Consider the following 115343-nt stretch of genomic DNA (forward strand, 5'->3'; position numbering starts at 1 on the left):
GCGGCGGGAACACCTGCCCTCCGCCAGAGATCGTCCACGGAAACGAAATCGCGATCCTGACGGCAGGCGACGATTTTTGCTGCATGATCGTTGGAAAGCCCCTTCACCATGCGCAGGCCAAGACGCACGGCGTAGCGCTCTTTACCATTCGCATTCTTCTTGCCCGTGGGCTCCAGCGTGCAATCAAAACGGCTGTTGTTGACGCAAACCGGGCGAACCTCCACCCCATGATCGCGCGCATCGCGCACGATCTGCGCCGGGGCGTAAAAGCCCATGGGCTGCGAATTCAGAAGCGAGGCACAGAAAATATCCGGATGATGGCACTTCAGCCATGCGGAAGCATAGGCAATCAGCGCGAAGGACGCCGCGTGGCTTTCCGGGAAACCATAACTGCCGAACCCTTCTAGCTGTTTGAAGATGCGTTTGGCGAAGTCCTCGTCATAGCCGCGTTCCACCATGCCATCGATCAAATCCTGCTGGAACTTGGAGATCGTGCCGACATTCTTGAAAGTCGCCATCGCGCGGCGCAACTGGTCCGCCTTGCCGGGAGAAAAACCGGCGCAGTCGATGGCAATCTTCATGGCCTGCTCTTGGAATAGCGGGACACCCAGCGTCTTTTCGAGAATATTTTTAAGCTCTGGTTTTTCATATCGAACGGGCTCTTTTCCCTGACGGCGCCGCAAATATGGATGGACCATATCTCCCTGAATGGGACCGGGACGAACGATAGCGACCTGAATTACAAGATCGTAAAATTCGACGGGCTTCAAACGGGGCAACATTGACATCTGCGCCCGACTTTCGATCTGGAAAGTGCCTAGCGTGTCTGCCTTTTGAATCATTGCAAATGTTGCAGGATCATTCGGCGGCATCGCAGCGAGATCGTATTTCTCTCCAGTACGCGCTTCCAACAGATCGAAGCCACGCTTCATGCAGGAGAGCATTCCAAGCGCTAAGCAATCCATTTTCATGAACCGCACGATATCGATATCATCCTTATCCCATTCGATGATCTGTCGATCGTTCATGGCAGCTGGTTCAATCGGGACGAGCTCATCTAACCGATCATGGGAAAGCACGAAGCCGCCGGGATGCTGACTGTGATGGCGTGGCGTGCCAACAAGCTGGTTGGCTAATTCAAAAGCGAGTTGCAGGCGACGATCCTCTGTATTGAGGTTCAATTCCTTGACCTGTTTTTCGCCAACGCCCTCGCTCCAGCGCCAGACCTGCGAGGATAGAAGTTTGGTCAGATCCTCTGGCAGACCTAGTACTTTACCAACATCTCGCAATGCCCCTCGACCACGATAGCGGGTAACGACTGAACAAAGCGCGGCTTTATCGTGGCCATAGGTTTTGTAGACCCATTGAATAATTTCCTCACGCCGCTGATGCTCGAAATCCACATCGATATCAGGCGGTTCACCCCGGTTTTCGGAAACGAAACGTTCAAAGACGAGATTGCTGAAACGAGCAGGATCAATGGCAGTGATACCAAGGACGAAACAGATAACCGAGTTTGCTGCCGAACCGCGTCCTTGGCACAAAATATCCATCTTACGGGCCTGTTGGACAATGGCACTCACGGTCAGGAAATAGGGCGCATATTGCAATCTGCCGACAACATCCAACTCATGATGCAGCGCCTTTTCGACCTTCTCCGGCAGACCATCCGGATAACGCCCCGGCACCGCTTCCCAGACGAGCTTTTCCAACGCCTGTTGCGCCGTCAGCCCCGGCAGGCTGCGCTCTTCAGGATATTGATAGACCAGCTCCTTCAGCGAAAAGGTGCAACGCTTCGCGATTTCGAGGCTGCGGACCAGTGCTTCCGGGTAGCGGGCAAACAGCCGGTGCATTTCCTGAGGCGGCTTCATATAGCGGTCGGCATGCCGCTCGCGCCGGAAACCCGCCTCGTCAATGGTGCAATTGTGCCGGATGCAGGTAACGACATCCTGCAGCATGCGACGCTCGGGCACATGAAACAGCACGTCATTGGTAACAACAGTCGGCACATCAGCGGCTGCAGCCATATTCGACAATTCGAAAAGCCGCATCTGGTCGTTGGGTCGTCTTCGCAGGCTCAGCGCCATATAGGCCCGGTCAGCAAAAGCGGCTTTCAACCGGCGCAGGCGAAGCGCGCAGAGATCGTCAGCCAGATCGGCGAGCAGCACCACGATAAGGCCTTCGCCATAAGCTACGAGATCGTCCCATGTGAGCCGACACTTACCCTTGCCACCCCTCTTCTTGCCGACGGAAAGCAGCCGGCAAAGCCGCCCGTAAGCCGGGCGATCCATGGGATAGACAAGCACGGAAAGATCGTCATCCAGATCGAGCCGGCAGCCGATGACGAGCCGGATGCCATGATTATCGGCCGCTTCATAGGCGCGGGGAATGGCCGCAAGGCTATTGCGATCGACGATGCCGAGTGCCTCGATACCGAGATTTTTTGCCTGTTCGAACAGTTCATCACAGGAACTTGCACCGCGCAGGAAGGAGAAATGCGTTGTCACCTGAAGCTCGGCATAGCGCGGCGTGCTCATGCGAAGACCCCATGGATGAACCAGCCCTGCGAGCCCGTCTCGGTATGTTCGCCATCACCGGAGCGGAAAATCCAGAAACGCTCGCCGCTTTCGTTTTCGACAGTGAAATAATCGCGCACGGCGGCCTTTTCGCGGTCGCGTTTCCACCATTCGCCAAACACCCGTTCCGGCCCATCAGCGCGCCGCACATTATGGCGCACGCCTTTCCAGATGAAATAACGCGGCGGATGATCCGGAAGCAGCGCCAGAGTTTCGATGGGTTCCGGCCTTGCAAAAAGCCTGACCGGGCGCGGCCAGTGGCAAGGCCAGCCGAGGGTATCCTCAGGTGCCAGCGCCGCAACGCTGGCAAGAGAACGTTCCGGCACGTCGCTTGCCACCGCCGCATAACGATAGACCCTGTGGCCGCGATTGAGGATGACATCGACCGTATCGGCGATTTCCGCACGCCCTTCCTCCAGAAGCGAGGACCGGGCCTGCGCGGCGACAAGCGGCTCGGCATGGGTGGCGGTCAGCACCATCATCTCGATGCCAAAGCCGGGATCGATGGTGTCGATACGGTCGGTCAGAAGCCGGACAAGCTGTTTGGCATCACGCACCGGTCTGGAGGTGCCGGCCCGCACGGCCTGCAAGCCGCTATCCACCCGGTGCAGCACCAGATCGACGCGACGTGCGCCAAGGCCGCGCTTTTCCAGCGAGACGCAAAGCTCAGCAACCAGCTTTTGCACATAGCGGGCAATTGTCTCCGCCGCCGCGATCGGCTCGGGAAAGGCGCGGCGCACCTCCACCAGTTCGGCAATGCGCACCGGCTCGATAGGTTCGCCAGTCTCGCCGAAAGCCTGGGTAAGCCGCCTGACCACTTCCGGGCCGAAACGCAGGGTCAACGGCGCCCGTGGAGCCTCGGCAAGTTCGCCTATGGTGCGAAAACCGAGCACCTTCAATCCGGAAACGATACGCTCCTCCAGCCTGAGCGCCGCCAGCGGCAGCCCGCTGATCGCCGCCCGCTGCCCGCCCGGCGATACGATGCCGATCTCCTCACGGCCAAACCGGGCAAGCGCATGGGCCGCCCCCCAGCTATCGGCAATGGCAGCGCGGGCGGCGAAGCCTGCGGCATGCAGGCGGTTCACCATGCCGCTCAACATCAGCGTCTCATTGCCGTGCAGATGGTCCGCACCTGCCGTATCCAGCACCAGCCCATCAGGCGGATCTGCGGCGACGATCGGGGCATAGATACGCAGGAAATGAAAAGCGAGTTGTTGCAAGGCGCGGGCATCCGCCGCCGCATCCAGATCCTCGACGACGAGACCCGGCACCAAAGCCTGCGCCTTGCTGACGGGTGTGCCGGGCCGGATGCCCGCCGCCTTTGCTGCCTTGTTCAGCGCCAGCACCAGGCGGCGGCTGCCCTGACGGCCGATCATGACCAGCGGCTTTTCAACCGGCGGCGCGTTCTGCCCCGAAAGACGCCGGTAGCGATCCGTCGACCATGTCGGCAGGTAAAGCGAGACGACCCTTTGCATCACAGGCTTCCACTTCAAATGCAGCGCTTTCGCCGCCGCGACATCGCAAAAGTTCCAGAAACCAGCGTGGCCTGCCCACCCCCGGCACCGGCAGGGGCGAAGATGGCCGGACAGAGACACGCCAGCGGGTTACAGCGGCCGTCGGCTCGCCAAACAACGCCGCATCGGCCGGGCGCCGGAAGCGGCGGATGGCGATGCCGGTGACACCAGAGGTTTCCGCCGCCAGTTGCAACCGTCGCGAGGCATTCATCGGCAACTTCGCAAGCTCGCCCATCACGGCGCCAAAACCGTTGCAGCGCAAGCCTTCCTCGAAACAGTCGAGCACGCCTTTCTCATCGCGGCATTCGACGATGATGACGCGGTTCTGCGACAGGCCCGCCTGCGTCAATCCCGGCATGAACAGATCCCTGCGGGTAACACACCATAAGACCTTGCCGGACAGCCTTGCTGCCACACCGGCCGCAAAAAGCGCCGCTGCCGCACCATCGGCGGCGCCATTGCCGCCGCCGCTCACCTCATGCAGGCAACCGAGCTTCAGCCCGCCTCCAGGCAAATGGTGATCGATGGCATCCACGCCGAAAGGCAAGGCCTCGTGCAGGCGGTGAGGACCGCCACCGATCCTTTCCAGCCTTTCACGCAGCTCTTCGACAACGAGCAACTGTTCCGCGCGCTTTTGCATGGCATGACAGGTTTCAATTCCGGTTTTTCAGTTTTATTGTTCCTGTTTTGTTCTTATTTCAGCAAAGAGTCAAGCAATGCTGTGCGGCTCTTCAACAGGTTTGCGCGGGAAGAGAGGGATTATGGCCTTGCGGCCATGTGTACCACCGTTAAAACGGATTATCCGGTCGGCCTCTCCCTTTTTGCGGATAATTGACGCGCCGGACATCAGGGTTTGGAGGAAACCGCCGATGATCGCCAGCATTCTGATTGCCGTGGTTGCGGCCATCCATGTTTACATCACCATTCTGGAAATGCTGCTGTGGGAAAAGCCGGCCGGCCGCAAGGCCTTCGGCCTCTCTGAGGATTTTGCGCGACAGACGAAGGTGCTTGCCGCCAATCAGGGGCTTTACAATGGTTTTCTGGCAGCCGGATTGATCTATGGGCTCACGCAGGGCGATGAAGGACTGAGTTTCAAGGTCTTCTTCCTCACCTGTGTCTTGATAGCCGGCATTTTCGGCGCCATTACCGCAAATATGAAAATCCTGTTCATTCAGGCTTTGCCGGCATTGTTTGCGCTCGGCTTCCTCTGGATCGGAGTATGAACCTATGACCGCATGGAACGATCTCCGCGCAAAAGACGCCCTCAACCGCATATTTATGGCGGCAGTGGCGAGTGCCGATCCCGCAAAGGTGCTGCAACATCATCTTCCTTCCCCGCCCAAGGGCAGGTGCGTGGTGGTCGGCGCGGGCAAGGCCTCGGCTGCCATGGCCGCAGCGCTTGATAAGGCCTGGGCGGATGTGAACCTCTCCGGTATCGTCGTAACCCGTTACGGTCATGCCGTTCCGGCCGGGCGCATCGAAATCATCGAGGCCTCCCATCCCGTGCCCGACGACATGAGTGCGGAAGCGGCAAGACGCATTCTTGCCGCCGTTGAAGGGCTGACCGCAGACGACATGGTGATCGCGCTAATTTCCGGCGGCGGTTCGGCACTGATGGTCGCACCTGCACAAGGCGTGACGCTTGCGGACAAGATGGCCGTCAACCGCGCGCTTCTCGCCAGCGGTGCGACGATTTCCGAGATGAATGCCGTGCGCAAGCACCTCTCCCGCATCAAGGGCGGACGACTGGCGCTGGCCGCCAAACCGGCCAGAGTGGTTTCGCTGTTGATTTCAGACGTACCGGGCGACGATCCCTCCGAAATCGCTTCCGGCCCCACGGTTGCCGATCCGAGCGATATCAACAATGTGCGGGAAATCGTCTCCCGTTATGCGCTCGATCTTCCCGAGAATGTGCGCAAAGTGCTGGAAAAGGGCGAGGAAACGCCGAAGGCAGGCGATATAGAAGAGGACATCAGGCTGATCGCGACACCCTCGCTCGCCCTACAGGCGGCGGCGGACGAGGCGGTGAAGCTTGGCCTTACGCCGCTCATCCTCGGGGATTCGCTGGAGGGCGAGTCAAAGGATGTCGGCGCGGTGATGGCGGGTATCGCCCTCTCCGCCAGCCGCAAGGGCCTGCCAGTCAAAGGCCCGGCCGTGCTGCTTTCCGGCGGAGAAACCACGGTGACGATCGGCAAAGGGCTGGCCGGCAAGGGTGGGCGCAACACGGAATTTCTGCTGAGCCTTGCGCTGACGCTGAAGGGTGCAGGCGGTATCTGGGCCATCGCCGGCGATAGCGACGGCATAGACGGCGTTGAGGATGCGGCAGGCGCACTGGTGACGCCGGATACGCTTGCGCGTATGCGCAACGCCGGTGCCGATCCGCGCCAGTCGCTGGTGGGACACGACAGCTACACCGCCTTCAAGGCGGTTGGCGACCTTGTCGTGACCGGTCCGACGCTGACGAATGTAAATGATATCAGGGCGATTTTGATCGGGTGAAAGCGGGAGAGTTCGAGCCTGTTATGGCCTTGCGGTGCGCATCGTTGAAGGTGGCTGTTTTGACTATACCGTCGGACAGGTATAATCTGGTGGCCTGTCTTTTGGAGCCTCAGCCATGCGTTTTGGAGTGCTCGTAATTGGTCTAGCCCTGGCCCTGATCCCCACCTTGGCGGATGCCCACAATTGCAAATGCCGAAATCGCGGTGTCATGTTCGAACTCGGCCAGACATCCTGCCTCAGGGTCGATGGCGGCTCCTATCTCGCGCGCTGCGAAATGAAACTCAACGTCTCATCCTGGACGAGAATACAGGACGGTTGCCCCGTGACTGAACGGATGCAGCAGCAGATGACACGCGCAAATTGATCGCGTCTTCAGGTGGGTCGTGAGGGGAAAGCAGGCAGAGATACGCCGAGAGCTTGCCCCCTCATCCGGCCCTTCTCCCCCCCGCAGGGGGAAGAAATACGCCGCGACGCCATGTCGATCTTACAGCTTCACCCAGCCGCCATTCTTCTTACCGGATTCGATGCAGGCGGTGACAAAAGCAACGCCTTTGACACCGTCATCGACGGTCGGATAGGTGACCGCCTTGTCGAGCTCCGAACCGGTGCGGCGGGCTTCGATGGCGTGAGCCGCTTCGGTATAGATGGTCGCGAAGGCTTCGAGATATCCTTCCGGATGGCCCGAGGGAATGCGCGTGACACGCGCGGCCGCAGCACCGGCGCCAGCACCGCCGCGGGTGATGAGCTGTTTCGGCTCGCCAAGCTTCGTGAACCAGAGATAGTTCGGATCAGCCTGCGTCCACTCGATGCCTGCCTTGTCGCCGTAAACGCGGACCTTCAGTCCGTTTTCATGCCCGACAGCCACCTGGCTGCACCAAAGCAGGCCCTTGGCTGGTTGCTTGCCGTCCTTTGGCTTGAAGCGCAGCATCACATGCGCATTGTCGTCCAGACGGCGACCCTCCACGAAGGTATGTACATCCGCTGCCAGTTCATCGGCTTCCAGACCGGAAATGAAGCAGCCGAGATTATAGGCATGGGTGCCGATATCCCCTGTGGAGCCGCCGACACCGGATTGCGCCGGATCGGTGCGCCAGACGGCCTGTTTCGCACCGGTCTGCTCCAGCGGCTCAGCCAGCCAATCCTGCGGATATTCCATCTGCACCAGACGGATGTTCCCGAGCGCACCGGTTTCCACCAGTTCACGCGCATGCCGCACCATAGGATAACCGGTGTAGTTATGGGTGAGGATGAACAGCGCGTCCGCCTTGTCCGCCACGTCCTTCAGCTTTTTGGCATCGTCCAGATTGGAGGTCAGCGGCTTGTCGCAGATGACATGGATGCCGCGTTCCAGAAACGCCTTCGCCGCAGGATAATGTACGTGGTTGGGCGTGACGATCGCTACCGCCTCGATACCATCTTCGCGAAGCGCTTCCTTCTCGGCCATTTCTTCGAATGACCCATAGCAACGCTCTGGAGCAAGCCCGAGTTCGCGGCCGGAGGCGAGGGATTTTTCCGGTGTCGAGGACAAGGCCCCGGCCACGAGATCGAAGCGGTTGTCGAGCCGCGCGGCCATGCGGTGAACGCCGCCGATAAATGCACCCGAACCGCCACCCACCATGCCCAGGCGAATCCGCGTGTTCGCCTTGTCGGTTGTCTTTCCTTCAATAGCCATAATGTCTCCTCGGCATTTTCTAAGCGCATTCCCACACGGAAAACGGCTTCACACTTTTCCTGGAAATGCTTTTAAAGCCCAAGCATGCGCCGGTTGGCCGCATCATCGGTGCCGGCAGATGCGAAATCATCAAAGGCTTTTTCCGTGACGCGGATGATATGGTGCTTGACGAACTCGGCCCCTTCCCGGGCACCGTCTTCAGGATGTTTCAGCGCGCATTCCCATTCAACCACTGCCCATCCGTCGAAATCATTGGCAGCCATTTTCGAGAAGACCGCACCGAAATCCACCTGCCCGTCACCCAGCGAGCGGAAGCGGCCCGCACGGTTGACCCAACCCTGATAACCGCCATACACGCCCTGGCGGCCGGTCGGATTGAACTCAGCGTCCTTGACATGGAACATCTTGATGCGGTCTTTGTAGATGTCAATATTGTCAAGATAATCAAGGCATTGCAGCACGTAATGCGAAGGGTCGTAGAGCATGTTGGCGCGCTTGTGGTTCTTCACACGCTCCAAGAACATCTCGAAAGTCACGCCATCATGCAGATCTTCGCCGGGATGGATTTCGTAGCAGACATCCACGCCCTGCTCATCGGCGTAATCGAGGATCGGCGTCCAGCGTCTTGCCAGCTCGTCAAAGGCGGTTTCCACCAGACCGGCCGGGCGCTGCGGCCACGGATAGATGAAGGGCCAGGCAAGAGCGCCCGAAAAGGTCGCATGTGCGTTGATGCCGAGATTTCTCGAAGCCTTCAGGGCAAGCTTCACCTGTTCCACCGCCCATTGCTGGCGAGCCTTCGGGTTGCCGCGCACTTCAGGTGCTGCAAAACCATCGAAGGCTTCGTCATAGGCGGGGTGAACGGCAACCAGCTGGCCCTGCAAATGGGTGGAAAGCTCGGTTACCTCGACGCCGTTCTGGCGGGCGACACCCGCAAATTCATCGCAATAATCCTTGGATTCCGCAGCCTTTTTCAGATCGATCAACTGCCCGGCCCAGGTGGGAACCTGCACGCCGGCATAACCCTTTTCTGCTGCCCATTTGGTAATGCCGTCCCATGTATTGAAAGGCGCAGCATCACCGGCAAACTGACCGAGAAAAAGACCCGGCCCCTTGATCGTTTTCATAAAAATCTCCTCCTGTATCGATACAGTTCAGCGGTAAAACCGCTTTGGCTCCCAATTTGCCAAGCTAACCGCTCATAATTTTCAGACAAGCCCCAAATGCCGGGGAGCGAGAGAATTTCGTTATTCCACTAAAAAACGAAACACGTCTAAAGCGCCAGACCGCTTGCCCTGTCGAACACATGTACACGCTCGTGATGCACGGTGGCGGCAAAGGGGGTGTTGACCTTGACCAATTGCTCGCCATCCACCACCGCCGTAACCTGATCGCCCGCCAGTTCGAAGACCACATGCGTCTGCGCGCCTGTCGGCTCGACCAACACCGTCCTGCCGGACAGCGAAATATCGCCGCCGACGGTCGAACCGATATGTTCCGGTCTCAACCCAATCGTCACCGGCTGGCCGCGCTTGACATTTCTTGAGGCGGCAATGCGGATCGCCGTCCCGTCCTTCAGCCGGGCGGCAGGTTGATCGCCCTCGCCGTCGACCACGCCTTCGATGAGGTTCATGGCCGGCGAGCCGATGAAGGCGGCAACGAAAAGATTGGCAGGTGTCTTGTAAAGTTCGAGCGGCGTGCCCTGCTGCTCGATACGGCCGTGATTGAGCACCACCACCCGGTCGGCCAGCGTCATTGCCTCGATCTGATCATGGGTGACGTAGATGGAGGTCGTACCTACTTTCTGATGCAGAGCCTTGATTTCGCTACGCATCTGCACGCGCAGCTTGGCATCCAGATTGGACAGCGGCTCATCGAACAGGAAGACGGCCGGGTTGCGCACCACGGCGCGGCCCATGGCGACGCGCTGGCGCTGGCCACCAGAAAGCTGCGAGGGCTTGCGGTCCAGAAGCTTGCCGAGATCGAGCATGCGTGCGGCTTCCGCCACGCGCTCATCGATGACGTTTTTCGGCTGCCCGGCAAGCTTCAGGTTGAAGCCCATGTTTTCGGCGACCGTCATATGCGGATAAAGCGCATAGGACTGGAATACCATGGCGATATTGCGCTCGCGCGGCGTCATGGAATTGACGACGGTGCCGCCAATGAGGATATCCCCATCGGTGATTTCCTCCAGCCCGGCGATCATGCGCAGCAGGGTAGATTTGCCGCAGCCCGAAGGCCCGACCAGCGCAATGAATTCGCCGTCGGTTATATCGAGCGAGATGCCGTGAATGACATCGAGCGAGGCATAGGACTTGCGGATATCCCTAAGTTCGACGGAAGCCATGTTTTGCTCCTTTCAAGTCACGATTTGACGGCACCGGCCGTCAGGCCCGCGATGATGTGTTTCTGTGCGAGGAAGAAGACGATGACGGTCGGCAGGATCGTCAGCGTGATGAAGGCGAGCACGAGCTGCCATTCCGTGCCGAATTCGCCGCGATAGACCATGATGCCGAGTGGCCAGGGATATTTCGATTCCGAGTTCAGCATGATCAGCGGCAGAATGTAGCTGTTCCAGCTGCCGACGAAGGAAACGATCCCAACCGTCGCCACGATGGGTCGTGAGAGCGGCATCGAAATGTGCCAGAAGAAGCGCAGATAGCCGCAACCATCCACGAAAGCGGCCTGAAACAATTCTTCCGGCAGATTGCGGAAGTAATTGCGAAACAGAAGGATGCTCATGCCGAGCCCGAAAGCCACCTGCGGCAGAACCACGCCCCAATAGGTATCGAGCAGACCGAGGTCGCGGATGCGGATGAACAGCGGCAGGATGGCGGTCGCCGCCGGGAACATCAGTCCCAGCAGGAAGTAATTCAGCAGGAAAGACGAGCCAAAGAACTTCACATGCGCAAAGGTGAAGGCGGCCATGGCCGAGACGGTCAGCGTCAGAAAGACCGTCAACAGCGCAATCACCAGCGAATTGAATATCTGCAGCCAGTAGCGTTTGCCAAAGAGGATATCGCCGTAATTGGCCCATTGCCACTCGGCTGGCAAGCCGAACGGGTTGACGCGCAGATCCCCCAGCGTCTTGAAGCCGCCAAGCGCCGTCGTCAGAAGCGGGATGAGCACGATGGCCGCGATCAGGCTCAGCGATATATAAAGATAGAGCTTTGTTTGCAGTGGCATGCGGACGGAAGTGGATGGTTCAGTCATGGCGCATGAAAATCCTTTTGTAACCGAAGGCGAGCGTCACGCAGATAACGAAGAGAACGACACCCACCGCGCTGCCAAGCCCCACCTGCATGCGCATGACGCCGTAGGTGTAGAGAAAGGTGACCATGGTTTGCGTGGAGTTGGACGGACCGCCGCCGGTGAGCGGCATGATCATGTCGAACAGCTGTAGCGAGCCGATCACCGCAAAAAAGACGGACAGGCGCACCGTTGAGCCGAGCATCGGCAAGGTGACGTATCGAAACTTCTGCCAGCCGGAGGCGCCGTCGATTTCGGCAGCTTCCAGCACGTTCTTGTCGACGGATTGAAGGCCGGCGATGAACAACATCATGTGGAAACCGAAATACTTCCAGACGATGACGCCAAGCACGGCGTAGATCGCCACATCCTTGTCGGCCAGCACGTAAGGATTGGCGAAGCCGAAGAAATTGGAGATGGCAGCGAAAAGGCCGTAATCACCATCATAAACGAAGCGCCAGATCAGGCCGGCCGCGACATCCGCAAGGACATAGGGCAGGAAGAAAACCAGCCGAAAGGCAACGACGCCCGGAAGGCGGTGCGCCAGCATCATGGCAAGCCAGATCGCCAGCGGGATCTGGATCAGCACGGAAATCAGGATGATGAGGCCGTTATTGAGCAGAGCCTGCGAAAAGGCGGCATTGCCGAACAGGACCTGGAAATTCTTCAAGCCCACGAAATCGGTCGGCGTGCCGTAACCGTTCCAGCGGTAAAGGCTGTACCATGCCGCCTCGCCCATGGGCAGGATGACGAACAGGGTAAAGAGCAGCAATGCGGGCGGAAGGAAGACCAGCAGGGTCAGCGCACGGTCATGCGCGACCGAGCTTTGCTTGCGCTTCGTCTTCGACGCGCCGCGCGCCGGTATGGACGCAGAAGTCATGGAAATATCCGTCATCTCTATCCGCTTTCATTCAGGCAGATACTGCGGCGCCGCATCCCGCGCGGCGCCGTCATGGAACCGAAATCAGCGAAGCTCGAAAGCATCCTGAATTTGCTTGGCACCCTCTTCGGCGCTCATCTGGCCGGAAACGATTTCGACGGAGACATCGTTGACCACGCGGCCAACGGCCGCGCCCAGTGTCTGGTCGAAGAAGTTCTGGTGCCAGGTAGAGCTTGCAAGCTGCTTGGCCGAATCCGCCAGCAGCGGGTTCTTGACCGCTCCATCCGCACCCGTCGCAACCGGCAGGATCATGCCCGCAGCCGCCATCTTCTCTTCACTTTCCTTGCTGGTCAGGAAGGTCGCGAAATCGATCGCTTCCTTGGAAGCGTTTTTCGTGACTGCCCAACCATTCAGACCGCCCAGCGTGTCGGTGACTTTGCCAGCACCACCTTCGACGGCGGGAAAGGCGAAGCGACCGATATTGTCTGCCGCAAGGCCTTTGCCGTCACCGGCATTCTTGCGCTGGTTGGCTTCAGTATTGTCAAAGCCGAGGATCATCGCGGCCTTGCCATCACCGAAGACGCCGAGCGCCTGGGGCCAGGTGGAGCCGAGATAGCCGGGCTGGAAGGGTTCGAGCTTGCCGAACTCGGCCAGTTGCTCGCCCGCCTTGATGATGGAGGGATCCATGAAGCCTTCCCCCTCGCCTTTGCGGGCGGCGTCGAACACGGTCTGCCCGCCATTGCGCATGACGAGATAGCTCCAGTAGAAATGGATCGGCCATTTTTCACCGCCACCACCGGCAATCGGAACGATTCCCGCTGCCTTGATTTTCTTGACGGTGGCGCCGAGATCGTCCCAGGTCTTGATGTCTTCCGCCTTTACGCCCGCCTTGGCAAACAGCTCCTTGTTATAAAAGAAACTGACGAGGCTGACCTTGTAGGGCACTGCCCAGACCTTGCCGTCAAAGGAGAGGCCGTCGATTGCCGCCGCGTTATAGGCCTGCCGCAGCTTGCCGCCATCGGCATCGAATACCTCGCTCAAATCCTTGAGTGCGCCGGTTTTTGACTGTTCCTCAAGGACGCCGCCACCCCAGCTATAAAAGAAATCGGGAACGTCGTTGGATTGCAGCAACGTCGGTAATTTGGCCTTGAAGGCCTCGTTTTCCAGAAACTGCAGTTGCACGTCCACGTCAGGATGTTTGGCCTCATAGTCCTTGGCAATCTCCTCCCAGACGGCCACGGCTTTGGGGTCCAATTCCACATGCATCCATTTAACGACCGTTGCGGCCGAGGCGCTTGCGGCGCCGAGCATGAGAGCAATGCTTGTCGTTGTGGCAAAGCCTATCAGCCTGCCGCTCAGGCTTGCGCCTGCGTGCCTAATCGTCATGATCGTGATCCTCCCTCGGGGATTTCCTCATTTATTCCCCAATGCGGATTAATTCACCTTAGCGCTCGCTCATTGTCAAGGCGCCATGCCGATTTTTTGAGCGAACGGCTTGACACACCCCTCCCTGACACCGTTATTTAATCCGCAATCCGACATAAATTGGTTTTCGAACCGGCATTGATCGCAGCAGGACCCCATGAAGACCGCAGACCCAGAACTGATGCGCGCGATCAACCGGCTAAGCGTGCTGGACAGCATCCGCCGCCATGGACCGATCTCCCGGGTGGAAATCAGCGAAAGAACGCAGCTTTCCACCACAACCGTATCGGCGATCACCGCATCGCTGCTCGATGACGGGCTTATCCTTACCCGCCATATCGGCGATATCCGCACGGAGGGCTCACGCGGCAGGCCGCGGGTGATGCTGGAGCTGAACCCGGATGCGGCCCGCGTGGTGGGCGCCAAGATTGCGGCAAGCCGCATGGTCTTCGTCGTCACCGACTTTTGCGGCAACGTGCTGTCCACCCTCGCCCTGCCGATCCGTGTAGACCGCCAACCGATCGGCGTCATTGCCGATCTGGTGGAAGACGGGGTGCGGCGTTGCGTGGTTGATGCCGGACTGTCGCTGGAAGATGTGGACATGGTCTGCCTTGGCCTGCCAGGCGTCATCGAACATCGCACCGGCAGGATCCGCAGCAGCCCTATCCTGCGGGAAGTAAACGTCGATTTTGCCGAGGAAATGACTTCACGGCTGAATTCCCCCACCATCATCGAAAGCGACGCCCACGCCATCACGCTTGCCCATCACTGGTTCGGCCATGCGCGCGATCTTGAGGACATGGTGCTGATCTCGCTCGAGCAGACACTCGGGCTTGGCGTGATGCATCAGAACCAGCTGTTTCGTGGTGCAGGCGGCCTCAGCCACAATCTCGGCGACCTCGTGATTGGCCTTGCCAGTGAAGGAACCGTGCGGCTGGCGAGCCAGGCGGGCGAGAACGCCATTCTCGGTTCCCGCCCGGTGGACGGGCGTTTTGCAGAAGCTATCCGGCTTGGTCGCGGCATGCAGCATGCCCATGCGCTGATTGCGGCGGAAGACAACGATCTTATTGCGGCAGCCTTGCGCGCCGGTGCAGCCCTTGGCCTGACGCTTGCCAATATCGTCACGCTGTTTGCGCCGCCACGGGTCATCATCACCGGCTCCAGTCTCGAGCTCGGCGAGCCCTTCATTGCCAGCATCCGCGACAGTTACAACGCCGCCGTGCCGCCATCGCTGGCAGGCGTCGCAGAGCTGGTTTTCGACGTCGCAAGCGACGAACTGTGGGCGCAGGGTGCGGCAGCTGTCGCACTTTACGAGCTTTACGAATCGCCATGGAACACGACAGGGCCGGCGCTCTAGCCGGCAAGGTTGAGAGTGGGCTTAGGCATTTATGATTTACGGGAGGAAATCACATGAACAAGGTCGGTATCGGCATCATCGGCTGCGGCAACATCTCCAGCGCCTATCTCAAGGCGATGGCGTCGTTTCCCATTCTCGACATTCGCGGACTGGCGGATATGAACGAGGAGGCAGCAAAAGCGCGGGCAGACGAGTTCGGCCTTCAGGCAAGAAGTATCGACGAACTTCTGTCTGACCCCTCCGTGGAAATCATCGTCAACCTGACGATTCCCAAGGCGCATGTGGAGGTGGGCCTGCGCGCACTTGAGGCGGGAAAACATGCCTATTCGGAAAAGCCGCTCGGCATCAATTTCGCGGAGGGTAAACGGCTTGCGGACGCGGCAAAGGCAAAGGGCCTGCGCATCGGTTCGGCACCGGACACTTTCCTCGGCGGCGGGCACCAGACAGCGCGCCGCCTGATCGACGAGGGTGTGCTCGGCCAGCCGGTTGGCGGAACGGCTACCTTCATGTGCCCCGGCCATGAGCGCTGGCATCCCAACCCCGCCTTTTATTACGAAGTCGGCGGCGGGCCGATGCTGGATATGGGACCATATTACATCACCGATCTCGTCAACCTGTTCGGCCCAGTCGCCAAGGTGGCAGGTTTCGCCATCGCGACGCGCAACGAACGCCTCATCACCAGCGAACCTAAGAATGGCGAGAAAATCCCAGTCCATGTCGCCACCCATGTTTCCGGCGTGCTGGCATTCAAGAACGGCGCGGTGGTGCAGGTGGGCATGAGCTTCGATGTGGCGGGCCACAAACATGTACCGCTGGAAATCTACGGAACGGAAGGCACATTGATCGTGCCCGACCCCAATCATTTCGGCGGTGAGGTGCAATTGCTGAAAAAGGGCGGCCAGTTCGAGCCGCAGGCACTGTCTTCGCCCTATGCTGACGGCAACTACCGCTCGATCGGCGTGGCCGACATGGCCCATGCGATCCGCGAAAACCGCCCGCACCGCGCCAATGGCGATCTTGCCTTGCACGTGCTGGAGGTCATGGGAGCCTTCCAGACGGCATCGGACAGCGGCACCACCGTTTCCATCATCACCGAGGTGGAGCGCCCTGCTCCCCTTGAAACTTCGCTGGTCGACGGCCAGCTCGGCAAATAATCCCGAGGAGGAAATAAATGCGCGAAGCACTCATCGTCTGGGGCGGCTGGAGCGGCCACGAGCCGCAGGAATGCGCCACAATCGTCAAGGATATTCTGGAAGAGGATGGTTTCAAGGTCTATGTCGAACACAGCACGGAGGCTTTTGCAGATCCGTCCGTGCATGATCTGAGCCTTGTCGTGCCGATCGTGACAATGTCGAAGATCGAGAAGGAAGAGATCAAGAACCTCACCGCCGCCGTCGAAAACGGCGTCGGCATTGCCGGCTTTCATGGCGGTGCAGGCGACAGTTTCCGCGACTGCGTCGAATACCAGTTCATGATCGGCGGCCAGTGGGTCGCCCATCCCGGGAATATCATCGACTACCACGTCAACATCACCCGCCCCGACGACCCGTTGATGGAGGGGATTTCAGATTTCCCCTACACATCGGAGCAATACTACATGCATGTCGATCCCTCCAACGAGGTGCTGGCGACGACAAAATTCACCGGCGACCACGCCTGGTGGATCGACGGTGTAGTGATGCCGGTGGTCTGGAAACGCAAATACGGCAAGGGCCGCGTCTTCTATTCGGCGCTCGGCCATCAGGCCAAGGAGTTTTCCGTGCCGCAGATGAAGACCATGTTCCGCCGCGGCGCCAACTGGGCGGCACGTTGAAGCGTGCATTGAGAGGCGGCCAAACAAGGCCGCCTTTTTCTTTATCATCAGCCCCGGATAATTTCTTCCGCAGCCATCGCCACACCCAGAACGTGGTCGTCCGTGCCGTGCAGGCCTGATAGCAGCAGGCCAACGGGCATGCCCGCCTCGCCAGTGCCGCAGGGAATGGAAACGCCGCAGAGATCGAAGAAGTTGCCGATCTGGGTGTTGCGCAGGGTCTTGGCATTCATGGCAAAGAAGGTCTCATCATTCTCCACAAGCGGTGCGACCTTGGCCGCGACATGAGGCAATGTCGGCGATATCAGCAGCTCATTCTTGCCAATCATGCCCGAAAAAGCCGCCGTCATGCGTTCGCGCGCCTCGATGATGGCGATGTAATCCGGCAGGGAGATATTCGCGCCCAGTCTTGCTCGCGCAACCACGCGCGGGTCCATGCGAGCCGCATCAGCACCTTCCAGCCGCGCCTTGTGCAGGGCGAAGGCTTCCGCCGTTACCAGCGCACCCTTTTCCTTGATAAGATCGAGTAATTGCGAAAAGACCGGGAATGCCTGCCGCCGTACAGAAGCGCCGGCCCGGGAAAGCCGTTCCACTGCCTGCTCAAAAGCGACCGCGACGCCCTCCTCGATGCCATCGAAAAACACTGTTTCCGGCACGACGAGCGACAAGCCGGACAGAGGCGTGCGCGCCGCATCAACAGCCGCCTTGCCGCGCATGGCGGCATCTACCCACACGGCGTCCTGCACAGTGCGAGTGAGCGGGCCGAGCGAATCGAGACTTTTAGCCAGCGGATAGACGCCGCGCATCGAGTAACGGCCGCGGCTCGCCTTGTACCCCACCACACCGTTGAAGGCGGCGGGAATGCGCACCGATCCGCCGGTATCCGTACCGATTGCCACCGGCACCAGACCGGCCGCAACCGCTGCACCCGCGCCGGAAGAAGAGCCGCCTGGCAGCCGGTGGCCATCCGTGGAAGCGGGATTGCGCGGCGTTCCGTAATGCGGGTTGATGCCAAGGCCGGAAAACGCGAACTCGCTCATATTGGTACGGCCGACGCAGACCATCCCGGCCTCCATCAGCGCGCTCACCACATCCGCGTCACGGGACGCAGGCGCATCATTCGAAAGCACCGTCGATCCAGCCGTGGTCACAGTGCCTTCGAGATCGAAAAGGTCCTTCCAGGCGACCGGAATGCCGTCGAGCACGCCGCAGGATCGACCCTCGCGAATGCGTTTCAAGGCGCCTTCCGCCTCAGCCATGGCCCGCTCCGCCGTCAAGCCGACAAAGATCGCCCGGTCTTCCGATTTCCCGATTGCATCAAGCGTCTCTTCCGCCAAGGCGCGCGGATCAAGATGGCCGCTCTGGATGAGAATGGAAAGCTGCGCGATGTTTTTGCCCTTGTGAGCCATGATATGTTCCCTGAAACCGGCATGTTACGCACAACATGCCGTTTATCGGCAGCTTGGCAAGGTCAATCGCGGTACCCTTGCAACCATAAAGCCCGGTTGATGAGCGCGAAAAGAGGCCCCAATGCATCGTCGTATTCGGCGTCGATGTCCCATCGCAAGCCATCGAATATTTCAACCTGAGGTGCATATTTTCGGCGCCTTATATAAGCGGCGACTATAAAAAGACGGATTAATTCTTAATCGCATCTAAACTTTGTTGAATTATTTAGCAGACACCATTGAAATACATGCCCTATAAAAATTCCATAAAACAATCATAACGCGACATCGCGGGGGAATATCGCGAATGGAAGAGACTGCCTATCGGGGGATAGATAGACAGACTGAAACCGGTGACACGCTTCGCTCAACGACGCAGCCGGTACCGGGCCGCTTTTCGCGACGGCGTTCGCTCGCCAGCAAGATAACCCTGATATTTCTCGGCGGCGTGATCTTTTCCTACAGCATTGGGGCGCTCGTCGGCTGGTACATGTTCGTTGCCGCCGCCAGCGAGCAATGGCTCAACCAGGCCCGCGTCAATTCACAGATTGCCAGCGCCACCCTGCGCAGCATCTATACCTATGTCAGCGTCACCGCCGACACGGACGGACAGGTGAACGGCATCTTGACCGACAAGCCGATTGGCGACGACGCTTCCATCCTCGTTACCGGCTTCAACCCCAGCGACGTTCTCGCCCTCATCGGTGCGCAGACCAAGAATGCCGTCTGGCTTTTCCGCTACGATGAGGCCGATTCCGGATTCCGTCAAATCGCGGCGGCCTTCGACAACGCCACCGACGACGCCGAAAAACCGATTGCCACCGATCCCATCTTCTCCAGAGATGCGGTCGCCGCGCGTTTTGCCACCGGCTTTGCGACGATTGGCGATTCCAGCCATTATATCGGCCTGTTGCCGATCATCAGCACGGAAACGAAAAAGCCGATTGGCGCGGTCGCCGTCAGCATCGGCGGTTCGGATGCGCTTTATGGCGCGCAGCGCAAGCTCATCTACAATTCGCTCGTCGCCCTGATCGTTGTTCTGACCGTCACCGGCGTTCTCGTGACGCTGATTGCCAGGCATTTTCTAAAACCCGTTCCGGCGCTTGTGCAGGCGACACTCAGGATCGCCCGTGAGGAAACCGATGTCGTCACGCCGTTTCAGGATCGACGGGACGAGATCGGCGACATGGCCACCGCCATCGAAACCCTGCGGGAGGCCGTTCTGGAACGTGGACGGCTCAGGCAGATACGCGACATGGCGCAGCAACTGGAACATATGGCCCATCATGATGCGCTGACGGGGCTTCCCAACCGCGTGCTCTTGATGAAGACGCTGGAGAACCGTCTCGAACACCTTTCCTCATCCGGCCAGCCGTTCAACGTCATGCTGCTCGATCTCGACCGCTTCAAGGCCGTCAACGATACGTTGGGACACGCGGCAGGCGACGCCCTGCTGGTGGCCGTGGCCTCGCGGATTTCCTCCGTGCTCGGTGAAAACGACATGGTGAGCAGGCTCGGCGGCGACGAATTTGCGATCATACAAGCGGTGACCGATAATTGTCGCGAGGATGCGGGCGCGCTGGCAAAGCGCGTGGTCCATGCGGTCTCGCGCAGCTTCAGCCTCGAAGGTAGCCATATAAGCGTCGATACCAGCATCGGCATCGCCTGCGCGCCCGATCACGGCAACTCCGCCACCCAGCTTCTGCAACATGCGGACCTTGGTCTCTACCGGGCGAAATCCATGGGATGCGGCTTTTTTGTCTTTTACGAGCCTGGCATGGACATGGCGGCGCAGCACAAGCACGCGCTCGAAATAGACATGAAATCCGCGCTCGAAAACCACGAATTCGAGCTGTACTACCAGCCCGTGGTCAATCTGGAGAGCGGCCGCATTGTCGCCTACGAGGCCCTTGCCAGATGGCGGCACAGCAAGCTTGGCATCATCACGCCGGATCGCTTCATAACGCTTGCCGAAGAAAACAATTTCATCAAACCTCTGGGCGAATGGGTTTTGGCGCAGGCCTGCATGGACGCCATGACCTGGCCGAGGGATATCCGACTTGCCGTCAATCTTTCCGCCGTGCAGCTTTGCAATGACGATATTGTCCCGATCGTTGACAGCGCGCTGAAAGCCTCCGGCTTCCCGGCCGAGCGGCTCGAGCTTGAAGTGACGGAAACGGCAATGCTCGAGCGCGACAACAGCGCCAGGGCTTTAAAGCTGCTGAAGGAAATGGGCGTCCGCCTCGTGCTTGATGATTTCGGCACCGGTTATGCCGGGTTGAGCACGCTGACGCATGTTGCCTTCGACAAGATCAAGATCGACCGCGAATTCGTTTCCGGCCTGCCGGAAAATCCAATGTGCTCGGCCATCGTTAACACCATCATCGACATGGCAGAACAGATCGGCCTGAAAGTCACCGCCGAGGGCGTGGAAGACAAGAAACAGGTCGAGGCCCTCAAGCTTTCCGGATGTGACGAGGCACAGGGCTATTATTTTGCCGAGCCGGCGCCGCTTGCCCGGATACTCAAGAACCGTGCCGTCATCGCCCAAACCGGAAACGACGAATATAGCGACGTCGGGCGACCGATGCAGGAAACCTATTACCCGCCACAAAAAGCGATTTGAGAACGCGGCTGACAGCCAAAAGGACATAAAATGCGCATTTCAGTATTTTGCCTTTTCCTCACATGCTTTATCCCCACAGCTCCGGTGCAGGCCGCCGGCGAAGGCGATACGCTTCGGCAGATTGCCAAGACCGCGAAAATCCGCATCGGTTATCGTGAGGCCGAACCGCCGTTTTCCTATCAGCTGCCGGATGGAGAAGTGACCGGCTTCTCGACTGATCTTTGCCGCGCGATCAGCGAGGACATCCGCACGCAACTGAAGCTGGACAAACTCGACATTGAATATGTAAAGGCCACGCCCGCAACCCGGTTCATTCTCGTCCGTAGCGGCAAGATCGATATTGAATGCGCGGCGACGACCAACAACAGCGAACGCCGGAAAATGGTGGATTTCTCCTATCCGAATTTCATGACCGCGACGCAATTTCTCTCCCGTAAACAGGATAATCTGAAGAGCCTTGCCGATCTGGCCGGACGCTCCGTCACATCCGCCTCCGGCACGGTCAACATCGAGCAGCTGAATGCGGTGAACCGCGAAAAGAACCTCAATATCTCGGTGATGCCCACAAAAACCAATGAGGAAGCCTTCGAACTCGTCGTTGCCGGCAAGGCCTCGGCTTTCGTCATGGATGGCATATTGCTGGCGGCGCTGGCGGCAACATCGGAGAATCCCGACCTCTACGCGCTCTCGGACGAAACGCTGAGCGCACCCGAACCGTATGGCCTGGTGTTTCGGCGCAACGACCCGGCCTTCAAGGCGGCGGTCAACGAAAGCCTGCGGCAGATCTTCACCGGTCCCACCATTCACGGCCTTTACGAAAAATGGTTCACCAAACCCATTCCGCCCAATGGCATGAACCTGAACCTGCCGATGACCGCCTCCTTAAAACAAGCCTATGACCATCCGAGCGAGTACCGGGACTGAGGGCGTAAAAACCCCAACTCTATTTTATGAAAATGTTTTGACAGATAATTTTGGCTGGAGATGCGCGATGCAGAGATCGACATTGTGGCTCATGCTTGGGGTTTTTAGTCTTTTACCCACCATTGCAGCGGCCGACGAGACCCAACCGCCTACACTCGAAACCATTGCCAGAACCGGCACCATCCGGCTCGGCTTTGCCGACAGAAATCTTCCCTTTTCCTATATGGGAATTGGTCCGGAGCCGATCGGTTACAGCATCGAACTGTGCCTGAAGGTGGCGGATTCCATCAAGAAGAAGTTGGGCCTGCCGGAATTGAAAATCGATTTCGTCAAGCGCACCCCCAGCAACCGCATCACGCTTCTCAATGATGGCACAATCGACATGGAATGCGTGGCGAGCACGAATACGGAGGAAAGACGCAAGGCCGTGTGGTTTTCCTACAGCCACTTCATCACCGGCACGCGTTATGTCGCGCTGAAATCAAGCAACATGACAAGCGTCAGCGATCTTGCCGGTCGAACCGTGGTGGTGACGACGGGAACGATCAATATCAGTCAGCTGAATGTGCTTAACCGCAAACTGGGACTGAACATCGCCGTCCTGCAAAATGACAGTACGGAAGGCAGTTTCGACATGGTGACGGAAGATCGAGCCTCGGCCTTCGTCATGGACGATATTCTTCTGAGGTCCTTCGTCGCTGAAACGGGCAAGCCCGAAGACTATTCCATCTCGAACGAATATCTCGCCCCACCACAGCCCTATGGCCTGATGCTCCGACGGGGCGACACCGCCTTCAAGAACGCCGTCAACGAAGCCCTTGGGAAAATTTATGCAAGCGGCGAAATCAACGCGATCTACGACAAGTGGTTCAACGCTCCGATCCCGCCGAACGGCATAAACCTCAAGCGCCCGCTTCCCGACGATCTGGCCGAGGCATTTAGAATGCCGGTCGATACGACGGCCGAGTAAAGAAAAACGCCGCCCTGCAAGGGGCGGCGGTATTCGGAGAAAACATCACGCGGCGCGCAGGTCGGCGCTCAACGGTATCTCGACATCAATCTCCAGTATGGAGACGTGCTCGTCACGATCCATCTTCACATGCACCCGATCGTTATCGATCTGCACATGCTTGGCGATGACGGCGAGAATTTCTTCCCGGAGGACGGCGACGAGATCGGTTCCCGACGACGCCCTTTCGTGGGCAAGCAGCACTTGCAGTCGCTCGCGCGCAAGCGGTGCCGACTTTTGTTTACGGAACAGGCCGAAAATGCTCATGCAGCCCTCCTAGCAAAGATCTTGGAGAAGATACCCCGCTTTTCGCCCGGAATGACCACCGGAATGTCCTCGCCTGACAGGCGCCGGGCAGCGTCGAAGTAAGCCATGGCAGGTGCACAACGGGCATCCGCGAGCGTAACCGGTGCACCGACGTTGGAAGCACGCAGCACATCCGTGCTTTCGGGAATGATACCGAGCAGCGGAATGGAGAGGATTTCCAGAACGTCGTCGACCTTCAGCATGTCGCCGCGCTCGGCACGGGCCGAATCATAGCGCGTCAGAAGCAGGTGCTTTTCCATGCGCTCGCCGCGTTCGGCCTTCAGCGTCTTGGAATCGAGCAGGCCGATGATGCGGTCACTGTCACGCACCGAGGAGACTTCCGGATTGGTGACCACGACGGCCACATCCGCATGGCGCATGGCCAACGTCGCGCCGCGTTCGATACCGGCCGGGCTGTCGCAGATGACCCAGTCGAAATGTTTCTTCAACTCGGCGATGACCCATTCCACGCCTTCGGGCGTCAGATTGTCCTTGTCGCGTGTCTGCGAGGCGGGCAGCAGGAACAGCGTCTCAAGGCGCTTGTCGCGGATCAGCGCCTGCGTCAGCTTGGCATCGCCCTGGATGACGTTGACGAGATCGTAAACCACCCGGCGTTCAGCACCCATGACGAGATCGAGGTTACGCAGTCCGACGTCAAAATCGACAACCACGACCTTCTGCTTGTTCTGCGCCAATGCGGCGCCAAGCGCTGCGGTCGAGGTGGTCTTGCCAACCCCGCCCTTGCCGGAAGTAACAACGACTACCTTCCCCATACGGCTCTCCTGTTCCTGTGTTGTTTTCTCTATGTCGTCAGCCAAGTTTTTCGGCCTTTATCGTATCGTTTTCCAGCCACAGCTGAACGGGCTGGCCGCGCAGCTTGTCGTCAATGTCCTCGGCAACCTTGTAGACGCCGTCGATTGCCAGTAGCTCCGCTTCCAGCTTGCGGCAGAAGATGCGCGCCGAAACATTGCCAAGCGAACCGGCCATGGCGCGACCGCGCAACGCCCCGTAAATATGCACCGACCCGCCCGCGATGATTTCCGCACCCGAGGCGACCGAACCGATGACGGTCACATCGCCTTCGGGGAACATGATCGACTGGCCGGAGCGCACCGGCTCGTTGATGACCAGCGACTGGACCACGGCCCGAACCTCGCCCGAAGCGCGCGGCTTTTCTTCCGGCAATTCGGCAGCGATGGCGACAGGCTCGACCTCGACATCTGAAGCGGGCTTTCCGCCCTTCAGCGACGGCGGCATGCCCGGCTCGATCATCGAGGGGCGAACACCTTCGATCCCCATGATGCCGACATTACGTTCCGTCAGCGCTGCCAGCAGAGCCTTCAGCCCTGCCTTGTCCAGCGACAGCTCAGACGCATCCAGAACCACCGGACGCGACAGGAAGAACCCGGCTGAACGTGCAGCAAGATCATCCAGCCGTTCCAGCCATTGATCGAGCGGAGCTTCAGGGGACAGAACGACCGCGAGGAAGGAGCGGCCTTTGATACGGATCGAACGCTGGTCTGTTAGCACTTTGGTCATCTTGGTAAACAAATCGTTGACAATTAGGTACCTCGAATATGGTTAACAAATGGTTAACAACACCCCTTAAACGACGGTTTCGTTAAGAGAATTCCGCTGCGAAAAATCTCATGCACAACATTCATAAGCTCCGTTTAGCTTTTGATTTTGCGAACTTTGACTGCTTTCGAAAACTCACAATAGCAGTTGATCCTTGCTGCAACCTGACGCCCGCATAACCGTATGCGGACGCCGCCTCCCCTGCCTGACCATGCCCCGAGTCGCAGTCCGTGCAAACTGTCCGATTCCGGCACGATGTTCGCCACTGGCGGATGGGTCGCCATTTGCTTGAGGAGCGGAAAAACGATTCCGTTATGCCTGCCGATGCTATAGACACGAGGCCAACCCGACACATCCAACGGAAGAATGCGATGCACAGCAAAGTCCCGGCGACCGCCCAGATCTCCTCGCGCGAATATGGCGCCTTCCTGTTCGACATGGATGGAACGCTGCTGAATTCCATTGCGGTGGTGGAGCGGGTCTGGCGCGAATGGGCCGTAGACAACGGCATAGAGCCGGAGGCTTTCCTGCAGCGCATCCATGGCATGCGCGCATCGGAGGTTGTGCGTCGCGAGGCAGTTCCCGGCCTCGATATCCAGGAACAGGCGGATATGCTTTTGCAAAAGGAAATGGACGATGTTGACGGCATCCTCCAGATTCCGCAGGCAGCTGCATTTCTTGAGAAATTGCCGGCCGGAAAATGGGCTATCGTCACCTCCGCCGCCCGCGCCCTTGCCGAACTCCGGTTGGCTGCGGCAGGCCTCACACCGCCTCCAGTGATGATCTGCGCCGAGGACGTTGTGAACGGCAAGCCTGACCCGGAGGGTTACAGAAAGGCTGCTGCGAAGCTCGGCGTCGCACCTGAAGACTGCGTCGTCTTCGAAGATGCGCCCGCCGGCATTCTGGCGGGGGAAAGCATGGGCGCCACGGTCGTGGTCATTAACGCCACTCATTCGCATCCCATCGAAACGCCGCACCTTTCGATCGGTGGGTACGGTGAGCTGGACGTCACCATCGGCGACGACGGCGGCTTGAAGCTTACAAGTAACAAGGGCTGAAAAGCCAACCCAAACATGCGGTGTCATCCTCGGGTCTGTCCCGAGGATCAATCACGTTTCGTAAAATCCAATTCATTGCGCCGAGCCTGCCGCACCGGTCCCCAGTCTTTCGCCGTGTACTTTTCCTCTAGCGGCCAATTGACAGCACCGCATAAATCCTACCTAATAAAATTGGTAAGACCATCTTACCGCTTGCGCGAAGGGGGGAGACTTTCGCGCTGGGAGGACATCATGTTTGTGGCTCTGGAGCCGCGCCGCCTCTACAGGCTGGTCGCGGAACAAATTCGCTTGCTTATCGAGAGCGGGGAACTCACGGACGGTCAACGCCTGCCGGCGGAGCGCGATCTGGCGGAACGTTTTGGCGTGTCCCGCCCGACGGTGCGGGAAGCACTGATCGTTCTGGAAGTGGAAGGCCATATCCATATCCGCATGGGATCGGGCGTGTATGTGAACACGTCCCGCACGGCTAACAAGGCAAAGTCGCCCGTACAGGACGCGCACGGCCCATTCGAAATCCTGCAGGCGCGCTGCATCATTGAAAGCGCTATTGCCGAGGAGGCCGCGCGGCTTGCCACGTCTGAATGCATCGCCAGGCTGGACGACATCATCGAACGCATGGCCGGGGCGCTCGACAATTCGCCGCAGGCCCTCAACCTGGACCGCGCCTTCCACACCGCCATTGCCGACATCATCGGCAACTCGGCGCTGAACCGCTTTACCGGCCTGATCTATGACGAGCGCAGCCTTTCGCCCTATTTCGAAAAGCTCGCCAGCTATTTCGAGGGTCCTCACACATGGATTCTTGCCGTTCAGGAACACCGGGTGATCCGCGACGCGATCGCGGCGAACGATCCGGAAGGCGCACGCGAGGCGATGCGCCAGCATCTGACGCTGTCGCAAAAGAGATTTTCCGAGAGTTTCGGGGAGGAAACGATCGGAGAAGAGTGACCGCGCCGCAACGGGCGACGGGAAAAACAGAAATCTGGCTTTAATTCGGGAGGAGTTAAGAATGAAAATCAGATTGTCGACTTTGATGGGTGCAACCGCTGCCATTTTGCTTTCGGCTTTGGCGGCACAGGCGCAAACAACGCTGAAATGGGCGCATGTCTACGAGACCTCCGAACCGTTCCACACGGATTCGGTCTGGGCTGCGGAAGAAATCGCCAAGCGCACCGACGGCCGCTACAAGGTGGATGTATTCCCCGCCTCGCAGCTCGGCAAGGAAGCGGATATCAACCAGGGCCTGAAGATCGGCACGGTGGATATCATCATCTCCGGCTCCAGTTTTGCCGCACGTGACTTCAAGCCGATCGGCGTCACCTATTTTCCATATATCTTCCGCGACCCGAGCCATCTGATCGCCTATACCAAGAGTGATATCTTCAAGCGTCTTGCCAAGGGTTACGAGGACAAGACCGGCAACCACATCGCCGCCGTCAGCTATTACGGCACGCGCCACACCACGTCGAACAAGCTGATTGCCAACTGCGCCGACATGGCGGGGCTGAAGATGCGTGTTCCCGACGTTCCGGCCTATCTCGCCATGCCACGCGCCTGCGGCGCCAACACGACGCCGATCGCATTCGCAGAAGTCTATCTGGCGCTTCAGAACGGCACGGTCGATGCACAGGAAAACCCGCTGACCACCATCGAGGCAAAGAAGTTCTTCGAAGTGCAGAAGAACATCGTGCTGACCGGCCACATCGTCGACCACCTCAACACGGTGATCTCGAAGAACCTGTGGTCCAAGCTTTCCGATGAAGACAAGAAAATCTTCACGGACGTCATGCAGGAAGCCGCCGTGCGGACCACGAAGACCATCGAAGGACGCGAAAAAAGCCTCGTGGAAGAGTTCAAGAAGCGTGGCCTGAACGTCGCAGAGGTGGACAAGGCGGACTTTGAGAAGAACGTCATGGAGAAGGTGAAGTTCGAGGACTTCGGTTACGACAAGGCCGACTGGGAAGCCATTCGCGCCGTCAAGTGAGCCAAGATCCGGTGCGGCCTCCGTTGCCGCACCGCCCTTTCTCTCCAGACGGGATATCTCAATGTCGCAGGAAATTCATACTCAGGTCACGCCTGAAGAACTCGCCCACACGTTTGACGAGGCGCCGCCCGAAGTCGACCTGAAGGTCTACGCCTTCGAGGACTGGGTTACGCTTGGCCTTTTCTGGCTGATGACAGGTTGCGTGTTCCTTCAATTCTTCACCCGCTACGTGCTTAACGACAGCTATGCCTGGACGGAAGAAATCGCCGTCAACTGCCTGATTGGCGTGGTGTTTCTAGGTTCGGTCATGTGCGTGCGCATGTCACGCCACATTCAGGTGGATGTGCTTTATCACTACGTTCCGCCGCAGGTTGCCCGCGTCATGTCGATCCTTGTCGACGTGCTGCGCATCGTGTTCTTCGCCTACACCTCGTGGCTGATGTGGCGGTATCTGGAAATCGTCGCCGACGAGGAAATGGTCACCGTCGCCCTGCCGCGCAACATCGTTTTCTATACGGTTCTGGCCGCTTTCGTCCTGATGTTCTTCCGTTCGGTGCAGGTCTTCATCGCCAATATGCAGCGTGGCTATTCCGTTCTGGAACGGCCGGAAGAATTCCAGAGCGCGGGGGATTGAACATATGCTTATTCTTATCGGCTCGTTTCTTCTGTTGATGCTGATCGGCCTGCCGGTCGCCATTTCAATGGCCACGGCATCGCTTCTCTACATCGTCTCGTATAATGTCGCGCCAGATATCATCGCGGCGCAGCGTCTGATTGCGGGCGTGGAAAGCTTCCCGCTCCTCGCCGTTCCCTTCTTCATCCTTGCCGGGAATCTTATGAACACGGCGGGGGTGACGGGACGCATCTATTCCTTTGCCGTGGCGTTGGTCGGCTGGATGAAAGGTGGTCTGGCACAGGTCAACATCATCGGCTCGGTAATCTTTTCCGGCATGTCCGGCACGGCCCTCGCCGACGCCGCCGGCATCGGCACCATCGAAATCAAAGCCATGAAGGATCATGGTTATCCGGTCGAAGCGGCCGTCGGCGTCACCGCCGCCTCCGCAACGCTCGGGCCGATCTTTCCGCCATCGTTGCCGTTCGTCATCTACGGCATGATGGCAAACGTCTCGATCGGCGCACTGTTCATGGCCGGCATCGTTCCAGGCGTCGTCATGACGCTTTTGATGATGATCACCGTTGCCGTTTTCGCCTACGTCAAGGGTTGGGGTTCCGATACGCCGTTCAACCTCAGAACCATCTTCGGCGCTTCGCTTGAAGTGCTCGTCGTCATGATGGTGCCGCTCGGCATCTATCTCCTGACGCTGTTTGGCCTGTCGCTCAACCTGTCGATTCTGATCGTGCTGGTGGTCTTGCTCGCCTGCGACTGGTATTTCGACTTCTCTGCCGTGATGGCCCTGATGACGCCGGTGATCCTGATCGGCGGCATGACGATGGGCTGGTTCACGCCGACGGAGGCGGCTGTCGCAGCCGTGTTGTGGTCTCTGTTCCTCGGGCTTGTCCGTTACCGGACGATGACGTTCAAGTCGCTGGCAAAATCGACCTTCGACACGATAGAGACCACGGCATCGGTTCTCTTCATCGTTGCGGCGGCATCAATCTTCGCATGGCTTCTGACGGTGAGCCAGGCAGCACAGTTGCTATCGGCGGCGATCCTGACGATCACCGACAGCAAGTGGATTTTCCTCCTGCTGGTCAACCTGCTGATGCTGTTCGTCGGCTGCTTCCTAGACACGATCGCGGCAATCACCATCCTCGTGCCGATCCTGCTGCCGCTGGTGCTGCAGTTCAATATCGATCCGGTGCATTTCGGCCTCATCATCACCCTCAACCTGATGATAGGGCTGCTTCATCCGCCGCTCGGCATGGTGTTGTTCGTGCTCTCACGCGTGGCGAAACTCTCCGTCGAGCGCACCACCGTCGCCATTCTGCCATGGCTGGTGCCGCTGTTCGTGGCGCTGCTGCTGATCACCTTCATCCCGGCAATCACCTTGTGGCTGCCGACCGAGATGGGCCTAATCCGCTAATCGACGCAATGCCCGCGCGGCTAGCCGCGCGGGTTTCATTCATCCAATACACATACGATGAGAGGCACGGTGATGCAGACACGCGTGGCACGTCTATACGGCCGTGAAGATATCCGCGTTGAAACGCAGGACATGCAGGCGCCCGGCCCCGGTGAAGTGCTGCTGACCATGGCGGCGGGCGGCATTTGCGGTTCCGATCTACATTATTATCAGGACGGCGGCTTCGGGCCTGTGCGGGTGCGCGAGCCGATCATCTGCGGCCATGAGGCATCGGGGCGGGTGCATACGCTGGGCGAAGGCGTCAGCGGGCTCGCACTCGGCCAACTCGTCGCCGTCAATCCCTCGCAGCCTTGCGGCCATTGCCATTTCTGCCTGAAGGGCCAACCGATCCATTGCCTCGATATGCGCTTCATGGGCAGCGCCATGCGCCTGCCGCACGAACAGGGCATGTTCCGTGATCGGCTCGTTGTTCCCGCAAAACAATGCGCGACATTTTCAGACACCACTTCGCCCGCCGAAGCCGCCTGCACCGAACCGCTTGCGGTCTGCCTGCATGCCGTCGCACAAGCGGGTGATCTGACCGGCGCCAAGGTGCTGGTAACGGGCGCCGGGCCGATCGGCCTCTTGACGATTGCCGCCGCCCGCCATGCCGGTGCCGGCATCATTCTCGCCACCGACCTGACCGATGCGGCGCTGGAGCGCGCGCCCGCCATGGGGGCGGACCGCACCATCAATGTCGCGAAAAACGCAGAAGCACTTTTACCCTATCAGGACAATAAGGGGTATTTCGACGTCGTTTTCGATTGCTCCGCCGCGGCACCTGCGCTTCGCGCCGCCTTCGCCTGTGTACGTCCGCGCGGCACTGTCGTGCAGGTGGGCGTCACCGGTGACATAACCATTCCGCTCAATGCGCTGGTGGGCAAGGAAATCCTCTGGCGCGGCTCGCAGCGTTTCCACGACGAATTCGCCATTGCCGCCCGCCTGATCTCCACGCGCGGGATCGATGTGCGGCCGATCATTTCCCACAGCTTCCCGCTTGAAGAAGCGAAATCCGCATTCGAGCAGGCCGGAGACCGCTCCGCCGCCTGCAAGGTGCAGCTGACATTTTCCGCAGAATGATATTTGAGGATAAAAAATGAGACATACATGGCGCTGGTTCGGCCCGGTGGACAAGGTCACGGTTCAGGATGCGGCTCAGGCAGGGGCGGAAGGCATCGTAAGCGCGCTGCACCACATCGCCACCGGCGATGTCTGGCCTGTGGATGAAATCGCCAAACGGCATGAGGCGATCAAGGCCGGTGGGCTGTATTGGGACGTGGTGGAAAGCGTGCCGGTCTCCGAGGAGATCAAAACCCAGACGGGCGACTGGAAAAACCATATCGCCAACTGGCAGGAGACGCTGCGCCGCCTCTCCGCCACGGGCATTCGCACCGTCTGCTACAATTTCATGCCGGTGCTGGACTGGACCCGCACCGATCTGCGCTGGGAAACGAAGCACGGCGCAAAAGCCATGCGTTTTGACCTTTCCGATTTCGCCGCCTTCGACATTCACATTCTCAAACGCCCCGACGCAAAGACCGATTATCCGGAGTGGCTGATCGAGGAAGCGGCAAAACGTTTCGCCGACATGCCGGATACGAAGATCGCCGCACTCGGACGTAATATCGGCGCGGGCCTGCCGGGTTCGGCGGATGGTTACACGCTCAGCCAGCTTCTCGAAAAGCTGCGCTCATATCACGGCATAAACCGCGAAAAACTGCAGCAGAACCTGATCGATTTTCTGTCGGAAGTGACGCCGGTCGCGGAAGAGGTCGGCATCAACATCTGCGCCCACGGCGACGATCCCCCATGGCCGCTGCTCGGCCTGCCGCGTATTCTTTCAACGGAGTCCGACTACGCCCATATGCTCTCGCAAGTCGACAGCCGGGCCAATGGCGTTACGCTCTGCACCGGCTCGCTCGGCGCGCGGGCGGATAACGACCTGCCCTTCATCGCCAGCCGTTTTGCAGACCGCATCCATTTCGTGCATCTGCGCAACGTCACGCGCGACACGGACACCGTGCCCTGCTCCTTCTTCGAGGACGAGCATCTGGAAGGTGGAACGGATATGGTCGCCGTTATCGCAGCACTTCTGTCGGAAGAATCCCGCCGTCGTGCGGAGGGCCGTGCAGACCACACCATTCCGATGCGGCCCGACCATGGCCAAGAAATCCTTGATGACCTGACGCGAGGGGCGCAGCCGGGTTATCCCGCCATCGGCCGATTGAAGGGGCTGGCAGAGCTTCGCGGCATCGAGCGCACGCTGTCGCATGGCCGTTTCGGATTGGCGAAGCAGGCGAATTAAGCCGACACGATTGGCCGCCGGCAGCCTCTTAGCTTGCGGTCAATCGCGTCCTGAATTGAAGATACGAAAAGGCGGCAAGCCCACCGGCAATGGCGCCAACGGCTTTCACAACTGCATCTGTCATATGCGGATGCCGTGTGGGCGACAGAAATTGCAGCGCCTCGATGCCGAAAGCCGCCACGATACCCGCGACAATGATGGCAAGCCAGTAACGCGGATAAGCCAGCACGAAGGCAGCCGAACAGAAGGCAAAGGCGGCGGCGCGGTCGATGCCGACGGTCGTCAGCGTATGGGGCCGAAGCCCGATCGGGCAAACTGTAACGATCACGATCAGCAGCAGAACCGACCAGGCGATGTATTTCGGAAGTCTATTTGTCATCATGGCGTCACAATAGAGCGCTGCGCGCATAAACGGAAGATCGTCTTTTTCTTCCACCGCCCAATAAATCACACTTTTTGGACAGATACTGCACAAACCGGCTTTCGCTGAAGCCTTACTCGGGCTAAGGCAGAGGGCAACCGGACAAGGATCGCGGCTGATGGCCTTTCAGGCTGTCGCCCTTCGGTCCGGTTTTACGGTATCGGGTGGATTTTCCACACAGGATCAGATTTTCAGGGAAGAGCACAATGAGTTTCAAGCCGCACGGCAAACATCTGGTTGCAGGAGAATGGGTCGCCACGGAAGCGAAATTCCGCAGCGAGCCTGCACATGGCGAAGCTTTCGATTTTTCGGTCGGCACCGTCGATCTGGTGAATGCGGCCGCAGAAGCAGCCGAAGAGGCTTTCTGGAGCTACGGCTATACGACCCGCGAAGAGCGCGCCGCATTCCTCGACACCATCGCCGATGAGATCGAGGCCCGCGCCGACGCCATCACTGAAATCGGCACGTCCGAGACCGGCTTGCCCGCAGGACGCCTGCAGGGTGAACGCGGCCGCACCACCGGACAGCTTCGCCTTTTCGCATCGCATATCCGCAAGGGCGACTATCTCGACCGCCGCCACGACGAAGCGCTTCCGGATCGCCAGCCGCTGCCGCGCCCGGATATCCGTCTGATGCAGCGTCCGATCGGCCCCGTTGCGGTCTTCGGTGCGTCCAACTTCCCGCTCGCCTTCTCGACCGCCGGTGGTGATACCGCCGCCGCTATCGCAGCCGGCTGCCCGGTTGTGGTCAAGGGCCATTCCGCCCATCCCGGCACCGGTGAAATCATTGCCGAGGCCGTTCTCGCCGCCGTCAAGAAGCACAATCTGCATCCCGGCGTCTTCTCGCTGATCCAGGGCGGCCGCCGCGATGTCGGTTCCGCGCTCGTCCAGCATCCGCGCATCAAGGCAGTCGGCTTCACCGGCTCGCTCGCCGGTGGCCGCGCACTGTTCGATCTCTGCGCCCAGCGTCCGGAACCGATCCCGTTCTTCGGCGAACTCGGTTCCGTCAACCCGATGTTCCTGCTGCCGGAAGCCGTTTCCGCGCGCGGTGAAGCCATCGCCAAGGGCTGGGCAGGTTCGCTCACCATGGGTGCTGGCCAGTTCTGCACCAATCCCGGCATTGCCGTGGTGCTTGCCTCGCAGGCGGATGCTGTGTCGGAAACCGCACGGGCGGCCCTTTCCGAAGTCGGCCCGCAGGTCATGCTGACCGACGGTATCGCCGCTGCCTATCGTGACGGTCGCGACCGCATCGCAGCCGGTAACGGCGTGCGCGACGTTTTGACCACCACCTGCGACCTGCGTAACGCAACGCCTTACCTGTTCCGCGTTTCGGGCAAGGACTGGGTTGCCAACCACGCGCTCGCCGAAGAAGTCTTCGGACCGCTCGGCCTGATCGTGACGGTCGACAGCGCTGAAGAAATGATCGAAGTGGCAAAGAGCTTCGAAGGTCAGCTGACAGCGACCATGCATCTTGACGCAGGTGACGCCGAACTCGGCCGCAAGCTGCTGCCGATCCTCGAGCGCAAGGCGGGCCGCGTTCTCGCAAACGGCTTCCCGACCGGCGTTGAAGTCTCCGAAGCCATGGTTCACGGCGGCCCCTACCCGGCTTCCACGAACTTCGGCGCGACCTCGGTCGGCACCATGTCGATCCGCCGCTTCACGCGCCCGGTTTCCTACCAGAATATTCCTTCGGACGTTCTGCCGCAGGATATCCGCTGATCAAAAAAATGGGGAGAGCGCTCCTGCGCCCTCCCCATTCACAATAGTGCTTCGGTATCAGGCCGACTGGATCGCCTGTATTTTCTCGATGCCGCCGACAGTGCCGGCGAAATCCTGCCAGACGCCCTGCGCCCCCTTGCGCCACTCATCCAAGGCTTCCGGCTGCAACACCTTGCCGCCCTTCGAAATCGCAAGCTCCACAGACTTCGCCTCGTCCTCGACGATCAGCTGGTTGAAATAGAGCGCGCCTTCGCTTGATGCTTCGGTCAGGGCCTTCTTCTCTTCGTCATCGAGCTGGTTCCAGAAAGCCGCACCATAATAAACCACGCCCGATGCCCAGATATGGCCGGTCTCGGTCATGTAGGGTACAACCTCGTAAAGTTTGAACCCGGCATAGGCGGACTTCGTCAGATCCATGGCGTCGGCTACGCCGGTTGACAGTGCATTATAGGTCTCGGTGATGGGAATGCCGACCGGCGTGGTGCCGAAGGCGCTCCACAGCTTGGTGTGCAGTGGGCTCTGGATGACGCGGATCTTCTTGCCGTTGAGCTGCTCTGGCCGGGTTACCGGCTCCTTGGTCAGGAGATGGCGGGCGCCGTAGTTGATGAAGTCTACGGCCACGAATTGCTGCGCGCCAAGCTTGGTCTTCAGCTCGCTGCCGGTCTCGCCCGTCACCACCTTGCGCACATGGTCTGCATCGCGGAACAGGAAGGGCAGATCGAGGATTTGCAGTTCCGGCACCCAGCCGGAGAGCGAAGAGACCGTGGAAAGGCTCGCCTGAACCGATCCGAGACGGATATTTTCCGCCACTTCCTTTTCGCCGCCCAGCGCACCGCTCTTGACGATGTTGAAGCGGAAACGGCCGGGCAGCTTTGCCTCCACCAGCTCGCTGATCTTCACCCAGATTTTCGTCTCCGGCTTGTCGTCCGCGAACAGGGAGGCGACCGTAATGTTGCGGGTCCTGGCATTTGCGTTGCGCACGAAGGCGGGCGTGGCAAGTGCTGCCGCACCCGCAGCGGAGAGTTTCAGGAGATTGCGACGATCGATAATAGGCATGAATAAAACCCCGGATTTAGAAGACAATGGCCCAGGCGCACAGAATGGCGAGGGAAACGAGAAGGGATAGGAGATAGGGAACGACGGCCTGGAATAGCGCTGTCGCCGGAATGCGGGTGACACCGCTGACGACGAAGATCAGCATGCCGAGAGGTGGTGTTAGGCCATGGATCATCAGGTTGACCACGAGAATGACGCCGAAATGGATGGGATCGATACCGGCCGCAACGGCCGCGGGCAACAGGATCGGTCCAAACAGAAGGATGGCCGCACCGATATCCAGCACCAGCCCCACCACGAGCAGGATGAGGTTGGAAAGCAGAAGCACCGCGATCTTGCTGCCGCCAAGCAATGTCACGAAATCCGTGACGAGGCCGGAGACATTATCGACCGCCAGAAGAAAGGCGAAGGGGCCTGCCGTGCCGATAAGGAGACCGATGGCCGCCGCCTCACCGGCTGATTGCCGGAAAGTTGAGAAGATACGCCCCGCGCCCAGCCGGTACCCGAAGCCGAGAAGCAGCGTGTAGAGTGCGGCAAGTGCGGCCGCCTCCGTGGTAGTGACGACGCCGATGCGGATGCCGACCACCACGATGACGCCGAGACCGAAGGCGGGTATGGCGGCGATAGCCGAGCGCCAGCGTTCCGTGCCCGTGGCGCGCGGCAGGGTATCGACGCTGCGCACGCTCCAATGGATAGCCACCGCAAGGCAGATCGCCATCAGCCCGCCGGCGAAAAAGCCGCCAACCAGCAACGAACCCACCGACAGGTTGGTAGCCGTTGCGAGGATGAGAAAGGCAATGGAGGGCGGGATGACATTGTCGAGCACCGACGTTGCAGCGATGATCGCGCCCGCCTGCGCCGGCGGATAGCCGTGTTTGACCAGTTCCGGCTGGAACGTTGAAGCGCCGAAGGCGGCGTTGGCGACAGAGGAGCCGGATGCGCCGGAAAACAGCACGCTGGTCAACAGCGTCGTCTGCGCCAGCCCTGCCCGGCGGTGTCCAACCATGGAGGCGGCGAACCGAACCAGCTGGTTGGCAACGCCCGATTCCGTCAGCAGGCTTCCGGCCAGCAGGAAGAAGGGAATGGCGAGCAGCAGGAATTTCGACATGCCTGTTACCGTTGAGGAAACGATGGCCGGCTCCGGCAAGGTACTGCCGAAGGCGATCGCCACATAGGCTGCGGCGAGAAAGGCATGGGCGAGCGGTGCTGCCAGCACCAGCCCCACCGCCGCCGTCAGCGCCAGAAACAGGCTGGGCGGCAGGCTCGTATCTACGAAGACTTCCGGCAGGCCGACATAGGCCGCAATTGCAATGGTGAGAGACACTAGAACGGCAAATGTCTTGCCCTCACTGACACGCTGAAGCGCCAGGTAAAGAAGGATCAACGCGCCGCCTGCACCCAGAAAGCCAAAACGCACCCATTCCGGCAGACCGAGCGTCGGAGACGTACCACCCAGCATCGCCGCGATTTCAACGCCACCGAAGGCGAGTATCAGTGCTGCGATGAAGGAGAAGGCATCCGCCAGAACTTCGGTGGCGGCATGGAACCGCTCAGGCAAAAACCGCACGAAAACATCGAGCCGCATGGCAAGCGCGCTTTTGAGACTGAGCGGCGCGCCGACCGCGATCATCGCCACATGCAGCCAGATGCCGAGATCTTCCGCACCGATGAAGCCGGTGTGAAACAGATAACGCAGGGTGACATTGACCAGCACCACCACGAGAAGAGTCGCAAGGATTGCGGCGGCGACCGCGCCAAGCGCCTTGTCCAGAACGGCAAGCGTCCGCTCCGCCGCACGCTGAGGGCCGATGCGCCGTTGTGCAATCGTTGGTGCCGGACCAGCCGTCATGTCTTTTTTCTCCACTCCCGGAAGGCCATGTTTACGATGCCTTTGCCGAGAGGTCGCGGTCGAACAAAGTCGACCAGGTGAATTGTTTGGCTGACGAGACTTCCCGCGATACATCAAGACGCGGAAGAACCTTTTCCCCGAAACGGAAGGCCTCTTCCAGCAATGGCATGCCGGACAGAATAAAGGTATTCACGCCCGCCTTTTTATAGGCCTCCAGCGTGCGGATGACCGTATCGGGCGAGCCGACAATTGCGGTGCCCGGTCCCGGCCGGACAAGACCGATGCCGGCCCAGAGATTGGGGGCAATTTCGAGATCACGCAGGTTCTCAGGCTTCTGTCCACCATGCATCGCCGTCATGCGCTGCTGGCCGACGGAATCGGTCTTGCCGACGAAACGCTGGTTGGCTGCAATGGCACGCTCGTCCATGCGCCCGTAAAGATCGGCGGCGGCGGCCCATGCCTCTTCATCCGTATCGCGGACAATAACGTACAGGCGAATGCCGTATTCTAGCTCACGGCCGAGTTTCTCCGCCCGCGCCTTGACGAGATCGACCTTCGCGCCGATCTGGTCGGGCGTTTCGCCCCAGGAAAGATAGGTCTCGACATGTTTGGCGGCAACCTCGATCGCCTTGTCCGAAGAGCCGCCGAACCATAGCGGTGGTGGCTCTATGCCTTGCCCCACCGGCAGTGCCAACTTTGCGCCTTCGGTCTGGAAATGGCGGCCCTTGAAATCGACCGTCTCACCGGCAAAAAGACGATGCCAGATCTGCAGATATTCATCCGCCATATCGTAGCGTTCGTCATGCGGCATGGTCATGCCATATGCACCGAGCATCTTGGCATCGCCCGAGACGACGTTGATCAGCAGGCGTCCGCGCGAAAATTCCTGAAGCGTCGCCGCCATCTTGGCGAGCAGCGTTGGCGCGACAAGACCCGGATGAATCGCGACCAGAAACTTCAGCCGCTCGGTATAGGAAAGCAGCGCGCCAGCCAGAACCCACACATCATGCGCGCCGGTGGCAAAGAGGGCGCCTGTGTAACCAAGCTGATCATAAGCAAGAGCAAGCTGCTTGTAATAACCGAGATCAACCTTGCGGGATCCTTCCGGTTGCCAGGGATAGGCGCCATCGGGCGCGCACATGTACCAGAAAACGTTCATCTGTCGCCTCCCGCGCTGGCTGATTGTGGGGCCGGTCTCTGCCCGGTCAGAACCGGTAGAGAGAAATGGCCGTGCCTGTAAAGCGTATCGGCCTCCTCCTGCTGTTCGGCAAGGATATTTTCGGCGGCGGGCACCACCGAAAGATCGCGTGAGCGCAGCACCTTTGCCCAGGACTGCGCATCGCCTTCGCTGCCCGGCTCGGCGGCAAGAAGGGCCGCGGCTCTGTCTATATCCGCCATGACGGCGCGGCCAACGCGGTCCAGTTCGGCGGCAATCGCATCGCGTTGTTCCAGCGCCACAGTGTGACGCGCAAGCGTCCAGAACAGCGAACGGTTGGGAATGGTGGAGCCGCAATGGACCAGAAGACTGATCCCGTCATGGGTCAGGGCTTTTTCGAGCCGTGGCGACATCGTCACCCAGGCATCGACGCGGCCTTCCACGAGATCGCGCAGGCTATCGCTGTCACCGCTCTCGATGCGTATTACATCCGCAAGGCCAAGCCCCGCCCCTTCCAGGCTACGCGCAAGAAGATAGGTATGAAAAGACCCGTCAATCAGCGATATGCGTTTTCCCGAAAGGTCGGCCGCAGAGCGGATAGGGCTGTCGCGCCGCACGAGGATCGCGCCGTTTGCGGGGCGTGGTGCCGAGGCAGCGATATAAGCTGCGGAAAGCCCCCGCGCATCCGCCTCGATTGGCGGCGTCGAGCCCGTGCCGCCGAAATGAATTTCGCCTTTTTCCAAAAGCGCTGCGGTATCGCGCCCCTCGCGGTAGGGCACGAATTCCGGATCGAATTCATCAAACGCGCCGGGCCAGAGCCGGGCGAGCCGCAAATGCAGATTGTTGGGATGGACCCCGATTTTCATGTCGACACCTCATTTCTTAATCAATCTACTTTTTTATAGAATGTTTTCGAGGAACGTTTTGGCGATCCTCTGCGGGAAAGCGAAAGAGAAATCTATCAATCCTGTAGATTTTAAAAAATTTCCTGACGCGGTCAAACTCGGCCTAATCAAACTATTGAAATTTATCGCAATACAATTTACTTTTTTATAGTTTGAAAAATGGACCTGTAGTCGTGACGAAACCGGTTTCCAATCTCATCTGCCGCAGCGTGGTGGAGGCGAGCGAGCTTTTAAAGCTTGTCGCCAACGCCAATCGCCTGGCCATCGTCTGCTATCTCATGGAAACGGAGGCTTCCGTTTCCGCACTGGAATATGAACTCGGCATTCAGCAACCGACACTTTCCCAGCAGCTTGCCGAATTGCGCGATGCCGGTGTGATCGAGGGCTCGCGGGAAGGCAAACAGGTGATTTATCGCGTCACCGATCCGCGCATCATCCAACTCGTTGCGACATTGCGCGGTCTTTATACTGATCTTTCTGATGTGACCGGCAAGAAAGGCAGGCGAGCTTTGCCACTAGATGAGGCGATGTTCGATTAGCATGATCGACCTCTACACCTGGATCACCCCGAACGGCCTGAAAATCTCGATTGCGCTGGAGGAACTCGGCCTGCCCTATATCAGCCACGCCATCGACATTGAAAAAGGCGAACAATTCTCAGCCGACTATACCCGCGTCAATCCCGGCTCGAAAATACCGGCAATCATCGACCGCGATAACGGCACAGTTCTAGCGGAATCGAACGCGATTCTGATCTATCTCGCCGAAAAGGCCGGGCGTCTTCTGCCTGCCTCCCCTGCTGCGCGGCTGGCAGTCACCGAATGGCTGATGTGGCAGGCCGCCAATTTTGGCCCGACACTCGGTTATGCCCATTATTTCCTGACCTACAATACCGGACATGCACCCTTTGCCGAGGCGCGTTTCGCCTCGGATACGGAGCGCCTCTACCGCACTTTGAACCAGCGCCTGACGGGCCGGGAATTCATCGCCGGTGATTTTTCCATAGCCGATATCGCCATCTGGCCATGGGTCTCGCGTTTCGCGCGCCATAAAATTGACCTCGACGATTTTCCGGAGGTACAGCAATGGTATCGCCAGTTCGGACAGCGCGAAACCTTCCGGCGCGGTTACCGCGTGCCTTTCGCGACATCAGACGTACCTGGTCTTTAACCCGCTTTAGCAGGCGACAAGGTGGCCGGGCGAGACCTCACGGTACTCACGCGGTTTCACCACGTAATCGATCGCGCGGATCGGGCTTTTCAGCTCGTCATTCGCGGCATTTCGCCGGGTGTTTCTGCGTTCCGGGTCCGGCACCGGCACGGCGGCCATCAGCTTGCGGGTGTAATCATGCTGCGGATTGTCAAACACCGCCGCACGTGGGCCGATTTCAACGATCTCGCCGAGATACATTACCGCTACCCGGTGGCTGACGCGCTCCACCACCGCCATGTCATGGCTGATGAACAGGAAGGCGAGATCGAGGCTTTGCTGCAGATCCAGCATCAGGTTGATGACCTGCGCCTTGATCGAAACGTCCAGCGCCGAAACGCTCTCATCGGCGACAATCACCTTCGGCTGGAGCGCAAGCGCGCGGGCGATACAGATACGCTGACGCTGGCCGCCGGAAAATTCATGAGGGTAGCGCGCCGCCATATCGGGCGAAAGGCCGACCTTCGCCAGCATATCGGCCACAACATCCTTCGCCTCGCGGGCGCTTCCCATGCGGTGCTCCAGAAACGGTTCGGCAATCGCCGCACCCACCGTCATGCGCGGGTTGAGCGAGGCATAGGGGTCCTGAAAGATCATCTGCACCGTTTTGCGCATCTCGCGCATGCCTGATTTGTCGAGGGCGAGAATATTCTCGCCATTAACCATCACTGAGCCGGCATCCGGCTCGATCAGCCGCATGATGGCGCGCCCGGTGGTCGATTTGCCGCAACCGCTTTCGCCGACCAACGACAATGTCTCGCCGGCCCTGAGATCAAAGGACACATTCTCCACCGCATGCACGCGGCCGCTGAGCCGTCCCAAAAGGCCGGAGTGAATATCGAAGCGCTTGGTCAGCCCTTCTACCTTGAGCACCGGCTGGGCACTCGAATCGACGGTATCGCCCGGCCGCGCCGGCTGCTGCGTTTCGCCTGTGGTGGTGTTGACGATGGGAAACCTGAGCGGTCTTTCCTCACCCGTCATGGAACCCAGAACCGGAACGGCGGACAAAAGCGCGCGGGTATAGGGATGCTTGCCGCGATGAAAGATATCAGCGGTCGCGCCAACTTCCACCTGCTCGCCGCGATACATGACAACGGTACGATCGGCGATCTCAGCCACCACGCCCATGTCATGGGTGATGAACAGAACCGACGTGCCTTCCTCCTCCTGAAGCGTCTTGATGAGGTCAAGGATCTGGCCCTGAATGGTCACGTCGAGTGCGGTCGTCGGCTCATCGGCGATCAGCAGCTTCGGCCGGGATGCAAGCGCCATGGCGATCATCACGCGCTGGCGCATGCCGCCGGAAAAGCGATGCGGATATTCATCGAAACGCGATGCGGCTGAAGGAATACGGACCTTTTCGAGCAGCCGAACCGTCTCCGCCCTCGCGTCGATTTTCGACATCGGCTGGTGGCATAACAAGGCCTCGGAAATCTGGTCGCCGATGGTGAACAGCGGATTGAGGCTGGTCATCGGCTCCTGAAAGATCATGGCGACCTCGTTTCCCCTCACCTGCCGCATGGCATCTTCGGAGAGGGACAGCAGGTTGCGCCCTCCAAGCAGGATTTCACCCTCCACCCTGCTGCTTTCACGATCCAGCAGCCGCATGATGGAAAGGGAGGTGACGCTTTTACCCGAACCGCTTTCACCGACGATCGCGACCGTTTCACCCGGCCCGACATCAAAGGAAATATCACGAACCACGGGTTTCCAGCCGCCATCCACGTGAAAGGACGTGGTGAGATTGCGGACGGAAAGCACGGCATCTTCGGCACCAACGGGTGCGGCCTGCGGCATGGTCATGATCGTTCCCTTCTTGTCGTTAGGTTTTGGCGGCGCAAGCGGTCAAGCCTAGTCCGGCCAGCGCAGCATGCCGTCGAAGCGGTGTCGGCTCCGGTCTTCGAAAGGTGTTGCAATCACCTCGTTGGAGGCACGCGCCTTGTCCAGTTCCTCGGCCAGACGAGACGCCACGATGGTTTCCTGTCCGGGATGCAGATTGCATGGGTCGAGATAGAAATAGCGATGCTCTACCTCGTGGTCGCGGGTGATGATGGGAGGATTGCCCCTGGCCAACGCCGTCGTCAGGTCCCAGGCAGTGATATGCGCTTCTTCGGCATCGATGATCACGCGCAGCCTGTCGAGCGGGTTATTGGTCGGATCCGGCTCGATGAGCGCGGTCACGCCCGGGCGGCCATCCAGCGTTTCCTTCCAGAGATTGAGATATCCGGTCTCGCGCTCACGGATGCCGGCATGGTCGCGCTTTTCCCAGGCTTCCAGTGCCGCCATAACGCCATAGATGCTTTCCTTGCCGACCTTCATGCCGCGGCCAATGCCCATATTTTGCAGGAAGGCGTTGCGCACCAGTTCCTTACTTCCGGCCACGATGCCGGAGGTGGGGCCGCCGAGAAACTTGTGGCCGGAATAGAGGACAATATCTGCGCCGGTGGCCAGAAACAGCTGCAGATCATATTCGGACGCCGCATCCACGATTACCGGAACACCCTTGGCATGGGCGATCTCTACGAATTCGGAAAGATGCAGCAGGCCATAATTCACGACATGGTGCGAGATGACATAGACCGCCGCCGCCGTCTTTTCGGTGATGGCGTTTTCCATGTGGAAGCGATGGGTCGATGTGGCCTGCCCGACCAGCACCACCTTGCCGCCGCCAAGCCGGATCGCCTGATCCACCGGCGCGCCGTAGCTCACCACATGCCCCATCTGCACCAGCACTTCATTCTTTTCCGGTGCGATATCAGGCAGCTTTTCGATGGCCAGGAGATTGTTGCCGGTGATGGCGCCGGCAACAGCAAGGCTGATGCCGGAAGAGCAGGAAGCAGTGACGAAACCAGCCTCGCCGCCCGTCAGTCTCGCGATGATCGCGCTTGCCTTACGCTGCAGATCGTTGATCTCTACGAATTGCGGCAGGATCGCCGCCATGGCCTCAACCGCCTCTGGAACGACGATGGAAGCACCGAGCGACGTCATGGTGCCCGAGACGTTGATGACCGGGCGAAGGCCGATCCTGCTTCTGATATCCTCGGTCATGTCTTTCTCCTGTCTTTGCGATGCGATAGGCATCGACATATATGCCATAATAATGTAATAGCTTCTCAAAATTCATGAGGAGCCCGAAATTGGACGCCCATAAACTGGACGAATTGTCTTCACACGCCTTGTCCGCGACCGAGGAAAACCCGGGCGCGAAGGTGGCCAAGCGCTCGCGTGTCAGCGGCATTGATCGCGCTCTTCAGGTGATTGATTACCTTTACGAAACCGGATCGCCAGCTGGCGCTTACGCCATTGCCAAGGCGATCAAGGCGCCACTTTCCACCGTCTATGTGATCGTTGACGATCTGGTCGAAAAGAACATGCTCGCGCGCAACGCCGACGGTAACATATGGCTCGGCGCACGGCTTTATCACTACGGCCTTGCCTATGCCCGTTCGCTGGATTTCATGGGTGTCGCCACCCACGAAATGCATGATCTGTGCCGCCATGCGGGTGAGACGGTGCAGCTTTGCGGTCGCGACGGTGACCATATGCTGGTGCTCGCCATGGCGGATGGCCCCAGCCATTTCCAGGTTGCCTCGCGCGTCGGCACCCGTGTTCCATTGAACTGGACGGCATCCGGCCGCCTGCTCGTTGGCCATCTGCCGGAAGAGGAGCGCGTCGAGCTTTTCAAACGCTGCGCCCGCACGTCGCCCACCGGCCGTGCGGAAATCAACCCGGAAGCGCTTTCTCAATCGGCAGGCACGGCGTTCCGTGACCGGCTGTCGATACAGGTTGCGGAATCCGACTACGCTGTTGCCTGCATCGCCTCGCCGATCTGCGACACCAATGGAGAATGCGTGGCAACGATCTCCATCGTGCTGCCGGAACAGAAGGTGCTGGCGGACGAAAACCACTATACCGAACAGGTCAGGGTTTCGGCCGAAAGGATCGAGAAGCTGATGGGCTGGCGCAACCATTGAACGGCCTCAATCCCTAAGGGCGATGATGGCTTCTATCTCGACGGTGATGTTGCCCGGCAGCGAACCGAACCCCACGGCGGAGCGGGCGTGCTGCCCCGCATCGCCGAACACATCGATGAAGAGATCCGAACAACCGTTGATGACGCTTGGATGATCGCGGAAATCGCTGACGGCATTGACCATGCCGAGCAGCTTGACCACCTTCTTCACCCGCGACAGATCCCCAAGCGCCTCATGCATGACGGCAAGAAGATTGATGCCGGTTAAACGCGCATGCTGGTACGCCTCGTCCAGCCCGATCTCGGCTCCGACCTTGCCGGCGTACAGGTGTCCGTTCTCCTCCCTCGGGCCTTGCCCCGAAAGATAGAGCATGTTGCCTTCCACCACATGCGTGACGAAATTGGCGATCGGCGGCGGTGGCGGCGGCAGCGAGATGCCGAGCGCGGCAAGCCGGTCGTAGGGCGAATGACGCCCATCTGCCTCAAGCGAAGACTGTTTCACGCGAATTCCTCATAATACCGGGACGGGTATCCCTATTCTTTGCGGAAGACGGAGAGCATCCCTCCCCGCCGCTCCAGTCGGTTCAGCGCCAGGAATAGCCATGGCTGTGGCGCACGAGCTTGCGCGCTCTCGGGACATAGCGGCTGGCGGCAATGGCCTCCGCACCGATCACCGCATAGCGCGGCTCGAACAGCCGCTTGAGACGCGAAACGTCGCCGTTGGAATCGGTCGCCTCCAGATCGGCATCGACAAGATCGAAAACCGTGAAATCCGCGCGCTGGCCAACATCGAGGCGGTTTTCCATGTCGAGGCGGATGATGGAGGCCGGATTACGGGTGACGGCCTCGACGACATTTTCGAAGGGCATATCGACCGAAAGCAGCTTCGACATGGTCGTCGCCAGATCCCAGACGGGGAAATTCATCGAATGGCCATGCAAATCCGTGGAGATCGAGAAGGGCAAAAGGCCGCGCGCGATCGCCGCTTCCGCCACCTTGAAGGAGAAGGATGCACCGCCGTGGCCGATATCCAGCCGGATGCCTTCCCCCGCGCAGCGCTCCGCGAGGTTGAACAGGTCCTCGTCTTCCATGATGCTGGAGCCGGACTTGCCGTTGAAGCAATGGGTCACGACATCGCCGGGACCGAGAATTTCCAGCACCTCATCGTAGAGCGCAGGCGGTTCACCCACATGCACCATCATCGGCACTTTCAGGATCTTGGCGATCTTCTTGCCGAGTTTGACCGGCGTAACACCCCAGGAACCCGTAATGACATGGCTCGCCCGCACCTTGAGGCCAACGATATGTTCGCTGTTCTCGGCATAACATTCAAGGATGCGGTCGAGGTCGATATCCTTGATATCGCGAAGTTCCGGCACCCGGTTGCAGGCGACAAGCCCGATGGAGCCGAGATTGAGGAAGGCCTTGATGCGTTCCTTCGATGGTTCGATGATATATTCGCGAAAACCGTGGAAATTTGCTTCCCCTGCCGAACCGGCATCCACCAGCGTCGTCACGCCGCGCTCGGCCCCGCATTCTGAGGGGCGGATGGAGATATCGGTGCCGCCATGCCAGATATGCACGTGCAGATCCACCCAGCCGGGCGAGACGAATGCGCCCTTTGCGTCGATGCGCTGCGCATCCGCCGGCGCCTGAAGGGCAGGCCCAACCGCCACGACCTTGCCATCGCCGCCGATCAGGATATCGGTCTGGGCCTGTGGCGCCCCCTTTTCGAAGCCGACGGGTTTCACATTGGAGAGAAGAATGGGAGCTTGAAAAGGCGTTTTTGCCTGTTCACCGGACGTCATATTACAAATCCCTTCGCAGTCTTGGGTCGAGCATGTCCCGCAGCCCGTCGCCGACCATTTGCAGCGAGAGCACGGAAAGAATGATGGCAAAGCCGGGGAAATAGGTCATCCAGTCCGCCTGGCCGATATATTGGCGGCCGGCGGAGATCATGGTTCCCCAGGTCGGAATTTCGGGGCTGACACCCAGCCCCAGAAATGAAAGGCCGGCCTCGGCCAACATGGCGCTGGCGAAAAGGAAGGTGCACTGCACGAGGATCGGCGAGATCAGATTGCGCAGCACATGCCGCGTCATGATGTGGAAGGTGGAGATGCCGAGCGCCTTGGCCGCCTCCACATACGGCAATTCCCGGATAACCAGCGTCGAGGCGCGCACGATGCGGGCAAGGCGAGGCGAATAGACGACGGCAAGCGCAATGATTACCGTCGTCAGCGACGGCCCGAGTGCGGCCACTAGCGCGATGGCCAGCAAAATATCCGGAAACGCCATCATGGCATCGATCAGTCGCGCGATCGGCGTATCCAGTTTCTGGAAGAAACCGGCAAGCAGGCCGAGCGTGATGCCGATCAACGCCGAGAGCGCCACCACGGCGGCCCCCACCAGAAGCGACAGCCTTCCCGCAAAGATGGTACGGGAAAAAACGTCACGGCCGAACTCGTCGGTGCCGAACCAGTAGAGTTCGCTCGGCGGTTTCAGACGGTTGACGATCGACAGTTTCGACGGCGAATAAGGCGCGATCATCGGCGCGAAAACGGCGAGCAGCACGAAGACGAGCAGCACGATCAGACCGGCTGCGACCGTCTTGCGCTTCAACAGACGCCGAATGAACAGGATGGTCGGGTTGCGCGCCGGCTGGGCGGTGGAGGTGATATCGGCCATCAGTAACGAACCCTCGGATCGACCAGCAGATACAGCATGTCGATGGCAAAATTGATGAGCACGTAAAGCCCGGCGATGACGAGAAGCGCGCCCTGAATGACCGGATAATCGCGCCTCAACACGGCTGACACGACGAGATTGCCGACGCCCGGCAGGCCAAACACGGTTTCCGTAACGACCGCGCCGGAAATCAGCACGGCGGCGGTGAGACCAAGCACGGTGAGGATGGGGATGAGTGCGTTCTTCAGTGCGTGTTTCATCACCACCCGGCGTTCCTTGACGCCCTTGGCTCTGGCGGTACGGACATAGTCGTCGCCGAGAACATCCAGCATCGAGGCGCGGGTAAAGCGCAGAATGAGGGCGGAAGAAACGAGGCCGAGTGCGATGGCTGGCAAGGTCAGGTGATACATGCGCTCGAGGAAGCTTGCGCCCGGACCGCCATATCCCGACACCGGGAACATATCGAGCCGGACGGCGAAGAACTGCATGAGGATCAGGCCAAGCCAGAAGCTCGGAATGCTCGCCGCCAGCATCGCAATGGTTGTCGCTGCCTGATCCACGAAGGAACCGCGCCGGTAAGCGGCATAGATGCCGATCGGAAGCGCGATGGCACTGGCGATCAACAGCGAAAAGATCGTCAGGAAGAAGGTCGGTTCCGCCCGATCCAGAAGCGCCGATCCAACCGGCATGTTGAGGAAGATCGACTGGCCGAGATCACCGCGCAGCAATTGCCCGATATAGTAGACATATTGCACGCCAAGCGACTGATCTAGGCCAAGTCTGGTGCGCAATTCCGCGATGTCCTGTGCCGAGGCGTCCGGCCCGAGCATCACCGCCGCCGGATCGCCGGGCGTGACGCGCAGGATGATGAAAACGATGGTGACGACGAGAAACATCACCACGATCATTCCGGCAAGTCTCTGGAAAATATACCGTATCACGTATGAATGCTCCGAAGCGCGTGATGGGCCGCTCTCAGGCGACGGTTGAACAGAGTTGTCGACGAGTGCCGGTAAACCCGGCGCTCATGGCTGGAAGACTCCCGCCTCCGTCATGCCGGATCTGATCCGGCATCCAGCCACCGCGCGTCTGCGTGGTGAAGGCGTCCTCTTGCGGTCAAAGACTTGATCGCGCTGGACCCCGGATTCAGTCCGGGGTCACGGAGTGCGGAGCGGTCTTACTTCGTAACCGAAGCATTCCAGAAATAGGGCCAGGGAGCCGGATCGACGCCATCAAGCTTGTTGGACTTCGCCGCCACGGCGTTGAAGTCGCCGATCTTGATGAGCGGCAGCTCGTCATAGATCGTCTTCTGCACCTTGGCCCAGAGAGCAATGCGCTTCTCCGGATCAGCCTCCGAGGTGAAAGCGTCCACCGCCGCCTTGCGCGTCGGCGTGTCCCACCAGCCCGGCGAACCTGTGGAAAGCGCGCCAATCAGCGCCGGCTCCGGCAGGAAGGGGCTGTGGCTGATGTAGATATCCCAGAGCTTCGGGTCGGCACGGCGCTGCGTCAGCGTCGCCCAGTCAACCACCTGCATATCCACCTTGAAACCGGCAAGCTTCAGATACTCCGCTGCCACCTGCGCCATTTTGTAGTGGAACTCATACTGACGGCTGGTGAGGATGCGCAGCGGCTCGCCATTATATCCGGCGGCCTTCAGCTTTTCGGCTGCGGCCTCCGGGTTGCCGACATTATAATTGCCTTCGACGCCCTCTTCCGAATGCCAGGAGAAATTGGACGGATAGTAGGCGCCATCAAGCGCATAGAAATCCGTGCTGCCGAACGCCGCCGCCAGCATGTCCTCCATGTTCAACGCTTCGGTCACCGCCTTGCGGACCTCCAGCTTGGAAGACAAACCTTCCTTGGTGTTGAATACAAAGACCGGATAACCGAAGGGCTTCAGCATCAACGGCTGCGAGGCCGAGGAGGACTTCACCTTGGCGAAGGATTCCACCGGAATGGAATCGACGTAGTCATACTGGCCGGAAACAGCGGCCTCGACACGGGTATTCGGATCGGGAACCGGAACGAAACGGATTTCATCGAGATACTGATGGCGCGCACCGCCATATCCGTCACTTTCACCGTCACGAGACTTGTAGCCGTCGAAACGGACGAGCTGGATATATTGGTCCGCCTTGCGTTCCTTCAGCATATACGGGCCGGTGCCGACAAATTCTGTCATCGGCTCAGCCTGCTTTTCAGCGGGCAGAATGATGGCTGCGGAGTTGTTGAAAGCAAGCAGCGAGGTTAGCGGCGCATAGGGCTGCTTGAGCGTTATTGTCACCGTCTCGGCATCAGGCGCGGAGATATTGTCGATGAAACCGGCGACCTGTTTTCCGCGTGATCCGATCTTCATCCAGCGGCCAAGCGAGGCGACGACATCTTCCGAGGTCATATCGCTGCCGTCATGGAACTTGATGCCCTTCCGCAGCTTGATCGTGTAGGTTTTGCCGTCCGCACTGATGTCAGGCAGGCTTTCCGCCAGAAGCGGCGTCACCTTCCACCCCTTGTCGAAGGTATAGAGCGTTTCGAAAATGTGTTGCGTGACAATGCCGACGAGATCGGCCGTCGAGGCCATGGGATCGAGTGTCGGCGGCTCGCCGATCGTGGCGACATTGATGACACCGCCCTTTTCCGCAGCCATCATCACGCCCGGCGCTAGCATCAATGCAGCAGTGGCGAGAAATGCAAGTTTACGTCTCATTGTTAAGCTCCCAGCTCTTGGTTCCGACCTTATGAGTTCCATTATTATGTTATATCAATCTTTATAACAGAATAACTCGATAGGGCGCCTTGTCAATGACAATGCGACGCGAGGAATGGTTTCAAAGACAGGCGAAATGGAAGACGGGCCTTCGCAGGAGGCGGAAACGGAACGTAAGTCGATGGAAAACAGGCTATTTCGCCCGAAACACGGCGCGCGGCAAACACCGCTGCTGCCAGCCGGAACTGCGGAAACTACGGCTGGCTTTCAACTGGAAAACGAAGAGGAGGAATTAAGAGGCTTTGATATTTCGCATTTGCGAACAAAGTGCTATTGAGGATCAGACCAAGACCAGATTACGACAGACATAATCTCGCATTCTTATTAATCGTTACGTTATTCGCCTTCCCAGCCGTGTTTTTAAGGGCTGCAGACAGACCAGATATTCTAAACCGACGAGCTTTATTCCGGGGCGGGTTATAAATTTTTATTACGTTGAAATTATTGAGGAAATCATGAAGACGGCAATCGTGCATGACTGGCTCACCGACAGAGGTGGGGCCGAAAAAGTGCTTCACAACCTTCTTGAGATCTATCCTGACGCGGATCTCTATTGCCTTGTCGATTTCATGAGCGATCGAGACCGGGGCTTTCTCGGTGGCAGGCCGGTCAACACCTCCTTCATCCAGAAACTGCCTTTCGCTCGTAAAAAATATCGCTCCTATCTGCCGCTGATGCCGCTGGCCGTCGAACAATTTGATCTCAGCGGCTACGATCTGGTGATTTCCTCAAGCTACGCCGTCGCCAAGGGCGTTATCACCGGACCCGGCCAGTTTCACGTCTCCTATATTCACAGCCCCATCCGTTACGCCTGGGATCTCCAGCACCAGTACCTGAAAGAATCGAAGCTTAGTCGCGGTTTCGCCTCGTGGATCGCCCGTGCCGTTCTTCACTATATTCGCATGTGGGACATCCGCACCGCCAATGGCGTCGATCTCATGACGGTCAATTCCAAATTCATTCGCAGCCGGGTTCGCAAATGCTACGGACGCGACTCTACGGTTATTTATCCGCCCGTGGATACTTCCCATCTCTCCCCTTCCGACCTGAAAGGCGATTATTTCGTCACGGCTTCGCGGCTGGTGCCTTACAAGAAGGTCCACCTCATCGTAGAAGCCTTTGCAAAAATGCCCGATAGACGACTGGTCGTCATCGGCGACGGCCCGGACATGAAACGCATCAAGGAAATCGCCACTCCCAATGTCGAGATCCTCGGTTTCGTCGGCAATGACGAGCTTCACAAATACATGGCGGAAGCCAAGGCATTCGTATTTGCCGCCGAAGACGATTTCGGCATCGTCCCGGTTGAATCGCAAGCGCTGGGAACACCCGTCATCGCCTATGGAAAAGGCGGTGTACTAGAGACCGTTGTTCCTCTCGGCGCCTCCAATCAGCCGACCGGCCTTTATTTCCGCGAGCAAACGCCTGAAGCCATCTGCGCTGCGGTGCAGGAGTTTGTCGATAACTCCGACAGTTTCGACAAGAACGCCTGTGTCGACAACGCCGCCCGCTTTTCAAGTGAACGCTTCCTGCGAGAATTTGCCGATACCGTGAATTTTGCGCTGGCCGAACGGGCCTGACATGCAATTTTCAAGGTCAATATATCCATATTGGATATATTCTATTGACGTCGACAGAGACACTCATAGGTAAAGCGAGTGGCGTCACCGGCCTTCTCTTATCCAGCGCAGGCTCGCCGTCGCCTTGTCCGCAATGCAGTCGCCGTGCATAATGATTCCTCGTTGTGAGCGAGGCGGCCCTGACCGGCCTTACCTCATGAGTGATTTGGTCGTTGTACAAACAGAGGAATATCACAAATTGGTATCTAGTAAATACCAAATCGTGATATTTATGCGGAATTATGAGCAGGAAACGCGTCGAGCCAAAGACGCCGTTGGGAAAACGGCTGACCGAGGTCCGCGAAGCACTGAAATTTGACGAGCGTGAGCCATTTGCTGAGGCACTAGGCCTGACAGTTGCAATGCTTGGTTACTATGAACGGGGCGACCGTATTCCCGACGCTGGCGTTTTGGCGCTCTATCGTGAGCGGTTCGGCATCAATATAAGTTGGCTCGTGGCCGGTATGGGCGACATGTTTGACACGGCGCCAGCGGCACCTACTCTTGCCTACGACGTTGCCCTGCTGCAAAAAATCAGCGACCGGGTCGAGACGATCTTCGCGGAGTGTCGCCAAAAGTCGCCTACACGGTCTACAATAACGGAGGCCGCGCTTATTTATAACGAACTGGCCAAAACCATATCGGACATTCGCGACGTCCAGATGGTAGAGGCAATTTTACCCGTACTTCTGCTACGCTTCAGGGAGCGTATAACAACACCAGGATCGGGACTCGGCAAATACGAATCTTCAAGTTTTTAATATTAAGCATATTTATACAACTGCCACAATAGACAGATTTTTAACCTCATTCAATACTTCCGATACACGATTAGTATTTCATAATAAATTTTGTATCCACATCAACTAAATATTTCACTGAATTATAAATAATTTTAAAATTTACATTAGGTGTTTTCATGGAAGATAAGGCGTTGCGTGATCACAGCTATGATATAGCCAAGGGTCTCGGCATAATTATGGTTGTCTTTGGTCACGCGGAAAGAGGTTTGAGTATTTCTGGTATGCCGACGCACTTCAGCCTTATGGGCTTTATTGACTATACGATTTACACCTTCCATATGCCGTTTTTTTTCTTCGTGTCTGGACTTTTTTTCTCCGAAAAAAATGTCGACCCGACAGATTTTCTTACCAAACTCGGAAAGAATATCGCTTACCCTTATCTGTTCTGGTCAATTCTGCATGGCAGTCTGATGGTGGCTATGGGGCGTTTTGGTCTCACTAACACGACCATAGATTTCACCCGTGTCCTCGAAATCCTGTGGAACCCGATCAGCCCCTTCTGGTTTCTCTACGCATTGTTTTTCTGCCAACTTGCATCATATATTTTCGTTCAGGTGCCTCCGATTGTCCGCATTGCATTTGCGCTTGCCCTCTTCACACTTTTTTATCTGCACAGCCAGTCTGTTCCCTTGGATATCGCATATGGGCTCGTCTATTTCACACTTGGCACTGTTGCCAAGCAATATGGTTTTCGGCAGAGGCGATACACGGTACACTCATTTCTCGCGCTTCTCGTCGCCTTTGCGATTTCCACCTATTTATCGTGGCAAACCGAAATTCCCGAACGGCTTCCTTTCCCATCCGCAATTCTCGGCATATTCCTGATTATCGCAATTTCGCAGGCGCTTGTTATTCGCGAAAGCGCGATTTCGTCGATGCTCAAGACACTCGGCCAGTTATCTGTCGGCGTGTATGTCATGCACATCATCGCTATAGGCTTTGGCCGAGCTGTCGCGGTGAAGCTTTTCCACGTCACGGATATGGCGAGCTTGCTAGCGATCACGACCGTTATCGGCGTTGCCATACCGGCCATCGTACAGATGGCCGCTGTCCGCTTAGGGATCCAAGAGTGGCTGGCGCTGCCGGCCTCCGCCCACCGCAAGCGTGAAACCAGCGCCGCAGGCCAGCCGGGGAGACTGAGGATCGGCCGCTGATGCGGGGAAAAGATACTTTAAAACAACCAATTATCGTGTTTTTAAGTCAAACATGAAAGAAACTGGACAGGCGTGACAAAACTGCACTAGCGCTATGCGGTAATCGCAGTGATTATGCCGTCCGATTGAATATAGAAGAACGATGATACTGACGCCATTCGGGTTCGTGAATATTGTGCATGTTACGGATTTTCCGGCGCAATCGAGCGACGACTTAACTTGAAGCATCGCCTTAAGTTAGGCAATAAGCCTGATGCCAGCGTAGACATTTCGTGACACGATTCTGCTGAACGGATGTAATGCCCGGTTGAGATTTGATTTACCGGTGTCAAATATGAAGTGCCGATTTTTATAAAACTATACGATGTCCGGTTTGTTTCTTTTTTCGGACGAAATTTATTTTGAGGACCAAATGCGTTTATTGAATGTTTCGATTCTGCTTGCCTCCGCAGCACTTGCGGGGTGCACCGTGACCGCGGCATCAGGCCCCGATGCGGCAACAATCGAATCCAACGCTTCAGTGAAATTCAGTTCCAAGGACAAAAAGAAAACTGCGGGCGTTGACTACGCTCTCATCGATATCAACAGTTCCGTCCTGAACTATGTCGGCGATACCACCACCGCTACCCTGCTCGGCAGTTTCGGCGGCGGCAAGGGTGGTGTTCCGGCGTTGCCGATGGGCGTTGGTGACGTGGTGCAGGTCGCAATCTTCGAAAGCCAGGCGGGCGGACTTTTCATTCCAAACGATGCGGGCAGCCGTCCCGGCAACTTCATCAGCCTGCCGAACCAGACGGTAGACCGGGAAGGCAATATCAGCGTTCCCTATGCCGGCAAGATCCGCGCAACAGGCCGCAATGTCGAGGATGTGCAGAGCGAGATCGAGGAGCGTCTGGCCAACCGGGCCATCGAACCGCAGGTCCTCATCACCAAGATTTCCAGCCGCTCCGCACAGGCATCCGTGCTTGGCGACGTCAAGGAGCCGACGAAGGTCCAGCTTTCAGAAGCAGGTGACCGCGTTCTCGACGTCATCTCCTATGCAAAAGGCCTCAGCGCCCCGAATATCGAATCCTATGTCACGTTGATCCGTCGCGGCAAGACCGCGCGCGTCAACTACAATCACCTTGTCAGCACGCCTTCCGAGAACATCTATGTGGTTCCGGGCGACACGGTCATGGTGGAGCGTGAACGCCGCACCTATCTCGCTTTCGGCGCTTCCGGCCTCAATGGTCGTTTCGAATTTGAGGACGCCGCGCTGAAGCTCTCGGATGCGCTGGGCAAGGCGGGCGGATTGCTCGATTCCCGTGCCGACCCTGCGCAGGTCTATGTCTATCGTACCGTCAAACGCGATCTTCTCGTGAAGCTTGGCATCGACATGTCCAAGTTCCCGGGACAGGAAGTTCCGGTCATCTTCCGCGCCAACCTGCGCGATCCTTCAACCTTCTTTGCCACCACGAAATTCCCGATGCAGGATCGCGATATCATCTACGTGACCAACTCTCAGGCAACCGAACTTTACAAGTTCCTGGACCTCGTCGGCTCCGTTCCCGCAACGGCCGGCAACGTCTCCGAGGATGTGCTTGCGACGCGCAACGCCATCCGGGCGTTCTGACCCTCGGCAACTCGCCGCTCCTGTTCAAAGCCGCCCCGGAAACGAGGCGGCTTTTTATTTTGGTCACGATTGGGGTCAAGTTCCGTGCATCGAGCCCGGCGACGGGCACATGCCCAAAACCGCCACAACCCTTGTTTCGCAAGGCAACATGACGGCATACATCGTCGCCGCCATTACAAAAGTTTAAGGTGATTTTGCAGCGCATTGGGTGTCTTGTGGGAGCTAAAGCTGCTCCCAGGGCTTGCCGAACATGTTCGGGAAACATGTATTGCTCTCATTTTGCGGAACCGTCAGATGAAACGTTTCTGGACCGCCCTCAGCGTTCTCGCCATCGCAGCCGCCGGCGCGTGGTATTTTAAAGATCGCCTGCCCCTTGATCAAATTCCCTATCTCAAACAATTCGCCAGCGTTTCGCCACATGCAGAAACGGCAACGGCCGATGGATCTGCCGGCAAGAAGGGCCAGACGTCGCAGAACGGTCAAGCCGGCCAGCAGACAGGCCAGAGGCAAGGTGGCGGGCGGCGCAATGGCGGGCCGCCTACCGTCAGCACCATCGCCGTCAACAAGGCGACGTTGCCAATGGATGCTACGGCGACGGGATGGGCGGTTGCCGCCGACATCACCAATATAGCGCCGCTTCAGGCCGGTCTCGTCACGGAAATCTCCGCGAAGGACGGCCAGCATATCAAGGCGGGCGATCTGATCCTCAAGATGGACGACCGTATCGCCCGCGCAGCCGTCGACAAGGACAAGGCCAATATCGCTGCCGATCAGGCAACGCTGGAACAGACGGAAGCCGCCTTCCAGCGCGCCGCCAATCTGGTCAAGCAGAGCGCAGAATCCCAGCAGGTGCTGGATCAGGCAAGGGCAGCCAGGGACAGCGCCGCCGCAAAGATCGATGCCGACAAGGCGACGCTTGCTTCCGACCAGGTAACGCTCGAACATATGGAGATCCGTGCGCCCTTCGATGGGCGACTTGGCGATGTTACCGTCAGCCCCGGTGCCTATCTCAGCGCTGGCATCAATATTGTGACGATCACGAAATACGATCCCATCTCTGTCAGTTTTCGCCTGTCGCAGCGCTACCTGCCGCAATTGCGCGAAGGCGTTCAGAAGGACACGGCGGTCGATGTAGACCCGGCGGCAACCGGCGGCGAGCCCATGAGCGGCATGCTGCGTTTTTACGACAACGTCGTAGACCAAACGTCCGGTACCGTACTTGCCAAAGCGGAATTCAAGAACGATCGCGGGCTGTTGTGGCCCGGCCAGTCCGTCAACGTCACGGCTCATTTCGTATCCGACGCGGAGATGATCGTCGTGCCGACGGTTACCGTGCGGCCGGGGCCGAAGGGCAATTTCGTCTACACCGTCGATGACAACCACCGTGTTCATATGACGACCGTGGAGGTTGCCCGCTCCAACGGCGATATGACAGCCATTGCCAGCGGCCTCACCGGCGGCGAGCATGTGATCATCGAAGGCCAGTCGGGACTTGCCGACGGTCAACAGGTGGTCGAGCAATTCTCGGACAAGGGCGGCGCGGCCGCCAATCTGGCCGCCAATATTCCGCAGCAGGAACAGGTGGGTAACCCATGATCCCGAATTTCTGCATCAACCGACCCGTTGCAACCACCCTTCTCGCCATCGGCCTCGTGCTCGCCGGGCTTGCCGGTTTCCGCCTGTTGCCCGTCGCTGCGCTGCCGAAAGTCGATTTTCCGACGATCAGCGTTTCGTCGTCGCTGTCGGGCGCCTCGCCGCAAACCATGGCCACCTCGGTCACCACGCCGCTGGTGAAGCAGTTCGAGACCATTCCGGGTGTCAGCGAAATCAGCGCCACCAACACGCTGGGCAACAGCTCCATCGTGCTGCAATTCGATCTCAACCGTGACATCGACGCAGCGGCAGCAGATGTTCAGGCGGCGATTTCGCGCGCACAGCGGCAATTGCCAAGCAACATGACGACAACGCCGAGTTACCGCAAGACCAACCCGGCCGATGCGCCGGTACTGCTGCTTGCCATCAACAGCAAGGAGATGCCGACCAGCAAGGTGGACGAAATCGCCGAGAACATCATCTCGCCGCTGCTTTCAACCATCTCCGGCGTCGCGCAGGTGAGTATCTACGGCGCGCAGACCTATGCCGTGCGCATTGGCCTCGATCCCTCGCAGCTTCAGGCAAGAGGGCTTGGCGTCGATACCGTCACAACCGCCATCGCGCAGGCGAACAATCAGGTGCCCGTGGGCGCGTTGCAGAACGACAACCAGCGCCTGACGATAGAGGCAGACACCCAGCGCACCGATGCAGCGGCCTTCCGCTCGCTGGTGGTGGCGACAAGCAACGGTGCTTCCATCCATCTCGGCGATATCGCCAATGTCACCGACAGTATCGACAACCCCAATGCCGGCAGTTGGTTCGATGGCGAACAGGCGATCGTTCTTGCCGTGCAGCGCCAGCCGGACGCCAACACCGTTGATGTGGTGGATGCCATCCGGGCCAAGTTACCGGCGCTGCGCCAGCAATTGCCGCCATCGGTCAATATCAACGTCATGAATGACGCCTCGACCGCGATCAAGGACGCGATTGCCGACGTACAGTTCACGCTGCTCCTCACCATCGGGCTGGTGGTCGCGGTTATCTATCTCTTCACCGGGCATCTGACGGCGACCATTATTCCGGGCCTTGCCGTGCCGCTATCACTGATTACCGCCTTCGGGGCCATGTATGTTCTGGGGTACAGTATCGACAATATCTCGCTACTCGGGCTGACATTGTCGGTCGGACTTGTGGTGGACGATGCGATCGTCATGCTGGAAAACATCCTGCGACTGCACGAGGAAAAAGGCCTGACGATGCGCGAGGCGGCCCTTCAGGGCGCCGCGGAAGTCAGCGGCACCATTCTGTCCATGTCCATCTCACTGGTCGCAGTGTTCATTCCCATTCTGCTGATGGGCGGAGTGATCGGCAGGCTGTTTAACGAATTCGGCATGGTGGTCACGCTGGCGATCATGGCGTCGGCGCTGGTTTCGCTGACTGTCACGCCGATGCTCGCCTCACGGCTTTCGGGTCATTCCTCCAGACCGCCGGCCATCATCCGTTGGTTCGACGCCGGCTTCGAGCGCACGCTTCGCCTCTATGGCAAGGCCGTCGGCTGGTGCCTTTCCCATCGCCGCGTGGTTCTGGGCGCATTCCTGGCATCGGTTGCAGCATCGCTTTATCTGTTCGAGACTTTGCCTTCCAGCTTCTTCCCGCAGGAAGATATCGGTCGCCTTTCCGTGTCGACGCAGGCGCGTGAGGACATTTCCTATACCGCGATGCGCGATCTTCAGGCGCAGGTGGCCGATCAGATCCGCAAGAACCCGGCCGTGGTGCATGTGACCTCTACAGTCGGCGGCAACTCCCGCAACCCGCTGAATAACGGCTCGATGTTCGTGGAGCTGAAGCCGAAGGAAGAGCGTGCACCGCTAAGCCAGGTATTGGCGGAACTTGGCCAGGCGACATCGAAGGTGGCGGGCATCCGCACATATATCAATCCCCAGCAAAGCTTGCGTTTGGGCGGGCGCAGCTCCGCCAGCCAATACCAGCTCGTCATTCAGGGCCTGAACGCCGACGCGACCAATGAATGGTCGAACAAGCTGATGGAGGCGATGCGCCGCGACCGCACATTCGCCGCCGTCAATTCCGACGCTCAGAACGGCGCAATTGCGGCGACGATTTCGGTCGACCCGGAAAAGGCAGCCGCCTTCGGCATCACCAACGACCAATTGCGCAAGACGCTGGAAATGTCGTTCGGCGGTTATACGGCGGCGCAAATCCAGTCGACCGGTGATAGCTATGATGTGATCGTCGAATTCGACAGTTCGAAACAGTGGAATGACGATTTCCTGAGCGACATCAACATTCTCTCGGCAAAATCGGGTGTTCTGGTTCCGCTTTCCAACTTCGCCACCCTCACCCGCACGCAGGCGCCGGTGACCATCAACCAGACGGGCCAGCTCGTTTCTACGACCGTCTCCTTCAACCTGCCGGATGGCGTGGCGCTTTCGGATGCGACGAGCCGTATTGACCAGATCAAAACCACCATCGGCCTGCCGCAGGACGTGTTCACCAGCTATGGCGGCACGGCGGCGATATTCCAGCAGAGCCAGGGCAATACCGGCATCCTCATTCTTGCGGCGGTGTTGACCATCTATGTGGTGCTGGGTGTGCTTTACGAAAGCTTCATCCACCCGCTGACCATCCTTTCCGGTCTGCCGGCGGCGGCTTTTGGCGCGCTGGTGGCGCTGAAGGTGATGGGCATGGATTTCTCGATCATTGCGCTGATCGGGCTGTTGATGCTGATCGGCATCGTCAAGAAAAACGCGATCATGATGATCGACGTTGCGGTGGAACTGATCCGCGAAAAGGCCGAACCGCCCACCAGCGCCATCCACGAAGCCTGCGTGCGCCGTTTCCGGCCGATCATGATGACGACCTTCTGCGCGCTGCTGGGCGCCCTGCCCATCGCCCTCGGCTCAGGCGCCAGCTCGGAACTGCGCCAGCCACTTGGTGTTGCCGTGGTCGGTGGTCTCATCGTCTCGCAATTGCTGACGCTGTTCATCACCCCGGTCATCTTCGTGGAAATGGACAGGTTGGGTACCTACCTCACCGGGCTGTTTTCGCGCAAGACATCGGCTAAAAAACACGCGGAACCGCAAAAGCCGGAAAGTGCCAGCGAACCCGATTCCGTCGCGGCATAGATCGTAGATACGCATTTCCGGACACAAACCGCGATGCGGTTTCTACCGGAAATGCTCTAATGCAAGCTTCCGAGGCGCTCCAGTGCCTCGGAAAATCCCTGTCCCTGCAACTGGAACGAAACCGTTCGGCCCTGCAGATCGGGGGCCTCTATTGTCAGGGTTTGTCCGGCCTTCAGCGCGGTTACAAGTTCGACGAACGGCGTGAAGGAAACGATGCAGCCCACGGGCAGACACGTGCTGACCTGAACTTCCTGCAACCGCACATTTCCGGATTTTACCGAAAACAGCTTTGTGACGGCAAGGCCGAAAGGCATGACCACGGTGCCGGAAAGCTTACCCGGCGTCCCGACATCATCAAGCCGGAACTCGACGGAGACGACCAGTTTGCGTGTCTTCTCCTCAAGCTGGACCTGAGCGATGGCGCAGAGCGGTTTTGCCGTCTCCGCCACCGGCTTACTGGCGTCATTATCATCTTTTTTCGCAGGCGCGACGCAAGCAAGCTGCCAACTCCCGTGAACCTCACGCAACGGCGCGTCCGCCTTTTTTTCTGCATCTTGCGCGGGAGCACCGCCTGCCACCAAACCGGCGGACAGGAACACCGTGAGAGCCGTTTTCCAAAGCGTGTTTTGACTGCGCTTCATCAGAAACGAACTCCAAGTTGGGCTGAAGCAGATTGATCCAGAAGACCCGCGCCAAAAACCGCGCCGTAACGGAATGTCAAGGTGGCGGATGGGTTGAGATTGTAGCTAAGCCCCAGATTGATCAATGCCACGTCGCGCGCCATGGCAGCACTTGTCACAGAAAACGCACTGCCACCATCGTAGAACAGTGCACTCTCCATCATCGGATCGCCATAGGCATGACGCCACCCGATATCGAGCATCGCGCGTCCAAGCATCCCCTCCAACGCAATGTCACGGCTGATGCGCGCCCCGAGCGTCGAATAAAACTCGTCGTGGCTGACGGCACCCGAAGAGACGGCGGCGATACCGCCCATCTCCCGGAAAGCATCCGTCCGCGTATTCACGTAAGCGATATTGGCGTAAGGCTCGATATGGGTGAGATCGAAATCGAACCGCCAGGCGGCTTCGGCAAAGACCTGCGTGGTGGAAGCGTCGTAACCAGCGGTTAGGTCCTCCTTCAATGTTGAAAAGGAAACCGCCCGGCGCGTTTCGACATCCTGAAAGGCGTGGGTTGCACCAAGACGCAGGGATGCAGGGCCAATTGTTTTGCCCGCATAACCCGCCACATAGTAGCTGTCCACGTCAGCAGATGCCGCAGGAGAACCCTGGCTGATCACATCGCGGCCGTATCCGGCGGCCACCCCGGCACGCCAGCCATCAGCCAAATCTCCGTCAATACCAAAGAGGACGCCGCCGCCCTTCATGTCGGCCGATGCGCCGTTTCCATCGCCATCGATGCGGCCGCGAGAGCCGAAACCACTGGACCAGAACGTGAGTGAACCCTCGTCAATGTCAAACGGGTTTGATCCGCCTTCAGCATAGGCGACCGGCAGGATCGGGCGCGCATCGACACCTTCGAAAGCACTGCGCAGCCGGTTGAGAATGACATCGCGGGTGAGTTGGCTGCGGTTGATCAAAGCCATGGCAAGCGAGGGATGAATTTCCCCGGCAAGCTGCGCGAAGGCGGATTGGGTTTCGCCCTGCTGCAGAAACACGGCCGCCTCGTAGAGCGGCGAGCTTTCCCCAAGCGCCTCTATGGCGTTGGCGGCCCCGCGCGCATTGGCCGTCGATGTTTCAGCGGCCAAAAAGCCGGCATCCGGTGATGCCCGGGCGAAGGAAAGATAGGTGCTGCCGTCGTCGGCACTCCGGGCTACCCTTGCGGTCAGATAGGCGAAATTTTCGCCGACATTTGAAAACGTACCGGTAATTCCGCCCGTTGCCGTCAGGATCGTGTAGCGGGTGCTGAGGCTATAGGCAGTTTGGTTCGCCAGCGACGTAACGACAAGACTGACATCATTGTCGATGGTGATAGTTCCGGTCACGGCAAGCCTGTCGGAATTGCCGGCGGCGTCGATTTCAACCTCATAGCGAGAGCCACTAGCAAATGTTGCGCTGCCCGTGGAAGCCAGCGTGCCGATCGAATTGCCGGGCGCGAGCGTGCCACCCGAGCCGACGGTCAGGCCGCCGATGGTGCCGGAGCCGCCGAGTGTGGCACCGGTACCGACCGAAACAGCGCTTGCAACCGAACCATTGACGCTGAGCTTTCCAGAGGAAACCGCAGTGGTGCCCGTATAGGTACTATTTCCGGTCAAGACCAGATTACCATCGCCGGTCTTTTCAAAGGTGCCAGTACCGCTGATGGCATTGGAAAGCGTGCCGGCACCATCGACAACGAGTTGCGCATCATTGGCGATGCCGCCCGAGCCGAAACTTTTTGAGGTGCCTTTCAGCGTGCCGGAGGAAATCGTGGTGCCGCCGTAATAGCTGTTATTGCCGCCAAGCGTTGTGACGCCAGCTTCGGCAACGACTTTGCCCGCACCTGAAATATCGGCTGAGAGTATATAGCCGGTCTCGGAATGGTTGAAGACGATGCTGCCGTTGCCTGCACCGAAAGCAATCGTGCGCGCTTCCAACGCACCGGCTGAGCGGGCGGTTTGGCCCGCGGCAGCTCCGATGTTGAGCACGCCTGTGGAACCCGCCGATGCGGCAATGAGAATAGTGGGCGCAGCCAGCGAGGCTCCGCCGGTTATCTCCACGGAACCGTTTCCGGCATCGCCAACGACCATGAGATTGCCAACCGCAACGCGCGATCCCACACCGCTGACCAGAACGTTTCCATTCGATCCCGCCGCACTGCCCGCATAGAGATCATAGGCATCAAGCGATCCGCCATTCGTAACGGTCAAGCTTCCGGAACCTTCAAAACCCACATCGACGGAGCCGGAGTTCACAACGCCGTTGTCGATATAAGCGGTGACGTTCGAACCCGCTCCTGTGATCGTCATCGTGCCGGAGGAACCGCCAAGATCACCTAGCATCACCTTGGCAGCTTTGATACCGCCGCCGGCGCTGACCGACATATTTCCTGTAGTCCCGCCTCCGTATCCGACAAAAAACGTTCCGGTCATCGCCCAGCTCGATCCGTCGCCCGCCACCGTTACGGTGGAAGTGGAACCGCCATGGGACGCAACATAGCCGTCGCGGCTTTGCACCGTGCCACCGGCCTCGACGGTCATGGAACCGTTGCCGTCAAGGCCGACATTGAGATCGGCGCGGCTTTGCAATTTGCTGCCTGCGCCGGATACCCGGGCGGAACCAGTACCACCGGCATTTGTTCCGATGATGATATTCGCTGCATCGACAAGGCCGCCGCCCGTGACCGCCAGCGAACCCGTGCCATTTACCCCCACCTCGAGATCGCCACGGTTGACTGTCCAGACCGAGCCCTGCCCATCCACGGCGGCAGCGCCCGTTGCACCCGCCACAACGCCAAGCCGCGCCGTCGTACTATCAACGGAGCCACCTGCCAGGACGTTGAGCTTGCCGTTGCCAGCGGCACCGCCCAGATCGGCGGTGTCGCCGCCGATCTGCAGATTGCCGGTCCTCCAGTTGGAGCCGTCGCCGGTCACGGTCGCCTCACTCACCGAGTGGCGACCGATAATGGCCTCGCCACTGGTTACGGTCCCTGCGGCCTCTACGAGAAGCGTTGCAGCTCCAGAATTGCCAACGACGAGCGATCCGCCGCTTTGCAGCGCGGAGCCCAGACGGCTTACCGTCACGGAACTTCCGTCCGCAGAAGCCAGATTTGCAATCACCGTCGTTGTCTGACTGATGACCGTGCCGCCACCGGTTACGGTGAGCTTACCAACGCCTGCTTCGCCAACGACCATATCCCCGGACATGGTCCAGTGGCTGTCTTCACCGGAAACCAGCGCGGTTCCCGTCGTGCCGAGGTCTTCGGCCAGAACGCCTCTCGCGCTGTAAAGCTCGCTGGCGCCGAGCACCTCCAGATTTCCACCGCCGCCAGCTCCGGAAGACGACCCGCTCACAAAAACGGTGTCGGAAGTCGTGAGAGTGGAAGAGTTATCGAGCTTGAGGGAGCCATTTCCAGTCCCGCTTCCGCCAATAAGGACGTTCTTCGACGATGCCGTCGTGCCGTGCAAAAGGGAAAGGTTACCCACGCCGCTGCCACCGATGGAGACATCACCGTCATTCTGCCATTTCGCACCGATGAAACTTGCCGTGCCGGACGCGCCACTGACAGCGCCGAGAAAAACTGAATCTGTCTGCAAGCCGCCCTGCACTACCAGCGTGCCGGCCCCTGGCGCGGTGCCTATCAACAATTCACGGGCTTTGGCGCTCGTCCCTATCGTAATGACCGGCCCGTAGGTATCGATCATCACATCATCGCTGGCACCAGGCACGCGGCGCGACGGACCCCAGTCCGCGTCGGTAAACCAGTCACCCCCATCGGACCCCGTCCAGAGCAACGTTTCGGCGATAGCCTCCGATGTAGCGGCAAGCGAAAATATAAAGAAAAAAAGACCCGCCGTCCCGCAGACGAAAAGCCTGCTTGGCGTCAAGGCACGCATTTCCGCTGTCGGACAGGTTTCCCCTTCCGAAACATGGCAGAAACAAGCGGACATTCAGTCTCCCTAACCCGCGCGACTTGCGGTCTTCCTTTGATCGAGCGAATCATTTTTTGAATCAGATCAACTACGCCAGTTTGAAAGATGATTTCCAGTATGAACAGCGCAAAGCGTGGTTTTTACTGACAGACGAAACAAAAACGGAGCACGACAGGCGTGCTCCGTTAAATAAGCAACAGATGGCTGGAGTAAATCTCTGCCGAGATCGAACGGGAAAATCCCGTTCTGCCTACTGCTTTGAAAACCGCCCGAAGGCTCCGCCTGAAAAGCACAGGGGATCGCCATCGCGGTGGGCGGCACGCAGCACTTCGCCGACGATGATGGTGTGATCGCCCGCATCATGGGCTGCCGCCTGCCGGCATTCGAAACGGGCGAGCGTGCCCGGAATGACCGGAACGCCCTCGTCGTTGATTTCCCAGTCAAGATCGTCAAATGCGCGGCCGCTGCGGGTGAAGCGGGCGCTCAGCACGTCCTGATCTGCGCTCAGCACATGGATGGCGAAATGCGTTGCGCCGCTGAAGGCCGGATAGCGCGATGAATTTTTGGCAGGCGACCACAGCACCAGCGGCGGATCGAGCGATACCGACGCGAAGCTGTTGACCGTCATACCGATCGGCCCTTCGGGCGTCGTTGCCGTCACCACCGTCACGCCGGTGGTGAAAGCGCCGAGCGCATTGCGAAAGCTGCGGCTGTTTTCGCCGCCGGGAACAAATACGTGCTCATTGGGCATTTTGATCGCTTCTGCGACTGTCATCACGGCACCTCGCTTCCAATTGCAAGTGTGTAAAGCTCAAACCATGTCTGGCGGTCGATGGTGACGCGCAGGGCATCGGCCGCCGTTTTTATGCGCTGAATATTGTTGGTGCCGAGCACGGGCACGATCTTTGCCGGATGCCGCAGCAGCCAGGCGATGGCAACGGCAGTGGCATCGACACCCTGCTCGTTGCCGATGCGCTGCAGGGCAGCCATGGTTCCACCATGCGCACCGGAAAACAGCGAACCGCCGCCAAGCGGCGACCATGCCATTGGTGAAACGCGCTTTTCCTGCAGGAAGGCCAGATCGCCATTGGTGAAGCTATCGGTAGCAAGCAAGCTCATTTCGATCTGGTTCGTAACCAGCCTATTGCTCATAGCCGATTGCAGCAGGGAGAAATCCCAAGGGCGAAAATTGGAAACGCCCACGGCCTTGACCTTGCCGGACGCTACCAGTGCATCGAGCGCCTTGCCGGTTTCTTCGGGATCGATCAGCGGATCGGGCCGGTGGATCAGCAACAGATCGACATGATCTGTGCCCATGTCACGCAAGGAGGCCTCGACTGAAGCGTTGATATGGCCAGCCGTGGTATCGTAATGCTTGACACGGGCGGCTGAGTGACGCCCGGCTGGCGCCACGATGCCGCATTTCGTCACGATCTCGATCTTGTCGCGAAGGGATGGAGCTGCCTTGAGGCCGGCACCCAGAATGGCTTCCGCCGTGTATCCACCGTATATATCAGCCTGATCCATGGTGGTGATGCCCTGCGCCAGGCAGGCTTCGATCTTTGCCTGTACATGGGAAGGCGAAGTATCAGCATCGTCGCCGATGCGCCACATGCCGTAAACGATGCGGCTAAGTTCCAGGTTTTCAGAAAGAGCGATACGTTCCATCAGTGGCGTTCCCCGTTGCCCAGCGGCGTGGCAGGTGTTTCAGAAGGCACCCGGCCGTATGCATGCGGCAGGGAGCAGGTTTTCATTTGCGGCAGGACCTTGGTTCCGAAGTGTTCAGCCTCGTCGAGATGCGGATAACCCGAGAGGATGAAGGCGCGAATACCCATTTTCTGGTATTCCTCCAGCGCCGAAAGGACCTTGTCGGTGGAGCCGACGAGCGCTGCACCACAGCCGGAGCGCGCCCGGCCGATGCCGGTCCACAGGTTGGGTTCGACATAACCGAACTTGTCGGCCAGTTCCCGGGCCCGCGCCTGATGCGACACACCGAGTGAGCCGCTGTCGTGGGCGCGGTTGCGGATTAGCTGGCCATATTCGTCGTCGAGCTTCGAAACCAGATGCTCGGCATATTCACGCGCTTCCTGTTCGGTATCGCGCACGACCATGTGGACTCGCAGGCCGTAATCCAGCGTGCGGCCATGGGCTGCGGCACGCTCATGGGCAGCGCGCATGCGGTCTGCGAGCTGGTCTTTCGTTTCGGGCCACATCAGATACACGTCGCATTGCGCGCCGCACAGCTCCAGCGCATCCGGCGAATAACCGCCGAAATAGAGCAGCGGACCGCCGTTCTGCTGGTACGGACGTGCAGGCTCGGTGGAGACACCCTTGAATTGGTATATCTCGCCGTCATGGTCAATCGTGTCACGGGTCCAGGCCTGGCGCAAAATCTGCACGACTTCATGGCTGCGTTTGTAGCGAAACGCGCTGTCAGCCACCTCGCCGGGAAAATCGGAGCTGATGACGTTGAGCGTCAGGCGGCCCTTCAGCATGTGATCGAGCGTCGCCACCGTACGCGCCAGCATGATCGGCTGCATTTCGCCGCAACGGATTGCAGCAAGGAAATTGATGCGGTCACTGATCGGAGCGCAACCTGCCACGAAGCTCAACGTGTCCTGGCCGACCTGATAGGAAGAGGGGCAGAGAATGTTACGAAAACCGAGTTCCTCGGCCTTTTTGACGATATCCGAGCAATGTTCGAAGCTGGAGCGCAGGCTACCATCCGGCACGCCCAGATAGGCGTAATCATCGGAACAAAGGGCAGAAAACCAGGAGACCTCGGCAGCATCGAGATCAGCGGATGTAACGGGTACGACGGTCATGCAATTCCTCCTCAAGGCCGCTCTCGTTTTTCTTGCATAACATCAAGAAATATGTAAATCAATGATGTATCAATTTTTGTTTTGCGGAGGGGATGGCATCATGAAACACACGGGCGGCAGCCTGCCTATGTATTTGCAGATCGCCGAAATGCTGGTGCGCGAAGTCGCTGCGGGCCGTCTGACAGATGGTGAAAAGCTTGCTCCCGAAAGGGATATGGCAGCCGATCTCGGCATTGCGGTCGGCACGCTTCGCAAGGCGCTTGCGGAGTTGCAGGAGCGTGGACTGCTGGAGCGTGTGCAGGGTTCCGGCAATTATATCCGCGCGGTCAGCGATCCCCAGAGCGTTTATGCCTTCTTCCGGCTAGAGATGATCGAGGGCGGTGGCCTGCCAACGGCGGAGGTGCTGGATGTTGCGCGCCTTGCCAAGCCATCCACCCTGCCCGCCTTTGGCACATCGCCGGAAGGCCACCGCATCCGCCGCCTGAGGCGTATCGCGGGGAAACCAGCGGCAATCGAGGAGATCTGGCTAGACGGTTCCTATGTCGACACGATTACCATCGAGAACCTGTCGGAATCGCTCTATCTCTATTATCGCACCCGCCTCAATCTCTGGATATCGAAGGCAGAAGACCGCATCGACCTCGGGGAAGTGCCAGAATGGGCGCCTGCACAATTCGGCCAGAAACCCGGCGCGTCGGTGCCGCGGGTCCTTCGCCTGAGCCAGGGTCAGGACGGAGCCGTAGCTGAAGTCTCATGGACATGGTTCGACCACACCGTCGCACGGTACGTTTCACGCATACGTTGAAAACGCACGAAATTCGCGTGATCCACATGGACAGAGAAAATTGACCACAGGCAAGGAAGCCGCGACCTGCCACGCCGGGGTTTTCGTTGAAATATTTCTACAAATCAAAGCTTTGCCGGTTTTTGATTTCTGTCAGAAATAAAATTGATACACTATTGATTTCCTTTTGACGAAAGGTAATATCACGGGCCTAGGGAGACAGGCGTTTGGCCGTCCCACGATATCGCCGGACGATCGGGATGATTTTTTCGAAAAGCGATGCGTGGATTTGAAGGTTGATGCCGGGTTTGCGTTCATCCGATTTTGGACGCCCCGGACGTGAGGAGGAAAAGATGGCTTCAGTCAGCCTGCGCAAGCTGGACAAGAGTTACGGTTCCCTGCGCATCGTCAAGGGTATCGACCTTGAAATCAACGATGGTGAATTCGTGGTTTTCGTCGGCCCCTCCGGCTGCGGAAAATCCACGACGTTGCGCATGGTCGCCGGGCTGGAAAGCATCAGCGGCGGTGAGGTGATGATCGGCGACCGCGTTGTCAACAAACTGCCGCCGCGCGAGCGTGACATCGCCATGGTGTTTCAGGACTACGCGCTTTACCCGCACAAGACTGTGCGTGAAAACATGGGTTTCAGCCTGAAGGTACGTGGTGTAAGCGCCTCGCAGGCCAATGCCAGCATTGATGAGGCAGCGAATATGCTGGGCATCAGCCATCTGCTGGACCGTCGTCCGGGCCAGCTTTCCGGCGGCCAGCGCCAGCGCGTGGCCATGGGTCGCGCCATCGTGCGCCGCCCGCAGGTGTTTCTGTTCGACGAGCCGCTTTCCAACCTCGACGCAAAACTGCGCGGACAGGTTCGCACGGAAATCAAGCGCCTGCACCAGCAGCTCGGCACCACCATCATCTACGTTACGCATGATCAGGTGGAGGCGATGACGCTGGCTGACCGCATCGTCATTCTGCGCGGCGGCGATATCGAGCAGGTGGGCACGCCGGACGAGGTCTATAACCGTCCGGAAAGCGTGTTCGTCGGCGGTTTCGTCGGTGCGCCTGCCATGAATTTCGCTCGCGCCAGAGTGACCGGCGACAGGCTGACATTTACGGACGGCAACTCTCTTCCACTGGCAGCAATCAGACCGTCCCGTGAAACGGCGCTCGATGGACGGGAGGTCATCGTCGGCATTCGCCCTGAACATTTCGGTCCCGCCGGGGGATTTGACACACAGCTCTCCGTCAAGGTGCAGGTGGTGGAGCCTTTGGGGTCGGATACGCTGGTGCATTTCACCCTCGGTGATGCGGCGCTGACGGCGAGAATGCCGCCAGAGATGAAACCGGCTCCGAATGAGGAACTGAAGATCGGCCTCGACCCATCGAAGGTGCACCTGTTCGACGTGACGACGGAACGCTCCATTCAGTGACAGGATCGGGCCGCCACCGGCCCGGCTTCAAGATTTCAATAACGGGAGGAAAACATGAAATTCAAAGCCCTTACGGGAGCGGCGCTCTGCGCAACGATGCTCAGCTTTTCGGGACAGGCCTTTGCCGACGCCGAACTCAAAATCTTCGTTTCCAGCCAGCATCAACCCGATGTGTGGCGCAAGGCGCTCGATCAATATGAGGCGAAGACGCCGGGCGTGAAAGTCGTGATCGAGACCGGCGGTAACACCTCCGAAATGCAGGCGCAATATCTCAACACCGTCATGTCTGCCAAGGATTCAAGCCTCGACGTGCTGATGCTCGATGTCATCCGTCCCGCACAGTTCGCAACCGCTGGCTGGACCAGCGATTTCTCCGGCAAAGACTTGTCCGCCTACCTGCCGACCTATGCAGAAGCAAACACCGTGAACGGCAAGATCGTGGCGCTGCCGGCGTTCGCCGATTCCATGTTCCTTTACTATCGCAAGGACTTGCTGGACAAATACGGCATCCAGCCGCCGACCACCTGGGATGAGCTGAAGGAAGCCTCAAAAAAGGTGATGGAGGGCGAAAAGAACCCCGAACTTCAGGGCCTCTCCTTCCAGGGTAAGGCCATCGAAGGTGCGGTATGCACGTTCCTGCTGCCCTACTGGAGCGAAGGCAAGTCGCTGGTTCAAAACGGCAAGCTGAATTTCGACAATCAGGCGGCCGTGGATTCGCTGAAGCTCTGGAAGAGCTTCGTCGACGAAGGCATTTCCAAGAAGAACATTTCCGAAGTGGCGACCGACGACACGCGCAAGGAATTCCAGGCGGGCAAGGTTCTCTTCGCCGTCAACTGGTCCTACGCCTGGACCCATTTTCAGGGCAAGGAATCCCAAGTGAACGACAAGGTTGGCGTCGCCCGGTTGCCGGCCGTCAAGGGCGGAGAGCAGACGACGTGCCTCGGCGGCTGGGAATTCGGCGTTTCCGCCTATTCCAAGCAGCAGGACGAAGCCAAGAAACTGGTGGAATATCTGTCCAGCCAGGATGTTTCGAAGTTCATGGCCATCAATGCCGCGCTGCTGCCCACCTATGCCTCGCTCTACAAGGATGCTGATGTGACCAAGTCCATCCCTTGGTTTGCGGATGCTCTTCCGGTTGTTGAAACGGCAAAGGCCCGTCCGGTCACACCGCGTTACAACGAGGTCAGCGAAACGATCCGCACCACCGTCAATGGCGTGCTTGCGGGCGTGATGTCGCCGGAAGACGGCGCAAAGCAGATGGAAAGCCGTCTGCGCCGCGTATTGCGCTAAGCCCTGTGGCCGGGGACGGCATGCAGGACATGCCGTTGCCGGCCCGTTTGGCCGAACCAGTGAAAATCGCCTGAACGGCGCGATAAACGGGCCGGGACTTAACCGGTCTGATCGGGAGACGATGACGTGAATTCAGTTGCGGGAGTGGCAGACGTGACGATGCCGGAGAGAACAATGGTCAGGGTGGACGAGAAACCGCAGCCGCGCTGGACGCGGTGGCTCGATCTCGGTGACCGGTCGCTTGCCGTGCTTTTGCTGGCGCCTGCAGCCATTCTTCTTTCGCTTATCATCGTCTATCCGGTGGCGCGTCTCGTATACACCTCGTTTTTCAGCCTTTCGCTGACATCGGGCCTGCCGGCGGAATTCATCGGCTTTGAAAACTACACGGCGATGCTCGATGACCCGATTTTCTGGGAAACGACCTGGAATACGGTGCTGATAACGCTGATAACGGTGCCTGGAGCGCTGTTCATGGGCCTGGGCCTTGCGCTCCTCGCCAACCTGCCGTTTTCGATGCAATGGCCGATGCGCCTGTCACTGCTCATCCCCTGGGCGCTGCCTCTGTCGTTCGCCGGCCTCATCTTCGCGTGGTTTTTCCACTACGAATACGGCGTGGTCAACGATGTGCTGAACCGGCTGGGCTTTGAAGGCATCATCTGGTTCAACTCGCCGAACTGGGCCTTCGCAGCCATCTGCCTGACGATCATCTGGAAGACCTCCTCCTTCATGGCACTGATGATCCTTGCAGGGCTGCAAACCATTCCGCGCTCGCTCTATGAAGCCGCCGATGTGGATGGCGCCGGCAAGCTCAGGCAGTTCTTCGAGATCACGCTGCCGCTCCTAAAGCCGTCGATCGTCGTTGCTCTCATCTTCCGTACGATTACGGCGCTGCAGACTTTTGATATTCCATACATGATGACCGGCGGCGGCCCCGGCACATCAACCACGACGCTCGCCATGTACATTCACCAGAACACTGTTTCCTTCCTCGATCTCGGTTACGGTTCGGCACTGGCGGTCATGATGTTTGCGCTCTCCATGTGCGTCACTGCCGTTTATCTCCGCATTATCAGGACGAAGGACTGATCCCATGAGCACCGTTGCGACCTCCTCCGGTCTGTCCTCCTTCTTCTCCGGCAAGCCGCTGCGCTTCATTGCGGCCTCCATATTGCTGGTCAACGGCCTGTTTCCGGCAATATGGATCCTGTTCACCTCGCTGAAAACTGAAGCGGAACTGACTGTGAAACCGATCACATGGTTTCCGCATGCGCCGACGCTTGCCAATTACATGCAGGCCTTTTCCGACCAGCCGTTGCACCTCTTCCTGTTCAACAGCTTCATGGTCGCGCTGCTTTCCACCGCACTCACAATTCTGATTTCGGTGCTGGCAGCCTATGCGCTGGCGCGGCTCGATCTCAAGTACCGGGCGCTGATCCTCTCGCTCATCATCGCCGTTTCCACATTCCCGCTGGTAACGCTGCTGGTGCCTCTGTTCGAGATCATGCGTGCGCTCAACCTGCTCAATAGCTGGACCGCTCTTATACTGCCTTACACCGTGCTCTCCCTGCCGGTCTGCACGCTGATGCTGGTGTCCTTCTTCGAAAGCATCCCGCGCGATCTGGAAAACGCCGCCATGATTGATGGCTGCACCCGTATCGGCGCGCTGTTCAAGGTTGTCGTGCCGCTATGCGCGCCAGGCGTCTTCACCGCCGGCATTCTCGCTTTCGTGAACGCCTGGGACGAATTCCTGCTGGCGCTTTCCTTCAATTCCAATCCGGCACTGCGCACGCTGCCGGTCGGCATCCAGCTTTACCAGGGTGAGTTCGCTTTCCCGTGGCCCGTCATCTCGGCGGCGCTGGTGGTCGGCATCGTCCCGGTTGCGATCCTGATCGTCATCTTTCAGGAACGCGTCGTCTCCGGTCTCACCGCCGGCGGTCTCAAGGGTTAAACAGGTACAGTCATGCAATTCGAAAAGACCAGAGACGGCTTCACGCTTGCGATTGGCAGCCACACCATTCTTTCTCATTCGCCTGAGAACCCGGCTTTCTTCGCCGGTTTCGGCAAGGAGCGGATGGATATGTATCGCGGCAATTTCGATATCGAGGACTATGTCATCGAACGAACTGCGCTCCGCCACGCCGAAGTCAGTGGCGACAGCGTTACGCTGTCTTCCGCACCCGGGCAGGCCGCACGCCTTCATCTGGCCCTGGATGGAAATGCCATCAGGGTCACGGCGCTGGATGAAACCATCAATCGGCTGTGGCTGCGGATCATCGCAGATGAGGACGAACATGTCTGGGGCGGTGGCGAACAGATGTCCTATTTCGACATGCGCGGCCGCCGCTTTCCGCTCTGGACCTCCGAACCCGGTGTCGGCCGCGACAAGACCGCTGAAATCACCTTCAAGGCTGACGTCAGCGGCAAGGCGGGTGGCGATTATTACAACACCAATTACCCGCAGCCGACCTATCTGTCGTCGCGCAAATATGCGCTGCATGTGGAAACCAGCGCCTATTCGGTCTTCGATTTCCGCAACGAAGATTTCCATGAAGTCGAGATATGGGCGATCCCCGAGAGGATCGAGTTTTTCACCGGCGATCGTTTCACCGATATCGTTTCCGCCCTCTCGCTGCGGTTCGGACGCCAGCCGGAACTGCCGGAGTGGGTCTATGGCGGCGCGATCATCGGGTTAAAGGATGGCGCCAACTCCTTTGCCCGGCTGGAAAAAATCCGCGCTGCCGGAACCAAGGTCTCCGGCCTGTGGTGCGAGGACTGGGTGGGGCTTCGCCAGACATCATTCGGCGCCCGGCTCTTCTGGGACTGGCAGGCCAATGAGGCGCGTTATCCGCATTTGCGTCAGAAGATCGCGGAGCTTGCCGATCAGGGCATTCGTTTTCTGGGATACGTGAACCCCTATCTCTGCGTCGACGGCCCGCTTTTTCCGGAGGCGGAGGCGGCCGGTTATTTCGCCACCGGCGCGGACGGCAAGACGGCGCTCGTGGATTTCGGCGAGTTCGATTGTGGCGTGGTCGATTTCACCAATCCGGCCGCAGCCGAGTGGTTTGCCGAAGAGATCATCGGCAAGAATATGCTGGATTTCGGCCTTTCCGGCTGGATGGCCGATTTCGGCGAATATCTGCCGATCGACATCACGCTATCGAACGGCATCGACGCCAAGCTGATGCACAATGCCTGGCCGACGCTCTGGGCAGAGGTCAACGCCAAGGCTGTTGAAAGCCGTGGCAAAACCGGCGAAGCGCTGTTCTTCATGCGGGCGGGCTTTACCGGTGTGCAAGCCCACTGCCCGCTGCTGTGGGGCGGCGACCAGTCCGTCGATTTTTCCCGCCATGACGGTCTCGTCACCGTCATATGCGGTGCGCTGTCCTCCGGTCTTCTCGGCAATGCCTATCACCATTCCGATATTGGCGGTTATACCAGCCTGTTCGGCAATGTCAGAACCCCGGAACTCATCATGCGCTGGACGGAGATGGCAGCCTTTACTCCTGTCATGCGAACCCATGAGGGCAATCGCCCGCGCGACAATCTCCAGATCGATCAGGACGAGACCGTTCTTGGCCATTTTGCCCGCATGACGGCAATCTATGTCGCACTCGCCCCCTATCTGAAATCGCTTTCCACTGAAGCGGCCGAAAACGGCCTGCCGGTACAGCGCCCGCTTTTCCTGCATCATGAGAACGACCGGCAGACCTATGCCATTCAGGACAGCTATCTCTATGGGGCCGACATGCTGGTCGCACCAGTGTGGAAGGCGGGGGAGACGCAGCGCACGCTTTACCTTCCGGGCGATGGGGAATGGATGCATCTTTGGAATGGCGCGCGGTATTTTGGCGGGCACGAGATCACCGTGGAGGCTCCGATAGGCCAGCCGGCTGTGTTCTACCGCGCTGAAACGCCCTTTACTGCGTTATTTGAACAGCTTCGCAATATCGCTTGAAGCATCACCTTCCGGCCATTTCCAAAAAACGCCGCAAATATTGCGGCGTTCAACCGATGCTCTAACAGGCCTCGCTAAACGGCCATCAGCCCGTCAGGCGTGGTGATGTAATGGCTTTCTTGAACAGCACCGTCATCGCGTCACTGATGCCCTGGGAGGGGCTGACTTCGAAATACAGGCCCGGGGAAGCGCAGCTCTGCATGCGTGAGCCGATTTCCGCCTGAAAGGGCTTGATCCAGCTATTATACCAGTCATTCGTCGGCAGCGGCAGATAGGTGGTATAAAGCACCGCGATACGAAAACCCTTTTCCTTCAGTTTCGTACAGTCTTTGATGTCGATCGGCTCCTGACAGCGGCCTCCCGTCAGTTTTTTCGTACAGGAGGACGGCTTGTAACTGTCGCCCACCCCGTCTGAAACAAAGAAAATAACCTTATCCGGGTTCGCCGAGCTTGCGCCCGTGCCCGAACTGCCGACCTTATCTCCAATCTGGATCAGTGCCCGGTCGAAATCTGTTTGCTGGTCGTTGTTGTATCCCTGATAGGGGATTGACATAAGGTTGATTTCACCAGCTTTTTTCTTTGCTGCGTCCAGATCCGATGTCAGCGAAACGACCTCAAGCAGCTTGGTATCTTCCGCCCGTTCCCCGAAGGTATAGACGGCCATGCGATATTGATTGCTGCTTTTGCGCGTGGACTTTGCCGTGTCCATCAGGCTGGCGGTTGCCTTGGCAACCACGTCGATACGCGTCGTAACCCCGAGTTTCTTGGCCTTGAAGTAATAGCTGTTCGGGTCTGCCACGCCGTCCTTCACGATGTGGCAGGCAAAAGCGCATTTATCGCCAGTGTTCGCAACCAGGGTGGCAACATCCGTGGGTGTCGCGCCCACTCCCATGGAGGGCGTATTATCAAGCAGAAGATAGAAATCGCTGAAGGTTTCCGTTTCGTATTTGGCCGTGGCCGTGCCGGCAACCGAAACGAAATCCTTCCCCAGAAGCCCTGAGAGGGTCGTGCTGACCGACGCCTTGAAGCTGACGGACGACTCGACCACATTGCCGTGCTTGATCACCGAGACATCGACAGAGGTAATGGTGTAGTCCGCGTCGCCGCGCTGATTGCCATCGAAGAATGCCCGGGCTTCTTCATTGCCGACGGGAATGACACCGTCCCCCGACATCTTCTTTGCCGCCTGAACACTTGCGGACATATCGGCGACTGCCGCCAGAGCCGCGGAATCCGCCGCCTGCTGCAGATCGGCTTTGACCGACATGCCGCGCGTAATATCGAGCGCCACACCGGCAGCCCCGCACAGAGGCACCATGAGCAGCGCGGTCAGAATGCCAAAATTTCCAGATTTCTCTCGCCAGAAGTTTTTCAAGTTCGCCCCCAACCAATCTGGGAGCTGAAGCTAATACAGCGGAATTGAAAAGCGGTTTCAATAAATAACTAATTTTTGATAAACTTAATATAATCGACAACTAATATGTTCGCGGCAAATTCGCCAATATTCTCGTTAACTTTCAACGTTGACATTACTTCAAAACCCTCCTAGCAAAACAGTCTCTTCCGAGGGGAGCACCTGACGGTGCTGAGATGGCGATGAGCCGGACCCTTGAACCTGATCCGGGTCATGCCGGCGTAGGAACGGAAACTGTAGCGCGTTTGCGGTACTGCCCTTTCTCTTCTCCGCTTTGCCCGGATCTCCGTGATCGCCACAGCTGGAGACCGAACGATGATGATGAAACATCCTTCCCTTCGTATACGGTACGGCTGCGTCTGAGCCCCGGCCGATGCGTGCCTCCCATGCGCTGAAGGGCGTCGTTCTTATTCTGATTGTCTGGCAGCTGGGCATCTGGCTGCTTGCACCGCCCCGCTACATCCTGCCCTCGCCGGCCGATGTTGCCGCAGCACTCCTGCGCCAGCCAGCCTTCCTGTTCGGACAGGCCATGGTGACATCAGGTGAAATGGCTGTCGGGCTTGCGGCTGGCATTGCCGCCGGCATTCTCGTTGCCTTTACGATTGCCGCCGTCCCGCGTTTTGGCCGCCTCGTCTGGCCCATGGTTCTCGTGTTGCAGGCATTTCCGGTCTTCGTGCTGGCCCCCATTCTCGTACTCTGGTTCGGTTTCGGCATGGCCTCGAAAGTTGTCATGACGGCGATCATCATCTTTTTCCCCGTCGCTTCAGCCTTCACCGACGGCCTCAATCGCACGGATCGGACAATCCTCGATGCCGCCTCGCTGACAGAGGCGAGCCACTGGCAAATCCTCACCCGGCTGCGTGTGCCGCTGGCGCTTCCCTCACTCATTTCCGGGCTGAGGGTCGCAGCTCCGCTCGCCCCGCTCGGCGCGGTCATTGGCGAATGGGTGGGCGCCTCCGCCGGGCTCGGTTTTGTCATGATCCAGTCCAATGCCCGCATGCAGACCGACACAATGTTCGCCGCCATGACCATTCTCGCCCTCATGGCGGTGCTGCTGCGGCTTGTCGTCGACCGGGCAACGGCCAACCTCGCCCCCTGGGCCAAAGAAACAGACCATCTCATTCCTTTCAAACATTTGCGGAGACTTTCGGCACCATGAAACGAACTCTTCTTTCCCTCGTCGTCGCGGCAGCAAGCGTGCTTTCGCCTGTGCAATCGCAGGCGGCCGACAAGCTTACCGTGTTGCTGGAATGGTTCGTGAACCCGGACCATGCCCCGATGGTGATTGCCAAGGAACGCGGCCTTTTCGCCGATGCAGGGCTGGAGGTCGAGTTGATCCCGCCCGCAGACCCATCCGCCGTACCGCGTCTGGTCTCGGCAAAGCAGGCCGATATCGGTGTACACTACCAGCCGAACCTCTATCTCGACCACGATGCAGGGCTGCCGCTCGTCCGTTTCGGCACGCTGGTCGAAACGCCGCTGAACACCGTCACCGTTCTGGCCGACGGGCCGATCAAGAGCCTGAAGGACCTGAAAGGCAAGAAGGTCGGCTTCTCGGTTTCCGGTTTCGAGGATGCGATGCTGAAGCGCATGCTGGAGAAGGAGGGACTGACAAAGGACGATGTTGAACTGGTCAACGTCAATTTCTCACTCTCGCCATCCCTGATCGCCGGCAAGGTCGATGCCACGCTTGGCGGCTTCCGTAATTTCGAACTGACGCAGATGAAGCTTGAAGGCCACGAAGGCCGCTCGTTCTTCCCCGAGGAACATGGCGTGCCCGCCTATGACGAGCTCATCTTCGTCACCCATCGTGATCTCGTGAAAGATAGCCGCCTGCCGCGTTTTCTCTCGGCCGTTGAGCAGGCTGCTATTTTCATCACCAACCACCCGCAAGAATCCTGGCAGCTTTTCATCAAGGCCTATCCGAACCTTGACGACGGGCTGAACAAGCAGGCGTTTTTCGATACGCTGCCGCGTTTCGCCAAACGTCCAGCCGCACTCGATCGCACCCGCTACACACGCTTCGGCACCTTCATGCAGGACATGCAACTGATCAAGCGGGCGCCGGCGGCGGAAGACATTGCCGTGGAGTTGCAATAACCATGGCAAACAGTTTTCCGACTGCGGCGAAGGCCGCAGAGATCCTCGAAAGGGTAAGGCAGACGCGCCCGCGCGTGCATTGCCTGATGAACACCGTGGTACAGAAATTCACCGCGGACGGCATTACCGTTGTCGGCGGCATACCCTCGATGACAACCTCACTCGAAGAAATCGGTGCTTTCGTCACGAAAGCCGATGCGGTAACGATCAATCTCGGCACGCTCGACGCCGACCGGCGAAAAGTCATTCGATTTGCCGTCGAGATCGCCCGCGCGGCTGGCAAGCCGTGGATTCTGGACCCCGTGCATTGCGACTATTCGCCATCGCGACTGGCGTTCGCGCGTGACCTGATCTCGCTTGGACCCACCATCGTGCGCGGCAACAGCGCTGAGATGAGCCTGATCGGTGCTGTTCCGAACGCCATCAGGATAGAGACCGGACCTGTCGATAACCTGCGCGACGCCACAAGGAGTGTCAGAATCGTCAACGGTCACCCGTGGATGGCGAAGGTGACAGGCACGGGTTGCCTATCGGGTGGGGTCATCGCCGCCTTCATGGCGGTGGAAAAAGACGCACTGACGGCCGCCGCCGCCGCCCTCGCCATCACGGGTGTCGCAGCCGAACTGGCAGCGAAAAACGCCAAAGGCCCCGGCACATTCGAGCCGGCATTTCTCGATGTGCTTTCAGAAATTTCCGGCGAAGACATAATAAACGATGCGAGGATTGAGCATGAACAAGGTTGATTACCGTCTCAACGCGTTGGTCGATGCGAGCCTCGGCGATGTTGCGCCCTTGGGCGAGCTTGCTCTGGCGGCCGCACTCAACGGCGCGACCATTCTCCAATATCGCGACAAACACGCCTCCACGCGGGAGATGATCGAAAACGCCAGCGCAATTCGCGAAGCCATTGCCGGCACGGGCGTGCCGCTGGTCATCAACGACCGGGTGGATGTGGCGCTCGCCTCTGGCGCGGACGGGGTGCATCTCGGCGCCGATGATATGGATGCCAAAACCGCCAGACGCATCCTTGGAGATAAGGCGATCATCGGCCTCACCGTCAAGAACCGCGCCGATGCCGAGCGGGCGGCCTCCATGCCCGCCGATTACGCCTGCATTGGTGGCGTGTTCGAAACCGTTTCCAAGGTCAATCCAGACAAGCCTGTCGGCCTCGACGGCTTTACGACGCTCCGCACTCTGCTCCGCGAATTGCGGCCGGGCATGCCGGTGGGCGCCATCGCCGGTATCGATCTTGCCCGCGTGCCGAACGTCATCGCCGCCGGTGCGGATGGTGTCGCCGTCATTTCTGCAATCTTCCGCGCAAACGATATTGCCAGCACAACCAGGGACTTCCGCGCGGCAGTCGATGCAGCGCTGAAAGCGAGACAGCCATGACAGCAATCGCATTGACCATCGCCGGCTCAGACAGCGGCGGCGGCGCGGGCATTCAGGCCGACATCAAGACTTTTTCGGCACTCGGCGCCTATGCCGCCAGCGTCATCACCGCCATCACCGCCCAGAACACCAAAGGTGTGACGGCAGTGGAGGATATTTCCGTCGCCACCATCGTCGCGCAGATGGACGCTGTTTTTTCCGATCTTGCCGTCAATGCGGTGAAGATCGGCATGGTATCGCGGATCGAAACCATCGCGGCCATAGCTGCAAGGCTTCGGCAGCAGCCCCAGCCGGTGGTGCTCGACCCCGTGATGGTTGCGACCTCCGGCGACCGTCTGTTGCATGCGGATGCGATCGAGACATTACGGCGCGACCTGCTGCCGCTCGCCACCATCGTCACGCCGAACCTGCCTGAAGCAGCGCTTCTCACCGGCTTGCCTATTGCAGACACCGAGGCGGAGATCACCCGTCAGGCCGAGATGATCCTAAAGGTGGGCGCGAAAGCCGTGCTCATCAAGGGCGGCCATGGCGACGGGCCGCAGAGTACGGATTATCTGTTTGCAGACGGCACCGTGCAGGCGCTTTCCGCTACGCGAGTTGACACGAAAAACGACCATGGGACCGGCTGCACGCTGGCGGCGGCGATTACGGCTCATTTGGCCAAGAGTTGTGAATTGCGTGAGGCGGTTGGTCTTGCGAAGGACTATCTGAATGGGGCGCTTAACGCTGGTCGGGGGCTTGCCGTCGGGAACGGTCGGGGACCGGTGCATCATTTTTATCGGTGGTGGGAGTGAAGGTTAGAGTGGAGCGTAGGGCTTACCCCCCTCTGTCCTGCCGGACATTTCCCCCTCAAGGGGGGAGATCGACAAGTGGCCTGCCCCGGGCGTTTTAGTTGGCGGACGAGATCGCGATACCGACGTTAATGGGGACCGAGGCGAAAACCTCACCCGATCTCCCCCCTTGAGGGGAAGATGTCCGGCAGGACAGAGGGGGGTGAGCCCCACGCTCTGCGCATCCGCCTTCACCGCGCCTTCGGCGTCGCCAGCACATTCCTGATCGCAAAACTCGAATGAATCCGCGAAACACCCGGCAGCTTCGACAGAATCTCCTTATGGATGCGCTCGAAATCGCCCGCACTTTCCGCCTCACATCGCAGGAAATAATCCGACCCGCCCGTCATCAGGTAACATTCGCGGATTTCTGGATAACGCCGCACCGCGTTCTCAAACCTGTTGAGAAAATCCTCCGTCTGGCGGTCGAGCGTGATCTGCACGATGACCGAGATCACCTCGCCGCCGGCAAGGCCGCTGGTCAGCGCCGTATAGCCCCGGATGATACCCTCCCGTTCCAGAATATCGACCCGGCGAAGGCAGGCAGAGGCCGAAAGGCCGACTTCCGCAGCAAGTTTCGCATTGCTGATGCGGGCATTGAGCCGGAGCAGGCGAATGATGTGGCGGTCGGTCGCGTCGAGTGACGACATAGAAAATTCCAATATGACAATGAAAGTTGCGTATATTGCATTTTTATCGCATCTTATTCGAACAATAGCCAAGAAATTCGACAATCGTTGCAATACTCTCATGTGATAAAAATGAGGGTGAACGACCATGGACATGCAGATCAGCCGCCAGCAGGCAGCGGGTGGTGCAAGCGGCCATCTGACCATCGATCTTGGCGCATTGCGCGATAATTATCTCGCGCTTGCGGCAATGGCACCCACATCGCAGACGGCAGCGGTCGTCAAGGCTGACGCATACGGCCTCGGCGCGGATATCGTCTCGCAGGTGCTGTTTGAAGCGGGCTGCCGGAATTTCTTCGTCGCCCATATCGATGAAGCGCTGGCGCTCCGGCTGCGTCTTTCAGCGGAAGCGCGGATTTTCGTCCTCAACGGGCTTCAGCCCGGTAACGAAACCTCCTGCGCAGCCATGGCCGTCACACCGGTTCTGAATTCGCTCGAGCAGATCGCCCAATGGGCGACCCACGCCAAAAATCTTGGCAAGACATTACCCGCCGCAGTGCAGATCGATACCGGCATGTGCCGTCTCGGCCTCTCTCCCGAGGAGCTTGAAGTCCTCGCCTCCCGGCCGCAACTGCTTGATGGTATCGACATCGCCTTCGTGATGAGCCACCTCGCCTGCGCCGACGAGCCGGATCACCTCTCCAATGCCGCCCAACTCTCTGTGATGCGAAAAGCCGCTGCAGCTTTTCCTGATGTATCCGTCTGTTTTTCCAATTCCGGCGGCATCTTTCTGGGCAACGACTATCACAACTCCCTGCTACGCCCCGGCATTGCGCTTTATGGCGGCGCGCCCTCCGTTACCCGTCCCAACCCGATGAAACCGGTCGTCCGGCTTAATGTCGCCGTTATTCAGACCCGCGAAGTTCCCGCCGGATCGCTGGTCGGTTATGGTGGCTCTTTCGAAGCGGCCGGGCCGACGCGGCTTGCGACGATCGCGGCTGGTTATGCCGATGGCCTGCCGCGATCGCTCAGCAATCGCGGTGCGGCATGGTACAATGGCGTTCGCCTGCCCATTGCTGGTCGAGTTTCAATGGACAGCATCATTCTCGACATATCCGCCCTGCCCTTGGGAACATTGACGCAAGGCAGCTTCGTGCAGATGATCGGGCCTGACCAGACGCTGGAAGACATTGCCGAGGATGCGGGCACGATCGCCTATGAAATCCTGACCGGCCTCGGACGCCGTTACCGCCGCAATTATATTCAGCCGGGCGAAACCCCGGCCGTCGCTTCAACATCTGTCAGCCATAAGTGAGACGATCATGAACGTCACTATCCTCGGAGCCGGCGTCGTCGGCGTGACCTCCGCCTGGTATCTGGCCAAAGCCGGACACAAGGTGACGGTGATCGACCGCCAGCCGGCGGCAGCACTTGAAACCAGCTTTGCCAATGCCGGCGAGGTTTCCCCCGGCTATTCCTCGCCATGGGCCGCGCCCGGCATTCCGATGAAGGCCATGAAATGGCTGTTCATGAAACATGCCCCGCTCATCATCCGCCCGACCGCCGATCCGGCGGCGTGGCGCTGGATGAGCCAGATGCTGCGCAATTGCACATCGGCGCGTTATGCCATCAACAAGAGCCGCATGGTGCGCATTGCCGAATATAGCCGCGATTGCCTAATGGCGCTGCGCGACGAAACCGGGATAGAATACGACCAGCGCATGCAGGGCACACTGGAGGTTTTCCGCACCCAGAAGCAGTTCGACGCCATCGGCAAGGATGTGGACGTGCTGACGGCAGGTGGCGTGCCTTTCGAAATTCTCGACCGCGACGGCTGCGCCGCCATCGAGCCCGGCCTTTCTCCTTCCAGGGAAAAGATCGTCGGCGGACTGCGCCTGCCCGGTGATGAAACCGGCGACTGCTTCATGTTCACCACCGAACTTGCGCGCATGGCTGAAGAGGCGGGAGTCACCTTCATCTACGATACCGGCATCATGCGCCCCATCGTCGAGGCAGGCCGTATCAAGGCCGTGGAGACCACCAAGGGGCTGGTGGAAGCCGATATTTTCGTCGCCGCACTGGGCAGCTATTCCCCGCAATTCGTCCGCCAGCTCGGCCTTACCCTGCCGGTTTACCCGGTCAAGGGCTACTCCATCACGGTTCCGATCGTGAAGGAAGAACGCGCGCCCGTTTCGACCGTGATGGACGAAACGTTCAAGGTGGCGATCACCCGGCTCGGCTCGCGCATCCGCGCCGGTGGCATGGCGGAAATCGCCGGTTTCAGCAAGGATCTGCCCGCAGCAAGACAGGAAACTCTGGCCCATTCGGTGGAAGACCTGTTCGGCGGCGCAGGTGACCAGAGCCAGGCGAAATTCTGGTGCGGCCTGCGCCCGATGACGCCGGATGGTACGCCTGTCATCGGCGCCACCCGCTACAGCAATCTTTATCTCAACACCGGCCACGGTACGCTTGGCTGGACCATGTCCTGCGGCTCGGCCCGTGTGCTTGCCGATCTCATCAGCGGGAACAAGCCCGAGATAGACACGCACGATCTGGCACTCAGCCGTTACGCAGCCTGAAGTGCGACAGGGCGGCGCTTATCCCCGTCTTAAGGGCGCGGATGGTGGCCGCTCAAAGTGCCAGTGCATCCTTCAGCGCCAATCCTTCCTTCATGCGAAGGTCGAGATCGGCCTCGATGTGATCGAGGTGCTGCAGCATCAAGGCACGGGCCTTTGCCGCATCCTTCGCCTCCAGTGCATCGAGCAGGTCGGCATGATCGTTGTGGCCGCAGCTTGAAACGCCCGAGCGCCCGTAGAGCGCGATAACCAGCGACGAGCGGGCGACCAGTTCGTCCATGAATTTTTCGAGGATGGCATTGCCGGCAAGCGAGGCCAGCATCAGGTGGAAATCGCCTGATGCCTTGATTTCCGCGCGCCTGGCGTGCGGGCCGCGCTCATGCTGGTGGCGGCTTTCCTGAACCAGATGCTCTCTCAGCTGCTTCACCGCCGCAGGCGTGATCTTTTCGATTGCGGCGTCCAGAACGCCGGGCTCGATCAGCCGTCGCGACGCAAAAACCTGCCGCGCTTCGTCCGGTGTGGGATTGGAGACAAAAGCGCCGCGGTTGCGCTCGGCCTTGACCAGTCCTTCGTAAGCCAGCATCTGAAGAGCCGCCCGCACCACCGTGCGGCTGACATCGAACAGCGTTCCCACTTCCGATTCCGACAGCTTCGTTCCCGGGGCAAGCCGTCGGTCGACAATGGCGTCGCGCAGCGTATCTCGAATAGCCTGGGCACGGTCTTCGTGGGATGAATCGGAATTGACGGTTATATGGGCAAGGCTCATGGAATTGTCCTGTTTGAACTTGAGTTCTAGCGCGAAGCGCGGCTTGCGCAAACAGGAATTGCGAGCTGTCGCCAGCCGCCACAATTCATTCAGCGCCCGTTCAGCAGGCGCGCTATATTTCTTTAACCATCGAATTTGCAACTGGCAGCGCCCTGCCATCCGGATGGAAGAAGATCATGTCGTCCTTTGCAGCTAAAACCGTTCTGGCTATCGCCGTCGCCGCCGCCACCATCGTGCCCTTCAACAGCGCATCCGCCGATGACTGGGGCCGCCGCGACCGTCGCGATGCCGCTATTCTGGGTGGCGTGCTTGGCCTTGCCGCCGGTGTCGCCGTTGGCTCAGCCCTTTCCCGCCCGGCACCGGTAGACGACGAGCGCGTCTATATCGACCCACCGCGTCGCTATGAACCGAGCTACGTGTACGAAGAGCCGGACTACCGCTATTATCAGCCACAGCCGCAGCCCGTTTATCGACCCGCTCCGGTCTATCGTCCGGCACCGGTTTACCGTGCCCAACCGGTCTATGACAATAATTCCGGCTACTACCAGCAACGCCGTACCTACCGCACCATCGAGCCGTGGACGAACGCCTGGTACGATTATTGCTCGCAACGTTATCGCAGCTTCAACGGCCGCTCCGGCACCTATGTCGGCAATGACGGCCAGCGTCATTTCTGCGTAGCGGGTTGATCGGGGACAACGTCTGCGCAGTTATTGCTGTTAATAATCAGGCCGCGGACGGAAACGTCCGCGGCTTTTCATTAAGTGTCACCCCAGATCCTGCGGCACCTCAAGCAGCGCCGTTTTTCACATAATCCGCCCGGTTGATGCCGTGACGTTGCAGCTTGTCGTAAAAGGTCTTGCGGGCAATGCCGAGTGTCGCAATGGTTTCGGCCACGTCGCCATTCGATTGCACAAGCGTTTCGCGGATGATCTGCGCTTCTATTTCATCCATTCGCTCCGGCAGGGTGCCGGAAGCCGGAATGCTCGATTGCGAAACAGTCGTGGTGACCGCATCCATCTCCAGCCCCAATACTACCCTTTCAGCGAAATGCCCGAGTTCGCGCACATTGCCCGGCCAGTCGTAGTCGTTAAGGCGGCGGGAAACGCCGGCGCTGATCTGCGGCACAGGCATGTTGAACCGGTTGGCGGCCTTGGTGACGAAGTGCGAAAACAGCAGCGGAATATCCGCCTTGCGTTCGCGCAGCGGCGGTATCGACAGCGTCACCACATTCAGCCGGTAATATAGGTCCTCGCGAAACGTGCCACGCTCGGCCGGGTCGCCGAGATCCACCTTCGCCGCCGCCACCACGCGAATATCGACCGGTCGCTCCTCATTTGAACCGAGTGGCGAGACCTCGCGCATTTCCAGAACGCGCAACATCTTCACCTGTACGGCAAGCGGCATGCTTTCGATCTCGTCGAGAAACAGCGTGCCGCCGCTTGAATGTTCGATGCGACCAACGCGTTTTTTCTGCGCACCGGTGAAAGCACCCGGCTCATGGCCGAAAAGCTCGCTTTCGATCACCGTTTCCGGCAGCGCCCCGCAATTCAGTGCCACAAAATTGCCCCTCGATCGCTTCTTGCTCCAGCGATGCAGCGCCGTTGCCACCACTTCCTTGCCGCTGCCCGTCTCACCTGCCACCAGCACGTCCACGTCCGTATCAGCAATGTGCCGGAGCGTGGTGCGCAGGCGTTCCATGGCGGGCGTCTGGCCAATCAGCGGCAAATCGTCCTCGGCTTGAGCACTCGCCCGGCGAAGCGCGCGGTTTTCCAGCACGAGGCGGCGCTTTTCCAGCGCGCGGCGGGCGCTTTCAACCATGCGTTCGGCGGGGAATGGTTTGGCGATAAAATCATAGGCGCCGTTGTGCAGGGCATCGACCGCCATCGGCACATCACCGTGGCCGGTGATGAGGATAACCGGCAGATCGGCATCAATCCTGCGGACATGGTCGAAGAACTCAAGCCCGGTCATGCCGGGCATGCGCACATCGGTGATGACGACGCCGTCGAAATCCTCGTTGAGCGCCGCAAGTGCCTGTTCGGCGCGGGAAAAGGAGGTGACGGGCAATCCGTCGAGTTCCAACGTCTGCACCATCGCCTTACGCAGCTGGGAGTCGTCATCCACCAGAAATATGGTTCCACCTGCCATCATGTCATGCTCGCTTCAGATATACGGAAAAAGACGTGCCTGCCTCGCTGCTCGTTACCTCAATACGCCCGCCATAATCGGAGGCGATATCGTTGGAGATGACGAGACCAAGGCCTAGGCCGCTTTCCTTGGATGTATTAAAGGGAGAAAAAAGCTGGGCGCGGATCGCTTCGGGAATGCCGGTCCCATTGTCGCTGACCGAAAGCAAGACCATGTCCCCTTCCTCGCGCACCCGCACCTCGACACGCGCCGCATCAATCGCATCAGTGGCTTCCAGTGCGTTTTGCAGAAGGTTGATGAGAATTTGCTCGAGCCGGATGCGGCTGCCAAGCACCTTCAGGTCTTGATCCGGCAACACGATATCAAGTGCATCCATCTGTCCGGAAAAACGACTGCGCAACAGCATCACCGCGCCTTCGATGACCAGTTTGAGACTGACCGGTTCGGCAGCGGTGCGGCCCTTGCGCGCCAATATCTTCAGGTCGCCGGTAATCGTGCCGATGCGATCGGTCAATGCCGCGATGTTTTCGAGATTTTCGTTGGCCTCCGCCATGCGGTCGCGTTTCAGCAGGGTGCGGGCGTTGTCGGCAAAGGCGCGGATCGTCGCTACCGGCTGGTTGATTTCGTGGGCAACGCCCGCCGCCACCTGCCCTAGAATGGAGAGACGGTTGGCCTGCACCAACTCGTGCTGCACGTTGCGCAATTCACCTGTCGTCTTTTCGTGCAGGGCAATTTCCGCCTGAAGATGGTCGCGGGTCCTCGTCAGATCACGGGTGCGCTCCTGCACCTTCATTTCCAGCTCGGTGCGGGCGCGCTGCTCCTCTTCCTTTTCCCTCAGCGCCTTGTGCCTGCGCCACAGCCACAGAGCCGAAAGCGCCATCAGCGGCATCAGCGTTGCCAGCGCCACCACCCTGCCCTCGCGAATGGCGGCGTTCAGCGCCGGTGCCACCGGCTGCAGATAATGCAGTGTCCATGAGGTCGTCGGCACCGGCGTTTCCAACCGCAGATAATCGCCGCGCTCACTTGCCGGGTCATCGACACGGATGAGCGGAACGCCGTCGCTCGAGAGTCGCACCATCCGGAACGGCAGCGTCGTAAGCGCCTCGTTACCGAATTGCAGGCTTTCGGAAATGGCTTTGCGTCGCGCCTCGTCAATCGGCGCTACGGTCTTGAAGCGCCAATCCGGCACGCTCGTCATCAGCACGACGCCGTTCCTGTCAACCACATAGACCGGTTTGCCGCCGATGTTCCAATCCGCCTCCAGACGGTTGAACTCCACCTTGGCGATGACGACGCCGAGCGGCCGCCCGTCTGCGGCATCGATGCGGCGCGAGATATAAAGGCCCGGCCGGCGGCTGACATTGCCAAGCGCATAGTGTTCGGACATGCCGGTATTCATCGCCGCCTGAAAATATTCGCGGAAGGCATAATTGGAGCCGACGAAGCTGTCGGCCTGTCGCCAGTTACTGGAGGCAATTGTCAAGCCGGTCGGTCCGGTCACGTAGATGACAGAGGACTGCGTGCCTTCGATCAGCCCCTCCAGCTTGCGGTTCAGCCGGTCAATGGCAGACGCGCCACCGCCATCCAGCGCAGTCGCAAGGTCGGGATCGCCGGACAGAACCAGCGGAATGGCTCGCGGCCGCTCCAGCGCGACATTCAGAAGCGCGATCTTGAGTTCGGCATCGGTGGAGGCCTCGGACGCGGCGGTGCGTATTGCCTGGTTTCGCGCAAAGTCATCGGCAACCAACAGAAGTCCCAGGCTGACGAGCAGCCACAAGCCCGCCAACGCCAGCCATTGAGCGCGCCGTCGTGCCTGGGAATGAGAGGCCTGATCTTCTTGGGTCATGCGACAATTGTGCGGATTTACACACAGACCGCAAGAGGTTTTGTCCGGATATCCGCACATACGGCGGCGAGCTGATACGGCGTCAATAAAAAGTACTTTTTAAATCAGCGAGTTACACCAAATAAGCAAGTCTGGCATGCGTATTGCACATGACTCCTCAATCGGCGCGAAGCCGTCAACGACACGGCGATCCCGGGAGGCCAATTAAGGCAGGGTGAGGCCGAGGAGGAAAAAACATGATCGATACAACAACCGTGGCGGCAGGCCACGCCAAGCAGCCATTCTACAAGCATCTGTATTTCCAGGTTCTGGTCGCCATTATCGCCGGTATCGCGCTTGGCCATTTCTATCCGGCCTTTGGCGAACAGCTGAAGCCGCTCGGCGACGGTTTTATCCGTCTCGTCAAGATGATCATCGCTCCCGTCATCTTCCTCACTGTCGCAACCGGCATCGCCGGCATGAACGATATGAAGAAGGTTGGACGCGTGGCCGGCAAGGCCATGATCTACTTCCTCGTGTTCTCCACCCTCGCGCTCATTGTCGGCCTCATCGTCGCCAACACTGTGCAGCCGGGTGCCGGCATGAACATCGATCCGGCCACGCTGGATGCCAAGGCCGTCGCGACCTACGCCGACAAGGCCCATGAGCAGACCATCACCGGCTTCCTGATGAACATCATCCCGACCACCATCGTCGGCGCATTCGCCAGCGGTGATATCCTGCAGGTGCTGTTCTTCTCCGTGCTGTTCGGCATCGCGCTCGGTATCGTCGGCGAAAAGGGCAAGCCTGTCACCGATTTCATGCATGCCATGATGTATCCGATCTTCAAGCTGGTCGCGATCCTGATGAAGGCCGCCCCCATCGGTGCCTTCGGCGCCATGGCATTCACCATCGGCAAATACGGCATCTCGTCCGTCACCAACCTCGCGATGCTGATCGGCACCTTCTACGTCACATCAGCACTGTTCGTGTTCGTGGTCCTCGGCGCTGTCTGCCGCTATAACGGCTTCTCGATCGTCGCGCTTATCCGCTACATCAAGGAAGAACTGCTGCTGGTTCTCGGCACCTCGTCTTCGGAAGCCGCCCTGCCGGGCCTGATGAGCAAGATGGAAAAGGCGGGCTGCAAGCGCTCTGTCGTCGGTCTCGTCATCCCCACCGGCTACTCCTTCAACCTCGACGGAACCAACATCTACATGACGCTGGCTGCCCTGTTCATCGCACAGGCGACCGGCATCCACCTCTCCTTCGGCGAACAGATCCTTCTGCTGCTCGTGGCCATGCTCTCCTCCAAGGGTGCTGCCGGCATCACAGGCGCTGGCTTCATCACATTGGCCGCAACGCTCTCCGTCGTGCCGTCGGTTCCGGTTGCCGGCATGGCGCTCATCCTCGGCATCGACCGCTTCATGTCGGAATGCCGCGCACTCACCAACTTCGTCGGCAATGCGGTCGCCACCATCGTTGTTGCCCGCTGGGAAGGTGAACTGGATCAGGAGCAGCTCGCCCGCGTTCTCAGCGGCAAGGAAGAATTCACCGGCATCGCCGATGTGGATTCGCTTCCGGGTGCGGTTCAGCCCGCCGAATAACACGACCTCCCAAGGTCCAGCCTGTCCCGGTTTGTCGGGGCAGGCTCTCGCATGAAGGCCGGCGCATCAGATCGATGCTCCGGCCTTTCATCGTTTGAAGCCCTCCCAACCGTCGAAAACGGTTTTTATCGCCGTGCGGATGTTATAGGCCAGAGCGAGCGAGAACGAATGCGAAAAACGGAGTAGGCCCTTATGAAGAACCTGTTTCTGGCCTGGCAATTCTGGGCACTGCTATCGGCGGCCTTTGCGGCATTGACCGCGATTTTTGCGAAAATCGGCATCGAAAACGTCAATTCCGATTTCGCCACCTTCATACGCACCATCGTCATTCTCGCTGCCGCTGGCCTGATGGTTTATGTTACCGGCAACTGGCAGCAGCCCTCCACCATTTCGGCGCGGACCTGGACCTTTCTCGTGCTTTCGGGGCTGGCGACCGGCGCATCTTGGATATGTTACTTCCGGGCGCTGAAAATCGGCGATGCCGCCCGCGTCGCCCCCATCGACAAGCTCAGTGTCGTGTTCGTCGCCGTCTTCGCGGTTCTGTTTCTGGGGGAACGGCTGTCGCTGCCAAACTGGCTGGGTGTGGTGCTAATCGCCTGCGGCGCGGTGCTTGTGGCATACCGGGGATAGTGCAAGCTGACAGCGGTGCCCGGCCGGACGAACCGGCCGGGACATTCGCAAAGTCATCAGGCGCGTGCGGCCGCAACCTTGTCCAGTCCCCGCTTAACGCCGGCGAACAGCTCATCAAGCTGCTCGGCCGTGATGATCAGCGGTGGACAGAAGCAGATCGATTCGCCGATCGGGCGAGTGATCACGCCCTCATCCTCAATGCCGGCGGCAATGGCGAGCGTCGCATCGCCCGGCTTCGTACCTTCCCACGGCTTTATCTCCAGCGCGCCAAGAAGACCGACGCCGCGCGAGGAATGCACCAGCGGATGGCCGGAAAGCGCTTTCAGATGATCGAGGAACTTGCCTTCCAGTCTCGCGACATTACCGACCAGATCGCGCTCCTGAATAATCTTCAGGTTTTCGAGACCGACGGCCGTCGCGACCGGGTGGCCGGAGGCGGTATAACCATGACCGAAGGAGCCGATCCGGTCGGATTCGTCGGCGATCGGCTGGTAGAAACCGTCATTCATGATGATCGCCGACAGCGGCATATAGGATGAGGATATCTGCTTGGAAACAACAAGCACATCCGGCTTGATGCCGTAGGTCTCGCAGGCGAACATCTTGCCGGTGCGGCCGAACCCGCAGATGACCTCGTCCACGACAAGCAGAATGTCGTATTTCTTCAGGATCGCCTGCACACCTTCCCAATAACCTTCAGGCGGCAGAAGAACCCCGCCGGCACCCATCACCGGCTCGCCCCAGAAGGCGGCAACGGTTTCCGGGCCTTCGCTGAGGATCAGATCTTCGAGTTCCTTCAGAATACGCGCGGTAAAATCCGCCTCGCTTTCACCTTGCTTGCCGAAGTGCACATAGGAGGGGCAGGCCGTATGCAGCATGCGGTCCAGCGGCAGGTCGAAGCTTTCATGGTTGCGCGGCAGGCCGGTGATCGAGGCAGAGGCAATCGTCACGCCATGATAACCCTTGATGCGGCCAATGATCTTCTTCTTCTCCTTTTTGCCCAGCGCATTGGAGCGATACCACACCATCTTGGCAACGAGATCGTTCGCCTCCGATCCCGAAGACGTGAAATGGACCTTCGACATCGGCACTGGTGCAAGTTCGATCAGCAACTCGGCAAGATCGACCGATGGGCCGTGCGTCTTGTAGGAGAAGGTGTGGTAATAGGGCAGCTTCTGCATCTGCTTCGTCGCAGCGTCCACCAGTCGCTGTTCACCGAAGCCAAGCGCCACAGACCAAAGCCCCGCCATCGCCTCGATATAACGCTTGCCGCTGCTGTCGGTCACATAGATGCCTTCACCACTTTCGATGACCAGACCACCGGTCTTTTCGAATTTACGCAGATTGACGTTTGGATGCATCTGGTAGGCGATATCGCGTGCCTCGACGGAATTCGGCAGAATGGTCATGGGATAAAGGCTCCGTTTCGGTTGGATGGACTGAAGCGTCAGACGTGCTGGCCGCCATTGATGAGAATTTCTGCGCCGTTGATGTAGCTCGACTGCTCCGAGCAGAGGAAGTAGATGGTCTGCGCCACCTCCGCCGTGGTGCCGAGCCGCCCGAGCGGGACCTGCGCTTCCACGAGTTCAGCGGTTCCGGGTGAAAGTATGGCGGTGTTGATTTCGCCGGGCGCTATGGCATTGGCGCGCACGCCGCGCGGGCCGAATTCATGCGCCAGCTCCCGTGTCAGAGCCGCAAGTCCCGCCTTCGATGCGGCATAGGCGACGCCCGCGAAAGGGTGCACCCGCGAGCCGACAATGGAGGTAACGTTGACGATGCAGCCTTTTGCCGCCTCCAGTTCTGGCAAAAGCGCACGGGCAAGAAGCGCCGTCGAGACGAGATTGACGTTTAGCACCCGCGTCCAGATCTCCGCCGTTGTGTCGGCAACGCCAAGGCGGCTACCGCCTTCGCCCTTCGGCGAGATTCCGGCATTGTTGACGAGTGCGGCCAGCTTTCCTTCCGGCAGGCGCGAGCGCACCTCGTCGGCCAGATCGTCGATGCGGGACAGGTCCTCCAGATCGGCCTGGATATGGCTTTCGCGCGCAGATGGCCAGCGGCATTCCTCCGAAAAGGGTTGTCGCGATACGGTCAGGATTCTCCAGCCTTTTTCCTGAAACAGCTTGACGGTGGCATGCCCTATTCCGCGGCTCGCACCAGTCAAAAGCATAAAAGGAACAGCCATGAAAGAACTCCTTTGCCATGCGAACCGTTGAGCCGGCCGCGCATTCAGCCCGCATGTTAGAGTGCTGCGACCCGCTGACAAGGGCTATTTTGTCGCGGTGCACGAATGGTTGCCGCGTCACGGGCTAATCCCATTTGATATAGGCCTTTCACCCGAAGGGAATATTTGAAGCCAGCCATTTGCTCATAAAATGCGATCTCCCGAATCTGTGATCTGTATTGGGAGGGGGACGAATGCGTATCGACATCATCGACACCGACGCCGGCTTCGAGGCTATCCGGCAAAACTGGGAAACGGTGTTCATGGCCGATCCCCATTCCCGACACTTCCTTTCCTGGGGCTGGCTGCGGGATTACATGCCGCGCCGCAAGCGCTGGTTCATCCTGGCGCTCAGGGAACGCCCCGAAGGCTCGCCCTATGTGGCATTTTTTCCGCTGCGCATCGTCACCGAACCGGACAAGAAAACCGGTCGCTTCCACGACAGCATAGTCATGGCTGGCAATGCCGCGGCGGATTACACCGGCTTCATCACTCTGCCGGAATATGAAAATAACGCGGTTGCCGGTTTCTGTGCCTATATTCGGCAGCAGAACTGGACCGAACTCAAGCTCGACTATCTTTCCGGCCCACCGGAGCGGCGCGACGCGATGATCCGCGCGCTTCAGGGGCCGCTCGTTATGTTCCGCGACAACATGCCGACCAACCCCTATAACATCAACAATTGCATCTGCCCGGTCGTGGCCCTGCCGGACACGTTCGACTCCTATCTCGACAGCCATATGAGCAGCCAGTCCCGGCAAAAGCTCCGGCGCTTCATGAGGAAGGTGGAAGGCGGTGACGAATACCGCATCACCTTCGCAACGAAAGAAACAATCAAGCGGGACATGGGCATCCTGTTCGATTTCTGGCGCATCCGCTGGGCGCCGCACAAGGGCAAGGAGCGCACCGAACTGTTGATCGGCGCAACACGGCAAATGCTGATGGATGTCTATATACGCGGCGATCTGGAAGTGCCGGTCCTGTGGTTCGGCGACCAGCCGCTCGGCGCGCTTGCCAACATTATCGACCGGCAGAAAAAATCAGTATTGTTCTACATTACCGGTCGTGACGAGAACTGGAAGACCCCCTCACCCGGCCTCGTGCTGCACGGACACTGCATCCGCAGGGCGATCGAACAGGGTTTCAAGACTTATGATTTCCTGCGAGGCAACGAGCCGTACAAATATTTCTTCGGCCCGGAGGAGCACAAGCTCAGCTGCACGCTGTTCCGCACCCGCTCGGGCGACAATCTCGGCGGCAAGCTCCACCCGCGCAGCATACGCTTCGTCTACGAAGAGGGTCTTAAACTTTACAAGACGGGCAAGAAGGCGGCCGCCAACATCGCCTTTTCCCAGGTGCTGTCAGCCGCGCCCGATCACCTTGGCGCACAATTCGGGCTGGCCAATCTGACCTTCGACCGCGGTGAATTCCGTGAAGCGGAAATCGCTTTCCTCGGTCTCCTCGGCAGCGCTCAGGACCCGGTTCTGCTATGGATGCGCATAGGCGAAGCGCGGTTGGCGCAACGGCAATATCACGAGGCGTCCGAAGCATTCCGTCAGGTGACCAATCGCGCCCCCTTCCACCGCGAGGCGCTCTACAAATGCGCCGTGGCGCTGATTGCGGCCGAAAGAACGAAGGAAGGCGCCGAAATCCTCGACAGATTGCAGCATTACCATTCTGACGACGCTACGCATCTGGAATATGCCGAAAAGGCGCGCGCAGCCCTTGCCCGGCTGGAACTGGGAAAGGCCAGGATTCCGCTGCCTGCCGATGTCATCACGCTGAGCGCCAGGCCAAAATCGACGGGCAAGCGCTGGCGTCCGCCAAAGGTTTTGCATTGAACGTAATGACCTGTAAGTTGCGGCAGAAAAAATCGGCCGGACGACTTGCAAGGGTTTTTTATGTTTCTGACCAACAAGGATATGCTCGACCTCATCGAGCTGCGCCATGATCTGCACCGCCATCCGGAAATTTCCGGCGAGGAGAAGGAAACAGCGCGGCGTATTCGCGATTTCCTCGAGCAGGCAAAACCGGATCGGATGTTCACCGATCTGGGTGGTCATGGCGTGGCAGCGGTCTATGACAGCGGCAAAAGCGGTCCGGTAGTCCTCATCCGCTCGGAACTCGACGCTCTGCCCATTCAGGAAAAAACCGACGCCGAATACCGCTCCGGCACAGATGGTAAGGGCCATCTTTGCGGCCATGACGGTCATTCCACCATTCTGACGGCGCTTGCACTTGGACTTTCCAGAAAGCGCCCGGAAACCGGCAGCGTCGTACTGCTCTACCAACCGGCAGAAGAGACAGGTGCGGGCGCGGCCGCCGTCATCGCCGATCCGCGCTTTGGCGAGGTGAAGCCGGATTATTCCTTTTCTCTTCACAATCTTCCAGGCCTGCTATTCGGCCATGTCAGCGTGGTGGAAGGGCCGGTCAACTGCGCATCACGCGGCATCAAAATCCGCTTCTCCGGCAAGACCGCGCACGCCTCCTCACCGGAGCATGGCGTCTCGCCGATGCGGGCGATATCTGAGTTGATGCCGGCTTTGACCGATCTCGGTTCCGGCTTTCCACCGCAACCCGATTTTTCGATGGTGACAATCACCCATGCCGTGATGGGTGAAGCGGCCTTCGGCATTTCTCCGGCAGACGCGGAAATCTGGGCGACGCTCCGGACGCTGACAGACGACCGAATGGAAAAACTCTGCGCGGATGCGGAAGCGCTGGCAAAAAAGGTGGCCGAAGAACAGAAACTGACACTCGATATCGCCTATGACGATATTTTCCTGCATTGCGAAAATGCGCCGGAAGCCGTCGACCATATCCTGCGGGCGCTGACTGCAGAGAAAATTTCCCACGGTTCGGAAGGTTTGCCCATGCGAGCCTCCGAGGATTTCGGAAGGTTCCGCGCCGTCTCGTCATCGGCCATGTTCTTTTTGGGCGCAGGCAAGGACTATCCCAACCTGCACAATCCCGACTACGACTTTCCGGATGGGCTGATCGATATCGGCGCACGCATCTTCATGCGCATCATCCGCAACCTCACCGACGCGGGGTGAGCAACGGCAGCCCATTGCCGCCCAACGCCATCAGCCGCCCTGGGGCCCTCTGCTCGGCCGGGCGGCACGGACCGCTGCCAGTCCCCTGATGCCCTCCTTATCGCCAATGGACGTCAGACTTTCGAAAATCTGCGCAGCATCGGCGTAGCGGTTCATGGCAAGATAGGAATAACCGCGCAATACCATGAGATCGGTGCGCTCATCGGCAAGCCGCGCACGCTGATCAAGCAGGAGAAGCGTTTCCGCATAACGTTTCGACTGGAAGGCGGAAACCGCCCTGTCGGCCAGGATTGAAACCTGCAACTCAGTCGCGCGCGGGCGGTCCATGCGCGATTTCGTCGCCGAGACAGCGGCATGGTCAGTCAGCCCCATGCGCAGATAGGCAAGGCTCTGGCCATAGGCCGCATCGCTTTTAACAGTCGACTGGCCGCCGGCAATGGCGGATTCGAAAGCCTTCAGGGCTTCCGCCGGCCGGTTGGTCTCCATCAGGCACCAGCCGAGATCAAGCGCCTGCTGTGCGGGCAGGCGCTGGGGATCGGGATAGACCGCGCAGGAGCGTGGACGTGACGAGGCACTTACGGTCCTCTGCGTCTGCGCTGGCAGACGCGCCTGCTTCCGCGAAGGTTCCGGAGCCGGCTGCTGGACAGACGGCTGGCTATAAGCCACCACTGTCTCAGGCTGCGGCGCATAGGGCGCGGGTGCCGTTGTCTGGGAAGCTGTGGCGACAGGCGGTGCGGTGACGGGCGCTATCTGCTGCGCGGACTGGTCCACCATACGTGCCGTTCCCACATCAGCGATGCGTTGCGAGCGGCTTGCCCATTGCTGCTGTATGCTGCGCAGACCGGCGAGATTGCGCAGATCGTGATAGCTGACTGCCATGCCATAGGCCGATGGTTCGTCATCGGCTTTCCAGCCAAGTGCTGTGCTGAACCATTGCAAGGCGAGCGGCGTCTGCCGGAAAGCAAGCGAATACCAGCCGAACTGCTGCGCGGTTGCCGCATCCTTCCGGGTTATTGTTTCAGCGGCGATGCGCTGCAGCACATCCGGCGGCAGGACCACAGGCGGCTCAAGCGCCAGAAGATTGGCTGTCGCGGCAAGATAGGTCGCAAGCCCGTCGTCCGAAGCGGTGCGCCACTTATACATGACCTCCTCAGCTTCACGTGGCTCGTTGCGGTCGATCAGCGCCAGCGCCAACCCCTGCGAAGCAGACGCGCTGTCTTCCTCTTCCCGCGCTTTGCGAAACCACTTTTCCGCCTCCGCCATGTTCTTCTGGCGGATATTATACCAGCCGAGCAACAAGGCATCGCTTGCAAGCTTGTCGGTCTCGGCAAGCCTTTCAAGCCGCATCAGATAGGCGGAAGGAACGGAAATTCCCTCCTTCTCCCCTGCCTTGGCCACGAACTGGCGGGCGAGATCGTTCTTGACCGGTTCGAATTCCAGCTGACCGTCTGCGTTGGGCTTTTCCTTGGCAAGCAAATCGCCGATCATCTCCGCCGGCAAAAGCGCGGACGCCTTCTGCACCGTGGCGAGCCTGTCGCTTGGCGTCGTGCAATTGTTGAGAATGTAGAGATAGGCGTCGCGCGCTCGTCCCATACGGTCGGTATTGGCAAACGCATCGGCAACCCGCCACAGGACATCCACCTCGCTACAGGTCAGCAGGCCGGGATTGCTGGCGGCCGCGTCCACCACTGTCGAATATTGCTTGAGATCGGAAGCGTTGACGAGCCGCTGGCGGGCCTCGGCGAGGGAAAGCATGCCGGTCAGATTGTCGGGAGGCTGCCAGCCGGGTTCCGCCTGCTGGCGGTCGGCGATCGCCTTTCTGACCTCGGCGTAACGGCCGTCGCTATAAAGCTGCCACATGGCATCGAGCCGGGGATCGCCGTTAACGGGAATGGCGAGCGGATCGGCAGGCGGTGTCCAGTTCGGATAGAGCGTGCGCAGCCTCGCGATTTCGGCCTGAAGCCGCTGGGTATCGCCCTTGGCCGCGAAATAGCGCAGCGCGCTGAGATCGACCTCGGGCATGTCTGATGACGCCGGCTGGGTCTGGCGGGGTGCGGGCGCCTGCGCCATTTGGGGCTGCGATATCTGTCCACCCGTCTGTGTCTGCGTAACCGGCGGTTGCGGATCAGTCGCCGGCACCGTTACCGCTGGCGTCACGGGTTGGGTTAGCTGCGCCATCTCGCGATTTTTAAGGAACGCGTTGATCTGGGCCGGATTGGCTGCCGCTGGAGAAACGCGCTGCGCCGCACGGTTGTCGCCAACCGCCGAAGTATGAATGTCCGATACACGTCCGAGAATGGTGTCGCGCCAGTGGAAGGCGGCGAGAGCAATCAGAAGCAGGATGAGAGCCGAGGTAGACAGCGGTTTGTTCATCGGCACTCCCCGTTATTCCTTGCCAGAAACGACAATGCCAGAAGATGCAATGTAGAAGGATAATAAAGCGTTGGCTGAAAGCCTTTCAGTTCGGCAGGCACAGCCGGGCCGCCGCCGGCGCAGGCTGCGAGCGCCGGAATGATGCGATAACCGGGATCCGACAGAACGTCCTTGACCGCGCCGCTCTTGAGATCGAAAGTTCCCGCAGCACCGCTTTCCAGCGTCATGCCGTTTTTCAGGCGGTCAAGCAGCTCCGGCGAGCCCATTTTCGCCCTTGCAAGATAAAGCGGAATCCGCACCGCATTGTAACCGAACTCGGGCGGAAACGCCGATGCCGGTTGCGGTTTCGTCTTCATCGACACCCAGTCGGCGGGCAGTTTCCTGTCGCTGAAAGCAAACGTACCGATCTGCGCCACGCCGTCGTCGGCAAGCGCCTTCCAGAGTGGCGATGGTGCGACGAGATTGAGGACCGGAAATGCTTCGAAAATCAGATAGGAAGGATTGACCACCGGGCCGTCGCCCCGGTCAACCTCGCCAAAGCCGCTGGCGGCGGGCAAAAGCAGCGTTCGCCCGCCGCGCTGAACGACAGTCTTCTTGAGGACGGCTGATGCGATGGCCGCCGATGCCTCGGCATAGTCCTGCCGGTTCCACTGGCCGGCAGCCAGCGCCAGCGCGTAGGCAATCAGAATATCGCCATCCGTGGCATTGTTGATGTCAGTCACATGCGGTCTGGTGCGCGGATCCCATTTCCACGCAGAGAGACCGTCGTCGCGCACCAGGAGTTCCGTGCGGGTGAAACTCCATATCAGCTCGAAGTCGGCAATGTTCTCTGAAAGAACGGCAAGCCACATGCCGTAACCCTGACCTTCGCTGTGGCTGATATTGCCGTTACCGGTATCGATGATGCGCCCGCCGGGATCGAGAAACGCACTTTTATAAGCCGACCAGGCCTCAGGCGAGACAGATGCGGCGCGGGCAATCGAGATGCTTGAGATCAACGCCATCAGCGACACGCAGAAAATGCCGGCAAGTCTAAAAATCCCACGCCTCATCGGTGTCGCCCCATCATACGCAGCATCGCGAAGGTGGCAAAGCCCAGGAGCGACACGAACCCGATGAATGCCAGCGAATAGGAAAGAACATTGGAAGACAGCCAATTAGCAGCGATCAGCCTCCAGTTCGAGAGGGAAAACGCCCGCGTGACATAGAAATACGGCTGCCCCACCTCGACCGTTTCGATCTTTTCTGCACCGGCATCATAAGCTGCGACCCGCCCGGTGACGTCGCGCCAATGGTTTTCACGCACCATCGAAGACATGCCGTCACGAAGCTCCGCCGACGTCGGGGCGGTAGCCAGCGTCCAGACCCCTTCGCCGGAAGGGCTTAGACCCTGCACCAGCATGAAGGAGACATTGCCGGGCGGCGCATAGGGCTGCTCGGCCGCCGGCAGGAAACGCAGCGTATCGGAACTCAGATCGAAATTCCGCTTCATCCACTCCTCAAAGGAGGAAACCTGGCCTTGCCAGATGCCGCCGTCCACCCGCTCTCGCCAGTCATTAAAGAGGGTTTCGCTGTTCTGCGCAGGCGGCTGAACGCCCGTTCCCATTTTCCAGGATATCTGGCTGGAAGGGACAAGATTGAACTGGCTGATCAGCGATTGCGGGAATTGCGAAATCGTCCCGACGAACAGGGCGTCACGGTCCCCGATCACCAGCGGCGATGCGACGGTCTCGACATTGATCGGATATCCCGCAGCGCTTGCCAGCCGGCTGACCAATGTCGCCGCCGCCGACATGGTGTCGGTATCGAAACGATCAAGCGACAATGCGACGGGATTTGCGGCAAACCTGTAGGGCTGCCCGGCACCGGACATCGCGGCGAGATCGGGCTTGCGACCGATCTGCGCGTAATCGGGAATATGGATTTCCGATGTGTCGAACAGGGCAAAACGCGGGGTCGTGCTGGCCGGCGCTCCCGGCGCGCAGACCTGATCCTGCGCCGTCATCAACACGGCCTCGATGGTGACCTTGTTCGGGCCAGGCTTGAAGTGGCGCATCGTCACATTGATGGGCAGATGCCGGAAAATGCCGCCACCATTGTTGGAGATCGGCACGGTCGAGGCGATCTCGTCATTGACGTAGATGTCTATATGGCTACCGGGCAGCACCTGCGAGGAATAGGCGGCATCGAGCAGCATGGCCGCCTCGCCATAGGCCGACGCATAAAAGTCGGCGGGCATGCCGACGTAGAATTCGTTGCGGAAACGCCGTCCGCCAAATTCGCTGCTCTCAAGCCCAAGCTCGGAAAGCGCGATGCGACGGTCCGACATGACGAGCGGCACATCCGGCGCATGCCAGCTGCGGGTGGAAAAGGTCGTTCTCTGGGCACCGGGCGTGCGCGAGATCGAGGAAAAGAGCGTCTCAATCGCCGCCTGTACCGCCTGCGGGGTGGGACCGCTGACGAAGAGTGGCGAGAGGCCACCCGGTGCAGTGGTATCGAAGCCGGCAAAAGCACCCGCCGACGCCTCGGGCGGCACCGCGCCGGTGAAGCCGGCAATCTCGCGTGCGGTGCCGACAAAAACCACCAGCGTTCCCGCCTTGCGTTCGGCGGAGGGTGCTGCCACGAAACGGATCGTCTGGTTCGGCATCTGGGTTCGGAGTGCCAGAGCCTGCGAAAGGCGCAGCAGCGAATCTGCAAATGCCGGATTGCCGAGTGCAGGTGCAACGATCTCGATCGACGTCGCCGCCTTGGCGTCCGGACCGGTTGCCTGGATATCGTCGATATTGGTGAAGTTGCCCGCGACATCGGCGTTAAAGCCGATATAGGTATTTGCCGGATTAACATCGGTCCAAAGATCATAAGTGGACTGGATCGTGCAATCGGTTCTGTGGCGTTGCTGCACGCCAAGCGTCACGACATTCGCGCCCACCTGCAGGACACCGGGTGGAATTTTCAAGGAAACATTGCCCTCACCGTCGGGCGCCTCAATGCGCGCCGTCTCCAGCGGAACATTGTTGAGGCTGACCTGGAAATTCGAGTCTTCCGGCGCGACCACGATGGCGTTCTGATAACCAATATTCAGCGAAACGGCGGCATTCACCTGCTCGGGCGTCAGATAAATGCTCCACTGCCGCCGATCCATTTCGCCGGAAAGGCTGAGCTTTTCGTACGGCAAGATATACCGGCGACGGCTATCCGCCGCGGGTGACGATGCCTGAACGGGTGCGGGTCTCGCCTGACCCTGCGGCGGCATGGATACGGGTGGCGTCAGCGGCCGCAGCGGCGGTTGCGGCGCAGGTGCGGGCTGCATTACCACAGGAGGCTGGCCCACTGCAGGCTGGGTCGATTGCTGGGCTGGCTGCGGCTGGCGCGGTACAGCTGGGGGAAGTGTCGGCGGCGGCACGGGTGCCGGAGCTGTCTGTGCAGGCTTCTCCGGCGACATGTCGAAGGGTGAGGACTGCGCCATCGCACCGGTTGCGACGACACCCAACATCAGCGCTGTCAGTGAACTCCTGATCGTTTTACCGCCGTTCATTTTACAACTCCGGCAGGTTTGACGGTTTTGGAGGCGGGCCGGAGCGCCTTGGCCAGATAGAACAGGCCGCGCTGCGTCTGGAACAGCGATATCGCCAGAAAGATCGCCGTGCCTCTGATGAGGCCGGGGTTCTTGCGGCGCACGCGCTGGAACTCGCTCCATTGCTCGGAATTGGCGAAGATCAGGTCGGCGATCAGGCGGTGATCGATGGCGCGCTGCGGCGAGAATGTGCAGCCTATGGAAATGAAACCGTCGCTCCGGACCGTGCGGACCACATTGATGGCCATGGTTTCCGGCACGCCCTCGCTATGAGGCTTCACCCTAATGATCGCTGTCGTGTTCTTTTCGATAGCGGTGGTGCTGTCGAAAAGATTGATCAGCAGGCCATGCACCGACACGTTGTCAATGGAGGCCGGCACCCATGCGTCACTACCCTCAAGCTTGACCTCGCAGCGCCGCTTGACGGTGATGCGCCGCGACGCCGATTTTTCGCCGCGCTCGGAGACGACGCCAAGCGCACAGCCCGCGAAGATAAGGTTGAGCAGGTTCCAGCCGCCGACGACGAGTGTGACGTCCGCCTTGTATGGCTCGGCGTAGATGCGCCAGATGGCAAAGGCCATCGCAACCAGCAAAAGTGCGAAAATGACGAAGAACGGGCGGCTGATTTCCGAAAGCCGCGCCTCGGCGATGGATTCGTCCTTCGCCGTCACCTTGAAGGTCGGCTTGCCCGGATTGAAGATCACCGACACGACTGCTGGCAGAAGGTGGACCGTCTGCACATATTCGTAGAGTTCAGAAATCCACGGCCAGCGGAAGCTGCCATAGAGATAGTTCTGCATCATCAGGTTCACGAGCATATACGCGGCCGTATAAGCCAAAAACTCGCCGCCGGAAGCCACGAAAATCTGAAGATCGAAGAACAGGTAGAACAACGGCGCAAACAGGAAGATCGTGCGCGGGAACGGGAAAAGCCAGAACAGCGTCGACGACATGTAGCAAAGACGCTGCGTGAAGGAGAGACCACGGCGGAACAGAGGCTGGCGAAAGATCAGGATCTGCATCATGCCCTGCGCCCAGCGGCTACGCTGGCCGATGAAGCTTGCGAAGGTGGCCGGTTGCAGCCCGGCGATCAGGGGCTTATCGACATAGACGCTGTTCCAGCCGCGCGAATGCAGCGCGAGCGCCGTTTCGCAGTCCTCGGTGATGCTGACGCCGCTGAACCCTTCCGTATCCAGCAGTGCCTCGCGCCGCAGCACGGCGGCGGAACCACAGAAGAACGCGCCGTTCCACTTGTCGAGACCGCGCTGGATGATGCCGTAAAACATCTCGTTTTCGCTCGGCATCGTCTCGAAGGTGCGCAGATTGCGCTCGATCGGATCGGGATTGACGAAGAAGTGCGGCGTCTGCACCAGGAACAGCCGGGGATCTTCCTCGAAATAGCCCACCGTTTCCAGAAGGAAATCGCGCGCCGGCGCATGGTCGGCGTCAAACACCGTCACCAGTTCGCCGGTGGAATGGGCGAGGCCGTTATTGAGATTTCCGGCCTTGGCGTGGACGTTGCGCTCGCGCGTCAGATAACGCACGTCGAGGTCCTCGCAAAGCTTCTTCAACTCCTCATGGCGGCGCTGTGCCGCCTGTGCCTCGACGATATTGCTGGCATTGCGCTTCTGCACCGAGCCGCCGTCGTCCAACAGCCAGACGGTGAACTTGTCGGCCGGGTAATCCATGTTCTTCGCAGCCGCCAGCGTATTGGCGAGAAGCTCCGCGTCCTCGTTGTAACTCGGCACGAAAACATCGACCGTCGGCCGGTAATCGGGTGAGCCAGGCCGGGTCTTGCGGGAAGGCAGCGGCATCGACACGATGACGAGGCTGAGACCCAGCATCACGACGCTGTACATTTCCGCGAGATAAAGCAGAAAGCCGGGAATGAAGTTTTCGAGCTGGTTGACGGGCGGCAGCGTGCTCGTGGTGCGCCAATAGACATAACGAAGCACGATGGCCGTGCCGAACCCAAGCGCCACGAGCCGCCAGGCTCCCTGCCCGTTGAAACTCTTTATTGTAGCGAGAAGGACGAGCGAGATCGCCGTGGCGACCAGGTGCGTCTGCAGGCTGACCGGCATCGTGACGATGGCCAGAACGCAAAGCGACACAAGAAACCAGACAATGATTGTGATGGCCTTGTTCATCCCGAAACTTTCCGCTCTCTTCCCCGCCCGGAATTTTTACCGGGATCTTTTGCAATGCCCTCTTCTGCTGTTGCTCCAGCCATCACCTGCATCCCGGAGGCGCTGCCGAACCGGACAGACATGTGGGCGACGGAATGGCCACCTGCGGAACCTGCGTCGGCTGCTGGCTCTCCACCTGCACGCTGGCCGCGCGCCTGCCGACTACAGCAGCAGGCCTCGCGGGCTGGGCGGGCGCGCCAACGGATGCGGGTGACGGAATACTGACTGCCGCCACCGGCGGTAGCGGCTGCGCCGTTGGCTGAACAGGCGTGACGGGTACGGCAGCACGGCGCACGGGTTGCAATGGTATGCTCGCAGTAACTTCACTGCCGGGCCGCATCGGCACCTCATTGGTCTTCATGGGATAGACCGGATGGCCCGGCCGCCCAAGGTTCTGATCCACCGCCTGCGGCGTGCCATAGGGGTTCCAGCTTTGCGAGGCATAGGTGCCGGTGATCGTGTAATTATACATGACCGTCAGAAGCTGCTCGACGCTTGCCCCCGACTGGCAGAGGCGCAGTCGCACCTTGATACGCCCCAGGTTGCGGAAATCCTGCCGCATGCTTTCGGGCGAGCGGATGTCCTGCCAGCCATAAAGGCAGGTATCGCTGCCTCGGCCCTTGCCGGCCGCATAAGAAAAGGCGCCGTAACCGTTCTGCAGATAATTCGCCGACATGACGATGTTCTCACCCGGAAACTCCGAGCGGATCTCCCGCGCGACGGAGGATGCCTTAAAGCCGGAGAAAGTCAAAGCATCGCGATCAGTGTCGCCGGCTTGCTGCGGACCGAAGAACTCGGCCTTGATGTAGTTCTGTCCGGGCGTAGCGGCTTCGGCGCGCAATACGACCTGCTGCGCCACGGCATTGGAATAGGTGCGGTTGACCACGGTGACGATTTCCGGACCGCCGGGCGGTGGGAAAACCAGCGCTTCGGACGCAGACAACATCTTTGCGCCCCCGAACGACCTGACGCCCGAGGGAGTATTGCAGCCCGAAAGAACTGCAATAGAGAATAGCAATGAAGTAAAGGCAGAAAATTTCACTGCCCCGTGCCCCTTTATTTCCCCAAGCCCTAACAGGTTAAAAGGAGACCGAATCACTAATGACCAGACCATTGTTACGAAATACGGGAGGCAGGCGAATAAGCAATATCAAATTTATATTGTAATTTCTGATGCTTTGTGGCCTCCGAATCGTTTCGGATCCCTTCTTTGCCGGACGAGACGACGGAACCAAATCGCGCTGGTGCGGGTTCGCTCGGCGTGAGGTCGATATTTTTACGGTTGCAGCGCAATATGTCCCATGGTCTACTTGCGTCTATAATGACGTATTTTTATTGATCACTTTTTTCATTCAACTGTAAAAACAGAGAGTTGACGCATGACTGTGCAATTTCCGAGTATCTCGCAGGCGCTTGCCGAAGAGATCGGGACCTTACGGAAATGGCTTGAAGAGGACGCACTGCCGCTGTGGTGGGAGGTGGGCTCCGCCCGTCCGGACGGCGGTTTTTACGAGCGCCTCGGCCAGGATGCGAAACCGGTTTTTTCTGATGACCGCCGCGCCCGCGTGCAGCCCCGTCAGGCTTATTGTTTCGCTGCCGCCGGCCAGAACGGCTGGCAGGGTCCGTGGAAGGATGCGTTGCTGCATGGGCTGAGCTGGTTCGAAGAGGTCTATCGCCTCGATAACGGCCTTTACGGCAACCTCGCCGACCAAACCGGCAAGCTGATCGATCCGTCCTTCGATCTCTACAATCAGGCTTTCGCGCTTTTCGCCGCAGCACAGACGGCCGCAGCTCTTCCCGACCGCAAGGACGAGATGCGTGCCCGGGCGCTCGAGATCCTCGCCGTCCTCAATCGCGACTACAAACACCCCGTCGCCGGCTTTGAGGAAGCGAACCCGCCGCGCACGCCGCTGTGCTCCAATCCGCATATGCATCTTTTCGAGGCGATGCTTGCCTGGGAAGTGCAGGACCCCGAAGGTCCATGGACCGCGCTGGCCGACGAGATCGCCGGCCTTGCACTCACCCGCTTCATCGATGGCACCAATGGCGGGCTACGCGAATTCTTCGGCCATGACTGGATGCCGTTTGAAGGCGAGAAGGGCCGCATCATGGAGCCCGGTCACCAGTTCGAATGGGCCTGGCTTCTGGTGCGCTGGGGCAGCCTGCGCAACAATGGCGAGGCAATCGCCAAGGCCAAGCGCATGTTCGAGATCGGCGAAGCGCATGGCATCTGCCCACGCCGCAAGGTCGCGATCATGAGCTTGTACGATGATTTTTCGGTACATGACGGGCTGGCACGGCTCTGGCCGCAGACGGAATGGCTGAAGGCAGCCTTGCGCCTTGCCAGCGTGACCATTGGTGAAGAAAGACAGCGTTATCTTGCCTCGGGCCTGAGGGCCATCGGCGCGCTGCAGCCTTTCCTCGACACACCGGTCAAAGGACTTTGGTTCGACAAATGGCCGGCCGACAAGCCGATGCTGGACGAACCGGCACCGGCCAGCACTTTCTACCACATTGTCTGCGCCATCTATGAGGCTGAGGCCGTACTCGCCTCCAGCCATTAGAGTCCGGGCGGGCGAGCGGGCCGGGCGTCCGCTCTACCCGCTCCAGCCTCAGTTAAGCCGCGCCGGGCGCACAACGCGCCAGTCGGGCTTGCCGAGATTGTGCGGCCATGGGTGCACGTCCTTGTCGTTGAAATAGACGACCTCTTCCAGCTTGGGAAAATCCGCCTGTTTCAGCGTCACGTCGTTCATCCATGGACGGACGTAGGAATCGCCGCCTTCATAACCCAGTTCAGCAACCCAGACCGGTTTATTGAAGGTTTCGACAAGCCCATAGCCCTTGCGCAGGAGATCGGTGAACTTCTGCGGCCCGCCATATTCGATCTTGTCATAGTCCTCTAGACCGAAGACCGAGAGACCGACCAGGTCCGCGTAATTGTCACCAGGATAGTAAGCGCGCAGACCGTCGAGACCTTTCGGCGACCACATCACCTTGACGCCGGGGACCGCCTTGCGGGTCATGTCCACCATGCGTTTGTAGGCCGTGATATAGTCCTGCGGGTTCCAGCCCGACCACGAGAAGCGGCCGGATGTGTCTTCCATTTCCTGTCCCCAACGCAGGATCAGCGGGCTCTTCATTGCGGACATGCGTGCGGCGATCGCCTGCATGTTCTTGTCGTAGTCGCCTCCCATCACCTTGCGACGCAACTCGTCGGAGGTGAGCCGCCAGTTGACGTCCCATGACCAGGGTTCGACCGTGATCAACACATTACGCTTGCGCTCCAGAGCATAGGCATCTGCGAGCGCGAGGCTGTCGAGATCCACGTCCTCCCAGGGCAGGAACAGATGTTCCGTCGCCACCCCGGTCTGGCCGGTGAAATCGCCGTGCGGATCGTAGGCGCCGAAGCGTATACCATCCGCGTGCAATGTCGGACGTTTGTCGGCAAGCGTCTTCATGCCCGCGGAGCCCATGGGCGCGACCCCCTGGGCATCCAGTTTGAATATGGGGTACATGCTGGCTGAAGCAGCAACAGCAGCCCCGCTTGCAAAGAGCAGTCTTCTTCTTGTTATTTGCATGACACTTTCCTCCTACCTCGTCGCAGTCATCGCCTTGCCATAGGCGGCGATTTGCGGGGTGACGTCGTCCTTGCGGACAAGTTTCAGGAATTCATCTCCGGGCCGTGGCGGATTATGCCGGAAGACGTACCAGGGGCCGCCCTGCTTGCGCTGGTAAAGCACCTGACCGATGCGACCGTGGTCGAAACACGTGTCGGCCTTGCCGTTTCCGGCATCGGTTTTCCAGGTAGCGCGCATGCACAGCGTACCTTTGGCATCGACAGTCCAGCGGCCTTCACCGACGGCCTTCTTGCCTTTCTCTTCAGTCAGGGCGATGAACTTGCGGCCATCGGCGATGAAGCGTCCGCCACCAGTCTCCCATTTCCAGGTCTTGTCGTAATACATATCTACGACTTCGCTGGTCCGGAGCGGTTTCGGCGTCTTCGTGCCGCCCGCGGCGTGGACGGCACTTGGCGCGATCACCGCAAGGCAGAGTACGAAAGCGGAGAACCCGCATTTGCTTATTGTTGTTCTCATCACAGCCTCCTCCTTCTATTGTCCGACCCTATTGTCGGCCAGCATGATTTCTCCGGTTGTCATGACCGGCGGCGGCACCGTGGGCTCCGCCTGCATGTTTCGAATTCCGGGCAATCCCGGCAGTACGATGCGCAGTTTCAGACGCACCGATCTCGCTCCCTCCACGCCAGCACCGGCCACGGTGAACCGCGTTTCGGTGAAGCTGACATAGGGTTGCCCGTGCGACAGGGCCTCCAGCCCACCAATCGCATGGGAGCTGAGTTCCGCGGCACTACCTGCCACAAGCAGCAACGAACAGGCGGCAACCGTCGCCCCACCGCGCAATGCCGGCAGCCGTGGCAAGCCGTTTTCCATGGTGTGTCGGACGAGAAGAAAAACCGAAAGGCCCGCGTAGATCGCCACATTGATCGCGGCGAAGACGAAGAAACCTTCCGCAGCGTTTTCACGCGGCGCCAGCACCATTGCGAGAAGGCTTAGTGCCGCCAGAACCATGTAAGGCGCGATTACGCGCAGCGGCAGCGGCGGTTTTGCCTGCGTGCCCTTGGGTGTAATGCGAAAGTCGACGAAATCACCACGGATCGTATCGCGTATCGCCGCAAGCACACCCATCAACGACCAGGGCCAGCGCAGGAACAGAAACACGATGGCTTCCCACCCGAAGAGTTTCGCATCATGCGGGCGAAAGGCCCCCGTGGCCCGCCAGAAAAAGGCGAACACGATCATGATGAATGAAATCGGCAGGAAATGCGCCAGAAACACTGGATAGGAGGCATTGACGAGTACCTGGCCGCTCAACAGTGCAAAAGCGGGAAGCACGAACATCAGTGCCATGAAGCCGGAAAACAGGGGATACCAGAGCTGTGAAAACAGGAACTGGAATTTCAACCGCAAGGGAAGCTTCGGCACGTAATGCCGCGAATATTGCAAGAGGATGGTCATCAGACTGCGTGACCACTGGAATTCCTGCACCACGAGATCGGTAAAAGTCACCGGCCCGTCGCCATGCGCTATTGCGTTGACAGCGTGGACGCCGCGCCAGCCGCCCGCGTTCATCAAAAGCGTGGTGGAATGGTCCTCGGCAAGCTCGGGTCCCAGACCGCCCACCTCACGCAGGGCTTTGGTGCGCACGGCATAATGCGAGCCGATACAAAGCGGCGCCCAGCTGTTGTTGTAACCCAGCTGCAGGGCGCCGTGCAGGCTTGCCTCGGCATAAAGCCTGCCACGCGCAGCCCAGCTTTCCTTTGCATTGGCATCGCAGATGCTTGGTGCGGAGACATATCCAACCGCCGGATCGGCGAAAGGACGGATGATTTCACTCAGATAGTCCGGTTCCGGAACGTGATCGGCGTCGAATTGCGCGACGAAATCATAACGCTCATACCCGTAATGATCGTAGAAATAAGCGAGATTGCCTTCCTTGCAACGGGTGCGGCGAGGCCATGTCTTGCGGTGATAATCGACGACACCCTTCCGCGTCGAAACGAAAACACCGTGCGCGCCGCACCATTTCAACGTTTGCGCATCCGGGTCCTCATCCGCAAGCCACACGTCGAATTCCAGGCCCTTCTGCTCCAGCATGGCCTGCAGCGTCTTTTGTACTACGGTAAAAGGCTCCGACGGCGCCTTGGTTACAACCATCGCCACCCTGCCTTGCGGCAGAGGAGAGCGCCGGTCAACGACCCTGGCGTTCAGGAAGATGAAGATGAAATAGGACGGCAGAAGCGTGATCCACGCGAGTGTTACCGTAACGATCGTAAAATACGGCCAGTCGATGACCCGATCCCGGTCCAGCCACCAGATCCAGAAATAGGCAAGCGTCACCAGCCAACCGCCAATGCCGAGACGATAGGCCATGCGGTTCCAGCCGGTGAAGACGGGCAGCATTGGCAATTGGCCCGCGACGGGACGCGATGATGGTACGGAAGGGGTAGAGCGAGCTTTCATGACAGCACCTCCAGCCCGAAGCCGGGACCAGCCGTGCGGATGATGGTGTCTATATCGGAGCGCTTCGGCGCAAAGCCGAGGGTCGCCCTCGCTCTTTCTATATCAGCGAACAGGGCGGGCGGATCACCGGCGCGCCTTGCGCCGAAATGCACCGGCACTTCCTGTCCCGTGACGCGATGGATCGCGCGGATGATATCCCCGACCGATGTGCCGTGGCCGGAGCCGAGATTGACACGCAGGGTCTCGCCGCCATCGGCAAGATAGTTGACGGCGGCCACATGGGCATCAGCCAGATCGCTGACATGGATGTAGTCGCGGATACAGGTGCCGTCGCTGGTGTCGTAATCCTGGCCGAATACATCAAGTTGCGGTAACCGCGAGGCGGCAGCCATCAGTGCCCGGGGGATCAGATGGGTTTCCGGCTCGTGGCGTTCGTAAAGTTCGCCATCCGGGTCGGCACCCGCCGCATTGAAGTAGCGCAGAGCGACGAAACGCATGCCATAGGCGGCAGCGTAATCATCGAGCGCCATTTCGAAAATCAGCTTCGTACGACCGTACGGATTGACCGGCATCTGAGCCGTTTCCTCGCGGATCGGTAATTGCGGTGGCACGCCATAGGTGGCGCAGCTGGAGGAAAATACCAGACCGCCGATATTCTGGTCGAGACAGGCATCCAGAAGCGCCAGACTGCCCCCGACATTGTTGCGGTAATATTTGCGCGGATCCTCGACGGATTCGCCGACATAGGCATTTGCGGCGCAATGGATGACGAAGGCTGGCGAGAACTCCTTGAGCGTGGCCTTCAAGAGACCACGATCCAGAATGTCGCCTTCAATGAAGGGACCCCAGCGAACTGAATCCGCGTGACCCGTCGAGAGATTATCGTAAGCAATGGGCTTGAAGCCGGAATGCGCCAGCGCCTTGCAGATGTGGCTGCCTATGAATCCGGCCCCGCCCGTGACGAGGATTGTACGGGACATCTCATACGGCCTCCGCAACCTTCTTGCCGGCCAGTAGCGCATCGAAATAGACGATGGTTTTCTCCAGACCGGTTTCGAGCGGTACGCGCGGTTGCCATCTGAGCATTTCCTTGGCACGCGAAATATCGGGACGGCGCTGCTGCGGATCATCGATCGCAGCGGGCAGATGCACGATGCGCGAGCGGGAATTCGTCATGCGGATGACGATATCGGCCAGCTGCCGCACCGGAATTTCGCTAGGGTTGCCGAGATTGATCGGTCCGCTGCAATCCTTCGGCTTGGCTGAAAAACGCAGGAACCCGTCGATCAGATCATCGACGTAGCAGAAGGAGCGCGTCTGGCTGCCGTCGCCATAAATGGTGATGTCCGACCCCTTCAGCGCCTGGACGATGAAGTTGGAGACCACCCGCCCGTCATCGGGGCGCATGCGCGGCCCATAGGTGTTGAAGATGCGCCCAACCTTGATATCGACGCCATAAAAGCGGTGATAATCGAAAAAAAGCGTTTCGGCGCTGCGCTTGCCCTCATCGTAGCAGGCTCGCGGCCCGATTGTATTTACGTTGCCGAAATAGCTTTCCGGCTGCGGATTGACGAGCGGGTCGCCATAGACTTCCGATGTCGAGGATTGCACCACGGTTGCACCGCATCTGCGAGCGACTTCGAGAACGTTGACCGCGCCGAGCACATTGGTAAGCAGGGTGCCGACTGGATCACGCTGGTAGTCCGGCGGCGAGGCCGGCGACGCGAAGTTGAAGATCAGCGAGACGTCGATGTCATAGGGCTTGCGGACATCATGCTCGACCATCAAAAACCGCTTGTTGGCTTGCAAATGCTCAACATTCACGGTCCGTCCAGTCGAAAGATCGTCGAGACAGATCACCTCATGACCGCAAGCCAACAGACGTTCGCAAAGATGGGAGCCAAGGAAACCAGCCCCGCCGTTGACCAGAACGCGCTGGCCTGGCCGCCACTCGGAATAGATTGTAGCGCCGTTGTCATGGTCGTTGGGAACGAAATTACGCATTACACACTCCTCCCAATGAGGAACCAGCCCGGCTGATTCGACTTGAACTAGATCAAACTTCAGATTGCATGATATTTCGAATGTCACCTCCGGTTTTTATTTCTTCTGGAGGTTTTAATATTTGGATTCGATATATTTCAACTTTTATGATAGGCGCGTCACAAAACAGGTCAACTTTATTTTATCGAAATATTACAATTGATTACCCCGAATTACTCGTATTAATCACTCGATTTAATACTTTTTAACTACGCCTCCATTATGCCTTTCTTATTGAGCATTAGCGCAAGCTTCGCTCAACCAGTCGGGACTATTCTGGTTTTGTAAGGCTCGGTCCACCGGGGCAAAACCACCCGGCGAGATGCGACAGCTAGTCGATTTCAGGGGACATACATCATGAATGAAATGCCTTATTCCCATAACAGCAAAGCGGCCCGCCGCTGTCGTTTTGCACTTGTTGCCGCCGCACTTGCGACGTTCACTTTCGCAACGGCCTCGTGCTCCGTCGTTGAAGATGCCGTTCTGATCAAGACCGCATCTGCTAATACGGCGACGATCAAGAGCCGGGTTGCTCCAGCCAAGGCGTCCTACGGCTATGACAAGACAGGCAACGCAGCCGTCACGCTTGTTGCCGATACTTACGACACACCGACGATATCGCCGCGGCATTCCTATTCCGGTTCTTCTCCCTATATCTGCTCACCGAGCGGATTTGGTCAGAAGTCCCGCTGTTTCCTGAGGCCCTGAGCCTCAGGCATAACCTCTGCTTGAAACTGGCGTCATTGCGGCATCAGGCCCGCCAGATGTTCAGTTTCTCCAGCCGGAGATAGCCGCGTCGTCGTCCTTGTGAAAGAAGCGCGACGCTGCCTCCGTTCGGTTGCGCACATTCATCTTCTTGTAGATGTTGCGAACGTGCACCTTCACGGTATTCTCGGACAGGTGAAGCCGGTCGGCGATAATCTTGTTTTGCGTTCCCTTGCAAAGCAGGTCGAGGATCTGCACCTCGCGCGTCGTCAGCGCCGCCATTTCACTCTTGCTGACGGCAAGAGCGTCGGCGCGGTTGGCGATCACGGCGTTGCTTTGAACGCTTTTGCCGTTCACGGCCTGGGAATAGGGGGTGAGCTTGCCAAGAAGGGCAGCGGGAAAATGCTCCCCGCCCTTCATGAGGAGATCAACCGCCGCCATGAAAACGTCGAGCCGCAGATTAAGCGGCAGCACGCCATCGATGATACGCATCCCCACCAGTTGCTTCAGCGGCTCCTCAAACTTGTCGATGGTTTCGACGACAAGTGCAATTGGGGCATCCGGATGCTTTTCGCGGACTGCCGAAAGAACGCTATGAAGCCGCTCGCCCGACATGCGGTACGGCAGGACCAGCCGGACATTGGCGCCATAGTCATCGTCGATCGTTGCCGACGACATCACGCTCATCACAGCGAATGTAGGGAACTTTTTGCCCAGCGCCTCCACGAGGCACTCGGAAAACAGGTCCGGATCCGCGATGATCAATAAAGTTCCATTTACAGGCGCAACGGCTCCACTTTGTTTTGCCGCATAATCTGAAGTTCCCATGAACATCGACGTCTCCCCTAAAGCGCTACGCATTACGTTCTTTTTGGTTGTGTGCTCTGTCATTCGCCGGGATACCCCTAGAAACAAATGGGGCAACTCCCGCTTCACGGCATGTCAACTATCATTAATTACCCGTTAATTAAGGAGGCTAATACGAAAAGCTGTGCAAAGAAATGGCCCAAATGGGTTATTTCTTGCAATTGACGTACAAAATTGGTTACGCCCGTAATGAATCGTTGAGCCCGGAACCAGTGTAAAAACAAACACATCGGAAAAGCTTTCGCTCCGGTTTTGCAATCCGGGAAAATATAACTTTTGGTTGATATCCCTTTACATACCTGCCCGGCAAACGAGCTTCCGGAATGTGCCATTTCGGGATAGGGACCCTTCTCACCGCCATTGACTATATTTTTAGAAAAAGCAGCTTTTCCCGGCCTGAGCGCGATTATTTGCGTCTGAACCGGCTGCAAATCTCCATGTGACCGCCTTCCGACATATATATTGGTGGTAAGGGTGCCGATATGTTTAGCCCGAATTGATAGCTAGGAAGCGCGATTTTTCTGCTGCACAGTCTGACCGTCGCTGCAAACAGTGACCGATGGAAAGACAACCCTGGCCTTTGACGTGTGTTTGCAAACGCCGGTTCCTTTTCAAGACATAACGAAAGCAAAAAGACGAAGCCACCGCGCTCCCAACGGAGCGAGGAACGGATTTGTGCGCCTTAATACCGAGTAGCGCACAAGGGCTGAACGAGAAGAGCCCGGTTACGGGCCGATGCCAAGCCGCAGATGAGACGTACCGAGTGCATCTGCAGAACATCAATCTTTGTGCAACGCGGAGCAAGCGCGAAAAAATCCCGTTTTAGATGAGAGGGATTTCGAAAGCTGCTCCGAGCTTTTTCGGAGGAAATCGACATGGGTTACAATCCACAGCCTGCGGGCGACGACATCACCAAGATTGGCGCGCTTTCGGAGGGTTTCGCCAACACCTCGACCAATGACGCAAAGGTGGACGACAGCAACGTCGGCACCGCAAACGGTGAAAACCGCAACAACGACAACAGCGACAACAGCACCAATGTGGATGTTGACGCCAAAATCGACGTTGCAGTGGGCAACGGCGACAATCGCGACAACGACTATGACTGGAGCTATGACAGCAAGTCTTACAGCGACAACGATACGACCGTAAAGACGAGCACCGAAACCAGCACCGAAATCAAGACCGATTACGACTGGAGCTATGAAAGCAAGTCGTACAGCGACAACGACACCAACGTGAAGACGGTCACGGATACGGACACCAAGACCTTCTCCTATTCCGACGACGACACGACAACAACAACAACGACGACTTCCGACAGCTTCAACTCCGCTGACAGTTTCTACAAGTCGGATGACGACTTCGGCAACATCGCCGGCGTCAAGGATGTCGGCAATCTCGGTATCGCTGGCGGAGACCTCACCTTTAACCTCGGTGACGACTTCTCCTTCACACTTGATGTCGACAATATCCTCAACAGCTCGCTCAACGGCGAAGGCAACGACACGGGCTTCAGCCTTGTGCAGG

97 protein-coding genes and 1 riboswitch (1 of these 98 cut by a window edge) are annotated in these 115343 nt (G+C 59.0%); of the genes, 48 read left to right on the forward strand and 49 right to left on the reverse strand.

The genetic code is table 11. The annotated features are described in order from the left end of the window. The 4 genes from T18_RS09075 to T18_RS26965 form a co-directional block, all read right to left on the reverse strand. A partial coding sequence (locus T18_RS09075; protein ID WP_323455216.1) for an error-prone DNA polymerase occupies positions 1 to 2537 on the reverse strand: 2537 nt, incomplete at its 3' end. Continuing rightward, positions 2534 to 4051, reverse strand: a complete 1518-nt coding sequence (locus T18_RS09080; RefSeq protein ID WP_038493923.1) for a Y-family DNA polymerase — start codon at positions 4049 to 4051, stop codon at positions 2534 to 2536. The genes T18_RS09080 and T18_RS09075, both read right to left, overlap by 4 nt. Beyond that, positions 3966 to 4730 (reverse strand): ImuA family protein, encoded by a 765-nt coding sequence (locus tag T18_RS09085; protein ID WP_025595750.1) that lies wholly within the window; start codon positions 4728 to 4730, stop codon positions 3966 to 3968. The genes T18_RS09080 and T18_RS09085 overlap by 86 nt, the downstream gene beginning before the upstream one ends. Before the next feature lie 69 nt (positions 4731 to 4799). Continuing rightward, positions 4800 to 4973 carry a hypothetical protein gene (locus T18_RS26965; protein WP_003510714.1) on the reverse strand — a complete coding sequence of 58 codons (174 nt, stop codon included), beginning with the start codon at positions 4971 to 4973 and terminating at the stop codon, positions 4800 to 4802. On the opposite strand from T18_RS26965, the gene T18_RS09095 reads away from it, so the two are divergent. From T18_RS09095 to T18_RS09105, 3 genes are all read left to right on the forward strand, one after another. Beyond that, entirely contained in the window at positions 4960 to 5313 is a 354-nt protein-coding gene (locus T18_RS09095) for a DUF1304 domain-containing protein (protein ID WP_013761503.1), read from the forward strand. The two genes, T18_RS26965 and T18_RS09095, sit on opposite strands and share 14 nt — an antisense overlap. A gap of 4 nt (positions 5314 to 5317) precedes the next feature. Then, positions 5318 to 6589, forward strand: a complete 1272-nt coding sequence (locus T18_RS09100) for a glycerate kinase (RefSeq protein ID WP_038493927.1) — start codon at positions 5318 to 5320, stop codon at positions 6587 to 6589. A gap of 115 nt (positions 6590 to 6704) precedes the next feature. Next, positions 6705 to 6953 carry a hypothetical protein gene (locus T18_RS09105; RefSeq protein ID WP_038493930.1) on the forward strand — a complete coding sequence of 83 codons (249 nt, stop codon included), beginning with the start codon at positions 6705 to 6707 and terminating at the stop codon, positions 6951 to 6953. Between the two features lie 120 nt (positions 6954 to 7073). On the opposite strand, the gene T18_RS09110 is transcribed toward T18_RS09105, so the two are convergent. The 6 genes from T18_RS09110 to T18_RS09135 all read right to left on the reverse strand — a co-directional run bounded on the left by T18_RS09110 (position 7074) and on the right by T18_RS09135 (position 13773). After that, the gene (locus T18_RS09110) at positions 7074 to 8261 is read right to left on the reverse strand and encodes a Gfo/Idh/MocA family protein (RefSeq protein ID WP_038493933.1); all 1188 of its coding nucleotides are present in this window, start codon (positions 8259 to 8261) and stop codon (positions 7074 to 7076) included. A gap of 71 nt (positions 8262 to 8332) precedes the next feature. Continuing rightward, the gene (locus T18_RS09115; protein ID WP_003510723.1) at positions 8333 to 9385 is read right to left on the reverse strand and encodes a sugar phosphate isomerase/epimerase family protein; all 1053 of its coding nucleotides are present in this window, start codon (positions 9383 to 9385) and stop codon (positions 8333 to 8335) included. A gap of 146 nt (positions 9386 to 9531) precedes the next feature. Continuing rightward, positions 9532 to 10605 (reverse strand): ABC transporter ATP-binding protein, encoded by a 1074-nt coding sequence (locus T18_RS09120; protein ID WP_038493937.1) that lies wholly within the window; start codon positions 10603 to 10605, stop codon positions 9532 to 9534. 17 nt (positions 10606 to 10622) lie between these two features. Then, positions 10623 to 11471, reverse strand: a complete 849-nt coding sequence (locus T18_RS09125; protein WP_003510727.1) for a carbohydrate ABC transporter permease — start codon at positions 11469 to 11471, stop codon at positions 10623 to 10625. Beyond that, a complete protein-coding gene (locus T18_RS09130; protein ID WP_003510729.1) occupies positions 11464 to 12402 on the reverse strand; it encodes a carbohydrate ABC transporter permease in 939 nt (312 codons plus the stop codon). The genes T18_RS09125 and T18_RS09130 overlap by 8 nt, the downstream gene beginning before the upstream one ends. Before the next feature lie 69 nt (positions 12403 to 12471). Further along, the gene (locus T18_RS09135) at positions 12472 to 13773 is read right to left on the reverse strand and encodes an ABC transporter substrate-binding protein (RefSeq protein WP_038493940.1); all 1302 of its coding nucleotides are present in this window, start codon (positions 13771 to 13773) and stop codon (positions 12472 to 12474) included. Between the two features lie 196 nt (positions 13774 to 13969). Here T18_RS09135 and T18_RS09140 point away from each other — a divergent pair, with 196 nt between their 5' ends. From T18_RS09140 to T18_RS09150, 3 genes are read left to right on the forward strand one after another with little or no spacing between them, the layout of a single operon-like run. Continuing rightward, positions 13970 to 15169 carry an ROK family transcriptional regulator gene (locus T18_RS09140; RefSeq protein ID WP_038493944.1) on the forward strand — a complete coding sequence of 400 codons (1200 nt, stop codon included), beginning with the start codon at positions 13970 to 13972 and terminating at the stop codon, positions 15167 to 15169. A gap of 53 nt (positions 15170 to 15222) precedes the next feature. Next, a complete protein-coding gene (locus tag T18_RS09145; RefSeq protein WP_038493947.1) occupies positions 15223 to 16323 on the forward strand; it encodes a Gfo/Idh/MocA family protein in 1101 nt (366 codons plus the stop codon). Between the two features lie 17 nt (positions 16324 to 16340). Continuing rightward, positions 16341 to 16982 carry a ThuA domain-containing protein gene (locus tag T18_RS09150; protein ID WP_003510737.1) on the forward strand — a complete coding sequence of 214 codons (642 nt, stop codon included), beginning with the start codon at positions 16341 to 16343 and terminating at the stop codon, positions 16980 to 16982. Positions 16983 to 17029: 47 nt separating this feature from the next. Here T18_RS09150 and T18_RS09155 read toward each other — a convergent pair whose 3' ends face one another. After that, positions 17030 to 18388: an amidase gene (locus T18_RS09155; protein ID WP_038493950.1), complete on the reverse strand. Its 1359-nt coding sequence runs from the start codon at positions 18386 to 18388 to the stop codon at positions 17030 to 17032. A gap of 346 nt (positions 18389 to 18734) precedes the next feature. Between T18_RS09155 and T18_RS09160 the strand changes: the two genes are divergently transcribed. The 3 genes from T18_RS09160 to T18_RS09170 all read left to right on the forward strand — a co-directional run bounded on the left by T18_RS09160 (position 18735) and on the right by T18_RS09170 (position 22947). Then, complete coding sequence (locus T18_RS09160; protein ID WP_038493953.1) at positions 18735 to 21053, forward strand: EAL domain-containing protein; 2319 nt, start codon at positions 18735 to 18737, stop codon at positions 21051 to 21053. 30 nt (positions 21054 to 21083) lie between these two features. Further along, positions 21084 to 21977 carry an amino acid ABC transporter substrate-binding protein gene (locus T18_RS09165; protein ID WP_013761515.1) on the forward strand — a complete coding sequence of 298 codons (894 nt, stop codon included), beginning with the start codon at positions 21084 to 21086 and terminating at the stop codon, positions 21975 to 21977. Between the two features lie 67 nt (positions 21978 to 22044). Then, the gene (locus T18_RS09170) at positions 22045 to 22947 is read left to right on the forward strand and encodes an amino acid ABC transporter substrate-binding protein (protein ID WP_003510747.1); all 903 of its coding nucleotides are present in this window, start codon (positions 22045 to 22047) and stop codon (positions 22945 to 22947) included. 45 nt (positions 22948 to 22992) lie between these two features. Here T18_RS09170 and minE read toward each other — a convergent pair whose 3' ends face one another. From minE to minC, 3 genes are read right to left on the reverse strand one after another with little or no spacing between them, the layout of a single operon-like run. Further along, a complete protein-coding gene (gene minE / locus T18_RS09175) occupies positions 22993 to 23253 on the reverse strand; it encodes a cell division topological specificity factor MinE (protein ID WP_003510750.1) in 261 nt (86 codons plus the stop codon). Then, positions 23250 to 24065 (reverse strand): septum site-determining protein MinD, encoded by an 816-nt coding sequence (gene minD / locus T18_RS09180; RefSeq protein WP_003510752.1) that lies wholly within the window; start codon positions 24063 to 24065, stop codon positions 23250 to 23252. Before minD ends, minE begins: the two co-directional genes overlap by 4 nt. Before the next feature lie 37 nt (positions 24066 to 24102). Next, positions 24103 to 24831 carry a septum site-determining protein MinC gene (minC, locus tag T18_RS09185; protein ID WP_003510754.1) on the reverse strand — a complete coding sequence of 243 codons (729 nt, stop codon included), beginning with the start codon at positions 24829 to 24831 and terminating at the stop codon, positions 24103 to 24105. A 410-nt stretch (positions 24832 to 25241) separates the two neighbouring features. Between minC and T18_RS09190 the strand changes: the two genes are divergently transcribed. The 7 genes from T18_RS09190 (at position 25242) to uxuA (ending at position 32301) form a co-directional block, all read left to right on the forward strand. Then, on the forward strand, positions 25242 to 25928 hold the full coding sequence (locus T18_RS09190; RefSeq protein ID WP_019564617.1) for an HAD family hydrolase: 687 nt from the start codon (positions 25242 to 25244) through the stop codon (positions 25926 to 25928). Between the two features lie 231 nt (positions 25929 to 26159). Continuing rightward, complete coding sequence (locus tag T18_RS09195; protein ID WP_038493956.1) at positions 26160 to 26876, forward strand: FadR/GntR family transcriptional regulator; 717 nt, start codon at positions 26160 to 26162, stop codon at positions 26874 to 26876. 61 nt (positions 26877 to 26937) lie between these two features. Continuing rightward, complete coding sequence (locus T18_RS09200; RefSeq protein ID WP_038493959.1) at positions 26938 to 27912, forward strand: sialic acid TRAP transporter substrate-binding protein SiaP; 975 nt, start codon at positions 26938 to 26940, stop codon at positions 27910 to 27912. A 61-nt stretch (positions 27913 to 27973) separates the two neighbouring features. Further along, on the forward strand, positions 27974 to 28546 hold the full coding sequence (locus tag T18_RS09205; RefSeq protein ID WP_013761519.1) for a TRAP transporter small permease: 573 nt from the start codon (positions 27974 to 27976) through the stop codon (positions 28544 to 28546). Positions 28547 to 28550: 4 nt separating this feature from the next. Beyond that, positions 28551 to 29957: a TRAP transporter large permease gene (locus tag T18_RS09210; RefSeq protein ID WP_003510762.1), complete on the forward strand. Its 1407-nt coding sequence runs from the start codon at positions 28551 to 28553 to the stop codon at positions 29955 to 29957. A gap of 72 nt (positions 29958 to 30029) precedes the next feature. Continuing rightward, positions 30030 to 31076: an L-idonate 5-dehydrogenase gene (locus T18_RS09215; RefSeq protein ID WP_038493962.1), complete on the forward strand. Its 1047-nt coding sequence runs from the start codon at positions 30030 to 30032 to the stop codon at positions 31074 to 31076. A 16-nt stretch (positions 31077 to 31092) separates the two neighbouring features. Then, on the forward strand, positions 31093 to 32301 hold the full coding sequence (uxuA, locus tag T18_RS09220) for a mannonate dehydratase (RefSeq protein WP_038493965.1): 1209 nt from the start codon (positions 31093 to 31095) through the stop codon (positions 32299 to 32301). Between the two features lie 28 nt (positions 32302 to 32329). On the opposite strand, the gene T18_RS09225 is transcribed toward uxuA, so the two are convergent. Then, positions 32330 to 32683, reverse strand: coding sequence for an antibiotic resistance protein VanZ (locus T18_RS09225; protein WP_038495782.1), 354 nt, complete (start codon positions 32681 to 32683; stop codon positions 32330 to 32332). Positions 32684 to 32928: 245 nt separating this feature from the next. Here T18_RS09225 and T18_RS09230 point away from each other — a divergent pair, with 245 nt between their 5' ends. Further along, a complete protein-coding gene (locus T18_RS09230) occupies positions 32929 to 34440 on the forward strand; it encodes an aldehyde dehydrogenase (NADP(+)) (protein WP_038493968.1) in 1512 nt (503 codons plus the stop codon). A gap of 57 nt (positions 34441 to 34497) precedes the next feature. Here T18_RS09230 and T18_RS09235 read toward each other — a convergent pair whose 3' ends face one another. Genes T18_RS09235 through T18_RS09250 form a run of 4 tightly spaced genes read right to left on the reverse strand, consistent with a single transcriptional unit; the run spans position 34498 to position 39367 of the window. Continuing rightward, entirely contained in the window at positions 34498 to 35496 is a 999-nt protein-coding gene (locus tag T18_RS09235) for a TRAP transporter substrate-binding protein (protein ID WP_038493972.1), read from the reverse strand. A 16-nt stretch (positions 35497 to 35512) separates the two neighbouring features. Next, positions 35513 to 37345 (reverse strand): TRAP transporter large permease subunit, encoded by a 1833-nt coding sequence (locus T18_RS09240; RefSeq protein WP_038493975.1) that lies wholly within the window; start codon positions 37343 to 37345, stop codon positions 35513 to 35515. A 31-nt stretch (positions 37346 to 37376) separates the two neighbouring features. Then, a complete protein-coding gene (locus tag T18_RS09245; protein ID WP_025595728.1) occupies positions 37377 to 38504 on the reverse strand; it encodes an LLM class flavin-dependent oxidoreductase in 1128 nt (375 codons plus the stop codon). Continuing rightward, the gene (locus tag T18_RS09250) at positions 38501 to 39367 is read right to left on the reverse strand and encodes an ABC transporter substrate-binding protein (RefSeq protein WP_038493977.1); all 867 of its coding nucleotides are present in this window, start codon (positions 39365 to 39367) and stop codon (positions 38501 to 38503) included. Before T18_RS09250 ends, T18_RS09245 begins: the two co-directional genes overlap by 4 nt. 212 nt (positions 39368 to 39579) lie before the next feature. Between T18_RS09250 and T18_RS09260 the strand changes: the two genes are divergently transcribed. Both T18_RS09260 and T18_RS09265 read left to right on the forward strand, forming a co-directional pair. Continuing rightward, complete coding sequence (locus T18_RS09260) at positions 39580 to 39945, forward strand: ArsR/SmtB family transcription factor (protein WP_003510774.1); 366 nt, start codon at positions 39580 to 39582, stop codon at positions 39943 to 39945. A 1-nt stretch (position 39946) separates the two neighbouring features. Continuing rightward, a complete protein-coding gene (locus tag T18_RS09265; protein ID WP_038493983.1) occupies positions 39947 to 40576 on the forward strand; it encodes a glutathione S-transferase family protein in 630 nt (209 codons plus the stop codon). A 6-nt stretch (positions 40577 to 40582) separates the two neighbouring features. Here the strand turns inward: T18_RS09265 and T18_RS09270 are convergent, their stop codons facing one another. Together T18_RS09270 and T18_RS09275 are read right to left on the reverse strand one after the other, a co-directional pair. Further along, entirely contained in the window at positions 40583 to 42418 is a 1836-nt protein-coding gene (locus T18_RS09270) for an ABC transporter ATP-binding protein (RefSeq protein ID WP_038493986.1), read from the reverse strand. Between the two features lie 48 nt (positions 42419 to 42466). Then, the gene (locus T18_RS09275) at positions 42467 to 43663 is read right to left on the reverse strand and encodes an aminotransferase class V-fold PLP-dependent enzyme (protein ID WP_038495785.1); all 1197 of its coding nucleotides are present in this window, start codon (positions 43661 to 43663) and stop codon (positions 42467 to 42469) included. An 89-nt stretch (positions 43664 to 43752) separates the two neighbouring features. Here T18_RS09275 and T18_RS09280 point away from each other — a divergent pair, with 89 nt between their 5' ends. After that, on the forward strand, positions 43753 to 44589 hold the full coding sequence (locus tag T18_RS09280) for an IclR family transcriptional regulator (RefSeq protein WP_038493992.1): 837 nt from the start codon (positions 43753 to 43755) through the stop codon (positions 44587 to 44589). A 6-nt stretch (positions 44590 to 44595) separates the two neighbouring features. Here the strand turns inward: T18_RS09280 and T18_RS09285 are convergent, their stop codons facing one another. The 5 genes from T18_RS09285 to T18_RS09305 form a co-directional block, all read right to left on the reverse strand. Continuing rightward, positions 44596 to 45090: a RidA family protein gene (locus T18_RS09285; RefSeq protein WP_019564632.1), complete on the reverse strand. Its 495-nt coding sequence runs from the start codon at positions 45088 to 45090 to the stop codon at positions 44596 to 44598. An 82-nt stretch (positions 45091 to 45172) separates the two neighbouring features. Continuing rightward, entirely contained in the window at positions 45173 to 46396 is a 1224-nt protein-coding gene (locus tag T18_RS09290; RefSeq protein WP_038493995.1) for an amidohydrolase/deacetylase family metallohydrolase, read from the reverse strand. Position 46397: 1 nt separating this feature from the next. After that, the gene (locus tag T18_RS09295; protein ID WP_019564634.1) at positions 46398 to 47273 is read right to left on the reverse strand and encodes an ABC transporter permease; all 876 of its coding nucleotides are present in this window, start codon (positions 47271 to 47273) and stop codon (positions 46398 to 46400) included. Continuing rightward, positions 47273 to 48214, reverse strand: coding sequence for an ABC transporter permease (locus T18_RS09300; RefSeq protein ID WP_003510794.1), 942 nt, complete (start codon positions 48212 to 48214; stop codon positions 47273 to 47275). Before T18_RS09300 ends, T18_RS09295 begins: the two co-directional genes overlap by 1 nt. A 236-nt stretch (positions 48215 to 48450) precedes the next feature. Next, positions 48451 to 49977, reverse strand: a complete 1527-nt coding sequence (locus tag T18_RS09305; protein WP_038493998.1) for an ABC transporter substrate-binding protein — start codon at positions 49975 to 49977, stop codon at positions 48451 to 48453. Positions 49978 to 50113: 136 nt separating this feature from the next. On the opposite strand from T18_RS09305, the gene T18_RS09310 reads away from it, so the two are divergent. The 7 genes from T18_RS09310 to T18_RS09340 all read left to right on the forward strand — a co-directional run bounded on the left by T18_RS09310 (position 50114) and on the right by T18_RS09340 (position 59958). Further along, positions 50114 to 50314, forward strand: coding sequence for a hypothetical protein (locus T18_RS09310; RefSeq protein WP_127966203.1), 201 nt, complete (start codon positions 50114 to 50116; stop codon positions 50312 to 50314). A 178-nt stretch (positions 50315 to 50492) separates the two neighbouring features. Beyond that, complete coding sequence (locus T18_RS09315; RefSeq protein WP_003510798.1) at positions 50493 to 51617, forward strand: glycosyltransferase family 4 protein; 1125 nt, start codon at positions 50493 to 50495, stop codon at positions 51615 to 51617. A gap of 281 nt (positions 51618 to 51898) precedes the next feature. Further along, positions 51899 to 52417: a helix-turn-helix domain-containing protein gene (locus T18_RS09320; protein WP_013761537.1), complete on the forward strand. Its 519-nt coding sequence runs from the start codon at positions 51899 to 51901 to the stop codon at positions 52415 to 52417. Positions 52418 to 52575: 158 nt separating this feature from the next. Further along, positions 52576 to 53613 carry an acyltransferase family protein gene (locus T18_RS09325; protein WP_080863761.1) on the forward strand — a complete coding sequence of 346 codons (1038 nt, stop codon included), beginning with the start codon at positions 52576 to 52578 and terminating at the stop codon, positions 53611 to 53613. 412 nt (positions 53614 to 54025) lie between these two features. Next, complete coding sequence (locus T18_RS09330; protein ID WP_013761539.1) at positions 54026 to 55222, forward strand: polysaccharide biosynthesis/export family protein; 1197 nt, start codon at positions 54026 to 54028, stop codon at positions 55220 to 55222. 294 nt (positions 55223 to 55516) lie between these two features. Beyond that, positions 55517 to 56818: an efflux RND transporter periplasmic adaptor subunit gene (locus tag T18_RS09335; protein ID WP_038494004.1), complete on the forward strand. Its 1302-nt coding sequence runs from the start codon at positions 55517 to 55519 to the stop codon at positions 56816 to 56818. Continuing rightward, on the forward strand, positions 56815 to 59958 hold the full coding sequence (locus T18_RS09340; protein WP_038494007.1) for an efflux RND transporter permease subunit: 3144 nt from the start codon (positions 56815 to 56817) through the stop codon (positions 59956 to 59958). Before T18_RS09335 ends, T18_RS09340 begins: the two co-directional genes overlap by 4 nt. Before the next feature lie 56 nt (positions 59959 to 60014). Here the strand turns inward: T18_RS09340 and T18_RS09345 are convergent, their stop codons facing one another. From T18_RS09345 to T18_RS09365, 5 genes are all read right to left on the reverse strand, one after another. Continuing rightward, on the reverse strand, positions 60015 to 60599 hold the full coding sequence (locus T18_RS09345; protein ID WP_038494009.1) for an invasion associated locus B family protein: 585 nt from the start codon (positions 60597 to 60599) through the stop codon (positions 60015 to 60017). Continuing rightward, entirely contained in the window at positions 60599 to 64567 is a 3969-nt protein-coding gene (locus T18_RS09350) for an autotransporter domain-containing protein (protein ID WP_038494012.1), read from the reverse strand. The genes T18_RS09345 and T18_RS09350 overlap by 1 nt, the downstream gene beginning before the upstream one ends. Before the next feature lie 232 nt (positions 64568 to 64799). After that, positions 64800 to 65324: a flavin reductase family protein gene (locus tag T18_RS09355; RefSeq protein ID WP_038494015.1), complete on the reverse strand. Its 525-nt coding sequence runs from the start codon at positions 65322 to 65324 to the stop codon at positions 64800 to 64802. Next, positions 65324 to 66217 carry an aldo/keto reductase gene (locus tag T18_RS09360; protein ID WP_019564643.1) on the reverse strand — a complete coding sequence of 298 codons (894 nt, stop codon included), beginning with the start codon at positions 66215 to 66217 and terminating at the stop codon, positions 65324 to 65326. The genes T18_RS09355 and T18_RS09360 overlap by 1 nt, the downstream gene beginning before the upstream one ends. After that, positions 66217 to 67374, reverse strand: coding sequence for an LLM class flavin-dependent oxidoreductase (locus tag T18_RS09365; protein WP_003510817.1), 1158 nt, complete (start codon positions 67372 to 67374; stop codon positions 66217 to 66219). The genes T18_RS09360 and T18_RS09365 overlap by 1 nt, the downstream gene beginning before the upstream one ends. 100 nt (positions 67375 to 67474) lie before the next feature. On the opposite strand from T18_RS09365, the gene T18_RS09370 reads away from it, so the two are divergent. From T18_RS09370 to T18_RS09395, 6 genes are all read left to right on the forward strand, one after another. Continuing rightward, positions 67475 to 68179: a GntR family transcriptional regulator gene (locus T18_RS09370; RefSeq protein WP_003510818.1), complete on the forward strand. Its 705-nt coding sequence runs from the start codon at positions 67475 to 67477 to the stop codon at positions 68177 to 68179. A 332-nt stretch (positions 68180 to 68511) separates the two neighbouring features. After that, positions 68512 to 69588, forward strand: a complete 1077-nt coding sequence (locus T18_RS09375; protein WP_038495792.1) for an ABC transporter ATP-binding protein — start codon at positions 68512 to 68514, stop codon at positions 69586 to 69588. 54 nt (positions 69589 to 69642) lie between these two features. Beyond that, complete coding sequence (locus T18_RS09380; RefSeq protein WP_013761547.1) at positions 69643 to 70878, forward strand: ABC transporter substrate-binding protein; 1236 nt, start codon at positions 69643 to 69645, stop codon at positions 70876 to 70878. A 174-nt stretch (positions 70879 to 71052) separates the two neighbouring features. Next, positions 71053 to 71964: a carbohydrate ABC transporter permease gene (locus T18_RS09385; RefSeq protein WP_003510821.1), complete on the forward strand. Its 912-nt coding sequence runs from the start codon at positions 71053 to 71055 to the stop codon at positions 71962 to 71964. A gap of 4 nt (positions 71965 to 71968) precedes the next feature. After that, positions 71969 to 72826, forward strand: coding sequence for a carbohydrate ABC transporter permease (locus T18_RS09390; RefSeq protein ID WP_003500737.1), 858 nt, complete (start codon positions 71969 to 71971; stop codon positions 72824 to 72826). A gap of 12 nt (positions 72827 to 72838) precedes the next feature. Beyond that, entirely contained in the window at positions 72839 to 74833 is a 1995-nt protein-coding gene (locus T18_RS09395) for an alpha-glucosidase (RefSeq protein WP_038494022.1), read from the forward strand. Between the two features lie 85 nt (positions 74834 to 74918). Here the strand turns inward: T18_RS09395 and T18_RS09400 are convergent, their stop codons facing one another. Beyond that, positions 74919 to 76208 (reverse strand): TadE/TadG family type IV pilus assembly protein, encoded by a 1290-nt coding sequence (locus T18_RS09400; RefSeq protein ID WP_038494024.1) that lies wholly within the window; start codon positions 76206 to 76208, stop codon positions 74919 to 74921. A 181-nt stretch (positions 76209 to 76389) separates the two neighbouring features. Then, positions 76390 to 76492: riboswitch (TPP riboswitch) on the forward strand. A 128-nt stretch (positions 76493 to 76620) separates the two neighbouring features. Here T18_RS09400 and T18_RS09405 point away from each other — a divergent pair. From T18_RS09405 to thiD, 5 genes are read left to right on the forward strand one after another with little or no spacing between them, the layout of a single operon-like run. Further along, on the forward strand, positions 76621 to 77406 hold the full coding sequence (locus T18_RS09405) for an ABC transporter permease (RefSeq protein ID WP_038494027.1): 786 nt from the start codon (positions 76621 to 76623) through the stop codon (positions 77404 to 77406). Beyond that, on the forward strand, positions 77403 to 78347 hold the full coding sequence (locus T18_RS09410) for an ABC transporter substrate-binding protein (RefSeq protein ID WP_038494029.1): 945 nt from the start codon (positions 77403 to 77405) through the stop codon (positions 78345 to 78347). The genes T18_RS09405 and T18_RS09410 overlap by 4 nt, the downstream gene beginning before the upstream one ends. A gap of 2 nt (positions 78348 to 78349) precedes the next feature. Beyond that, entirely contained in the window at positions 78350 to 79090 is a 741-nt protein-coding gene (locus T18_RS09415; RefSeq protein WP_038494032.1) for a hydroxyethylthiazole kinase, read from the forward strand. Beyond that, complete coding sequence (gene thiE, locus T18_RS09420) at positions 79077 to 79739, forward strand: thiamine phosphate synthase (protein ID WP_038494035.1); 663 nt, start codon at positions 79077 to 79079, stop codon at positions 79737 to 79739. The genes T18_RS09415 and thiE overlap by 14 nt, the downstream gene beginning before the upstream one ends. Continuing rightward, complete coding sequence (gene thiD, locus T18_RS09425) at positions 79736 to 80533, forward strand: bifunctional hydroxymethylpyrimidine kinase/phosphomethylpyrimidine kinase (protein ID WP_038494038.1); 798 nt, start codon at positions 79736 to 79738, stop codon at positions 80531 to 80533. Before thiE ends, thiD begins: the two co-directional genes overlap by 4 nt. 227 nt (positions 80534 to 80760) lie before the next feature. Here the strand turns inward: thiD and T18_RS09435 are convergent, their stop codons facing one another. Further along, the gene (locus T18_RS09435) at positions 80761 to 81219 is read right to left on the reverse strand and encodes an Lrp/AsnC family transcriptional regulator (RefSeq protein ID WP_003500727.1); all 459 of its coding nucleotides are present in this window, start codon (positions 81217 to 81219) and stop codon (positions 80761 to 80763) included. A gap of 127 nt (positions 81220 to 81346) precedes the next feature. Between T18_RS09435 and alr the strand changes: the two genes are divergently transcribed. Together alr and T18_RS09445 are read left to right on the forward strand one after the other, a co-directional pair. After that, positions 81347 to 82513, forward strand: a complete 1167-nt coding sequence (gene alr / locus T18_RS09440) for an alanine racemase (RefSeq protein ID WP_038494041.1) — start codon at positions 81347 to 81349, stop codon at positions 82511 to 82513. Positions 82514 to 82520: 7 nt separating this feature from the next. Next, positions 82521 to 83777 carry a D-amino acid dehydrogenase gene (locus T18_RS09445; protein WP_003510835.1) on the forward strand — a complete coding sequence of 419 codons (1257 nt, stop codon included), beginning with the start codon at positions 82521 to 82523 and terminating at the stop codon, positions 83775 to 83777. 52 nt (positions 83778 to 83829) lie between these two features. On the opposite strand, the gene T18_RS09450 is transcribed toward T18_RS09445, so the two are convergent. Next, positions 83830 to 84540 (reverse strand): GntR family transcriptional regulator, encoded by a 711-nt coding sequence (locus T18_RS09450; RefSeq protein ID WP_025595694.1) that lies wholly within the window; start codon positions 84538 to 84540, stop codon positions 83830 to 83832. A gap of 176 nt (positions 84541 to 84716) precedes the next feature. Between T18_RS09450 and T18_RS09455 the strand changes: the two genes are divergently transcribed. Beyond that, positions 84717 to 85229 (forward strand): BA14K family protein, encoded by a 513-nt coding sequence (locus T18_RS09455; protein ID WP_003510838.1) that lies wholly within the window; start codon positions 84717 to 84719, stop codon positions 85227 to 85229. Between the two features lie 100 nt (positions 85230 to 85329). On the opposite strand, the gene T18_RS09460 is transcribed toward T18_RS09455, so the two are convergent. Next, the gene (locus tag T18_RS09460) at positions 85330 to 86694 is read right to left on the reverse strand and encodes a sigma-54-dependent transcriptional regulator (protein ID WP_038494044.1); all 1365 of its coding nucleotides are present in this window, start codon (positions 86692 to 86694) and stop codon (positions 85330 to 85332) included. A 1-nt stretch (position 86695) separates the two neighbouring features. Next, positions 86696 to 88537: a sensor histidine kinase gene (locus T18_RS09465; RefSeq protein WP_038494047.1), complete on the reverse strand. Its 1842-nt coding sequence runs from the start codon at positions 88535 to 88537 to the stop codon at positions 86696 to 86698. Between the two features lie 236 nt (positions 88538 to 88773). Between T18_RS09465 and T18_RS09470 the strand changes: the two genes are divergently transcribed. Both T18_RS09470 and T18_RS09475 read left to right on the forward strand, forming a co-directional pair. Continuing rightward, positions 88774 to 90120, forward strand: coding sequence for a dicarboxylate/amino acid:cation symporter (locus T18_RS09470; protein WP_013761559.1), 1347 nt, complete (start codon positions 88774 to 88776; stop codon positions 90118 to 90120). Positions 90121 to 90312: 192 nt separating this feature from the next. Further along, positions 90313 to 90750 carry an EamA family transporter gene (locus T18_RS09475; RefSeq protein ID WP_019564660.1) on the forward strand — a complete coding sequence of 146 codons (438 nt, stop codon included), beginning with the start codon at positions 90313 to 90315 and terminating at the stop codon, positions 90748 to 90750. 56 nt (positions 90751 to 90806) lie between these two features. Here T18_RS09475 and T18_RS09480 read toward each other — a convergent pair whose 3' ends face one another. Next, positions 90807 to 92159 (reverse strand): aspartate aminotransferase family protein, encoded by a 1353-nt coding sequence (locus T18_RS09480; protein ID WP_038494050.1) that lies wholly within the window; start codon positions 92157 to 92159, stop codon positions 90807 to 90809. Positions 92160 to 92197: 38 nt separating this feature from the next. Next, positions 92198 to 92932, reverse strand: coding sequence for an SDR family NAD(P)-dependent oxidoreductase (locus tag T18_RS09485; protein WP_003510849.1), 735 nt, complete (start codon positions 92930 to 92932; stop codon positions 92198 to 92200). A gap of 233 nt (positions 92933 to 93165) precedes the next feature. Here T18_RS09485 and T18_RS09490 point away from each other — a divergent pair, with 233 nt between their 5' ends. Together T18_RS09490 and T18_RS09495 are read left to right on the forward strand one after the other, a co-directional pair. After that, positions 93166 to 94812, forward strand: coding sequence for a GNAT family N-acetyltransferase (locus T18_RS09490; RefSeq protein ID WP_038494052.1), 1647 nt, complete (start codon positions 93166 to 93168; stop codon positions 94810 to 94812). A 60-nt stretch (positions 94813 to 94872) separates the two neighbouring features. Further along, positions 94873 to 96027 carry an amidohydrolase gene (locus T18_RS09495; RefSeq protein WP_038494055.1) on the forward strand — a complete coding sequence of 385 codons (1155 nt, stop codon included), beginning with the start codon at positions 94873 to 94875 and terminating at the stop codon, positions 96025 to 96027. A 30-nt stretch (positions 96028 to 96057) separates the two neighbouring features. Here T18_RS09495 and T18_RS09500 read toward each other — a convergent pair whose 3' ends face one another. From T18_RS09500 to bcsN, 5 genes are all read right to left on the reverse strand, one after another. Then, positions 96058 to 98400, reverse strand: a complete 2343-nt coding sequence (locus T18_RS09500; protein WP_013761565.1) for a cellulose synthesis protein — start codon at positions 98398 to 98400, stop codon at positions 96058 to 96060. Beyond that, a complete protein-coding gene (locus T18_RS09505) occupies positions 98397 to 99452 on the reverse strand; it encodes a glycosyl hydrolase family 8 (RefSeq protein WP_003510860.1) in 1056 nt (351 codons plus the stop codon). The genes T18_RS09500 and T18_RS09505 overlap by 4 nt, the downstream gene beginning before the upstream one ends. Next, positions 99449 to 101935, reverse strand: a complete 2487-nt coding sequence (locus tag T18_RS09510; RefSeq protein WP_038494058.1) for a cellulose biosynthesis cyclic di-GMP-binding regulatory protein BcsB — start codon at positions 101933 to 101935, stop codon at positions 99449 to 99451. Before T18_RS09510 ends, T18_RS09505 begins: the two co-directional genes overlap by 4 nt. Further along, complete coding sequence (gene bcsA / locus T18_RS09515) at positions 101932 to 104121, reverse strand: UDP-forming cellulose synthase catalytic subunit (protein ID WP_038494060.1); 2190 nt, start codon at positions 104119 to 104121, stop codon at positions 101932 to 101934. The genes T18_RS09510 and bcsA overlap by 4 nt, the downstream gene beginning before the upstream one ends. Before the next feature lie 82 nt (positions 104122 to 104203). Further along, complete coding sequence (gene bcsN, locus T18_RS09520) at positions 104204 to 105106, reverse strand: cellulose biosynthesis protein BcsN (protein ID WP_013761568.1); 903 nt, start codon at positions 105104 to 105106, stop codon at positions 104204 to 104206. Between the two features lie 433 nt (positions 105107 to 105539). On the opposite strand from bcsN, the gene T18_RS09525 reads away from it, so the two are divergent. Continuing rightward, a complete protein-coding gene (locus T18_RS09525; protein ID WP_038494063.1) occupies positions 105540 to 106724 on the forward strand; it encodes an AGE family epimerase/isomerase in 1185 nt (394 codons plus the stop codon). 48 nt (positions 106725 to 106772) lie between these two features. Here T18_RS09525 and T18_RS09530 read toward each other — a convergent pair whose 3' ends face one another. The 5 genes from T18_RS09530 to T18_RS09550 are packed head-to-tail and all read right to left on the reverse strand — an operon-like array spanning position 106773 to position 112202. Next, positions 106773 to 107738, reverse strand: coding sequence for a glycoside hydrolase family 26 protein (locus T18_RS09530; RefSeq protein WP_038494064.1), 966 nt, complete (start codon positions 107736 to 107738; stop codon positions 106773 to 106775). A gap of 12 nt (positions 107739 to 107750) precedes the next feature. Next, entirely contained in the window at positions 107751 to 108254 is a 504-nt protein-coding gene (locus T18_RS09535; protein WP_003510879.1) for a DUF995 domain-containing protein, read from the reverse strand. A 15-nt stretch (positions 108255 to 108269) separates the two neighbouring features. Beyond that, positions 108270 to 110198, reverse strand: coding sequence for a glycosyltransferase family 2 protein (locus T18_RS09540; RefSeq protein ID WP_038494067.1), 1929 nt, complete (start codon positions 110196 to 110198; stop codon positions 108270 to 108272). Further along, positions 110195 to 111178, reverse strand: a complete 984-nt coding sequence (galE, locus tag T18_RS09545) for a UDP-glucose 4-epimerase GalE (protein WP_003510883.1) — start codon at positions 111176 to 111178, stop codon at positions 110195 to 110197. The genes T18_RS09540 and galE overlap by 4 nt, the downstream gene beginning before the upstream one ends. Before the next feature lies 1 nt (position 111179). Further along, positions 111180 to 112202 (reverse strand): UDP-glucuronic acid decarboxylase family protein, encoded by a 1023-nt coding sequence (locus T18_RS09550; RefSeq protein WP_003510890.1) that lies wholly within the window; start codon positions 112200 to 112202, stop codon positions 111180 to 111182. Between the two features lie 396 nt (positions 112203 to 112598). Between T18_RS09550 and T18_RS09555 the strand changes: the two genes are divergently transcribed. Next, complete coding sequence (locus T18_RS09555; RefSeq protein ID WP_013761572.1) at positions 112599 to 112949, forward strand: hypothetical protein; 351 nt, start codon at positions 112599 to 112601, stop codon at positions 112947 to 112949. Between the two features lie 60 nt (positions 112950 to 113009). On the opposite strand, the gene T18_RS09560 is transcribed toward T18_RS09555, so the two are convergent. Beyond that, positions 113010 to 113780: a helix-turn-helix domain-containing protein gene (locus tag T18_RS09560; RefSeq protein WP_038494070.1), complete on the reverse strand. Its 771-nt coding sequence runs from the start codon at positions 113778 to 113780 to the stop codon at positions 113010 to 113012. Positions 113781 to 114688: 908 nt separating this feature from the next. On the opposite strand from T18_RS09560, the gene T18_RS09565 reads away from it, so the two are divergent. Continuing rightward, positions 114689 to 115343 carry the 5' portion of a hypothetical protein gene (locus T18_RS09565; RefSeq protein ID WP_035199459.1) on the forward strand. The gene runs 308 nt beyond the window's last position, so 655 of the gene's 963 nt are visible here — the first part of the coding sequence; its start codon is at positions 114689 to 114691; its stop codon lies beyond the right edge, outside the window.

Origin of the sequence: Rhizobium sp. TBD182 (genome assembly GCF_001950375.1) — a bacterium.
Classification (GTDB): Bacteria; Pseudomonadota; Alphaproteobacteria; order Rhizobiales; family Rhizobiaceae; genus Agrobacterium; species Agrobacterium tumefaciens.

Coding starts and splice junctions, on each gene's coding strand:
- T18_RS09305 (WP_038493998.1), bottom strand. CDS start 49,977: ATGAGACGTAAACTTGCATTTCTCGCCACTGCTGCATTGATGCTAGCG.
- T18_RS09270 (WP_038493986.1), bottom strand. CDS start 42,418: ATGACCATGCCGCAGGCCGCACCCGTTGGTGCCGAAGATGCCGTGCTT.
- thiE (WP_038494035.1), top strand. CDS start 79,077: ATGAACAAGGTTGATTACCGTCTCAACGCGTTGGTCGATGCGAGCCTC.
- T18_RS09390 (WP_003500737.1), top strand. CDS start 71,969: ATGAGCACCGTTGCGACCTCCTCCGGTCTGTCCTCCTTCTTCTCCGGC.
- T18_RS09080 (WP_038493923.1), bottom strand. CDS start 4,051: ATGCAAAGGGTCGTCTCGCTTTACCTGCCGACATGGTCGACGGATCGC.
- T18_RS09360 (WP_019564643.1), bottom strand. CDS start 66,217: ATGGAACGTATCGCTCTTTCTGAAAACCTGGAACTTAGCCGCATCGTT.
- T18_RS09160 (WP_038493953.1), top strand. CDS start 18,735: ATGGAAGAGACTGCCTATCGGGGGATAGATAGACAGACTGAAACCGGT.
- T18_RS09435 (WP_003500727.1), bottom strand. CDS start 81,219: ATGTCGTCACTCGACGCGACCGACCGCCACATCATTCGCCTGCTCCGG.
- T18_RS09375 (WP_038495792.1), top strand. CDS start 68,512: ATGGCTTCAGTCAGCCTGCGCAAGCTGGACAAGAGTTACGGTTCCCTG.
- T18_RS09460 (WP_038494044.1), bottom strand. CDS start 86,694: ATGATGGCAGGTGGAACCATATTTCTGGTGGATGACGACTCCCAGCTG.
- T18_RS09105 (WP_038493930.1), top strand. CDS start 6,705: ATGCGTTTTGGAGTGCTCGTAATTGGTCTAGCCCTGGCCCTGATCCCC.
- T18_RS09310 (WP_127966203.1), top strand. CDS start 50,114: ATGGAAGACGGGCCTTCGCAGGAGGCGGAAACGGAACGTAAGTCGATG.
- T18_RS09125 (WP_003510727.1), bottom strand. CDS start 11,471: ATGACTGAACCATCCACTTCCGTCCGCATGCCACTGCAAACAAAGCTC.
- T18_RS09500 (WP_013761565.1), bottom strand. CDS start 98,400: ATGAACAAACCGCTGTCTACCTCGGCTCTCATCCTGCTTCTGATTGCT.
- T18_RS09550 (WP_003510890.1), bottom strand. CDS start 112,202: ATGCGTAATTTCGTTCCCAACGACCATGACAACGGCGCTACAATCTAT.
- T18_RS09505 (WP_003510860.1), bottom strand. CDS start 99,452: ATGAGGCGTGGGATTTTTAGACTTGCCGGCATTTTCTGCGTGTCGCTG.
- T18_RS09340 (WP_038494007.1), top strand. CDS start 56,815: ATGATCCCGAATTTCTGCATCAACCGACCCGTTGCAACCACCCTTCTC.
- T18_RS09465 (WP_038494047.1), bottom strand. CDS start 88,537: ATGACCCAAGAAGATCAGGCCTCTCATTCCCAGGCACGACGGCGCGCT.
- T18_RS09245 (WP_025595728.1), bottom strand. CDS start 38,504: ATGAACGTTTTCTGGTACATGTGCGCGCCCGATGGCGCCTATCCCTGG.
- bcsA (WP_038494060.1), bottom strand. CDS start 104,121: ATGAACAAGGCCATCACAATCATTGTCTGGTTTCTTGTGTCGCTTTGC.
- T18_RS09135 (WP_038493940.1), bottom strand. CDS start 13,773: ATGACGATTAGGCACGCAGGCGCAAGCCTGAGCGGCAGGCTGATAGGC.
- T18_RS09225 (WP_038495782.1), bottom strand. CDS start 32,683: ATGATGACAAATAGACTTCCGAAATACATCGCCTGGTCGGTTCTGCTG.
- T18_RS09205 (WP_013761519.1), top strand. CDS start 27,974: ATGTCGCAGGAAATTCATACTCAGGTCACGCCTGAAGAACTCGCCCAC.
- uxuA (WP_038493965.1), top strand. CDS start 31,093: ATGAGACATACATGGCGCTGGTTCGGCCCGGTGGACAAGGTCACGGTT.
- T18_RS09210 (WP_003510762.1), top strand. CDS start 28,551: ATGCTTATTCTTATCGGCTCGTTTCTTCTGTTGATGCTGATCGGCCTG.
- T18_RS09085 (WP_025595750.1), bottom strand. CDS start 4,730: ATGCAAAAGCGCGCGGAACAGTTGCTCGTTGTCGAAGAGCTGCGTGAA.
- T18_RS09170 (WP_003510747.1), top strand. CDS start 22,045: ATGCAGAGATCGACATTGTGGCTCATGCTTGGGGTTTTTAGTCTTTTA.
- T18_RS09295 (WP_019564634.1), bottom strand. CDS start 47,273: ATGGCCGATATCACCTCCACCGCCCAGCCGGCGCGCAACCCGACCATC.
- T18_RS09395 (WP_038494022.1), top strand. CDS start 72,839: ATGCAATTCGAAAAGACCAGAGACGGCTTCACGCTTGCGATTGGCAGC.
- minD (WP_003510752.1), bottom strand. CDS start 24,065: ATGGGGAAGGTAGTCGTTGTTACTTCCGGCAAGGGCGGGGTTGGCAAG.
- T18_RS09230 (WP_038493968.1), top strand. CDS start 32,929: ATGAGTTTCAAGCCGCACGGCAAACATCTGGTTGCAGGAGAATGGGTC.
- T18_RS09475 (WP_019564660.1), top strand. CDS start 90,313: ATGAAGAACCTGTTTCTGGCCTGGCAATTCTGGGCACTGCTATCGGCG.
- thiD (WP_038494038.1), top strand. CDS start 79,736: ATGACAGCAATCGCATTGACCATCGCCGGCTCAGACAGCGGCGGCGGC.
- T18_RS09120 (WP_038493937.1), bottom strand. CDS start 10,605: ATGGCTTCCGTCGAACTTAGGGATATCCGCAAGTCCTATGCCTCGCTC.
- T18_RS09275 (WP_038495785.1), bottom strand. CDS start 43,663: ATGACCGAGGATATCAGAAGCAGGATCGGCCTTCGCCCGGTCATCAAC.
- T18_RS09540 (WP_038494067.1), bottom strand. CDS start 110,198: ATGAAAGCTCGCTCTACCCCTTCCGTACCATCATCGCGTCCCGTCGCG.
- T18_RS09555 (WP_013761572.1), top strand. CDS start 112,599: ATGAATGAAATGCCTTATTCCCATAACAGCAAAGCGGCCCGCCGCTGT.
- T18_RS09385 (WP_003510821.1), top strand. CDS start 71,053: ATGGTCAGGGTGGACGAGAAACCGCAGCCGCGCTGGACGCGGTGGCTC.
- T18_RS09355 (WP_038494015.1), bottom strand. CDS start 65,324: ATGACAGTCGCAGAAGCGATCAAAATGCCCAATGAGCACGTATTTGTT.
- T18_RS09235 (WP_038493972.1), bottom strand. CDS start 35,496: ATGCCTATTATCGATCGTCGCAATCTCCTGAAACTCTCCGCTGCGGGT.
- T18_RS09380 (WP_013761547.1), top strand. CDS start 69,643: ATGAAATTCAAAGCCCTTACGGGAGCGGCGCTCTGCGCAACGATGCTC.
- T18_RS09490 (WP_038494052.1), top strand. CDS start 93,166: ATGCGTATCGACATCATCGACACCGACGCCGGCTTCGAGGCTATCCGG.
- T18_RS09215 (WP_038493962.1), top strand. CDS start 30,030: ATGCAGACACGCGTGGCACGTCTATACGGCCGTGAAGATATCCGCGTT.
- T18_RS09510 (WP_038494058.1), bottom strand. CDS start 101,935: ATGAACGGCGGTAAAACGATCAGGAGTTCACTGACAGCGCTGATGTTG.
- T18_RS09165 (WP_013761515.1), top strand. CDS start 21,084: ATGCGCATTTCAGTATTTTGCCTTTTCCTCACATGCTTTATCCCCACA.
- T18_RS09200 (WP_038493959.1), top strand. CDS start 26,938: ATGAAAATCAGATTGTCGACTTTGATGGGTGCAACCGCTGCCATTTTG.
- T18_RS09365 (WP_003510817.1), bottom strand. CDS start 67,374: ATGACCGTCGTACCCGTTACATCCGCTGATCTCGATGCTGCCGAGGTC.
- T18_RS09560 (WP_038494070.1), bottom strand. CDS start 113,780: ATGTTCATGGGAACTTCAGATTATGCGGCAAAACAAAGTGGAGCCGTT.
- T18_RS09495 (WP_038494055.1), top strand. CDS start 94,873: ATGTTTCTGACCAACAAGGATATGCTCGACCTCATCGAGCTGCGCCAT.
- T18_RS09325 (WP_080863761.1), top strand. CDS start 52,576: ATGGAAGATAAGGCGTTGCGTGATCACAGCTATGATATAGCCAAGGGT.
- T18_RS09100 (WP_038493927.1), top strand. CDS start 5,318: ATGACCGCATGGAACGATCTCCGCGCAAAAGACGCCCTCAACCGCATA.
- T18_RS09115 (WP_003510723.1), bottom strand. CDS start 9,385: ATGAAAACGATCAAGGGGCCGGGTCTTTTTCTCGGTCAGTTTGCCGGT.
- alr (WP_038494041.1), top strand. CDS start 81,347: ATGGACATGCAGATCAGCCGCCAGCAGGCAGCGGGTGGTGCAAGCGGC.
- T18_RS09455 (WP_003510838.1), top strand. CDS start 84,717: ATGTCGTCCTTTGCAGCTAAAACCGTTCTGGCTATCGCCGTCGCCGCC.
- T18_RS09450 (WP_025595694.1), bottom strand. CDS start 84,540: ATGAGCCTTGCCCATATAACCGTCAATTCCGATTCATCCCACGAAGAC.
- T18_RS26965 (WP_003510714.1), bottom strand. CDS start 4,973: ATGCTGGCGATCATCGGCGGTTTCCTCCAAACCCTGATGTCCGGCGCG.
- minE (WP_003510750.1), bottom strand. CDS start 23,253: ATGAGCATTTTCGGCCTGTTCCGTAAACAAAAGTCGGCACCGCTTGCG.
- T18_RS09290 (WP_038493995.1), bottom strand. CDS start 46,396: ATGACGTCCGGTGAACAGGCAAAAACGCCTTTTCAAGCTCCCATTCTT.
- T18_RS09095 (WP_013761503.1), top strand. CDS start 4,960: ATGATCGCCAGCATTCTGATTGCCGTGGTTGCGGCCATCCATGTTTAC.
- T18_RS09190 (WP_019564617.1), top strand. CDS start 25,242: ATGCACAGCAAAGTCCCGGCGACCGCCCAGATCTCCTCGCGCGAATAT.
- T18_RS09350 (WP_038494012.1), bottom strand. CDS start 64,567: ATGTCCGCTTGTTTCTGCCATGTTTCGGAAGGGGAAACCTGTCCGACA.
- T18_RS09480 (WP_038494050.1), bottom strand. CDS start 92,159: ATGACCATTCTGCCGAATTCCGTCGAGGCACGCGATATCGCCTACCAG.
- galE (WP_003510883.1), bottom strand. CDS start 111,178: ATGTCCCGTACAATCCTCGTCACGGGCGGGGCCGGATTCATAGGCAGC.
- T18_RS09530 (WP_038494064.1), bottom strand. CDS start 107,738: ATGCAAATAACAAGAAGAAGACTGCTCTTTGCAAGCGGGGCTGCTGTT.
- T18_RS09250 (WP_038493977.1), bottom strand. CDS start 39,367: ATGAAAATCGGGGTCCATCCCAACAATCTGCATTTGCGGCTCGCCCGG.
- T18_RS09265 (WP_038493983.1), top strand. CDS start 39,947: ATGATCGACCTCTACACCTGGATCACCCCGAACGGCCTGAAAATCTCG.
- T18_RS09320 (WP_013761537.1), top strand. CDS start 51,899: ATGAGCAGGAAACGCGTCGAGCCAAAGACGCCGTTGGGAAAACGGCTG.
- T18_RS09330 (WP_013761539.1), top strand. CDS start 54,026: ATGCGTTTATTGAATGTTTCGATTCTGCTTGCCTCCGCAGCACTTGCG.
- T18_RS09155 (WP_038493950.1), bottom strand. CDS start 18,388: ATGGCTCACAAGGGCAAAAACATCGCGCAGCTTTCCATTCTCATCCAG.
- T18_RS09140 (WP_038493944.1), top strand. CDS start 13,970: ATGAAGACCGCAGACCCAGAACTGATGCGCGCGATCAACCGGCTAAGC.
- T18_RS09410 (WP_038494029.1), top strand. CDS start 77,403: ATGAAACGAACTCTTCTTTCCCTCGTCGTCGCGGCAGCAAGCGTGCTT.
- T18_RS09110 (WP_038493933.1), bottom strand. CDS start 8,261: ATGGCTATTGAAGGAAAGACAACCGACAAGGCGAACACGCGGATTCGC.
- T18_RS09535 (WP_003510879.1), bottom strand. CDS start 108,254: ATGAGAACAACAATAAGCAAATGCGGGTTCTCCGCTTTCGTACTCTGC.
- T18_RS09485 (WP_003510849.1), bottom strand. CDS start 92,932: ATGGCTGTTCCTTTTATGCTTTTGACTGGTGCGAGCCGCGGAATAGGG.
- minC (WP_003510754.1), bottom strand. CDS start 24,831: ATGACCAAAGTGCTAACAGACCAGCGTTCGATCCGTATCAAAGGCCGC.
- T18_RS09315 (WP_003510798.1), top strand. CDS start 50,493: ATGAAGACGGCAATCGTGCATGACTGGCTCACCGACAGAGGTGGGGCC.
- T18_RS09345 (WP_038494009.1), bottom strand. CDS start 60,599: ATGAAGCGCAGTCAAAACACGCTTTGGAAAACGGCTCTCACGGTGTTC.
- T18_RS09145 (WP_038493947.1), top strand. CDS start 15,223: ATGAACAAGGTCGGTATCGGCATCATCGGCTGCGGCAACATCTCCAGC.
- T18_RS09470 (WP_013761559.1), top strand. CDS start 88,774: ATGATCGATACAACAACCGTGGCGGCAGGCCACGCCAAGCAGCCATTC.
- T18_RS09525 (WP_038494063.1), top strand. CDS start 105,540: ATGACTGTGCAATTTCCGAGTATCTCGCAGGCGCTTGCCGAAGAGATC.
- T18_RS09415 (WP_038494032.1), top strand. CDS start 78,350: ATGGCAAACAGTTTTCCGACTGCGGCGAAGGCCGCAGAGATCCTCGAA.
- T18_RS09335 (WP_038494004.1), top strand. CDS start 55,517: ATGAAACGTTTCTGGACCGCCCTCAGCGTTCTCGCCATCGCAGCCGCC.
- T18_RS09405 (WP_038494027.1), top strand. CDS start 76,621: ATGCGTGCCTCCCATGCGCTGAAGGGCGTCGTTCTTATTCTGATTGTC.
- T18_RS09240 (WP_038493975.1), bottom strand. CDS start 37,345: ATGACGGCTGGTCCGGCACCAACGATTGCACAACGGCGCATCGGCCCT.
- T18_RS09370 (WP_003510818.1), top strand. CDS start 67,475: ATGAAACACACGGGCGGCAGCCTGCCTATGTATTTGCAGATCGCCGAA.
- T18_RS09195 (WP_038493956.1), top strand. CDS start 26,160: ATGTTTGTGGCTCTGGAGCCGCGCCGCCTCTACAGGCTGGTCGCGGAA.
- T18_RS09445 (WP_003510835.1), top strand. CDS start 82,521: ATGAACGTCACTATCCTCGGAGCCGGCGTCGTCGGCGTGACCTCCGCC.
- bcsN (WP_013761568.1), bottom strand. CDS start 105,106: ATGTTGTCTGCGTCCGAAGCGCTGGTTTTCCCACCGCCCGGCGGTCCG.
- T18_RS09150 (WP_003510737.1), top strand. CDS start 16,341: ATGCGCGAAGCACTCATCGTCTGGGGCGGCTGGAGCGGCCACGAGCCG.
- T18_RS09130 (WP_003510729.1), bottom strand. CDS start 12,402: ATGACGGATATTTCCATGACTTCTGCGTCCATACCGGCGCGCGGCGCG.